The organism is Pseudocoprococcus catus (genome assembly GCF_019734885.1).
Taxonomy (GTDB): Bacteria; Bacillota; Clostridia; order Lachnospirales; family Lachnospiraceae; genus Coprococcus_A; species Coprococcus_A catus.
In genome coordinates this window covers 57,672-154,194 of the sequence record NZ_JAAXCM010000031.1, presented here as the reverse complement: position 1 = coordinate 154,194, position 96,523 = coordinate 57,672, and the positions used below count along the sequence as shown (strand labels likewise).

General features: G+C 42.3%; 88 protein-coding genes, 5 tRNA genes and 4 pseudogenes (1 of these 97 running past the window's edge). 13 read left to right on the top strand and 84 right to left on the bottom strand.

From position 1 onward, the window contains the following. The 6 genes from HED67_RS08735 to HED67_RS08710 form a co-directional block, all read right to left on the bottom strand. Window positions 1-810 (bottom strand): RNA-guided endonuclease TnpB family protein (locus tag HED67_RS08735; RefSeq protein ID WP_221718063.1); only part of this gene is annotated, 810 nt, incomplete at its 3' end. 116 nt (window positions 811-926) lie between these two features. Further along, window positions 927-1,328 (bottom strand): IS200/IS605 family transposase, encoded by a 402-nt coding sequence (gene tnpA, locus HED67_RS08730; RefSeq protein WP_221718062.1) that lies wholly within the window; start codon window positions 1,326-1,328, stop codon window positions 927-929. Window positions 1,329-1,975: 647 nt separating this feature from the next. Continuing rightward, window positions 1,976-2,049 (bottom strand) — tRNA-Met (locus HED67_RS08725). A 4-nt stretch (window positions 2,050-2,053) separates the two neighbouring features. Beyond that, a tRNA-Val gene (locus HED67_RS08720) sits at window positions 2,054-2,126 on the bottom strand. A 93-nt stretch (window positions 2,127-2,219) separates the two neighbouring features. After that, a tRNA-Met gene (locus HED67_RS08715) sits at window positions 2,220-2,293 on the bottom strand. 5 nt (window positions 2,294-2,298) lie between these two features. Then, window positions 2,299-2,371: transfer RNA gene (locus HED67_RS08710), tRNA-Val, on the bottom strand. A gap of 161 nt (window positions 2,372-2,532) precedes the next feature. Here HED67_RS08710 and HED67_RS08705 point away from each other — a divergent pair. Continuing rightward, window positions 2,533-2,606: transfer RNA gene (locus HED67_RS08705), tRNA-Pro, on the top strand. 308 nt (window positions 2,607-2,914) lie between these two features. On the opposite strand, the gene HED67_RS08700 is transcribed toward HED67_RS08705, so the two are convergent. The 5 genes from HED67_RS08700 to HED67_RS08680 form a co-directional block, all read right to left on the bottom strand. Continuing rightward, window positions 2,915-4,987, bottom strand: coding sequence for a heavy metal translocating P-type ATPase (locus tag HED67_RS08700; RefSeq protein WP_221718061.1), 2,073 nt, complete (start codon window positions 4,985-4,987; stop codon window positions 2,915-2,917). A gap of 5 nt (window positions 4,988-4,992) precedes the next feature. Then, the gene (locus HED67_RS08695) at window positions 4,993-5,328 is read right to left on the bottom strand and encodes a DUF6110 family protein (RefSeq protein WP_221718060.1); all 336 of its coding nucleotides are present in this window, start codon (window positions 5,326-5,328) and stop codon (window positions 4,993-4,995) included. 131 nt (window positions 5,329-5,459) lie between these two features. Continuing rightward, window positions 5,460-6,161, bottom strand: a complete 702-nt coding sequence (locus tag HED67_RS08690) for a response regulator transcription factor (protein ID WP_221718059.1) — start codon at window positions 6,159-6,161, stop codon at window positions 5,460-5,462. After that, entirely contained in the window at window positions 6,154-7,227 is a 1,074-nt protein-coding gene (locus HED67_RS08685; RefSeq protein ID WP_221718058.1) for a sensor histidine kinase, read from the bottom strand. The genes HED67_RS08690 and HED67_RS08685 overlap by 8 nt, the downstream gene beginning before the upstream one ends. A 54-nt stretch (window positions 7,228-7,281) precedes the next feature. Continuing rightward, a complete protein-coding gene (locus HED67_RS08680) occupies window positions 7,282-7,815 on the bottom strand; it encodes a phosphatase PAP2 family protein (RefSeq protein ID WP_215633054.1) in 534 nt (177 codons plus the stop codon). Between the two features lie 82 nt (window positions 7,816-7,897). On the opposite strand from HED67_RS08680, the gene HED67_RS08675 reads away from it, so the two are divergent. Then, complete coding sequence (locus HED67_RS08675) at window positions 7,898-9,043, top strand: SLC13 family permease (protein WP_221718057.1); 1,146 nt, start codon at window positions 7,898-7,900, stop codon at window positions 9,041-9,043. 145 nt (window positions 9,044-9,188) lie between these two features. Here the strand turns inward: HED67_RS08675 and HED67_RS08670 are convergent, their stop codons facing one another. The 7 genes and pseudogenes from HED67_RS08670 to HED67_RS08640 all read right to left on the bottom strand — a co-directional run bounded on the left by HED67_RS08670 (window position 9,189) and on the right by HED67_RS08640 (window position 13,507). Beyond that, window positions 9,189-9,737, bottom strand: a complete 549-nt coding sequence (locus HED67_RS08670) for a hypothetical protein (protein WP_117539071.1) — start codon at window positions 9,735-9,737, stop codon at window positions 9,189-9,191. Window positions 9,738-9,772: 35 nt separating this feature from the next. Continuing rightward, a pseudogene (locus HED67_RS08665) lies at window positions 9,773-9,922 on the bottom strand (TIGR01457 family HAD-type hydrolase); the annotation flags it as partial. Window positions 9,923-10,047: 125 nt separating this feature from the next. After that, window positions 10,048-10,848: pseudogene (locus tag HED67_RS08660) on the bottom strand (helix-turn-helix domain-containing protein). Between the two features lie 261 nt (window positions 10,849-11,109). Continuing rightward, window positions 11,110-12,443: pseudogene (locus HED67_RS08655) on the bottom strand (UDP-glucose--hexose-1-phosphate uridylyltransferase). Between the two features lie 114 nt (window positions 12,444-12,557). Further along, window positions 12,558-12,740, bottom strand: a pseudogene (locus HED67_RS08650) (NAD-dependent epimerase/dehydratase family protein); the annotation flags it as partial. 66 nt (window positions 12,741-12,806) lie between these two features. After that, complete coding sequence (locus HED67_RS08645) at window positions 12,807-13,136, bottom strand: flavodoxin domain-containing protein (RefSeq protein WP_015514502.1); 330 nt, start codon at window positions 13,134-13,136, stop codon at window positions 12,807-12,809. Continuing rightward, window positions 13,133-13,507 carry an MmcQ/YjbR family DNA-binding protein gene (locus tag HED67_RS08640; RefSeq protein ID WP_221718056.1) on the bottom strand — a complete coding sequence of 125 codons (375 nt, stop codon included), beginning with the start codon at window positions 13,505-13,507 and terminating at the stop codon, window positions 13,133-13,135. The genes HED67_RS08645 and HED67_RS08640 overlap by 4 nt, the downstream gene beginning before the upstream one ends. A 250-nt stretch (window positions 13,508-13,757) precedes the next feature. Between HED67_RS08640 and HED67_RS08635 the strand changes: the two genes are divergently transcribed. Together HED67_RS08635 and HED67_RS08630 are read left to right on the top strand one after the other, a co-directional pair. Then, on the top strand, window positions 13,758-14,081 hold the full coding sequence (locus HED67_RS08635) for a MobC family plasmid mobilization relaxosome protein (protein WP_221718055.1): 324 nt from the start codon (window positions 13,758-13,760) through the stop codon (window positions 14,079-14,081). After that, on the top strand, window positions 14,048-15,427 hold the full coding sequence (locus tag HED67_RS08630) for a relaxase/mobilization nuclease domain-containing protein (protein ID WP_117649063.1): 1,380 nt from the start codon (window positions 14,048-14,050) through the stop codon (window positions 15,425-15,427). The genes HED67_RS08635 and HED67_RS08630 overlap by 34 nt, the downstream gene beginning before the upstream one ends. 15 nt (window positions 15,428-15,442) lie before the next feature. Here HED67_RS08630 and HED67_RS17055 read toward each other — a convergent pair whose 3' ends face one another. The 23 genes from HED67_RS17055 to HED67_RS08515 form a co-directional block, all read right to left on the bottom strand. Beyond that, entirely contained in the window at window positions 15,443-15,961 is a 519-nt protein-coding gene (locus HED67_RS17055; protein ID WP_012744275.1) for a hypothetical protein, read from the bottom strand. A gap of 10 nt (window positions 15,962-15,971) precedes the next feature. Further along, entirely contained in the window at window positions 15,972-16,430 is a 459-nt protein-coding gene (locus tag HED67_RS08620) for a YaiI/YqxD family protein (RefSeq protein WP_015514506.1), read from the bottom strand. 23 nt (window positions 16,431-16,453) lie between these two features. After that, entirely contained in the window at window positions 16,454-17,038 is a 585-nt protein-coding gene (locus HED67_RS08615) for an SOS response-associated peptidase (protein WP_012744277.1), read from the bottom strand. A gap of 42 nt (window positions 17,039-17,080) precedes the next feature. Further along, window positions 17,081-17,683, bottom strand: a complete 603-nt coding sequence (locus tag HED67_RS08610; protein ID WP_015514507.1) for a hypothetical protein — start codon at window positions 17,681-17,683, stop codon at window positions 17,081-17,083. 441 nt (window positions 17,684-18,124) lie between these two features. After that, the gene (locus HED67_RS08605; RefSeq protein WP_015514508.1) at window positions 18,125-18,523 is read right to left on the bottom strand and encodes a winged helix-turn-helix domain-containing protein; all 399 of its coding nucleotides are present in this window, start codon (window positions 18,521-18,523) and stop codon (window positions 18,125-18,127) included. Between the two features lie 65 nt (window positions 18,524-18,588). Next, window positions 18,589-19,545, bottom strand: a complete 957-nt coding sequence (locus tag HED67_RS08600) for a D-alanyl-D-alanine carboxypeptidase family protein (protein ID WP_012744280.1) — start codon at window positions 19,543-19,545, stop codon at window positions 18,589-18,591. Between the two features lie 43 nt (window positions 19,546-19,588). After that, complete coding sequence (locus tag HED67_RS08595) at window positions 19,589-20,092, bottom strand: hypothetical protein (RefSeq protein WP_015514509.1); 504 nt, start codon at window positions 20,090-20,092, stop codon at window positions 19,589-19,591. Window positions 20,093-20,119: 27 nt separating this feature from the next. Next, window positions 20,120-21,304 (bottom strand): ABC transporter permease, encoded by a 1,185-nt coding sequence (locus HED67_RS08590; RefSeq protein WP_117456454.1) that lies wholly within the window; start codon window positions 21,302-21,304, stop codon window positions 20,120-20,122. Then, on the bottom strand, window positions 21,294-22,007 hold the full coding sequence (locus tag HED67_RS08585; protein ID WP_004853372.1) for an ABC transporter ATP-binding protein: 714 nt from the start codon (window positions 22,005-22,007) through the stop codon (window positions 21,294-21,296). The genes HED67_RS08590 and HED67_RS08585 overlap by 11 nt, the downstream gene beginning before the upstream one ends. 4 nt (window positions 22,008-22,011) lie before the next feature. Continuing rightward, window positions 22,012-22,869 carry a hypothetical protein gene (locus HED67_RS08580; protein WP_117449615.1) on the bottom strand — a complete coding sequence of 286 codons (858 nt, stop codon included), beginning with the start codon at window positions 22,867-22,869 and terminating at the stop codon, window positions 22,012-22,014. A 134-nt stretch (window positions 22,870-23,003) separates the two neighbouring features. Beyond that, the gene (locus HED67_RS08575) at window positions 23,004-24,089 is read right to left on the bottom strand and encodes a sensor histidine kinase (protein ID WP_008703821.1); all 1,086 of its coding nucleotides are present in this window, start codon (window positions 24,087-24,089) and stop codon (window positions 23,004-23,006) included. Next, window positions 24,076-24,777, bottom strand: a complete 702-nt coding sequence (gene vanR / locus HED67_RS08570) for a VanR-ABDEGLN family response regulator transcription factor (protein WP_004853366.1) — start codon at window positions 24,775-24,777, stop codon at window positions 24,076-24,078. The genes HED67_RS08575 and vanR overlap by 14 nt, the downstream gene beginning before the upstream one ends. Window positions 24,778-24,782: 5 nt before the next feature. Then, on the bottom strand, window positions 24,783-24,995 hold the full coding sequence (locus HED67_RS08565; protein ID WP_008703822.1) for a helix-turn-helix domain-containing protein: 213 nt from the start codon (window positions 24,993-24,995) through the stop codon (window positions 24,783-24,785). 158 nt (window positions 24,996-25,153) lie between these two features. Then, entirely contained in the window at window positions 25,154-26,344 is a 1,191-nt protein-coding gene (locus tag HED67_RS17720; RefSeq protein WP_008703824.1) for a CHAP domain-containing protein, read from the bottom strand. Then, window positions 26,322-26,528 carry a hypothetical protein gene (locus tag HED67_RS08555; RefSeq protein ID WP_221718054.1) on the bottom strand — a complete coding sequence of 69 codons (207 nt, stop codon included), beginning with the start codon at window positions 26,526-26,528 and terminating at the stop codon, window positions 26,322-26,324. Before HED67_RS08555 ends, HED67_RS17720 begins: the two co-directional genes overlap by 23 nt. 299 nt (window positions 26,529-26,827) lie before the next feature. Then, window positions 26,828-29,584 (bottom strand): YodL domain-containing protein, encoded by a 2,757-nt coding sequence (locus tag HED67_RS08550; protein WP_015514513.1) that lies wholly within the window; start codon window positions 29,582-29,584, stop codon window positions 26,828-26,830. 76 nt (window positions 29,585-29,660) lie between these two features. Further along, a complete protein-coding gene (locus HED67_RS08545) occupies window positions 29,661-30,677 on the bottom strand; it encodes a helicase (protein ID WP_246612160.1) in 1,017 nt (338 codons plus the stop codon). A gap of 883 nt (window positions 30,678-31,560) precedes the next feature. Continuing rightward, on the bottom strand, window positions 31,561-32,499 hold the full coding sequence (tsf, locus tag HED67_RS08540; RefSeq protein ID WP_221718053.1) for a translation elongation factor Ts: 939 nt from the start codon (window positions 32,497-32,499) through the stop codon (window positions 31,561-31,563). Between the two features lie 129 nt (window positions 32,500-32,628). Further along, complete coding sequence (gene rpsB / locus HED67_RS08535; protein ID WP_215633051.1) at window positions 32,629-33,354, bottom strand: 30S ribosomal protein S2; 726 nt, start codon at window positions 33,352-33,354, stop codon at window positions 32,629-32,631. Window positions 33,355-33,536: 182 nt separating this feature from the next. Then, entirely contained in the window at window positions 33,537-34,301 is a 765-nt protein-coding gene (gene codY / locus HED67_RS08530; protein ID WP_178441293.1) for a GTP-sensing pleiotropic transcriptional regulator CodY, read from the bottom strand. Between the two features lie 197 nt (window positions 34,302-34,498). Beyond that, window positions 34,499-36,574, bottom strand: coding sequence for a type I DNA topoisomerase (topA, locus tag HED67_RS08525; protein WP_215633050.1), 2,076 nt, complete (start codon window positions 36,572-36,574; stop codon window positions 34,499-34,501). A 17-nt stretch (window positions 36,575-36,591) separates the two neighbouring features. After that, a complete protein-coding gene (gene dprA / locus HED67_RS08520; protein ID WP_221718052.1) occupies window positions 36,592-37,671 on the bottom strand; it encodes a DNA-processing protein DprA in 1,080 nt (359 codons plus the stop codon). Further along, entirely contained in the window at window positions 37,658-39,256 is a 1,599-nt protein-coding gene (locus HED67_RS08515; RefSeq protein WP_221718051.1) for a YifB family Mg chelatase-like AAA ATPase, read from the bottom strand. The genes dprA and HED67_RS08515 overlap by 14 nt, the downstream gene beginning before the upstream one ends. Window positions 39,257-39,431: 175 nt before the next feature. Here HED67_RS08515 and dtd point away from each other — a divergent pair, with 175 nt between their 5' ends. Beyond that, window positions 39,432-39,881: a D-aminoacyl-tRNA deacylase gene (gene dtd, locus HED67_RS08510; RefSeq protein WP_178441296.1), complete on the top strand. Its 450-nt coding sequence runs from the start codon at window positions 39,432-39,434 to the stop codon at window positions 39,879-39,881. 96 nt (window positions 39,882-39,977) lie between these two features. Here the strand turns inward: dtd and HED67_RS08505 are convergent, their stop codons facing one another. The 3 genes from HED67_RS08505 to hisA form a co-directional block, all read right to left on the bottom strand. Further along, window positions 39,978-40,433 carry a GDSL-type esterase/lipase family protein gene (locus HED67_RS08505; protein ID WP_221718050.1) on the bottom strand — a complete coding sequence of 152 codons (456 nt, stop codon included), beginning with the start codon at window positions 40,431-40,433 and terminating at the stop codon, window positions 39,978-39,980. Window positions 40,434-40,437: 4 nt separating this feature from the next. Beyond that, window positions 40,438-41,217 carry an RNA polymerase sporulation sigma factor SigG gene (gene sigG, locus HED67_RS08500; RefSeq protein ID WP_178441299.1) on the bottom strand — a complete coding sequence of 260 codons (780 nt, stop codon included), beginning with the start codon at window positions 41,215-41,217 and terminating at the stop codon, window positions 40,438-40,440. A gap of 83 nt (window positions 41,218-41,300) precedes the next feature. Continuing rightward, window positions 41,301-42,071, bottom strand: coding sequence for a phosphoribosylformimino-5-aminoimidazole carboxamide ribotide isomerase (hisA, locus tag HED67_RS08495; RefSeq protein ID WP_221718049.1), 771 nt, complete (start codon window positions 42,069-42,071; stop codon window positions 41,301-41,303). 104 nt (window positions 42,072-42,175) lie between these two features. Here hisA and HED67_RS08490 point away from each other — a divergent pair, with 104 nt between their 5' ends. Both HED67_RS08490 and nrdR read left to right on the top strand, forming a co-directional pair. Further along, entirely contained in the window at window positions 42,176-42,436 is a 261-nt protein-coding gene (locus tag HED67_RS08490; protein WP_178441301.1) for a YlmC/YmxH family sporulation protein, read from the top strand. A 75-nt stretch (window positions 42,437-42,511) separates the two neighbouring features. Further along, complete coding sequence (gene nrdR, locus HED67_RS08485; protein ID WP_178441302.1) at window positions 42,512-42,967, top strand: transcriptional regulator NrdR; 456 nt, start codon at window positions 42,512-42,514, stop codon at window positions 42,965-42,967. A 52-nt stretch (window positions 42,968-43,019) separates the two neighbouring features. Here nrdR and HED67_RS08480 read toward each other — a convergent pair whose 3' ends face one another. The 15 genes from HED67_RS08480 to lgt all read right to left on the bottom strand — a co-directional run bounded on the left by HED67_RS08480 (window position 43,020) and on the right by lgt (window position 60,592). Beyond that, window positions 43,020-45,443: a transglutaminase domain-containing protein gene (locus tag HED67_RS08480; RefSeq protein ID WP_221718048.1), complete on the bottom strand. Its 2,424-nt coding sequence runs from the start codon at window positions 45,441-45,443 to the stop codon at window positions 43,020-43,022. Between the two features lie 22 nt (window positions 45,444-45,465). Then, on the bottom strand, window positions 45,466-46,566 hold the full coding sequence (locus HED67_RS08475) for a DUF58 domain-containing protein (protein WP_221718047.1): 1,101 nt from the start codon (window positions 46,564-46,566) through the stop codon (window positions 45,466-45,468). Next, window positions 46,563-47,519 carry an AAA family ATPase gene (locus HED67_RS08470; RefSeq protein ID WP_221718046.1) on the bottom strand — a complete coding sequence of 319 codons (957 nt, stop codon included), beginning with the start codon at window positions 47,517-47,519 and terminating at the stop codon, window positions 46,563-46,565. Before HED67_RS08470 ends, HED67_RS08475 begins: the two co-directional genes overlap by 4 nt. Window positions 47,520-47,644: 125 nt before the next feature. Further along, complete coding sequence (gene sigE, locus HED67_RS08465; RefSeq protein ID WP_178441739.1) at window positions 47,645-48,382, bottom strand: RNA polymerase sporulation sigma factor SigE; 738 nt, start codon at window positions 48,380-48,382, stop codon at window positions 47,645-47,647. A 42-nt stretch (window positions 48,383-48,424) separates the two neighbouring features. Then, entirely contained in the window at window positions 48,425-48,823 is a 399-nt protein-coding gene (locus HED67_RS08460; RefSeq protein ID WP_260702730.1) for a sigma-E processing peptidase SpoIIGA, read from the bottom strand. 379 nt (window positions 48,824-49,202) lie between these two features. After that, a complete protein-coding gene (gene ftsZ, locus HED67_RS08455; RefSeq protein ID WP_178441738.1) occupies window positions 49,203-50,348 on the bottom strand; it encodes a cell division protein FtsZ in 1,146 nt (381 codons plus the stop codon). An 83-nt stretch (window positions 50,349-50,431) separates the two neighbouring features. Next, window positions 50,432-51,202, bottom strand: a complete 771-nt coding sequence (locus HED67_RS08450) for a cell division protein FtsQ/DivIB (protein WP_178441737.1) — start codon at window positions 51,200-51,202, stop codon at window positions 50,432-50,434. A gap of 45 nt (window positions 51,203-51,247) precedes the next feature. Then, window positions 51,248-52,501 (bottom strand): UDP-N-acetylglucosamine 1-carboxyvinyltransferase, encoded by a 1,254-nt coding sequence (gene murA, locus HED67_RS08445; protein WP_178441736.1) that lies wholly within the window; start codon window positions 52,499-52,501, stop codon window positions 51,248-51,250. A 31-nt stretch (window positions 52,502-52,532) separates the two neighbouring features. After that, entirely contained in the window at window positions 52,533-53,624 is a 1,092-nt protein-coding gene (locus tag HED67_RS08440) for an FtsW/RodA/SpoVE family cell cycle protein (RefSeq protein ID WP_221718045.1), read from the bottom strand. Beyond that, window positions 53,617-55,356, bottom strand: coding sequence for a peptidoglycan D,D-transpeptidase FtsI family protein (locus HED67_RS08435; protein WP_221718044.1), 1,740 nt, complete (start codon window positions 55,354-55,356; stop codon window positions 53,617-53,619). Before HED67_RS08435 ends, HED67_RS08440 begins: the two co-directional genes overlap by 8 nt. Window positions 55,357-55,417: 61 nt before the next feature. Then, window positions 55,418-57,400: a peptidoglycan D,D-transpeptidase FtsI family protein gene (locus HED67_RS08430; RefSeq protein WP_221718043.1), complete on the bottom strand. Its 1,983-nt coding sequence runs from the start codon at window positions 57,398-57,400 to the stop codon at window positions 55,418-55,420. A 32-nt stretch (window positions 57,401-57,432) separates the two neighbouring features. Next, entirely contained in the window at window positions 57,433-57,933 is a 501-nt protein-coding gene (locus HED67_RS08425; RefSeq protein ID WP_178441732.1) for a septum formation initiator family protein, read from the bottom strand. A gap of 53 nt (window positions 57,934-57,986) precedes the next feature. Next, window positions 57,987-58,928 carry a 16S rRNA (cytosine(1402)-N(4))-methyltransferase RsmH gene (rsmH, locus tag HED67_RS08420; protein WP_178441731.1) on the bottom strand — a complete coding sequence of 314 codons (942 nt, stop codon included), beginning with the start codon at window positions 58,926-58,928 and terminating at the stop codon, window positions 57,987-57,989. Window positions 58,929-58,937: 9 nt separating this feature from the next. Continuing rightward, entirely contained in the window at window positions 58,938-59,381 is a 444-nt protein-coding gene (gene mraZ / locus HED67_RS08415; protein ID WP_178441730.1) for a division/cell wall cluster transcriptional repressor MraZ, read from the bottom strand. A gap of 344 nt (window positions 59,382-59,725) precedes the next feature. Beyond that, the gene (gene lgt, locus HED67_RS08410) at window positions 59,726-60,592 is read right to left on the bottom strand and encodes a prolipoprotein diacylglyceryl transferase (protein WP_221718042.1); all 867 of its coding nucleotides are present in this window, start codon (window positions 60,590-60,592) and stop codon (window positions 59,726-59,728) included. Window positions 60,593-60,727: 135 nt separating this feature from the next. Here lgt and ychF point away from each other — a divergent pair, with 135 nt between their 5' ends. Beyond that, on the top strand, window positions 60,728-61,828 hold the full coding sequence (gene ychF, locus HED67_RS08405; protein ID WP_178438910.1) for a redox-regulated ATPase YchF: 1,101 nt from the start codon (window positions 60,728-60,730) through the stop codon (window positions 61,826-61,828). A gap of 327 nt (window positions 61,829-62,155) precedes the next feature. On the opposite strand, the gene HED67_RS08400 is transcribed toward ychF, so the two are convergent. The 8 genes from HED67_RS08400 to argC all read right to left on the bottom strand — a co-directional run bounded on the left by HED67_RS08400 (window position 62,156) and on the right by argC (window position 70,371). Then, entirely contained in the window at window positions 62,156-62,782 is a 627-nt protein-coding gene (locus HED67_RS08400; protein WP_178438907.1) for an HAD family hydrolase, read from the bottom strand. After that, complete coding sequence (locus tag HED67_RS08395; protein ID WP_178438904.1) at window positions 62,769-63,215, bottom strand: Fur family transcriptional regulator; 447 nt, start codon at window positions 63,213-63,215, stop codon at window positions 62,769-62,771. The genes HED67_RS08400 and HED67_RS08395 overlap by 14 nt, the downstream gene beginning before the upstream one ends. 239 nt (window positions 63,216-63,454) lie before the next feature. Then, window positions 63,455-65,116: a Na/Pi cotransporter family protein gene (locus tag HED67_RS08390; RefSeq protein WP_215633031.1), complete on the bottom strand. Its 1,662-nt coding sequence runs from the start codon at window positions 65,114-65,116 to the stop codon at window positions 63,455-63,457. A 382-nt stretch (window positions 65,117-65,498) separates the two neighbouring features. Then, window positions 65,499-66,695: an aspartate aminotransferase family protein gene (locus HED67_RS08385; RefSeq protein WP_221718041.1), complete on the bottom strand. Its 1,197-nt coding sequence runs from the start codon at window positions 66,693-66,695 to the stop codon at window positions 65,499-65,501. After that, window positions 66,685-67,584, bottom strand: a complete 900-nt coding sequence (gene argB / locus HED67_RS08380) for an acetylglutamate kinase (RefSeq protein WP_117528653.1) — start codon at window positions 67,582-67,584, stop codon at window positions 66,685-66,687. Before argB ends, HED67_RS08385 begins: the two co-directional genes overlap by 11 nt. Before the next feature lie 28 nt (window positions 67,585-67,612). Next, the gene (gene argJ, locus HED67_RS08375) at window positions 67,613-68,836 is read right to left on the bottom strand and encodes a bifunctional glutamate N-acetyltransferase/amino-acid acetyltransferase ArgJ (protein WP_221718040.1); all 1,224 of its coding nucleotides are present in this window, start codon (window positions 68,834-68,836) and stop codon (window positions 67,613-67,615) included. Window positions 68,837-68,851: 15 nt separating this feature from the next. Then, entirely contained in the window at window positions 68,852-69,307 is a 456-nt protein-coding gene (locus HED67_RS08370; protein ID WP_246612159.1) for a GNAT family N-acetyltransferase, read from the bottom strand. 23 nt (window positions 69,308-69,330) lie between these two features. Continuing rightward, window positions 69,331-70,371: an N-acetyl-gamma-glutamyl-phosphate reductase gene (gene argC / locus HED67_RS08365; protein WP_221718039.1), complete on the bottom strand. Its 1,041-nt coding sequence runs from the start codon at window positions 70,369-70,371 to the stop codon at window positions 69,331-69,333. 286 nt (window positions 70,372-70,657) lie between these two features. On the opposite strand from argC, the gene HED67_RS08360 reads away from it, so the two are divergent. Continuing rightward, window positions 70,658-71,890, top strand: a complete 1,233-nt coding sequence (locus HED67_RS08360; protein WP_178438885.1) for an argininosuccinate synthase — start codon at window positions 70,658-70,660, stop codon at window positions 71,888-71,890. Window positions 71,891-72,052: 162 nt separating this feature from the next. On the opposite strand, the gene HED67_RS08355 is transcribed toward HED67_RS08360, so the two are convergent. The 9 genes from HED67_RS08355 to HED67_RS08315 form a co-directional block, all read right to left on the bottom strand. Continuing rightward, window positions 72,053-72,970 carry a hypothetical protein gene (locus tag HED67_RS08355; RefSeq protein ID WP_221718038.1) on the bottom strand — a complete coding sequence of 306 codons (918 nt, stop codon included), beginning with the start codon at window positions 72,968-72,970 and terminating at the stop codon, window positions 72,053-72,055. A 140-nt stretch (window positions 72,971-73,110) separates the two neighbouring features. After that, a complete protein-coding gene (locus HED67_RS08350) occupies window positions 73,111-75,177 on the bottom strand; it encodes an FtsX-like permease family protein (RefSeq protein WP_221718037.1) in 2,067 nt (688 codons plus the stop codon). Continuing rightward, window positions 75,174-75,938 carry an ABC transporter ATP-binding protein gene (locus HED67_RS08345; RefSeq protein ID WP_221718036.1) on the bottom strand — a complete coding sequence of 255 codons (765 nt, stop codon included), beginning with the start codon at window positions 75,936-75,938 and terminating at the stop codon, window positions 75,174-75,176. Before HED67_RS08345 ends, HED67_RS08350 begins: the two co-directional genes overlap by 4 nt. Window positions 75,939-76,073: 135 nt before the next feature. Further along, complete coding sequence (locus HED67_RS08340) at window positions 76,074-77,075, bottom strand: sensor histidine kinase (RefSeq protein WP_330656567.1); 1,002 nt, start codon at window positions 77,073-77,075, stop codon at window positions 76,074-76,076. Next, window positions 77,072-77,764: a response regulator transcription factor gene (locus tag HED67_RS08335; RefSeq protein WP_221718035.1), complete on the bottom strand. Its 693-nt coding sequence runs from the start codon at window positions 77,762-77,764 to the stop codon at window positions 77,072-77,074. The genes HED67_RS08340 and HED67_RS08335 overlap by 4 nt, the downstream gene beginning before the upstream one ends. A 10-nt stretch (window positions 77,765-77,774) precedes the next feature. Next, a complete protein-coding gene (locus tag HED67_RS08330; RefSeq protein ID WP_178438874.1) occupies window positions 77,775-78,341 on the bottom strand; it encodes a hypothetical protein in 567 nt (188 codons plus the stop codon). 110 nt (window positions 78,342-78,451) lie between these two features. Next, the gene (gene hflX / locus HED67_RS08325; protein ID WP_178438872.1) at window positions 78,452-79,711 is read right to left on the bottom strand and encodes a GTPase HflX; all 1,260 of its coding nucleotides are present in this window, start codon (window positions 79,709-79,711) and stop codon (window positions 78,452-78,454) included. Window positions 79,712-79,755: 44 nt separating this feature from the next. After that, window positions 79,756-81,195 (bottom strand): tetratricopeptide repeat protein, encoded by a 1,440-nt coding sequence (locus HED67_RS08320; RefSeq protein ID WP_178438870.1) that lies wholly within the window; start codon window positions 81,193-81,195, stop codon window positions 79,756-79,758. Between the two features lie 79 nt (window positions 81,196-81,274). Next, the gene (locus HED67_RS08315) at window positions 81,275-82,219 is read right to left on the bottom strand and encodes a magnesium transporter CorA family protein (RefSeq protein WP_178438866.1); all 945 of its coding nucleotides are present in this window, start codon (window positions 82,217-82,219) and stop codon (window positions 81,275-81,277) included. Window positions 82,220-82,458: 239 nt separating this feature from the next. Between HED67_RS08315 and HED67_RS08310 the strand changes: the two genes are divergently transcribed. After that, window positions 82,459-85,620 carry an ATP-binding protein gene (locus tag HED67_RS08310; RefSeq protein ID WP_221718034.1) on the top strand — a complete coding sequence of 1,054 codons (3,162 nt, stop codon included), beginning with the start codon at window positions 82,459-82,461 and terminating at the stop codon, window positions 85,618-85,620. Window positions 85,621-85,894: 274 nt separating this feature from the next. On the opposite strand, the gene HED67_RS08305 is transcribed toward HED67_RS08310, so the two are convergent. Both HED67_RS08305 and HED67_RS08300 read right to left on the bottom strand, forming a co-directional pair. Next, on the bottom strand, window positions 85,895-87,637 hold the full coding sequence (locus tag HED67_RS08305; RefSeq protein ID WP_221718033.1) for a S8 family peptidase: 1,743 nt from the start codon (window positions 87,635-87,637) through the stop codon (window positions 85,895-85,897). Window positions 87,638-87,674: 37 nt separating this feature from the next. Continuing rightward, window positions 87,675-88,460: a hypothetical protein gene (locus tag HED67_RS08300; protein ID WP_221718032.1), complete on the bottom strand. Its 786-nt coding sequence runs from the start codon at window positions 88,458-88,460 to the stop codon at window positions 87,675-87,677. Between the two features lie 417 nt (window positions 88,461-88,877). On the opposite strand from HED67_RS08300, the gene HED67_RS08295 reads away from it, so the two are divergent. Further along, window positions 88,878-89,117 (top strand): hypothetical protein, encoded by a 240-nt coding sequence (locus HED67_RS08295; protein ID WP_178438840.1) that lies wholly within the window; start codon window positions 88,878-88,880, stop codon window positions 89,115-89,117. A 268-nt stretch (window positions 89,118-89,385) separates the two neighbouring features. Here HED67_RS08295 and HED67_RS08290 read toward each other — a convergent pair whose 3' ends face one another. The 6 genes from HED67_RS08290 to HED67_RS08265 all read right to left on the bottom strand — a co-directional run bounded on the left by HED67_RS08290 (window position 89,386) and on the right by HED67_RS08265 (window position 94,503). Then, window positions 89,386-89,580, bottom strand: a complete 195-nt coding sequence (locus HED67_RS08290) for a hypothetical protein (protein ID WP_221718031.1) — start codon at window positions 89,578-89,580, stop codon at window positions 89,386-89,388. Between the two features lie 165 nt (window positions 89,581-89,745). Beyond that, window positions 89,746-90,000, bottom strand: coding sequence for an HPr family phosphocarrier protein (locus HED67_RS08285; protein ID WP_178438833.1), 255 nt, complete (start codon window positions 89,998-90,000; stop codon window positions 89,746-89,748). 218 nt (window positions 90,001-90,218) lie between these two features. Beyond that, window positions 90,219-90,596, bottom strand: coding sequence for an ArsR/SmtB family transcription factor (locus tag HED67_RS08280; RefSeq protein WP_178438829.1), 378 nt, complete (start codon window positions 90,594-90,596; stop codon window positions 90,219-90,221). Window positions 90,597-90,659: 63 nt separating this feature from the next. After that, window positions 90,660-92,240: a DEAD/DEAH box helicase gene (locus HED67_RS08275; RefSeq protein WP_178438827.1), complete on the bottom strand. Its 1,581-nt coding sequence runs from the start codon at window positions 92,238-92,240 to the stop codon at window positions 90,660-90,662. A gap of 242 nt (window positions 92,241-92,482) precedes the next feature. Continuing rightward, a complete protein-coding gene (locus HED67_RS08270; RefSeq protein WP_221718030.1) occupies window positions 92,483-93,826 on the bottom strand; it encodes a butyryl-CoA:acetate CoA-transferase in 1,344 nt (447 codons plus the stop codon). A gap of 263 nt (window positions 93,827-94,089) precedes the next feature. After that, complete coding sequence (locus tag HED67_RS08265; protein WP_178438819.1) at window positions 94,090-94,503, bottom strand: putative ABC transporter permease; 414 nt, start codon at window positions 94,501-94,503, stop codon at window positions 94,090-94,092. Window positions 94,504-94,755: 252 nt separating this feature from the next. Here HED67_RS08265 and HED67_RS08260 point away from each other — a divergent pair, with 252 nt between their 5' ends. Both HED67_RS08260 and rlmD read left to right on the top strand, forming a co-directional pair. Next, the gene (locus tag HED67_RS08260; RefSeq protein WP_221718029.1) at window positions 94,756-95,664 is read left to right on the top strand and encodes a radical SAM protein; all 909 of its coding nucleotides are present in this window, start codon (window positions 94,756-94,758) and stop codon (window positions 95,662-95,664) included. 5 nt (window positions 95,665-95,669) lie between these two features. Then, a protein-coding gene (gene rlmD / locus HED67_RS08255; protein ID WP_221718028.1) for a 23S rRNA (uracil(1939)-C(5))-methyltransferase RlmD crosses the window boundary here: on the top strand, window positions 95,670-96,523 show its 5' portion. Its footprint extends 514 nt past the window's final position; the window shows 854 of its 1,368 coding nt (coding positions 1-854); it begins with the start codon at window positions 95,670-95,672; its stop codon lies beyond the right edge, outside the window.

Sequence of the window (96,523 nt, the reverse complement as noted above, 5' to 3'; positions counted from 1 at the left end):
TAGTACAACTGCAACAACATCATATGCCTCTGCCATTTCATAACTCAGCTTATGTAAGAAATCTTTCCTCTGGTTTCGGATTTTTTCGTGACATAATGCAACACGTTTTTTCTGTCGGTAATAATTATTGCTTCCTTTCACGCAATGGGATAACTTTCTTTGTTCCCTTGCCAGCCGCTCCTCACTTTTTCTGAAGTATCCTTCATTTTCCTTCTGTATATCTTCAGAAAACACAGCCATTCCATGCATTGCATAATCAATTCCCAGTATCTTTGCGTCTTCATAATCAAATTCTTCTGCTTGGTTTTCACAGTCAGATTTTTCATATAATAGACTTGCATAATACTTTCCGGATGGTTCCATACTTATTGTTACAGATTTCAGGCAATATTTTTCCGGAATATCACGATGTTTTTTCATACGGATCCATTTTAACTTCGGTAGTTTTATCCGATGATCTTCTACCTGAATATTTCCATTGACCACATTTGTCGTATAGCTTTTTCGGCTCCTGTGTTTTGATTTGAATTTTGGAAAGCCAATCTTTGGATTCCTGAAAAAATTCTTATATGCCTTTTCCAGATGCATCTGCACATTTGCAAGTGCCAGGGAATCCACTTCTTTCAAAAATGGATATGTTTTTTTATACATCGCCGGTGTATTTCGCAGCATTTTTTTCGTTGCTTCATATTCCCGTATCTTATCATTCAACATCTGATTATATAAAAAACGACAGCAGCCAAATGTTTTGGCGAGCAGGACTTCCTGTTCTCTGTTTGGATATATACGAAAACGGTAAGCTATATTCATCTTTTTTTCTCTCCCTGCTTCTCGTTCAAGAATGCCTCGGCATTCTTGCTGCAAGGTGCGCGTCATGCAATTGCATGACATACTTCTACTGCGCACCTCTGCAATCCTGCCGGAGGCTATATCAGCTGGCGGATTGACTCCCAGCTGATATAACTACGGATAACATCAATCGGTGCACCACCCGCTGTCAACAGGCAGAAACTTTGACTCCAGAATGCTTCCTTCCAAAGTCTTTCCCTGATCTGTGGATATTCCTTTTTTAACAAACGACTGCTTGCACTTTTATACGCATTGATAAATTTACTGAGTTCTGATTTTGGCTGTGCCCGAAACATAACATGCACATGATCAACATCATGATTCCATTCTTCCAGTGTGATTCCATAATCAGGTGCAATACGTTCCCAGATCTCTTTTGCACGTTCCGAAATCGGATCATCTATTACTTTTCTTCGGTATTTTACAACCATGATCAGATGATAATACATCAAATATACTGAATGTGCATTATGATCCATTTTGTCCACATAATCAGTCCTTTCTATCCTTTCGACTGATTATAGTATACCACACTTCGCACCACAGAACAAGCGTTCTTTTTTCTTTTTTCTTTTTTCTGCAATTCATCTCCCACCTGTAGAGGAAGGAGAATTCTTGCTAACTTTTGTTAAAAGATAAACATATTCTTTGTGAATGATTGTAATAATTATATAAAATATCAATAAAATTAATTACAAGGCTTCTAATCTTCGATTTGAGACGTTTTTATATTACATTTGAATAAATTTAATATCAATAATTAAAATGTCTCAAATCATCTCTCAGGAAGAGATAGATAAATTAACGTCTTATATAATGATTACAAAATGTTATTTTAATGACCGGATAAATCTTTCCATGGAAATTCATTAAAGCTAATATAACATATAATTCAAGATGTATATTGATGTATAATTAAGTATGCCCTTGAAATTAGCATTTTCGTCCAAAAACTCGTAAAAAGTTGTTATTTGAGAGTTATAAGTTATAAAAAAGGGGGATTTTCTGCTAAAAAATAGCTCAAATTTTTTGACCACACTTTTGACCACAAATGAAACGGTCTGAAATGAAAAAATGCAAAACAAAAAAGCCCAGTAAAATCAACATTTACAAGGCTTTTCTCGAATAGCGAGAGGGGGATTCGAACCCTCGACACTGCGGGTATGAACCGCATGCTCTAGCCAACTGAGCTATCTCGCCGTAATGGAACCTATAGGGCTCGAACCTATGACCCTCTGCTTGTAAGGCAGATGCTCTCCCAGCTGAGCTAAGATTCCGTTGTGTTCGGTTATAATAACCTGACGAGAAACATTATACAACAAAACATCAATTATGTCAATCATTTTATTGTAAAACATTTCAAGTTCTAGTAGCGAGAGGGGGATTCGAACCCTCGACACTGCGGGTATGAACCGCATGCTCTAGCCAACTGAGCTATCTCGCCATCAATGGAACCTATAGGGCTCGAACCTATGACCCTCTGCTTGTAAGGCAGATGCTCTCCCAGCTGAGCTAAGATTCCATTCTTCGTCCGTGTCAGGCCGACCTGACAAAAACTATCATACATCAAATTGTATTAATTGTCAACAATTTTTTTAATTATTTTAAAAATTTTTAAAAAGAAATTTTTTTGCCTATAAAGCTTGACAAAACAGATGATATGATGCATAATAAGTAAGTCAACGGCGTGTGGCTCAGCTTGGTAGAGCGCTACGTTCGGGACGTAGAGGTCGCAGGTTCGAATCCTGTCACGCCGACTCCTTGGCAGGGGCAAGGCCGGAAGCTTTGATAGTTTCCGGTCTTTTCTTTTTATCCCTGTTTATCCTTGTGAATGATCGTCATGAACCGGTTATATAGATAATACCCTGTCCAACAAAAGAAATACACTATGAATTAATTCAATTCATCAGTTGCTTACTAATAGATGGTTTTATTTCTTTTAATACGCACAAAGCTGCAAAACTGTCACATATGTACGATTCATACTGCAAAACAGAAAAAGTACTTCTATTTTCTAAAATCCATGTATAGAAAAATAGAAGTACTTTTTGTAGTATTGTTTTATTTACAAGATATCCTGCATACTCTTCAAACCGATCATCAATGTTGAAGTGTTATGTAGTAATGCAGATGTTGCTGGCTGTAAAATACCTGCCACACCAAGTAAGATCAGACCTGTATTGAAGCTGACAATAAATCGGTAATTCTTATGAATACGCTTCATCAGACCATTACTGATCAACTTCAATGTAACAAGCTCATTCAAGCTATCTGCACCAACAGTGATATCCGCAATCTCACGGGCTATTTCCGCACCATCACTGATAGCGATACCGATATCAGCCGCTGATAATGCCGGTGAATCATTGATGCCGTCACCGATCATAATGACCTTTCGTCCGGCTTTCTTCTCTGCCTCAACAAAAGATGCTTTATCCTCAGGCAGCACTTCCGAATAATATTCATCAACGCCAACCCTTGATGCAATCGCTTTGGCTGTACGATCACTGTCTCCGGTCATCATAACAACTTTAGAAATACCTGCTTCTTTCAGCTCGCGGATAACATTGGCTGCTTCTTCACGAAGAGGGTCTTCAATACAGATTACTGCAGCCAGTTCATAGTCAATGGCCATAAACAGATGGGAGCATTCAGACGGCAGCTTCTCAAAAGCTTCCATCATACCGTCAGGTACGGCACATTTCTCATCTTCGAATACAAAGTGATAACTGCCGATGACAACCTTCTTATCATTGATCTTTGAAGAAATGCCATGGGCAACAATATATTCAACCTTCGAATGAAGCTCCTCATGTACCAAACGTCTCTCCACAGCTGCCTGTACAACTGCTTTGGCCATAGAATGAGGAAAATGTTCTTCCAGGCAGGCTGCAATACGAAGGAGTTCGTTTTCACTCATACCGTTAAAGGCAACCACCTGTTTCACAGTCGGCTGAGCCTTCGTAAGAGTACCTGTCTTATCAAAGACGATGGTATCTGCTTCTGCCATGGCTTCAAGATATCTTCCGCCTTTGACAGTGACATGGTAATTGCTGGCTTCACGGATCGCTGACAGAACTGAAATCGGCATAGCTAACTTCAGAGCACAAGAGAAATCAACCATCAATACAGAAATAGCTTTTGTCACATTTCTGGTCAAAAGATAAGTGATGCCTGTACCAAGCAATGTATATGGTACAAGTCTGTCCGCAAGATGTTCTGCCTTGCTTTCAAGTCCTGACTTCAGTTTCTCTGACTCTTCAATCATGGTAACGATCTTGTCAAACTTGCTGGAGCCGTTTGTCTCTTTGACATGAATGGTCAATTCACCTTCTTCGACAACTGTTCCCGCATAAACAGTACTTTCTTTGTACTTGCGCACAGGTTCAGATTCACCTGTCAGAGAAGCCTGATTAACCATTGCTTCACCCTCTGCAACAGCACCGTCAAACGGAATCATATTGCCCATATGTACACGAACCAGGTCGCCTGTACGAACCTCTGTTGTAGGTACCAGCATCTCCTGTCCATCATTGCACAGCCATACTCTGCTGATATTCAGTGACATGCTTCTGGCCAGATCATCGACGGATTTCTTATGGGTCCACTCTTCAAGAATTTCACCGATACCAAGCAGGAACATAACAGAACCGGCTGTACTGATATCGCCTCTGAACATAGAAACACCGATTGCCGTTGCATCAAGAACAGGAACTTCAATCCTACGCTGAAGCAGTGTATGAATACCCTGATAGATATATTTGATAGATTTCACACCTGTGATCACTGTTCTGACAGGCATCGGCAGAAACAGTTTGTTGCCATAGTGAACAACAACCTTTGTCACAAGTTTATCCCAATATTCGCGGTTGGTTGCTCTGCCGGAATTCTGTCTGTATACATCCGGAACATCAACCTTCTCATAATGAAAACTTCTCAAAAGAGCAATGACAGATGCTCTGTCACCTGTATAACAGATGGTCGCATCCTGTGTACGTTCCTGAACCTTGGAAGAAGTAATCATCTCCTGAGAATTCAAATAATACTGTAAAGTATCCGCTTCCTCAAAAGTCATTCTCTTCTGGCAGAAATGGACACGGATTCTTCCCTTTATCTCATGTTTTACAACAAATTTCATGCGAATTATTCCGCCTCGTTTTCCTCAGCTGCTGTTTCAGCTTCTTCTGCTTCAGCTGCTGTTTCTACATCTTCAACATCTGTATATTCTTCTGCATCCTTTGCAGCTCTGTCTTCATTGATCTGCTGTGCCTCTGCATAGATATCTTCAGCATTCTCCTGGATTGTTGTAGCAGTCTTTAATACACATTCTTTTGCACGCAAAACAGCTGCTGTACAGTTTGTGTAAAACTTCTTGGCATCTTTGCTTGAAAGCAGTTTAATACCTGCTGTTCCGAATAAAAGACCTGCTGCAAAAACTCCTGTCTCTTTCTTGCTAATCTTCTTAAAGCATTTTAACATGATATCATCCTCCTGATTTTGTTTGTAATCGATAAAATAACGATTTTTAAGTTTACATTATATTTTACATATTTCTGCTCCGCTTGTCCAGTATTTGAAAAACTTTTTCAAATGCAAAGAGTTACATATTGCTAATCGCTGTTCATTCGATATCCTACACCCAATTCATTTGTAATATATGTTGCCTCCCCGGGTTTTACACCGAATTTCTTGCGGATATTGGCCATGTTTACCTGAAGTTTCTTGACGCTTCCTTCATCAGGGTACCCCCAGACATCTTTGATAATCGCCGAATAGGTCATCATCTTGCCACAATGTTCAGAAAGCAGTGCCACAATATTGTATTCGGTCTGGGTGAGCTTGATCTCTTTTCCTTTTACAAAGACCTGTCTGGCATCATACAGGATCTCCAGATCCTGCACCATAAACTTGCCGCCCGGAAGTTTGCCGGATTCTGCACTGTGGGAATAGTTGCGAAGGGTTGAGCGGATTCTGGCCAAAAGCTCTGCTGCGCCAAAAGGCTTTGTAACATAATCATTGGCACCGGCATCCAGCGCCAGTACTTTGTCTTTTTCATTGGTTCTGGCAGAAAGTACAATAATCGGTGTCAGAGAATCCTTTCTGACATCTTCAAGAAATGTCATGCCGTCCATATCCGGAAGACCGAGATCCAACAGCACCAGATCCGGACAATGCGACACAAATAGTGTTTTGGCCAAGGCACATGTTCCGGCCTGAATCACCTGATAACCGGAGGATTCCAGCATCGTCATGATCAGTGTACTGATATTATGTTCATCTTCTACCAGAAGTATTTTATATTTATTATTCACTTTCCTTCATCTCCTCTATATTAAGCGAAAATCTGAAAACAGCACCCCCGACAGGATTGTTTTCAGCTGTGATGGCACCGTCATGGGCTTTAACAATTGTCTGGCAAACAGAAAGTCCGATACCGGAATTGTGTTTTTTACTGTCAGAAGATGCTGTTCTCCCTTCAAACAAATGATAACTTCCGTTAAAAATACCGTTCAGGCGTTCTTTTTCTATCCCACATCCGTTGTCACTGACCTCAAACACAACCTGCTTTCCCAGCACAAAGACTTTCAAAATCAGTTCCGTCATTCCATCTGCATGCAGGACTGCATTCTCCAGAAGATTAAAAATCACCTGCTCGATCAAAATGGCATCCATTGGGATGATAATAATATCCTCCGGCAAGTCCAAATAAACTTCCTGCTGCGGGTAACGCTTGTGAAACTTGACCATAACAGAATCAATCAGTTCATCAAGAACGGTAGGGGTCTTGATAATCTTGATCTTTCCTTCATCAATGCGTGTAATAGACAGAAGATTTTCCACCATGCGCATCAGCCAATCTGAATCTTCTTGGATCCCCTTCAGGATCTTTATCCGCTGTTCTTTTGTATAGTTTTCTCCGCTTTCCAGCAAGGTGGTGCTGGCCCCATAAATGGTTGTCAGGGGTGTCCGTATATCATGAGATACCGCCCGCAGGAGATTGGCACGCATACGTTCCTTTTCACTCTCTACTTTGATTGCTTCATGCGTTTTGACCTGTGTTGTCAGCATGCCTGTCAATACAGCAATCGCCATCATGACAACTGCTGAAATCATGTTGCTCTGAAATCTGAAATCCAGGGCATAAAAGGGATAAGTATACGCATAGTTGACAGCCAGTGTTCCCACAAGTGCCGATACGATGCCGTAAATATAGCCATCGGTTAAAATAGATGTCAGAAACACTGCAAAAATAAAAATAGCGGTAATATGTTCATGCACACCTGTTTTCTGCAGAATAATGCTGCTGCCAGATGCAACCAGAAAAACCACCGCCATTATCATGATATTTTTCCATATATGATGACGTTTCTTTTTCATGGCAAACTCCTTTTACCGCTATTTTATCATATTCATATTAAAGATACAGCAAAATCAAATAATCTGCTTCATTTTCCTTTTTTTCATTATATAACAAACTATTTTGGCTCCGACAAATCCTGAAAAAATTCCAATCAAAGCTCCGCCAAGAATATCTGTCGGATAATGCACATACAAATACATTCTTGAAAAGGCTATCAAAATTCCAAGTACTATCGCAGCCTTCCAAATTTTTTTATCTCCTGAAAAATATAGCGCTGCCACAGCAGTAAAAGAAGCTGCTGTATGCCCGGAAGGAAATGAATAGTCCGTCGGATGTGAAATCAAAAGCTGTATGGCCGTGTTCACATCACAGGGCCTTGTGCGAGCCACAAGATTTTTCAAGAGGCCATTACATACAATCACATCAATGCAAAGCCCGACTAACATGGCCAGTCCATATTTTCTCATTTTTGGTAGTATAAGTAATAGGATTGTTAAAAAAATCCATATAATTCCCGCATCCCCCAGCTTTGTGATGCCTATAAAAAAATGATCTCCAACTGTTGTGTGCAGGTTTTGTATCATATCAAGAATCTTAATTTCCATTACACATTTCTCCTTTATTTGTTTTTCTATTTATTTTATGATATACTTGCTTTGATTACTTTACTGAAAAGGATTGAAGCATATGCTGCAAAAAATATTAACTTTTTTTCAAAAGGAAACTGTCTTATCTATTTCTGCCATTCTGGCAATTTTATCTATGTTTATTGTACATCCAAGCGACAAGTATTTCTCCTATATTGATTTTCGGACGCTCAGTCTTCTGTTTTGTTTAATGTCAATTGTCGCAGGCCTGAGTGAAATTGGATTATTTGATTATCTTGCCGAAAAAATATTGTCCAGAGCCAACAGCATCAAATCTATCATCGTATTGCTTGTTTTGTTATGTTTTTTCTTTTCAATGATTATCACAAATGATGTCGCATTAATTACTTTTGTGCCCCTTGCAATCATTATTCTAAAAAAAATGTCAGAAAAGCAAAAGAATTACTGGATTTTAAGAACGGTTGTTATGCAGACAATTGCCGCAAATCTCGGCAGTATGCTGACTCCCATCGGAAATCCCCAAAATCTTTATTTATATGCCAGAGCCAATATGTCTGCATTAGCACTCATCCGACTCATGCTGCCCTATTCTATTGCAGCCTTGGTGCTGCTTCTTGTGTGGATACAGATTGCTGCGCATAGAGAACCTGGCTCAACCACCGAGAATCATATAAGTGAATTATTTAGCATACACAAAACAAAAGCTCCGAACCAAACATCCCTCATTGGATATCTAATTTTATTTTTAATTTGCCTTTTGGTTGTAGCACATATCATAGATTACAAAATTTCATTCATCCTGGTGATTGGCTATATCTTCTTCAAGAATTGGCATTTATTTAAAAAAGTAGATTACTCTCTTCTACTGACATTTACCGCTTTGTTCATTTTTATTGGAAATTTGAAATGTATTCCGCAGTTTAATCATTTTCTGATCAGCATCATAGATGGACATGAAACCTCAACAGCCATCCTTTCCAGCCAGATAATAAGCAACGTTCCCACTGCCATTCTTTTATCCGGATTTACAAAGAACTATTCTGCACTCATTATCGGAACAAATATTGGCGGACTTGGAACATTAATAGCCTCCATGGCCAGCTTAATCAGCTTTAAATATATTGCTAAGGAAAAGACGACACTACGTGGTAAATACTTTATGATGTTTACCATTGCAAATATTGTCTTTCTGATTCTGCTGCTGTTATGCATTAACCTTCTATAAATCTGCTGATATCCTTGTACCCAATTTGTTCTCAATATTGAGTATAAACAAAAGCCCTTGCGGATTCTATTCGTAAACGTTAGAACCTAAGTACCTTGAAAAATATCAGGCTGCTTCTGCAGCCATGCTATTTTTCATCCATTGATTATACACGCTTATAAATTATTGGTTCATCATATCCAAAAGTTCTCTTCCCATTAACTTCCATGCTTTCCGATACTTCCAGAAAATTGTTGGAAAACTTTTCCCAAAGTTTGAATGTCATTACCGGAGAGAACTGGCTTGTGCTGCCTCCCTCCCAGATTCCGTCCTTTTCATGATAAAGTGCCGGATTAAATTTTTCAGATTTTTCTAGTTTAGAGTAATCAACATTCTTCATAGAATCATATGAAAATGTATTTTTATCTTCTCCTTTTGGAATTTCATAAGAAGAAAGTAAAATTCCCTGTTCTATTTCCGTGATAAGGAAAAGATGTGGAGATGCATGACGTTTTCCATTAATTTCATAATAACTCTCTTCAACAACAAATTTTCCTTTGAAATCTTCAGGAAGGTTATTTATTTTGTCATTACAGATTGTATTTACATGTTCCGCATATGGATATGTTTTCCCTTCTGCCTGCATCTTATTAAATTGATCCTTATTATCAAAATGTCCTGTCATCATTCCTACAAAATTATCAAGTTTCATCATATACTTTACCTCCTGGTATTTGCCTAATCACACTATTCCTCCATTGTAATGCCAACATCATAAAGTGCATTTAAGAGACCTGCTTCTCCTATCACAAATGCTGAACAGCCTGCCGCCTGTTCCTTTAAAAAAGCGGCTGTTGCCAATGCGCTGGTGTAAAAATGTTCTTCTGGCACAAATACACCTTGCTCTTTTCATAATAAAATAAAGCGCTATTTTCTACAAATATTTTTATATTATATCATCCACACATAAAATCAAATACATAGTACTGTGAAATCAAAGTAAATACTTCTATCAACAGAACCTTTTATGACAATATCTCTTTCACACAAATACTCCGATAATCACTCGGTGATATTTTATATCTTTCTTTAAATACTCGGTTAAATGTTCTCTGACTTTCAAATCCACTATCCAGACAAATGTTTGTAATAGAATCACTCGTATTTTCCAAACGATGGCATGCATAGTTCAGCCTTGCATCGTTAAGATATTGATTAAAGTTTCTATGGAATGTTTTGGAAAAGAGTCTGGATAAAACATATTTGCTCACCCCCAGATCTTTTGCCATCTCTTCCAGAGAAAACTTCTTCTTAAAATTTGCTGATATATAGGAAACTGTCTAGTAAATAAGATCATTGCTCCCCACACTACTCTTTTCTACCAAATTTAATTTTCCTATGCAGCGTGCCAACACAATTTGAAGATATGCCTGTGCAACAGTAATATCCGACTGTTCTGTCTCTAAAATTGCATTTATCCCCCTATATACCTCCGGTTCAACCTTTTCCGCTTTGATGATTGGGTATTCAGGAGCCATGGATTGCATGATATCTGCAAATTTGACTATCGTAAATGGCGATGCAATCAGATAAGTCGCTTTATTTACACCGGGTGTCAGTACCTGATAGTGATGAATAACATCTGGGAATACAAAGCCTATATCTCCTTTTTCCATATGGTATAGTTCCTGTCCGATACCAAGTTCTAATGCTCCACTTGTTACACAAACGATCTCCAGTGCATTATGAAGATGTGGTTCAATATGTTTTGACTTCCTATTTATTGCTACAATCTCCTCTTTTGTGTCAACATATTTTAACTGCATGAAATACTCCCCTTTGCAACATTTGTCTATATCTTCTTTCGATTTGGCAAGCAATTCTTTTACACCTATCTTATAATCAACTTGTAAATAAGGAAAGGAGGAATTGCAAATGAGCAACCTAAAAAAATATCTGAATGACCTTTTAGTATTCTACACTGAATATTTTGAGCATCCTTACCATGTATAAATACTAAAAGGACTATTTTGTGAAAACTGTATATTTTCTTAAGGCCATTTCACAAAAATGAAGTGGTCCTTTTTTTATAAACTTTCAATAAATCTTTTGAATGCAGCTTTCCCTTCATCTGTTCTCTTGTAAACGCCTGCATCCTCCAGAACTTTCGCAAACACAATTCCAATTTCTTTCTGTATGATAGAATGAATATTACTATCTGTAATCTTATATTTTCCTTTTTGATATGGTGATACTCAGTATGCGGATGGAAAAGTCCGAGAGGACAATCAATAGTTGTGATATTATTACGCAAAACCAAATCCAGTTCATACAAATCTCCACGCATCCTTGCAATTGGCGTAATTGTATTGTGTGGGATGCCATCTGTATCACTGAAAATATTAACTTCTGGATCCGAATATCCACGCCACTTCGTAAGGATATGATTTGCAGCCGCTACAATACTATCCATTGCTCTCCCCTGTAAACGAATCACTGACATCGGCCACTTTACAATTCCTGCATGTATATCTGGATATCTCTCTAAGTCAAATTCCTGTTCATAAGGAGCTTTTGCCATAGCAAAGACATAACTGCCACCCTGAAAATGATCATGACTCAAAATAGACCCTCCTACGATTGGCAGATCTGCATTGGAACCTGCCATATAATGCGGAAACTGCTTAACAAAATCAAGGAGTTTGTTAAAAGTTATCTCATTAATCGCCATCGGAATATGATTCTTGTTAAATATAATGCAATGCTCATTATAATATACATATGGTGAATACTGTAAATAATACTGTTCTCCACACAGAGTAATTGGTATAATCCTGTGGTTTTGTCTTGCTGGATGTGAGAGGTGACCTGCATACCCTTCGTTTTCCCTGCAAAGCAGGCACGCCGGGTATCCAGATTTTTTTGCAGTTCCATCTTTTGCAATATCCCTTGGATCTTTTTCTGGTTTTGACAAGTTAATTGTGATATCCATCTTGCCAAATTCTGTATCAGTCTCCCACTTTTCATCCTTTATAATCCGATCTGTGCGGATATAGTTTGTTGCCTGGCTGAAATGATAATAAAATTCAGTTGCTGCCTTTGGGGATACCTGATATTTTTCTTCAAAAATTTTTCTTACCACGGACGGTGCAGGTGTTAAAATACCCATGATCTTTGTATCAAGAAGATCCCTTATTGTCACTGTATCATCTTCAAGAATTCCCTGTGGCAACGCAAACTATAACAAATCATCCAAAATGAGCTGTAATTTTCTCGGTTTTCCTAGTTTCTCCGGTTCTTGATAATCTTGCCTTTGAAACAATTCCAATAAGCCGTTTGTAACATACACTTTATCTGCATCATCTATCAGTCCATTTTCTAGTCCATAAGCCACCAGTTCAGAAATTAGCTGATCAATCATTTTTCCGTTTCCCCCTACTCATATTATACTTCATAACCATTCGGATGATTTCTATGTCATTCCCAAGCCGTTGTAATAATTGTCTCCAGGTCATCAAATTTAGGCTTCCACCCAAGAATCTCTAAATGCCTTGTCCCGGATATCTCCCTGATAAAATTTTGCATCTTGGTGAACAGCCTTACGAAAACCTGTTTCAAGATTATCAACAACTACAACATTTTCGCCTACCGCAATCAGCTCATATACAGTATGAGAACCAATATAACCTGCTCCGCCCAAGACTAAAATGCTACTCATAGATCATTTCTCCTTTTCTTTGTTTTTATGATTATAAAACTTTTATGCCACCATACTTACGAATTTTTAATACTTCACATGATTTCCAACCACACTGGCATGCCTTTTATCCAAAATCTGCTCTATGGTTTTATAATTCGCACTCCCACCATAAGTACAGATCAGAAATATCTTTTTGTCGACCGGTAGATTCTTCTCTGCAAATTCCAATATCGACTGATGAAACTTTGAAAAATAGATTCTTGATGCGAACCCAATCATATCATAACTGCTCAGATCTGCATCTGACTGTTTTACAGCATCAATCAAATCCACCTGACATTCTTCTGCAATCCTCTTTACTAATTTTTCTGTATTTCCATGATGCACAGATGCATATACGATTGCTTTTCTCATTTGTTTTCCTTTCTGCCTGCTCCGTCAATTAGGTCATAGCTCATATCCAAAAAGTCCAATGTCTTTGCTTCACTGACTGAACCATCCAGTAAAATCGTGATCCAGTGCTGTTTATTCATATGATATCCTGGTAAAAATCCATAAGTCTGAATAATCATGCTGGTCATTTCTGGATCGTACTTTACGTCCATGATGTCAACCAGATCATTTCCCTCTAATCCCAACTTAGATTTCTCAACTGTCATGAATACTGCATACCATTTTCCATTTTTATGACGAAGTACAACACTGTCTGGAGATTTACTCCATAAATATTCTGGAATTGTACCGTACTGTTTCTGCACGTATTCAAAGATTTCTTCCGTCTTCACAATCTTTTCAACTCCTGATTCTTCTGATATCCTGTACATAATCATACCACATTTTCGTATGCCATACTACCTGCCAAATTCTTTTGCATTTTTCCGGTTCTCCTGATTTTAACTAATAGAGGGGTAAAACAGCAAGGACAGGAAGTGAGGATACACTTTCGGGAAATCCCAATTTAGGGTACCCTGCCCTAAATTGAAACAGCACTGAAAGCAACGATTATACTGCCTCTCACAGAAAGGAGAAACTGCAATGGCTGAGAGAAAGCGAAACAAAGAAATCCATTTTTATGTTACCGAAGAAGAAAGGAAACTTATCCGCAGGAAGATGATAGAATCAAAGATCAAAAACATGGGAGCTTATCTGCGTAAAATGGCAATCGACGGCTACATCGTCAACACAGATACAACTCCTCTGAAGAAACAGTATGAGGAAATGCACAAGATTGGCATAAATATCAACCAGATTGCAAAAAAGGTAAATACCACCGGAGATCTATATCCGGAAGAAATGCAAGAATTGAAAGAGATGGTGAAAGAACTATGGCATATATTAAGATCTTCCCCATTAAAGTAACAGACAAGAAAGCTCTGGACTATATCACGAATCCAGACAAGACTGATGAAAAACTGCTGGTTTCCAGTTTTGGCTGTTCCCCGGAAACTGCTGATCTCGAATTTTCCATGACTAGAGAAATGGCAAAAAAGAATGGAATGGACAAAGGTGATAACCTGGCATTTCATCTGATCCAGTCATTTAAACCTGGAGAAGTTGATGCCGAAACTGCCCATCGCTTAGGACAGCAATTTGCAGCCGAAGTACTGAAAGGAAAATATGAATACGTGATCAGTACCCATGTTGATAAAAAGCACATTCATAACCATATCATCTTCAACGCTGCAAGCTTTGTTGATCATCACAAGTATGTTTCCAATAAGCGGAGCTACCATAAACTCTGCAGAATCAGTAATCGTATCTGCCTGGAAAATGGACTTGCCACCAGTATGCCAACCGGAGAAAAAGGAAAAAGCTATAAAGAGAACATGGAATATCATCGTGGCACCAGTTGGAAAGCCAAGCTACGTGTTGCAGTTGATAAAGCAATCTGGACTTCCATCAACTATGAGGAATTTCTACAAAAAATGCAGTTAGCTGGATATGAAGTCCGGCAGGGAAAGCATCTTTCTTTCCGTGCACCGGAACAAAAAAATTTCACTTATATGAAATCTCTGGGAAGTTATTATACGGAAGAAAACGTCCGCATCCGCTTAGCTAAAAATCGTAGCAAAGTGAAAACTCCAAAACATCTGTCCAGAGAAGCTCGCCTGTATATCAATATCTCCACGTATGTAACGACTGGCAATCGAGAAGGATTTGAACATTGGGCAAAACTCAATAATCTAAAAGAGGCAGCCCGCACCTTCAACTATCTTTCAGAAAATAACCTACTGAATTATGAGGATTTCAGGCAGCATGTTTCTGATGTTGATGCTTCTGTTAAAGCGGCTGATCAGAGAATAGCACACATCACCAGTGAGCTAAGCACGCAGAAAGTCATTCAGAAACACTGTGATTCTTACCGGCTCTGCCGTAAAGTGATAGAAGATTGCAAATCTGCAAAAAATCCAAAAGAATACCGTTCCAAGCATCTGGCAGAATACCAACTCCACGATTCACTAAAAAAAGAGCTTCAGGATCTCGGTGTTACCAAAATCCCTAGCTCTGAAAAAATCCAGAAGCGGATTGAAAATCTTGAATCTGAACAAGCTGCTACCATCCGGGAAAAACAGAAATTACAGAAAAAGCAGAAAACACTGGATATCATTCAGCAAAATTTCTCTGTGCTGCTCGATGCTCCTGAAATCAATTCAGACTTACTTCCGGCAAAACGGGAACCTGTTTCTGTCACAAGAGATAAATAAGATTGCACTGACAACTCAATTATTCTCTTCCAAATCTTCCCAAGGTTTCAGACCCATTTCCTCCCAGGTGACACCATACGGTGCACCTCCGGAGGTATAACCGGCAATAACGAAAAATCTGTCATCTTGCAAGATTTCTTCTTTAGCCAGATTATCTCTTGTTTCTTGTTTCCGTCTTGCTCGCCTCTGCTGCTTCTTTTGTTTCGCAACAGCTGCTTTTTCTTCCGGCGTTTTCTTATGTTTTTTTGCCATAAGTGTTTCTATTATAATTCCATTCTGAATGTCTCTCAGGATACGTTCTTCATAACTCTTTTCACGCTTTTCAACAATTTTATAAAATTCTTCATATTCCGTTTTAGGAGCAAGCGATTGAACTGCCGTAAACAAACTTTTGCATATATCATTCATTTCAGTAGCATCCGGCATTCGCTGATTCTCAAGATAAAACTTCAAGTGCATTTTGTATGTTTTATCTGCTATTGCACTCTTCTGTTTTTGTTTTAAGTCTTTATAGCTTCTGTCGTTCCTCTGCATCTACAATTCCTCATCTGCCTTCTTTCTCCCGTGCCATCAAAAGCATTTTTTCAAAAGACTGAGCGAATCTTTCATCATCTTCCTCCGTCCGCTTCTTCGGTCCCTTGACATGACATTTACGGGAACTTCTTCTGGCTTTTTTACTCAGGTGACGTTCCATTAGCATCTGATCAATATTATCATCCGTGTACCATTTACCTGATTGATGAATAGCATAAGCACCTTTTCCCAATGCCATTGCAGCCACACCATAGTCCTGTGATACGACAATATCTCCTTTATGGCAGATACTAATCAGTTTATAATCTACTGCATCTGCTCCTGCACCGACAACAACAACTTTACTATAAGTCGATGACAGAACATGGTTTGTATCACACAACAACATTACCGGAACACTATTATCTTTTGCAATCTTTTCAATGATCGCAACCACTGGGCAGGCATCTGCATCAACAAATATTTGCATCTTTCTATTTCTCCTCTGAACCATTATAAGAATAAGCTCTGCTGTTCGTATTCTGCCTCTCGTTTTAGCTGAACCGGTACCTGATGCAGAATTTGCTCCATTTTCCTGTCATCGAACCAATCTTTCAGCTGTCCTTTTTCCAATATCAGCGGCATACGATCATGTACTTTTATCATAGATTCATTGGCTGCTGTAGTCATAATCACAAATCGTCGTTCATTCTCAAACCAATCACAGAAGCCAGCCATATACAATACTGGTGCATCATATCTGGAAAATGTATTTTTCTCTTTTAACCGATTCCATTCATAGAACCCACTTGCCGGTATCAAAATGCGGTGATAGAGGATTCCATTTCGAAAAGAAGGTTTGTCCATAACAGATTCTGCTCTTGCATTTATAACCAGATTCTTTCCTTGTGACAATGGATATCCCCACTTGCAAACATCCAGTTTCAATCCATGTTCTGATTTTTCAATGATCGGTGCTACATTGGTTGGAAAGATATCTCCTGCAAAATGTTCCTGCCGGATCCGTTGGTCTATATCATGCACTACTTTTTCGATTTCATCTGCCATATCAGAATCAATATAATATCTACCACACATAATACTTCCTTCACTTATAGATTCTATTTCATCAAATATACATCATTTATTTCTAGGCACTTTAAACTCAGTTAATCTATAATTTTGAATCCACCCCATACATTCTTCACCATCTTCATTCTCCCAAATTATCTGTCGCCACTTTTTATATTTATCTATAATTCTAACAACTTTCCCTTCCTCAAGCTTTTCAATTACAATCGAATGGCAGTCATGCTTCAGTCGTACAATAGATTCTCTATTAACGATTCTATATTTAGTCGTATTTAGCTCCTTCGCATCATATCCCATTCCAACGATGTAATAATTATTGACTTGTTGTGTATAATTGTAATTATTTATCGTTGTTGCTGAAGAATTCGTAACTCCCAAAACAACTGATATAATCGTAATAATAAAGTTCAGCCATTCTCGTATTTCTTTAACATCTATCGTTCGTTTTTCTTCTATTGGCAAATTCTGCTTCTCTTTATTTATCGAAAGATTCGTTGCTCTTTCATATTCCGATGCAATAGTTTCTGACACCGTATCAATATCCCATTCTTCGGATTCTGAGAAAACTTGATCGGTAACTCTTCCCAATAAATTTATATGAGGCTTCTGGCATAATGGCGGAAGCCTAACACCATAAATTAACAACACCATATTGAAAAAACACTTGTGTCCTTTAATGTATTAACTGCGAAGAAAAACACAAAAGGAGTATTCACAAGTGGCTTCAGTTAATACATTATGCAAAAGTGTCCTTAATGTCAAGAACACAGTTATAAAAAATTGTAATCTTTACTCTGATAAGAATGGAGTTAAACATATTCGTATCCAAGCAAGACCTAATAAATGGCACGAGAACGACTGCCCATTCTGCCATAAATCATGCCCTGTTTATGATAAACATTCCAGTAGTATAATGCCGAGATATTACGAAGATAACTCGTAGAAAATGCAAAGTCCAGTCGCAAGTTTAGACACGATATTGCTCTTAACAGTCGTATAAAATCAACATTTGCAGGGATTTATCAAATTCCGACATACCGTCTTAGAAAATGAATAATCCCTCGCAATTCATTATGAACTACGAGGGACTGCTTACTGACTGTTAAAGCGGTAGCCGATCTCACGAACACTATCTATGGAAAAGTGAGAGTTTGTATCACAAAGTTTTTTACGAAGATTCCGAATGTGAAAGCCTACGGTATCCTTTTCATTGCCTGCTGATATTTCGCCCCACACCTTATCATAAATCTGCTCGTATGTAAGAACACGACCTTTATTGGCTGCGAGCAAGCAGAGTATATCGTACTCTTTGACGGTCAGTTCAATTTCCTGACCGTTATTGATAACTCTGCGCCGGCTCAAATTGATTTCTAAGCCGGAAAGGGATAATGTCGGCTCATATGAAATCTCTAATTTTTCAAAATCAGGGTGCTGTTTTACAAAAGCCAGCATATCGTCAAAGGCTGTTGAGTCTTGTGCTTTGAACTCCATTATTACGATTCGTCCGATATTATCACCCCCCTTGGTTAGTTTTTTTGTCTTGGACAACATAAGATTTATTGCGTGAGATAATACGATTCATCAATCGTTTTCAGAATAAAATTCACATCGTCATAACGAGAGGAATCGGACTGAGAGCCTAAACTGCATATCAAAAACTCTTTTCCGTGCTGCTGATAAAGCACAATCAAGTTATAGTCGTCAGACAGAGAGCCAGTCTTAATTCCGCATACATTTTCGTTGTAATATTCGGATGTCGGATCAAGGAAGGCGTTTGTATTCTGCCATATTTGTGTACTGCCATCAGGCAGTGTTGCCGTATAAGTGTTTTGAGATACAATTTCTCTAAACCACGAGTATTCCAACAACCGATATACTACTTCTTTCAAATCTAAAGTGGTGGTAAGTGCCTCCATATCAAAACCACTCGGATCATATAAAACTGTGTCTAAGTACCCCTGCTGTTGCAAATGCAGGTTTAAGTTCTCCATGAAAATCCTCACACGCTCTTGACAGCTTTCTGCTTGCGGCGAAAGTAATCCTCCACAATAATCAGCAACCACATAAGCTGCGTCATTCCCTGACGGTACTAACATTGCCGCAAATAGATTGTGTAAAAAGTATTCTTTTTCCTTGATTTGAGCAACAGACGAGCCAGGTTTCGTGAGTGAAATAGCACCATAGTCTGCAACAACGATACTATCAAGGTCTGCTAAAGTTGACGCATACTCAATAACAAACAGCTTGGCTAAACTTGCAGGAATTTGTGGCTCGTTCTCGTTTTTTGAAACAAATATTTCATCATCAGAACAATCCACCAAAATCAGCGATTTTGCATTATAAGAGTCAGGAAAATCTTCTTTGTAGAGAAAACCATTTATTTTATTCTTTACCTCTCTGAAATTTTCCGGCTGCATTGCCCACGGCACAAACATTATACCTATGCCGATACAAACTACAAGCAAAAACAAAAATACTCCAAATCGTTTTTTCTTACGGCGTTTTCTCTGCATATATGTGCTCACCTCCCAACACCAAAACTCCTATGTGCCATTTTTAATCGGCATAATTTGCCTGAATACACTCTGTAAATCCAGACGGATCTCCCAACTTAGCTTTATCAATATTATCACGAAGATATTTGCGTGTGGCGTCATCACAGCGATCTGTTCCCATATAAGGCATATCAAAGGCTTTTTCGAGTTCAGCTAAGGCTTTTGCCGCCCTTTCCGAATCCGTATTGTAAGTATCAAGCCATTCCTGCATCCAAGAATATTCCCAAAGGTTAGATGCTCTTGTATCGCCATATCCTATCTGAAAAGACGCTCCCGTATCTTCGCCTTCCAAAGCATCAGGCGGCGTAAAGCCCTCCGGCCAATTCAAACTCTCAATGGTCGTTAGGTATTCTTCTTCAATGGTAGCAAAGTCCGTGAAACCTCTTGTGTTTGTGTCGGAGTCCGAAGAAGTGGAGCAGCCTGCCAGCATAATCACCAGCAAAGAAATCATAACACACAATAACAGTCTGTACGGTCTTTCGGATTTTGAGATTGTTCGTTTCATTTTGTTTCCTCCTTGAATTGAGTTTTATTATCTAAGAGCCAATGCAGGCTCTAATTTTGCTGCTTTCAATGCTGGTAATAATCCGCCCAATAATGCTGTAAGCACAGACACAGCAACTGCAACAACAGCAACGCTGATTGGATAACTCGGTGTTCCCACCGGGGAATCCACAGGGAGCAACGCTCCAATACAATGCACCAAAATCAGCGAAATCAAAATAGCTGCAAAGCAAACGAATATTGATAAAATCAACTGTGAGCCTAAAACCAATGCCACAATATTTGTTCGTGAAGCACCTATCGCTCTGCGGATCAGCAACTCATGTGTGCGCTGTTCCAATGAAGATAGTCCGATATTGATCTGCCCTAATACGGAAACAAACAGCAACAAAAGCGAAGTAACCAAAAGCCCTAATTGCAGTATGGACAATACCGAATCATAGGTATCTCCAATATCACTCCGCCCAGCACTTTCCCAGTAACCGCCAATGGTATCAGTCAAAATGTCGCCAAGGGCAGAATGTATCTGTTCGATTGTCAGTCCTGTTGTGGGATGCCAATACACATTTGCATTTTGTACTTGCCACATTGCTGGTGCGAAATTGAGGATCGCCGCAGAATCCGCATAGATAGTCGGAAAATCCCTGCCATCGTTTACTACTCCGACAATATTGAATGGGGTTAACGAAAGTGTGCTTTTTACATTTCCTGCAGCATAGGGCGAATCATTAAAATAGTTTTTAGCTTCTTTGTTTATGACCACTTCAAGCGATCCGCCCTCACTCGAAGGCTCTAACCATCTACCGGATGTCATTGGAAGATTATAGACTTGACTATATGCCTCCGTGGTGCAAACTAAATCAAAAGCCATCAGGTTTTGGTAAACATCATTCGGCGGTATTGGCGTTAAATCTTTCATTGGTGCAAATCGAATATCTTCTCCCATAGAAAAAGTAACAGCGGCTACATCATCAATGGCTTCAAATCTCTGGAATAATTGTTCCATTTTATTTCTATCGTGAAAATCGGATTCCGTTATCACGAATGAGTAAGTAGGTGACCAGCCATATACCTGTGCGTTTACGGAAATCAAATACTCCCGTCCAAGCGTACCAACTAATACCGATCCAAGCATTGCGATAATGCCTACAAGCATTGAAACACTTGTCAGAATACTTCTAAGTGGAGACAGACGAAGGTCTTTAAGTATCATTTTTAGCACAAGTTATCCTCCCTCCATCCATTTCAAAAATCGTATCACAGGTATCTGCAATATCAGGATCGTGCGTAACCAACAGCAGCATAATTCCATTTTCTTTTACGACGCTGTGCAACAGTTCCATAATCTGCGTTCCCGTCTTTTTATCCAACGCTCCCGTAGGCTCATCACATAAAATGGCTTCCGGAGATACTGCAAGCGCCCTTGCGATTGCAACTCTTTGTTGTTCACCGCCGGACAAATTGATTGGGTAATCATTTTCCTTGCTTTCTAAGCCGACACTTTTTAGCAAGCCTGTAATTATCTCGTGACGCTGTTTGGCGGTAAACGACTTTTTGGCATAGAGTAGGGGTAATTCGATATTTTCCCATACCCGCAAGTGCTTAATCAGAGAGTAGTTCTGAAATACAAATCCGATATTATTGGCTCGCAGTATAGACAGATCACGGTCTTTCAAAGCAGAAATAGATATACCATCATAAAGGTACTCGCCCTCATATTCCCGATTTAACAAGCCAATAATGGATATAAGGCTTGTTTTGCCTGAGCCGGACTTTCCGACAATGGCATAACTGCGCCCTCGTTGCAATTCCATATTAGCGTTGGTTACTGTTGTCAGCATATCGCCATTATTCAATTTGACGCTTGCTTTCAAATCCTTTATTTTGATTAAAGTCTTTTCGGAAATTCCTTTCATTTTATCAAATCCCCCTCGGATCAAGGTTTGGCGGAGTAGCAGAAACTACATCGCCCTCCTCTAAGCCGGACAGTATTTCTATATTGGCTCCGTCTGTCACACCCAATGTCACTTTTGTTTCCACTCTTTCTCCATTCGGAGTAATTACAGTAACCAATCCCGTCCCTTGTCTACCCGCTATTACCGACAGCGGCAATATAAGGACATCATTTCTCGTTGTCGCCGTTATGACTACCGTTGCACTTTGCCCCGATTTCACATCGACTGTTTGACTGATCAAGCATTGCAGAATGCCCTCTTGCGGCACGATTCCCGTAAACGCATTTTCATCTGCGGCAGGCGACACCACGGCAATCATATCGGTTGGTCCTACACCATCATATACTTGAAATTTTGCTTTCAACTCTGCATACTCCGGTAAGGTACTCAAAAAATTATCTGCCTCTACATTGAGGGCAAATCCTGTATAATGCACTATCGCTACGGGATAATTACTCGGTACGCTTTCATTGGATGGGGCAATAGAGGTAATTGTACCATCCACCGGAGATTTCAATTCTTTGCCGTTCACAGTTCCAATAATTTGCCCGGCAGTGATTTTTTCTTCTAATTCTACCGCTGTATTAAATATGCCATTTTCGGGTGAGAAAATAATAAACGGTACTGCCGGAACAATAGTCGTTTGCGTTGAAACGGTTGGAGTAATTGTCCCTCGTACAACTGATACCGTTTTTTCTGCGGATGTTGCGCTATCTGTAAGATTGTTTTCGTCTGTCTGCCCAATTGCAGAGCAGGCAGATAGCGTAAATACAAGAAACAAAATAGAACATAGCAGCATTTGTTTTCTTAGCAACTTCATCATTCCTCCTTATGCTGTATCACAAAAAATACGAGCCTCTATCTTGATACTTTTATTGTACCAAAACAGAAGCCCGTATTTTCTTGATTGCTCGTAAGATATTCCTCTTTTTTTCTATGCAAATTCTTACAATTTTCCTACGCCAACGGCAAAGTAATTGAAAACTTGTTTTGATCCTCTTGGCTCTCTGCAACGATTGTACCATTGTGTAGTTCAACAATCTGCTTTGCAATCGCCAAACCTAATCCAGCTCCTCCACTGCTTGTACTTCTCGCTGCGTCAAGCCGATAAAACTGCTCGAAAATCCTGTTTAACTTTTCTTCCGGCAGAGTATCGCCGTGGTTACAAAAAATAATGCTGACCGTATCTTCCTGACATTGTGCGCTGATCGTGATATCCGTATTTTCAAAACTGTAGATAACCGCATTTCTCAAAAGGTTATCAAAAACACGCTGAATTTTGTCTGCGTCACATCGAAGCATTATATCATCATCAACACAAAGATTACATTGCAAATTCTTTGATTTGAGCATAGGCTTAAATTCATATACAAGTTGCTCCAGCAGGCGAGTTAAATTGATTTTCGTGTATTGTAATGTAATATCGTATATATTGAATCGTGTTATCTCGAAAAACTCGTTAATCAGATCCTCTAACCGTTCTGCCTTACCAAGAGTGATTGAAAGGTACTTTTCTCGAAGTTCCTTTGAGATTTGCGACTCATCACGCAGTAAAGTAAGATACCCGATTACAGAAGAAAGCGGTGTTTTCAAATCGTGTGCAAGATACATAATCAGGTCATTTTTTCGCTGCTCATTTTCTTTTGCAAGCCTTGCATTACTTTCAGCCTCTTGTTTTAACTGATTGATGTTAGCGGCGATTTCACTCAACTCCGGGGACATTTCAATGTAACTGACATTCTGATCGAACATTTTTCCTGTCGCAGCCTGTACCTCGTACACATAGGCGACTACTTTTTTCAAAAGTAGGTATGTCATGTATATAATACAGCCACCCCACACGATTACAGCCACTATATAAAGATATACTGTTCTGTAATACAAGTAATAATACAAAACATACTTGCGGAGAATTTCCTCTGCCATAATTCCTAAAAGAAAAGTACCGCCAAAAATAAGCACAGAGCAAATCGCACATTGAATTACATACCCTTTGAACAAGGTAGAGAGCAGATAGTTTTTTTCTTTTTTATTCAATTTCATACCCTACCCCCCAAACAGTTTTAATGAACTTCGGATTTTTTGAAGGTTCATTCAATTTTTCCCGAAGCCGCCCAATGTGCGCCATTACCGTATTGTTACTGTTGCGAAGATACTTTTCTTTCCACACGGCTTCAAATAATTCCTCCGAGGCGACAACTTTACCCTGATGTTCGCACAGATACCACAGAATAGAAAACTCCAACGGAGTCAAGGCTATTTCTTTGCCATACAAGTAGCACTTGTGGCTGACTCTGTTTATCAGTAGACCTCTGATGTCATACTCGTCTTTTTCTTCGGATTGGCTCAAATTAGGACTGTTATAGCTCTGATAACGCCTTAATTGCGTCTTTACTCTTGCCACAACCTCTAAAGGATTAAACGGTTTCGTTATATAATCATCCGCACCAATCGTAAGCCCCATAATCTTGTCGCTATCCTCAATTTTGGCGGTAAGCATAATAATAGGGAAGTAAAACTTTTCCCGAATTTTTTGGCAAAGTCGAAAACCATCAATATCCGGCAGCATAATATCAAGTATCGCTAAATCAATCTGCGACTGTTTGATACATTTCATCGCCTCTAACCCATTATAACATTTATATACTGAATAACCATCGTTACTCAAATACACTTCAAGCAGATCAACGATTTCTTTTTCGTCATCCACAATTAAAATCTTCTTGTTCATTGATCCTACACCTCATTTTCGGGTACGGCTTCCATTATGTCGCCAAAATCACACTCTAAGTATTCGCATATATTCAACAGCACGGGAAGGGTAACATTTTCATTTTTTCCGAGTTTCGCAAATGTACTTTTGCTTGCCCCGACCGCTTCTCGTAATTGACTCTTTTTCATTCCCTTGTCAATCAGAAGTTTCCAAAGTTTGTTGTACCGTACTTTCATTTCCGCACCTCCACCCAAATATAGTTTGTATTATAGCACTTTGAGAGTGAAATCGCAATTATTAAGTCTGTATTTTGAGACTTTTAGTTTTCAAACCGGCACAATATCTTTCTGATATGTAATCCAACCGCCTGCAAAATGCAGGCGGCTTGTGTATTTTAATAGGCAGGTGCGCCGTAGCCAAGAATCTCGTAATAACCGATAGAATACTCATTGACTCGGCAACTGTCGCCGGAGTTGCCCTCGACCGTATAAACCTTGCCGTTTTCGACCTTTTGAACAATACCCGTATGGTCGGATAATCCATCCTGACCACTTTCGTCTGCCCAATCGAAGAAAATAATCATTCCGGGGGCAGGCTCGGCGCTGCCATCCAGCCATTGTCCACGATCCTTAAACCATTGTACTCCGTTGACACAGCCTGCATATTTTGGGATAACTCCAGCGTCGATATAGCCGCACTCGTTGGCACACCAAGATACAAAGCAAGCACACCATTCTACACGGGAGTTAAAACCGTACCACGACCAATACGGCTGACCGCCCACATTGCCAACCAGAGAGAGTGCAACGGTCACGATCTGTCCGTCGCCGCCTGTAATGCCGTAAAGCACCTGTGACCAAAGGTAATTGTTTTCATCTGCAAGCAGTTCAGCGAGGTAGCCTTTCTGTTCTTCGTTAAAACCATATTGCGCCGCCATTTCCTCGGCAGTCTTGTGGCTGACGGTAATATACAGATAGGTTTGTGTGACCGTGCTTTCAGTTTCCACGATATTACCGTGTCCGTCATCGGTTTCGGTAATAACTGTTTCGGTCTTGCTCTCTGTTCGGGAAGATATTTGATTCATCTCCCAAAAGATGTCTTTTAAGAGTTGCTTTTTGCCATCGTCCATTGTGGCAACCTCTTGGGGGTTATCTTGATCCGTATTCGTTTTTACAGAGTAAACGGCAAGCACCTCTTTCCAAACGGCTCTGCTGCCACTCATTTCAAGAACATCATAGGATACCGAGTTCTTTTCCTCTTGCAGCTTGGTATCGTATTCGGTATTGATTTCCTGCACAACGGTCTGCATACTCATTCCAGTGCCGGAATCTTCGTCTGAGAAGAAAATGCCAAATACTGAGCCGAGGATCATACCAATCAGGCAAATCACGATAATAACCAAAACCGCCACCCAGCCGCCTGCGGCGATAGCGGCAATCAAGGCTTTCGTTCCGGCAATAATCGCTTTAATGGCAAGTGCGGTCGCTTTGGCAATCGCCTTTACCGTAACCACGGCGGCTTTTGCCGCAGCCCTTGCCGCTTGTGCTGCTCTCTGTGCAGTTTTAACCGTAATGATTGAATCCACCTAAAAATCCTGGATTGCTATGCCCCCGCTTATGCCCCTTGTCATCATAATGGTTTAAACCGCCAAAGAATCCTGGTCGACTCTCACCTACTTTATGCCCGTTATTGTCATAATGATTCATACCACCCAAAAAGGAAGGCGAACTATGTCCGATTTTCTTTCCATTTGCATCATAGTCGTTCATACCACCAAAGAATCCTGGTCTGCTCTCGCCTACTTTTTTCCGTTTGCATCATAATGGTTTATGGATCCAAAGAATCCTGGTCTGCTATATCCTTTTTTACTCATAATGTCATCCTCCTGACTCTATTAGCCTCTTGTTTGATCTCAGAATAACACACTTTTCTCATTTGGAAGTCGCATAACAGGCGACATTCTTTTATCGCATTTACATTCATTATACCATTTATAATTCTTCCGACAATACGCAATAAAGCCGGAAGCCACGTTATCATCCATGACCTCCGACTTGTTCTGCTTATTCTACACTGTCCTTACACCCAAATCAACTCCTCTCTCCGTTTTATCTTTTCCCTGCTTTTCTTGAATAATCCTCTTATTGATCTCAAGCCGTTCATGAATGGATAATTTCTTATCTTTTCCATCTACCGCCTGCTTCTGCTGTGCCGGTTTTCTATCTGTTTTTCCTACATCCTTAACAACTTCATTCGCTTCGGTACTTGTTACCCTCTCATCTGCTCTTCCTTCATATCTTTCTGCTATCTGCTGTTCTCGTCTCTCCTTCACACCTTTTTCCTCCAGATTGCAAAAACTCTGCAGATACGGAAGCACATGATTCTGCATGTCTGTCAGATCTTCCATATACTTTTGGAACTCTTCACTTCCTTTGCCTTTCTGGTAATTGATCCAATACTCATCTGTAAGCTTCATTTCATTATCATACTTCAACTGACTCACAATACCGCCATGTCCATTTCCAATATCCATTGACTTCTTAAAATGATGCAGCATCTGTTCACCTTTTTCCGCATAATATACAGTCACATATATCTTTGCAATTTTTGTAGGTTCCTCTGTCTTCGGATCACGTTTTGCATACCATTCTTTATCCATTTCTGCTGTTTTTGCATCCAGCTCAGACAGCTTCTGACATCTTGGATTCATGAGATCACTTTCTTCACAATAGTTTACATACACCATTGGTTCCATATCCTTTGGAAGTTCAGGTTCATAGGCTTTCAGTCTTTCAATCAATACTCCTGCACGAACAGACAGATCGCATTCTTCGTCTACAATATCCTTCAGATATGAAATATAGGAATGAATATTTCCACTTCTCAAATCCAGCATTACTTCCTGCACCGTATTTTCTCCCCTCTCCACATTATCTCGATACTCATACGGATCAAAAGCTTCTGCAATCTCATCCAGTGCCTCTGCCAGCTGTTCTGTGGTCATTTTCTCAGGATACATTGCTTCTCGAACATCCCTCATCGGTACATACTTGTAGTCCGGCAATGCTTCATGAATTTTCTCGATCCCTTCCCGTACCAGTGCAAGTTCTCCATAAAATCGAACATCATCCATCAGATCTCCGAATACGGTATTCCCTTTAACGATCGCAAATTCGGCTTCATCATAGTAACTGTCTTCCGGATCACGATAAATAATTCCCATTGAGCATCCCAGATACGCAGTTTTAGGATTCTCCCTATATTTTTCATAGACCGCAGCAATCTGATTAACATCGGTACTTTTTTCATAAGCTCCCATATCATGGAACTCATCACATTCTGTGGCGAAATATTCCAGATAAGGCTCTTTCTTCGGTGGCATATTATTAAGGACGTTATCAATCATGTTATAATTCGCCTCTTCCAGTTCCTCCACCTTTGCCAAAGGCTTATATTCGCCCTGGCTTTTCTGAATCTCTGCCATTACAACTTCATCCATTTCTTCTACTTTTTCCATCAACTGATCATAATCTCCACGGATGCGTTCTCCAGTCCAGCCTTCGTCTTCCAGAAGTTCCTCTGCCGCTTCTTCAATAGAAATTTGATCATTTTCATAGACGCCACCATCCATCAGACGAAAATCTTCATCGTAAAACGAATAATCATATCCTTCTTCTGTTCTCTGAATAGCAAAGTAACGTTCTCCTACCTCATATGCCAGTTCACTAAGAACCTGTTCTTCCAGATTCAGGAAAGAATCCAGCTGTTCAAAACTGATACTGTCTACAAAATGAGCGGTTACTTTTTCCCCGTCATTCAGAACTATGATATCACTGACAGACAGGGAATGCCCACGGAAATCTTCCGGTCTATCAATGTTGAACCTTTCAAAAATATCATCCAGTGACATATTTCCCGATAATTCCCCAACATAGACCAGCTTATAATCTTCTTTTTTTATCTGCATACCATGACTTTCAATAAAGCGCATATTCATAAATGCATAGTTTTCGCCCGGTGAATCGTCCTTGATCTGATAAATACCAAAGGTTCGCCTTGTTCCTAACAACAGGTTTGCCTCTTTCAAAGACTGAATCTGCGGATATTTCTGCATTTCCCATTCCAGGTTACGGAAACGCTCCAGTTCTGTCATAGACATCTGATAATGCTCCGGTCCTCGTTCAATTTCCATGCGTTCCGTGACATACATTGGTGATGAAAAATTAGTGATCAGATAGATATCTGCTCCGGCATCGTATAATTTCAGTGCTTCTTCCTGCTCAATGACACTCATAGGCTCCTGAAATGCTCCAAAATCTTCATCGGCATAATCCAGGTCATTCTCCTCTATCCGTTCCCACATCTGCGATTCCATGCCAAACAGACCTTCATGCGCCTGTATCATTTCTTTACTTGCATACTCTCCCTTGCTGCCATCGCTGCCCAGGCAATAAATCTTAGAACCCATTCTGTGATAATCCAAAGCTGCTTCTTTTCTAAGCGGCACCATGTCTTCTGCTGTATATCCATAATCACGTAATTCCAGCTTACCTATGGTTGGATCTGGTAGATCCTGAATATCCATTCTTGCATCATCCAGTAGATCCTCTACCCCTTCTTCATCTGCCTGGATCACTGCATCTGCTAGATTTCTTACCAGAGTCCTAACTTTCTCTTCCTCACCGATCAGATTCGCATATTCAAAAAGCTGTTCTTTTACATCTGTTGGAAATTCTATGCCTCTACGCTCTGCCTGACTGATCTGTCCCTGCGTGTATTCCTGCATTTTCTGTGTTTCTCTACCCGTTATCCTGTTTCTTGCCATATAAATTCCTCCTGTGTTCTAAAAAATGGCATAACCGACAGAACCTTCTTCTACCAAATTATGCCATCTTTCCTCTTTATTCCAGACCGAAGTCCCGTTTTCTGGTTTCCTTGCCAGTTTCACTTTCCCGCTGACTCTTTTCCTTATAAATCTGCAGTTTCTCATGGATAGAACCTCGTGCCGGTCTTTCTTCTTTCTCTTTTGATTCCGACTGCTCTGTTTCTGTATCTTCCCGTTCATCCATATTGAGAAGTGCATTTAATTCTGACAGCCGCTCCAGTTTTTGGCTCAGTTCCTCTTCTTTCGGAAATGGCTTCCCGACTTCCTCTTTGGCATTTGTCATCTGCTCCTGAACCGTTTCCAGCCGTTGTTCTGCTTCTGCCAGTTTCTCCGGATAGCTTTCCAAAAGGTTGTTGATACGAGTGATATTTTCTAGAGCATCGGCTCCCAACCGAACTTTAGCTACCGATTCATGCTTTACAGACAGGATAAACTCTTTGCTCCAGCTGTCGAATTGGATTCTCATGTTGAATCCCTGATAGCTTCCAATGTCCATAGCTGCATCTACAGACTTAATGTCTTTGCAGACCGCCAGAAGTGCCATACCTGCCTCTTTCTTTTCTGTGAACACTTTGCCACTGATTTCCATAGAAAACTGCTCTGGATCTGTGATTTTATGCTCAGAAAAATGAGCGATGTCTGCCTTGTAGCTGTCAATGATCTCCATCAGTTTTGCAATCTGTTGCGGAAAATTCCTTGCAATGTCATCTTCCAAACGATACTGATTATTCATGTGGTTGGCTTTTAAAAGTTTCAACTTTGCCACGTCCACATCCAATGCCATCTTCTCTTTTACTGCCGGATTTCCGGTTGCAAGTGCTTTGACCTCTGCATAGGACAGCGCCGCTTCGTCCACATCTTCACAACTTCTGACCGGTACTTTGCTCCTCATAATCTGGGAGATGAATTTCTGCTTGTTCTCGATTAACTGCCACATATAACTGTCGAATGTGGATTCTGTTACATACCGGAAGATATGAACCTTTTTATTATGGTTTCCCGGACGGATAATACGTCCTTCCCTCTGTTCCAAGTCAGACGGTTTCCACCCAATATCCAGATGATGTAGGGCAATCAGACGATCCTATAGTGATAGGTAATCCTTTGATGTTATCGCCAGATTTTCCCCCACTTCACACCGGACATGAGAGTTTCCCCTCATCCGGCGTTCCATCATCAGTAACTTCTACTTTTTAACATCGTAACTTACAGTTCCTTATCAAGTGCTTTTACGTCTATTTCCTCTAATCCTGCATTTTTTCTTATGGTATTTACTTTCCGTCTTTGATTACATTCCAGTTTATATTTGTTTAGAACACGATTGATTTCTTTTTGTCCTGACTTTTTATCAGCCTTTCCATCCCTGTATGCACAATAATCAGATTATTATATTTATCATCACCGCCACAAGATTTTGGTATTTTACGGATACACCGCATATTTTCCAAGGTACTGAACCAAATCTTTTCAAATAAAATAATAGCCAAGCTTGGATATACATCCATGCTTGACTATTATCTAACAGTTTGTGAAAACTAGAGAACCGCCGTGTACCGAACGGTACGCACGGTGGCGTAAGAGGTCGGCTAATCAACTAAATGGTTAGCCTCATACTCGATCTTTTTGTATATCGTCTCATTCTTTACTAAAAAAGAGACTCTAAATAATAGAGTCTCTTATATGTGTATATAAGTCATTCCATAATCGTTATTTTGCGTAAACTTAGCCGAAGGGAACTAGATTGTCATCTGACGCAAAACCCTACGCAAGATTGACGCAAAATACTGTGATAAATGGTGATAAATTATGATACTTTATAATACTTACGCAACACACATGTTTTAGTAATAAAATTGCTAGAAGCCTTGATTTTATTGAGTTTAGCAGAACATTTTTCTGTAAAGTTGCTGAATAGATTACATTCCAGCCTGTTTAGCAACCTCAGCTGCAAAATCGTCTTCACGTTTTTCCATACCTTCACCTGTCTCGAAACGTACGAAAGATTTAACAGCGATAGGTGCACCAACTTCTTTAGCTACAGATTCAACATATTTACCAACGGACTGTTTACCGTCTTCAGCTTTAACATAAACCTGATCAAGAAGGCAGATTTCCTTTAATTCTTTGTTGATACGACCTGTTACGATACCATCGATAACCTTAGCTGGTTTCTGAGATTCCTTAGGATCGTTCATGATCTGAGCAAGAAGGATTTCTTTCTCGTGTGCGATATGCTCTGCACTTACTTCGTTACGGTTTGTGAACTGAGGCTTAAGAGCTGCAACCTGCATACAAACATTCTTGCCGCATTCTTCAACTGTTTCAGCGGATGCTGTTGTATCCATGTTAACCAGAACACCGATCTTACCGCCTGCATGGATGTAGGAAGCGATTACACCGTTTTCATTTGTAACTTTCTCAAATCTTCTGATGCTCAATTTTTCACCGATCTTAGCAACCATCTGGGAAAGTTCCTGTTCTACTGTGAAAGAGGCATCATCGATCCATGGTTCTGCCATGAATGCTTCCATAGTTGTGTTATTGGAAGCCAGTACCTGTGCAGCTACACGTGCAACGTATGACTGGAATACTTCATTCTTAGCAACGAAGTCTGTTTCTGCATTAACTTCAACGATAGCAGCAGATTTCTTGTCATCAGATACAAGTGTTGCTACAATACCTTCAGCTGCGATTCTGGATGCTTTCTTAGCTGCTGCTGCAAGACCTTTTTCTCTAAGGAATTCTACAGCTTTGTCCATATCGCCGTCTACTTCGTTCAGTGCTTTCTTGCAGTCCATCATGCCTGCGCCTGTCATTTCTCTTAATTCTTTTACCATTGCTGCGGTAATTGCCATGATTCTATTCCTCCGTTATTCATATAATATATAAAAATAATATCATTTAGCTTAAAAAGCTGTCTCAAAGCTTATCCGGCCCCGAGACAGCCTGAACTATTTATTCAACGAACAAATCAGTCTCTATAATTATTCTGCATCAGCTTCAGCTGCTTCTGTTGTTTCAGCATCAGCACCCTGTTTTGCTTCGATAACAGCATCTGCCATCTTGGAAACGATCAGTTTAACTGCTCTGATAGCATCATCGTTACCTGGGATAACGTAATCCAGTTCTTCTGGGTCGCAGTTTGTATCTGCGATACCGATGAGTGGAATACCAAGGATGTGTGCTTCCTGTACACAGATTCTTTCCTTCTTAGGATCTACGATGAAGATTGCATCTGGGATTCTCTTCATATCCTTGATACCGCCAAGGTTCTTCTCAAGCTTCTCCCATTCTTTCTTCAGTTCGATAACTTCCTTCTTAGGAAGAACTTCGAATGTACCATCTTCAGACATCTTTTCGATTGCTTTGAGTCTTGCGATTCTGCTCTCGATTGTCTTGAAGTTTGTAAGCATACCACCTAACCATCTCTGGTTTACATAGTACATACCGCAACGTTCTGCTTCAGCTTTGATAGCATCCTGTGCCTGTTTCTTAGTACCAACAAAAAGGATTGAACCGCCATCTGCAACGATATCTTTGATTGCATTGTAAGCATCGTCAACCATACCTACAGATTTCTGAAGATCGATGATATAGATACCATTTCTCTCTGTGTAGATATAAGGAGCCATCTTAGGGTTCCATCTTCTTGTCTGATGTCCGAAATGAACACCGGCTTCCAGTAACTGTTTCATTGAAATAACGCTCATTTTAATACCTCCATGGTTTTTTCTTCCGCAGACGTCCTCTCCGGGTTCAACCCAATGGGCACCATTCCCGAAATCAATCCGCGTGTCTTTTTTTACCGAATAGCATTATAACATAAAGGCCTGCCATTGGCAAGCCTTTTCATAAAATTCCTTTGGAATTGTCTATTTTCGTAAAATATAAATTATAATTTCTTCAATTCATCAAAGACAACGTCATTCAAAACCTTAATGTACGTTCCTTTCATACCGGAGGAACGGGATTCGATAACACCTGCACTCTCAAACTTTCGAAGTGCATTGACAATAACAGAACGGGTAATACCTACTCTGTCCGCAATCTTGCTGGCTACAAGAATACCCTCATTGCCATCCAACTCTTCAAATATATGTGTAATGGCTTCCAGCTCAGAGAATGACAGTGTACTGATGGCTGATTTGACAATCTGAACCTTTCTCGTCTCCTCAGCATTCTCTTCATTCACAGAACGAAGCATTTCAAGGCCCACAACGGTTGTCCCATATTCGCTCAGTATAATATCATCAATCTCATAAGGTTTATCCTTACGATAAATAAATAATGTTCCCAAACGTTCGCCTGCAATATCAATCGGTGTAATGATTGCCTGATAGCTGCTGATATCTTCACTCTCAAACCCCAAGGTCAGCAAGTTCACATTCTCTTTTGTAGAAAGGACACTTAATAATCTCTCGTTCAGCATTTCATCGACATGCCCGCCCACCGCATCTACGATCAGCTCATGTAATTCTGCAAAATCCGGTCTATTCTTGATGCCCAGGACCTTGCCTTTGCGACTGATGACAAGAATGTTGGATTCCAGTATTTCACTGAGCACTTCACATATATCATTAAAGACAACCATATGTGAATTATTGTTATGCAGTAATTTATTTATTTTACGTGTTTTATCTAACAATTGTACGCTCATATCAAATCCTTCTTTCTTTTTAAGATTGCCCATTTTTACTTTCTCATTCTATCATGAAAATTCGCTTAAAACAAGAGGTTTGTATGAAAATTTCAAATTTTTTTATTAATTAAGAAAATTTTATCTACAATTGCGGTAAAATCAAAAAGAAATCTGCCCAAAAAGTCTTTTCTGACTTCTCCGACAGATTCCTTTATTTATTCGTCTTCTTTTGGATTTGCCATAACAAAACCACAGGTTTCATTCATGCATACCAGTTTGTTTCCCTTATGAAGAAGAACACTGCCGCATTCAGGGCATTTCTTATCTGACGGGCGCTGCCATGTCATAAAATCACATTCAGGGTTGCCCATACAGCCATAGTAACGGCGGCCTTTCTTCGTCTTCTTGATGACGATATCTTTGCCGCATTTCGGACAGCTTACACCAATCTTCTCAAAATAAGTCTTGGTGTTCCTGCATTCAGGGAATCCCGGGCATGCAAGGAATTTACCATGGGGACCGTATTTGATAACCATCATCCGGCCGCACTGATCACATTGAACATCTGATACTTCATCTTCGATCTTAACCTCTTCCAGCTCCTTCTCTGCTTTCTGGACAGCTTCGTCAAGATCCGGATAAAAATTGCGGATAACCGTCTTGTAATTGACAACGCCTTCTCCGACTTTATCAAGCAGGTATTCGAGGTTAGCTGTAAAATTCACATCAACGATGCTTGGGAAGGACTGTACCATCATTCGGTTGACAACTTCCCCAAGTTCAGTGACATACAAATTCTTATTCTCCTTTGCCACATATCGTCTGGCAATGATCGTTGTAATGGTCGGTGCATACGTACTTGGACGTCCAATACCGAGTTCCTCCAGTGTCTTGACCAGTGATGCCTCTGTATAATGTGCCGGCGGCTGAGTAAAATGCTGTTTTGCATCGAAATCTTTGAAACTCAGCTGGCTGTCGTTGTTGATCTTTCTGGCCAGCACGTTGTTCTCAGCTTTCTCATCATCCGGTTTATAAACTGACATAAATCCTTCAAAAGCAAGTCTTGAAGTAGAAACAGTAAACAGGTAACCGGCAGCTTCAATCTTAATATTGGTTGTCTCGTAAACAGCCTCTTTCATACGGCTGGCTACGAAACGGTTCCAGATCAACTGATACAAACGAAATTGGTCTCTGCTGAGAGATTCCTTTACTTTAATCGGAAGCTGATCAAGATAGGTTGGACGGATTGCTTCATGGGCATCCTGGATCTTCTTGCCTGATTCTGCCGTCTTAGGCGCAGCCGCTACATATTCCTGTCCGTAATTCTCTGCAATGAAATTTCTTGCATTGCTGTCGGCTTCTTCTGAAATACGGATAGAATCCGTTCTCAGATACGTGATCAGGCCAACTGTTCCAAGCCCCTCAATATCAACACCTTCATACAGCTGCTGTGCAAGCCGCATTGTCTTCTGAGTTGAAAAATTCAGCTGTTTTGAAGCTTCCTGCTGCAAAGTACTCGTTGTAAAAGGTACAGGAGCTTTTCTTGTACGTTCACCTGTCTTGATATCGACAATCTGATATTCTGCATCCTTCAATTCTTCCTTGATTGCCTTCAGTTCATCCTGTGAATGGATCTCTATCTTCTCTTTCTTCTTGCCATAAAACTTTGCTGTCAAAGGTTTCTTCTCTCCGTTGACATTCAAAATTGCATCCAATGACCAGTATTCCTTTGGGATAAATGCATCAATTTCCTGTTCTCTGTCACAGATCAGACGCAGTGCAACTGACTGGACACGGCCTGCACTTAAGCCTCTCTTGACCTTGCTCCACAGCAACGGGCTGATTCTGTAACCCACCATTCTGTCGAGCATTCTTCGTGCCTGCTGTGCATCCACCAGATCCATATCAATTTTACGCGGATGCTTGATGGCTGTCTTGACCGCATTCTTCGTAATCTCATTGAATGTAATTCGATTTGTATGCGCTTCATCCAGCTTTAGCGCAGTTGCAAGATGCCATGATATCGCTTCACCTTCACGGTCCGGGTCAGTCGCGAGAAAAATCTTATCAGCCTTCTTGGCTTCCTTACGCAGCATTGCCAGAATATCGCCTTTGCCCCTGATTGTAATATATTTTGGCTCATAATCATCTTCTACATCTATCCCCAGACGACTCTTCGGCAAGTCTCTCACATGTCCGTTAGAGGCAACAACATGATAATTCGAACCCAAAAACTTATTAATTGTCTTCGCCTTGGCCGGGGATTCAACAATAACTAAATATTTAGCCACAGCCCATTCCTCCACATTTATATATTCAACACATATTGATTTTTTCCTACACTGTGAATAATTCCCTTCAATTCCATGGAAATCAAATTGTGAATCACATTCTGTACTTCCATCCCTGTCAACAATGCAATCTCATCTGCACTTCTAGGAACTAAACATATGCTAGCATACACTACTTTTTCAGAATTATCAAGCGTAATATTATTTTTTTTGTATTCCCGGGCCAGAATTCCAAACTCGTCAAGAATGTCCGATGGCTGCATAACGAGTTTCGCACCTGCCTTGATCAACTGATTACATCCCTCACTCAGAGCATCATCAATTCTTCCCGGAACTGCAAAAATCTCCTTGCCAAGATTCAATCCGTGTTCTACCGTTATCAAAGTGCCGCTTTTTTGTTTGGCTTCTGTTACAACAATTCCCCTGGCTAATGCTGCAATGATCCGGTTTCTCCGCGGAAACTGATAGCCCTCCGGTCTTGTCCCCGGCGGCAGTTCAGAAATAATACCGCCATTTCTGCTGATTTCTGTATAAAGATCCATATTCTCCCGGGGATAACAGATATCCACGCCACACCCAAGAACGGCAAAAGTGCGTCCGCCCTCCTGCAGTGCTCCCCAATGCGCAGCACTGTCACTCCCCCTGGCCATTCCACTGACAACCGTCAGTCCTGCCGCTGCCATTCCTCTTGCCAGCATCCTGCTGACCTGTCGTCCATAACTGCTGCACTGTCTGGCCCCGATCAGTGCGATCATCCATTCATCAGCCTTTGGCAAACTGCCAAGAATATACAAAATAACCGGCGGATCATACAGATACTTTAATGTATCCGGATAAAATGAATTCTCAATAGATATGCATTGAATCCCCTTTGATTTTATTTGTTCATAATCATGCTGAATTCTATCCCTGTTTCTACTATATATAATGCTTTGAAGCTGTGCTTTATTCACAATATGGCATGCATCAACCCTCTTCTCTTCTGCTTCAAACAAGGCACAGACATTGCCTCCGAAGGCATTCACCAGTCTGAGAGCTGTCCGGCTTCCCACCCCCGGAATATTCCCAAGCCAAAACCAATATTCATCCTTTTCCATCATTGTTTCCCCAATATCTTCCATCCAGACATTTATAAAATACAGCTTCGCTGATATCCTCTGTGGAGATTGTCGAATGTCCCGACAAATCTGCAATCGTCCTGGCCACTTTCAAAATCTTATGATAAGAACGAGCGCTGAGATCATACTTCTCATAAATTCTCCGCATTAATTCACGTTCAGCCCTTCCTATGGTGCAATAAAATTCCACATCCCGATCATGCAGCTGTGAATTATATCGATAGTTCGTTCCTTCATAGCGTTCATCCTGTATCCTCCGTGCCTTTTCTACACGCTTCAAAATCTCACCGGAACTTTCTTCTTCGGAAGGTTCCTGCAAAGCGTCAATTCTGACAGGCAGGACTTCTATATTGAGATCAATTCGATCCATCAAAGGCTGACTGATTCTTCCAATATATCGGCGGATCTGAAGCGGTGTACAATGACACTTCTTAACATCCGGATAATATCCGCATCGGCATGGATTAATTGCTGCCACCAGCATAAATCCTGCCGGAAATTCACACATCGCCTGCAGGCGATTAATCATGATCTTCCCTGTCTCAATAGGCTGACGCATTACTTCCATGGCTGCTGAGCTGAATTCTGTCAGTTCATCCAAAAACAGCACTCCTCTGTGTGCCAGACTGATCTCTCCGGGTTTGGGCACTCTGCCCCCACCGGCCAAGGCCACATCCGAAGCCGTATGATGCGGACTTCTGAATGGCCGTGATGTGATCAGCCCCTCCGAAGCTTTCAGCAAACCTGCGGCACTGTAAATCTCTGACACCTCCAGACACTCATCCCATGTCATCCCCGGCAGAATGGTAGGCAGCCGTCTCGCAGCCATAGACTTGCCTGCTCCCGGAGGCCCGATCAACATTGTATGATGCATTCCGGCAGCTGCAATCTCCAATCCTCTCTTCATTGTCCTCTGCCCGGATATATCACTGAAATCAATCTTCGGCATTCGCTTTCCTGACTGATCAAGCAGTGCCTCTTTGTCTGTATAAGCTGCCTCAACATAGCAGCTTCCGTTCAGAAAGCCAATCAGTTCCTTCAGGGTATGTATTCCATAAACTTCAATGTCATCCACAGCAGCCCCTTCAAATGCGTTCACAGAGGGAACGATACATTTTGATATGCCCAGTTTTCTGGCCATCAGTACAACTGACAGTACACCATTCACTGATCGGACACTGCCATCCAGGCTCAATTCTCCGATCAACAATACATCATTCAACTTATCCTGTGCGATAAAACCATAGGCGCATAAAACTGCGGCAGCAATAGCCAGATCACACATCGTCCCTGACTTGCGGACATCCGCAGGCGACAGATTCACAATGACTCTGCGCGGTTCTAATTTAAAACCGGCATTCCGGACAGCTGTCCTCACTCGCTCCTTGGCTTCCTTCACTTCTGCTGAAAGATACCCTACCATATCAAAATAAGGCAAACCGCCGCTGACATCCGTCTCCACTGTAATCATCTCACTGCTCATTCCAATCAGTACCGCACTGGTTGTTTTACAAAACATCTCCGACCTTTCCTGCAGCAAATACACGAATCCCTTAAAATCCATTATATCCATCCTTGAAATTCCCCGCAAATATCATTCATCGACATCATCCACAATAGATTTTATAATCTGTCATCATATGGCAGGTGATTTATCTAATAAATTCTGCTATAATGTCATCAGACATTCGTTTTTCAGTTTTTACTGATGATCAAATGACAACTATGGAGGAATACACATGAAAGCAGTTATACAGCGCGTTTCCCGCGCCAGTGTTGATGTCAATGATGAAACCATCGGGAAGATCGGAAGAGGATTTCTTGTCCTGCTCGGTGTAGCCAATGAAGATACCGATGAGGATATGGATTATCTGGTGAAGAAGATTACTCAGATGAGGATATTTGAAGATGAAGCAGGCAAGATGAATCTTTCTCTGAAAGATGTCGGCGGTGAAATTCTGATCATTTCTCAGTTCACACTGTTTGCCAGCACGAAGAAAGGCAATCGCCCGAGCTTCACAGAAGCCGGCGCACCTGATTTTTCTAAAGAGATGTATCTGAAGTTTATTGCAGCCTGCCGTGACTGCGGTATCCATACAGAAGAAGGCGAGTTCGGTGCCCATATGATGGTTTCTCTGGTCAATGATGGACCTGTAACGATTACTATGGACAGCAAGCAAAAGCACTGATCACCATTCTCTATCTGTCGATTTCGTTCATGTCAGCCGCAGAACAGAGCCTGTAAGCCGCCGATTAAGACATCCTATACATGCACAAAGGCATCCTTAGCCGAGGATGCCTTCAATTTCTATTACTTTTTGATAAATTGCCTCTGCTAGCAATCGATGATTCTCAGGGTCCATATGTTCCTGATCGGCTGCACTTGGTTTTGCATATGCAGCCGCATTAAGAAATGGAATATTTTCTTTTTCCGCAATCTGACGATAAACTTTTGCCAGATGCTTTGAGACATCGACAGATTTCTCTGAGAATTCCGGATCGAATCCCAGTTTCCAGACATTCTCTCCCAGCCAGATGGGCGATATGAGCAGAATTCTACTGTCGGGGGCACCGCTACGGATTTGTCCGATGATTTTTTCTAATGTGTGATTACATTGAACTGTATGAACTAGATTTCCATCTCCATTAACGTTTGTATAAAATGCCTCTACTTCATTTGCAATTAATGTTACATTTGCTTTATCTTGGAGTCTGCCTGAAACCCATTTGATATACAGCATACATTCAGGCTCTCAGATATGTCCGCATATTTTGAAGTGCTGATTTTTCTATTCTTGAAATCTGGGCCTGTGAAATGGCCAGTTCATCCGCTACTTCCATCTGGGTCTTTCCTTCATAAAAGCGCATTTTGATAATTCTGTTCTCACGATGATTTAGTCTTTTCATTGCATCGTTCAATGCCAGATTCTCAACCCAGCTGTTTTCACCATTTTTCCTGTCGCTGACCTGATCCATAATACACAACGCATCCCCACCATCAGTATAAACCGGTTCATATAAAGACATCGGGCTCTGAATGGCATCCAGGGCAAAGACAATGTCTTCCTTCGGAATACCTGTTTCCTCAGCTATTTCCATTACCGTCGGTTCACGATTATTTCTTGTGATTAAAGCCTCTCTGGCGTATATCGCCTTATAAGCCGTATCTCTTAAAGAGCGGCTGACCCGTATAGCACTGTTGTCACGCAGAAAGCGACGAATTTCCCCAACGATCATAGGCACAGCATAAGTACTGAAACGTACACCCTGTGTTAAATCGAAGTTGTCGATTGCTTTTATAAGGCCGATACAGCCCACCTGAAAAAGATCATTGACGTTTTCATTGGTACCCGAGAAACGCTGTATAACACTGAGAACCAGCCTGAGATTACCATTGATAAAACGCTCTCTGGCCCGCAAATCATGGTTCTTGATTCTCTTCATCAGCATTTCCTTCTCGTCTTCTTTCAGGAGCGGCAGTTTTGCCGTATTGACACCGCAAATCTCCACTTTGTATCCAGCCATACAAATACCTCCGCATCATTAGATTGAGAATTCATCCCAAACATAATGATGCGCATGATGAGGTCATTTTATGCAATGCTGTATCAGGAAATATCTGCCGCCTTCTCAAAAGGAATGGTGCCGCCGAAAATATCCAGTGCACTGCCAATTGTCACATCCAGACGATGATTGCCAAGTCTTTTTAATATTTCAACATCATCAAGAGATCCGACACCGCCGGCATAAGTAATCGGAATGCCATCCCAGGCGCCGAGGATTGATGCGAGTTCTTTCTCTATTCCGGAGGCTTTGCCCTCCACATCCACTGCATGAATCAGAAACTCACTGCAGTAAGGCGCCAGAAGATTCAGTGTCTCTTCATTCACGATATGTTCAGTAAACTTTTGCCAACGATCAGTGACAATATAATAAAGCCCATCTTTTTTGCGGCAGCTCAGATCCAGAACCAGATGTTCTCTGCCAACAGATTCATGGATTGCTTTTAAATGTTCAAAATCAATCTTTCCTTCCTTAAACACATAAGAAGTCACTATAACATGTGAAGCACCGGCGCGAATAAACTTCATCGCGTTATCACTGTGAATGCCGCCGCCGATCATCAAACCGCCCGGAAAAGCTTCAAGTGCCCCCATGGCCTGGGCAAGGTCTGCATCATAATACTCAGAGCCTTCGGGATTTAAAAGGATAATATGACCGCCAATCAGTCCTTTCTCTCTGTATAACCTGGCATACCAGGCTGCATCCTGTTCCGAAACAAAATTGTCAATGGCCTGATTCATCTCATCCTTTAAACTGCCGCCTACAATCTGTTTCACCATTCCATTATGTATATCAATACACGGTCTGAATTTCATTGTCCCGCCTCCATTTACACTTTTGGCCTTATTATATCCAAAATAAAATAATTCTTCAAGCCGCATCATATATTTTAGAGATAGCATTATCGGAGAATTGCTTTATGCGTATCTGTGAACTCCGTGAAAAAGAAGTTATTAACATCCGGAACTGTCAGCGTTTGGGCCGTGTTCTGGACATTGAATTTGATCTTCATACAGGTGCCATCTGTCAGCTGATTCTTCCGGGGCCCTCCCGCTTCTGCGGCTTCTTCGGTCGGGATGCCGAATATCTGATCGGTTGGAAATGCATCCGCCAAATTGGTGCAGATATCATTCTTGTGGACGTTGATCTCGAAAAATGTATGCAAAAACCGACGAATTAAATTGACCTTCGTTACACAATTGTTTATAATAAACGTTAACAGGGATGATTCCCTTATGTACAGGAGGAAGAAGATATGAAATGCCCATTTTGCAGCGCAGAGGATACACGTGTGATTGATTCCCGTCCTACCGACGACAACGCTTCCATTCGCCGCCGACGTCAGTGCCCGGTCTGCGGGAAACGTTTTACAACCTATGAGAAAATCGAGACACTGCCTCTGATTGTCATCAAGAAAGACAACAACCGGGAACCTTACGACCGTTCTAAAATCGAAGCCGGCATTGTTCGTTCCTGTCATAAGCGTCCGATTTCAACAGCCCAGATCACTGCAGTCATTGACGATATTGAGAATACGCTTTTCAACAGAGAAGAACGTGAGATTCCGACGATGGTCATCGGGGAACTTGTCATGGACCACCTCAAGAATCTGGATCCTGTAGCCTACGTTCGTTTTGCATCGGTTTACCGTGAATTCAAAGATATCGATACTTTTATGGATGAGATCAAGAAAATACTTGCGTCTAATTAACCAAAACGGATGCCACCCACTGTCTGATAACAGTGAATGGCATCCGTTTTCGTTATTTTTTCTTCTCTAAATGACATTTGATTTCATGACAGATCCCTGTACATTGCTCATACTCTTCTTTTGTCAGCATATCTTCACTGAAAGCCGCCTGATGGAGTTTTTCCATCAGCCACATTAATTCTTTCTCATCCGGATGTTCAAGCTGCGACTGCAGCCATTTCACGTAGTCCCAGTCATCCAACGGCCGCTCCGGCCGGATACCCGACCGTTCCAGTTCTTCTGTTAGATGCTGCCATCTGGATAATAATGCTTTATTTCTATTTATACGACTGTAGGTTCTAAAAGACTGCTTCCGATATCCGGAATAATAGACAAACCCTCCAAACACCGCTATCACAGCCATAACTGCCGCCGGCCATAAAGGAATCCCTTTATTTTCGCCTACACCCCTCTGAGAACCCTTCAATGAGTTTGTACTGTTTCCTGTTTCTTTATCCTTCTGTGAAGACTCTGCATCATCTCCTTTTGTTTCATGCCCCGTCTCTGAACTCTCTGCTGATGTCTCTGATGCAGTTTCACTCCCTCCTGATTCTGTTTCCTGCGAAGTGTCCGTATATTCAGAATTCTCTTCTGAAGCAGGATCTGTCTCTGTAGTTGACGGATGATTTTGAGCGATGGCATCCTCTGCCGGTGTCATATCCACCGGGATCCATATCCCATGTACACGATCATAGATTTCTGTCCATGCATGTCCCCTGTAACCTGTTACATCGGCCGTATAACCTCCAAGGGATGTGTCTGCCTTAAAATCCTGCGGCCATACAACATATCCCGATGCGTATCTGGCAGGAATACCTGCCAGGCGAAGCATCATGACGCCTGCAGAAGCAAAATGAATACAGTAACCCTTTTTCTGCCTTCCAAAAAAATCCTCAATAACATTACTCCCATCCGACACAGGTTCCAGATTATTTTTCTCATAGGTGTAATTCTGCTGCAGAATATTTTGTATTTCTGTCACCCACTGGTACACCGTCATATCACCATTTTCTGACCGGAGCGCTTTGACAGCCTGCTCCAGTGAAGGCATGCCATCCGGCACACTTAAATAATTGGCATATACATAACTGTCATAATCCTGGAATAAATCAGCCTCATCCTGATTAAGAACAGTACTTTCCGGGGTATCATCTGCCAGTATTTTTTCCAAATCAGGCAGTGGATAGCCATTGAATTCATTCCCGGATGAGGCTCTCAGATAACTATCTCCTTCCATTGTCATGCCGCTTATGTTGATACCATATGGTGCCCAGGTACACTGATCATCTGCAGATATATTGGAGACAATGTAATTTTGTTCAGATGCATCATCTTCTATTGCGCCAAGACAGCGGAATAGCTGCTGGGCCCACAGTGCTTTCGCTTCATCATAGGTCCACTGCCCGGATGCCGGCCATTGCTGATAATCTTTGCGCAGTCCATCATCTGTGATCACAGCCCAGCACTCTGTATCTGTATTGTAAGAAGCACCTGAAAAATCCTTCATATAAACAGCTGACCGAGGCCTGACATCTGTCCAGACTTTCAATTCAACTTTGCCGGACTGCACAGGAGATTGATTACTTAAAAGCCCCGGCTGATCACCCATCAATTTACCGAGAGTCCTCTGGGCTGCTGAAAACATTTGCTGCGGATAATCTTTGACAACAGCATACTGATTATGCATAAAATCTGCTGCATAATTTCGAGCAAGCCAGTCACTAAACCCAAATACCAAAGTCAGCATAACAACGGCCAGGACTCCCCCTCGGAGTGCTTTTCTATTCATCATAGAATTCAGCACATAAACATCAACAGAATCAAAGGCAATGAGGCCGCCCAAGGTAATGATCACCGCAAACATCCAAATCACATCCGGAAAAGCATCCAGCATTAAAGACATAACCAATGCAAGCCCGGTCAATAAAATCGTGATTTTATTTGACCGCATTGCAGCTGTTGCATAGTTTATGATCAACATCAGAAATCCAAGAACCACTCCATAAAAAAGCATATTTTCAACTGTATTCACATTGTCGATAACCAGATGTACATCTATCTGGTAATAATGGGAAATCGCTTTTTCCAGCCCCTGAGCCCAGGCATTATATCCCGAAAGGACACTGCCCTGATTAAATCTCGCAATAACCGCCAATAGTACACAGCCTATGACAAAACCTTTATTTTCCTGATATGTTAAATTCAGAACTTCAATTAGAATACCAAATGCTACCGAAAGGACAGCCATCTTTACAGTGTCCGGTTTTAACCCTGCATTGCCGCAGATCCATTCGATCCATCCGATCGACCAGACACACAGCAGCAAACCATGGAATATACCGGTCAGTATCCGTTCTCTTACCTCAGGTTCACTGTTATAAACCGGCCACTTCTGATCGATATCCAATTCAAATTCTTTTTTTAATTTTTTACCCATCCTTTTGTACCTTAAAACCTATTTAAATACGAATTAAACATTCTGACATTGATTTCTTAATATTCGCTGCATTAAAATAGCCTGCCGTTTCTTCGTTTGTCAGTATCTCACCGGACAATTTTAATGTGATATCCGCAGCATAAAGTCCATAAGGAAAAGCTTCTTTGTACATTTCCTTCAGATCCACGAATCCTTCATAACAGGACACTGACATCAGATAGCTCATCAATGCATAAATATCATCTATTTTACTGATGCGCTGCTTTGAAAGCTTTTTTGCCTCTGCATCATACCACACAATAAAATGCCGGCAGTTTTGTTCCAACAGCGCATTGGAAATAGATAACGCGGCTTCGACCAAAGCTTCCGCATTGCTTTTTTCCCTCTGAGACGCTGCATAAAAATCCATAAAGATTCCTGCCGCAAGACAAATTGGCTCACCGGCCTCCCTGACATAAAGCTCACCGCTTCGTGCTGTCAATTTCCAATGGATTGTCTGAAGACGATCTCCGGGGCGATAAGGACGGATCTGATAAATCTGTGAATGGTCATTCCCCGCAGCCTCCGGCTCGTCCTCCTCAGTCTCGCCGGCAAAATGGCGGACACCTTCCGATACATCCACCATCGTTTCATAAATTTTAGGAAGAAAGGTTATCTCTTTTGTCAGAGTTATTTTTTTGTTCAGACTGAAGAAGCCGAAAATGTCTTTTGTCCGGATTCTGTCAATCACAATTTTGACTTTTCCGCATTGATAACCGCAAATATCATAAATGACATGGCTGTTAATTCTTCCATCATGATCAATCCTCAGATAACTGACCTTTTGTTGATTAGTAAGAACGGAAATGCAGCGCATACGCAGATTGATTTGTCCCACGGGAAGCATGATCCCCCGTTTGATATCTATCTGCAATTGAATCGGATTATTTTTTTCTGCCACGGGAACCGGTATTTTCATGGTGATATTTATTTTTCTTCGGGCGACAACCAACAATACCAGTGAAATAACCGGCAAAAAAATAGCCGCAGCCATCAGCATACTGACAGCCGCATTCTCATAGATCACCGACTCATAGACCATTAAAACCACAAAAGCAAGATATATACCCCAGCGTATCATCATTGCTTCTTTCTCCGCACAGTAGGCCGCTCTGTATCATTGATAATCTGGTCAAGGAGATCAGATGCCGTCACATGATTGATCCGTGCTCTGGCATTCAGCCGTATTCTATGGATAGCAACATCGTAAAATACATTGGCTACATCATCCGGATAGACAAACTTTCTTCCCTGGAGCCATGCACAGCTTTTGGCCATGGCTGCCAGGGCCACTGTACCTCTCGGACTGATTCCCAGCTCGATCATATCATGCTGACGTGTTTTATTAACCAGACGTACCATGTATTTATAAATTGCCTGATGAACATAGATTTGTTCAGCTTCACGTTTTGCATCCAAAAGGGCTGCCGCATTCATCACCGATGCAACTTCATTTAATGGATCTCCTTCGGATTTACCCTTCAAAATGGCAATCTCATCCTCGGGATTCGGATAGCCCATGGTCAGGCAGATCATAAAACGGTCAACCTGGGATTCCGGCAGCATCTGTGTGCCGGCACTTCCCACCGGATTCTGGGTTGCCAGAACAATAAAAGGTTCCGGCACAGGTTTTGTTACGCCATCCACAGTTACGCTTCCCTCCTCCATCACTTCAAGAAGCGCAGACTGGGTCTTCGGTGATGTACGATTAATCTCATCCGCCAGAAACAAATTGCACATAACAGCTCCGGGTTGATAGACAAACTTTCCGCTGCTTTTATCATACATGGAAAATCCTACGATATCTGCCGGAAGAATATCCGGTGTAAACTGGACACGATTTTGCTGCAGATCCATTGCCTTCGAAAATGCCAGTGCCATTGTTGTCTTTCCGACACCGGGAATATCATCCAACAAAATATGACCGCCGGCGATCATAGCCGCCATGACCTTAAATATGCAGGCATCTTTTCCGATCACGACTTTTTTTACTTCATCTATAACAGCATTTGCCTTTTGTAAATTCACAGACCCCATTCGAATTTCCTCCGTTTTTTGATTCCTTTTTTATCATTTTACATGATTTTCACAGACAGTACAATGTTTTCAACATTTTAGATGCATTTCAGATGCAAAATTTTCCCATCCCTTCAACCGTACATTCACGCCCCTTCCATTCTCACAATATCCTTTTTTAATCGTCCGATGATCTTCTTCTCCAGCCTGGAAATGTAAGATTGAGAAATACCAAGGAGATCTGCCACCTCTTTTTGAGTTTTTTCCTGTCCGTCCGAAGTTCGTATCCCAAAACGGAGCTGAATAATTGTCTTCTCCCGGGGTGACAGTCTTGACAGTGCTTTATACAGCAAATGATAATTCACTTCCTCCTCCATTTTACTGTAAATGACGTTTTCATCCGTGCCCAATATATCTGACAGCAGCAATTCATTGCCATCCCAGTCTACATTTAAAGGTTCATCAATCGATACTTCCATTTTCAATTTGCTGCTGCGCCTTAAATACATCAAAATTTCATTTTCAATACATCTGGATGCATAAGTCGCAAGCTTTATATTTTTTTCCGGATTATAGGAATTGATGGCCTTGATCAGACCGATGGTTCCTATGGAAATCAGATCCTCCATTCCGGCACCTGTATTATCAAACTTTCTGGCAATATAAACTACCAGACGAAGATTATGTTCGATCAGAATATTACGTCCCCGTTCTCTCTCCTTTTCCAACGCCAGCATCTCAATGGCCTTTTTTTCCTGTTCACCCTCCAGCGGAACCGGAAGGACATCCGTTCCGCTGATATAATGGATTTCTCCATTCGATTTATAAATCACACTTCTGAACCCACGCAGCATACGATACCCTGCATAATTGATTGTCCGCATCAACCCATTCCCTCCTGAATTTAATTTCCATATCTTATGCACTCAGATCATGTCCGGATGCAAAATGATCTCATAGCCATCCCTTTTACCAAAGGACTGTTCAGCCACAGCCAAAACCGGATGTGCATATACAAAAGAATATCGGTTCACAAACACAACCAATTCGTCCGCAACAAATCCTTTCATCAGCCCATTTTCCACGCCAATACTGCTGTAAGGAATCAGGCGAAATCGTCTTCCCCATTCCTGTTCCCCTTCAAGCAAACGCATAGCCAGTTCCTTCCCGATAATGCTGACCGGCTTTTTCCTGATGGGTTCATACAAACGATTCCCTGTATCATAAAGCCCTATTGTTTCTATTAATTTCATTCCTGTTTTGATTTGTACACGGTAAAGATTTTTCCGTTGATGACAGCAAAGATCCCTGTAGCATTGACGCAGTTTCTTTGCTAAGTGATGATTTATGAAATGCGTATAATGGAATTGCAGGAAGTAATCGTACCCGCATATTTTATCCCAGGTGGCAGTCTGGTAAAAAATAATGCTATCCTCCTGATTTTTGGTACGGGTCTATTATAGCCTATGTCCCATAAATATTTTGTCAAATCCAGAGAAGGTTCCTATAAATATTTCGACAAAAAAGAATGTGCCAAAGCACATTCTCGCGCCGGACGCGGTCGCTTGCGACAATCTACATCTTCGCGCAAGTGCGCATCGCAGGCGCATTAGTGCCTTTTTGTGTAATAGGGAATTCCTCAGAATTCCCTATTACACAAAAAGAGCACATCCAAAGGATGTGCCCTATCATATTGCTGTCAAATTATCTCTTCTGTAAGAAGCTTGGGATCTGAATATTACCTGTTGTGCCTGCCGGTTTCTTTGCAGCCTGATTCTGCTGAACAAATGCAGGTGGTACAGGACTTCCTGTCGGCGCCTTGTATGTATTGCTGCCAACACTTGTCTGGTAAAGCGGTTTCTTTGCATAACCAGACTTCTGAGGTGTCTCAACTTTCTTCTCTTCTTCAAGACCTGTTGCAATAACAGTGATTGTTGCTGAATCCGGTGTGGAATCATCATACATCGCACCAAAGATGATGTTGGCAGATTCACCGGCCAGTTCCTCAACATACATTGCTGCTTCATTGGCTTCGATCAGGCCGATATCACCGGAAATGTTGATGATGATATCTGTTGCACCTTCGATGGTTGTCTCAAGCAGCGGGCTTGTGATTGCCTGCTTAACCGCTTCAAGAGCCTTGTCATCGCCGTGGCCTTCACCGATACCGATATGAGCGATACCCTTGTCCTTCATGACAGTAGAGATATCTGCAAAGTCAAGGTTGATCAGACCCGGTACATTGATCAGGTCCGTGATACCCTGAACGCCCTGCTGTAATACTTCATCTGCCTTCTTCAGTGCTTCAGGCATAGATGTTCTTCTGTCAACAATCTCAAGAAGCTTGTCATTCGGAATGACGATCAGTGTATCAACATTCTGCTTCAGGTTCTCAATACCCTGAATCGCATTGTTCATACGCTGTCTTGCTTCAAATCTGAAAGGTTTTGTAACAACACCAACTGTCAAACATCCGAGATCCTTGGCAATACCTGCAACAACAGGTGCTGCACCAGTACCTGTACCGCCGCCCATACCGCAAGTAACGAATACCATATCCGCACCCTTAATGAGCTCTGTCAGTTCATCCATACTCTCTTCTGCTGCCTTGGCACCAACTTCAGGTTTCGCACCTGCACCAAGTCCCTTTGTCAGTTTCTCACCAATCTGTACTAACTGTGGTGCTTTACATAACTGTAAAGCCTGACGGTCTGTATTAACACCGATGAATTCAACACCGAGGATATTTTCATCTACCATTCGGTTGACAGCATTATTACCTGCGCCGCCAACTCCAATTACAAGAATTTTTGCTGCTGCTTCATTTTCATTTGGTTTTATCTCAAGCAAGGTTCTTCCTCCTTCATATTTCACCTTTTATCGTATCATACCATTATATAATATTATTTTTTTTTAAAAATATCAACCTTTATTTATGAATCTTTTGTAAAAATAATCGAATCTTTTGTGGAATCGTATTCTTCAAGATGTAAAGTCCCCGATAATCCATCCAGATTCGGAAGAAGATCCTTCAGTTCTGAAAGTTTTTCTTCCATATAAATATCTTTTCCCAAAAGAACGGTGACCTTTCCCATCACCAGATCGTAACCGCCATCTGAAGTGATGCCGATCGTATCAGCGGTAATCTCCTCTTCATTCAGTAAAGCGGCGATATTCAAAATGCTGTCCAGAACAGTATCATCATTAGCTGTCAGCACATCCCCGTTTTCAGCACTTTTGATCTGAATACCATCCATCATCGGGATATCCGGAATCTTATCATCCTGCGTCAAAATAATCCTGCCCTTTTCATTGACATAACTATACTGATCATTGTTCTTCACTGCTGCTACGAGCTGCTGCTCTCTCACGTGTACCACCACTTTCTGAGGATTCTCAATAGAGAGTCGGATGCCTGAAAGTAATGGTTCTGAGGAAATATCGATTTTACGGTTGATCAACCACAAAATCAATGTATTCCCATAACTCTTATCACATTGAATCAGTTCTTTCACCTTGTCATCCGTTACACGCTCATTGCCCGTGATCTGAATATCTTTGGTCTGAAAGCCGAAAACACCCACCAACACAAGCACAATCAGAATGATGAGAAAAGCAAGCACCGGATGTCTCTTCTTTTTCTTTCGTTTTCCGGGTTGCTTCCTTTGACGCTTATACACAGTTTCTGTACCTTTATCTGCCAATCAGATTCTCCTCCTGTCTTCCTATATCAATTTTTACATCCAAACTCACTGTCTGCGATCAATGCACGCACCGAGACTGCGCAGATCGCTGCACACATCAACATAGCCTCTGTCGATATACTCGCTCTCCTGTACTATCGTCGTTCCCTCTGCCGCCAGACCGGCAGCAACAAGGGCTGCTCCTCCTCGCAGATCTCTGGCCGCAACAGCTTCTCCATGCAGTTTTGCCGAACCGCTGATCAATGCCTTCGACCCACTCACTGAAATATCTGCACCCATCCTAATCAGCTCAGGGACAATTTTGAAACGATTTTCGAAGATATTCTCTGTAATAGAACTCTCCCCATGAGCTGTGCAAAGACACGCCATCATCTGTGACTGCATATCTGTAGGAAATCCCGGATAAGGCTGTGTCTGAATATTCTTCACGCCAAGAAGTACAGATGGTGCTATTATTTTAATACTTTCTTCGCAAATAATCAAGCCACATCCTGATTCTGCCAGCACATCCGCCACCGATTGTACATGCCGGACCCGCACCCCCTTTAAAACCGCCTGGCCGCCTGCTGCTGCAACAGCTGTCATATAGGTTCCCGCAACGATCCGATCGGCCATGATTGTGTATTGGACATCGTGCAGCTGCTCTACACCTGTTATCACTATTCTGTTTGTTCCGATACCATTTATTCTGGCACCAGCAGCAATAAGAAATCTGCACAGATCTTCTATTTCCGGTTCCATGGCTGCATTGATAATCTCAGTACTTCCCTCTGCCAGAACCGCCGCAAGAATTACATTTTCCGTAACCCCTACACTCGGATAGGATAAAACAATTTTCGCACCTTTAATTCCTTTTGTCCTGCAATAAATCCCCTCTTCCCTCATTGAGACCTGAACGTTCATTTTCTGCAATGCTTCTATATGCCAATTGACAGGTCTTGCTCCGATGGTACAACCGCCCGGATACGGCATCAGCACTTCTGTTTTTCTTCCCATCAGCGGTCCGAGAAGAAGCACAGAAGATCGCATCTTTCCCGCATCCGGTGCAGATATTTCTATCGGATCAATTTCTTTTGTATCCAAAATCAGCCTGTCTCCATCGGTCTCAATACGAACACCCATCTGTTCAAGCAGCCGGCACATATGTCTGACATCCGATATCTGAGGGCACCGTCTAAGACAGACAATGCCTTTGTTTAAAAGAGATGCGGCCATAATCGGTAGTGCGGCATTTTTTGCCCCCTGTATATCAACCTCTCCATTCAGGCAGTAACCGCCCCGGATACATATCGATGACATTTCTTTCCTCCAGACCCGGTACCATTATAGTTTATGATATGCCGCCTTTTCCCTGCCGTGCCACATTCTGTACAATTCCAATCTCACACATGAGAAAAACAAGAGATGTTCCGCCATAGCTGATAAAGGGCAGAGGGACACCTGTGTTTGGGATACTGTTGGTTACAACGGCAATGTTGATCATCATCTGCAGACCGATATGCGCCATTACACCCGTTACAAATAAAGCCCCCTGCAGATCCGGTGCTGCCATTGCAATGACGGCACACCGCCAGATCAGCAGAATAAACAGTAAAATACTAATGATGGCACCGAACAATCCCCATTCTTCACAGATAATAGCAAATATCATATCATTGTGAGCTTCCGGAACATAAGCCAGTTTCTGAATACTTTTCCCGTAGCCGCAGCCAAAAAGCCCGCCGGAACCAATAGCAAAAAGTGCCTGCCGTGTCTGATAGCCTTTAGGATGAGTCTCCACATTCAGCCAGGCTTCAATCCGGTCCAGGCGGTAAGCTGCTAATTTCAGGAAAACGCCCATCATGGCGATCCCCATTCCCGTCAAAGCAAAAAAGGGAGCCCATTTGCGGCTGGCCGTAAAAATAATAATAAAAGACACTCCGAGAATAATGACTCCTGTACTGAGATTCGTTGCCATGACCATGGCCGCTGCCGGCATCACACATAAAAACATCAGGATGATCCCCTTCCTCTTTTTCATCAGAGGCTCTGCTGCGCTGCACATTGCTGCCAAAAAGATGATCAATATAAATTTCGTAAATTCAGAGGGCTGGAACCCGACAGGGCCAATATAGATCCAGCGTTTCTGGCCATGACTTGCAGTTCCAATGAGGAAAACCGCCGCCAGCATCAACAGGGCAATACCATACAAAGGCCAGGCATATTTGAGAATCCGATGATAATCCGGTCTGCTGATCATGTACATCATGACCGTCCCGATGATAACGGTAAAAATCTGACGTTTGACATAATAAAATGCATTTCCATACTGAAGTCCGGCGGTATAAGAACTGGCACTATAGATCATGACAAGGCCGAATACGATCATCCCAAATACAAGAAGCAGCATTAACGGATCACCGGCATTCACTTTTTTATTCATTTCCATCTCCTGTTTCATTGATTATTTCCGGCTGTTCACCCAGATAATAAGGAAGTACATTTTCAAATATTTCCCTCATCACCGGTGCTGCCACTGTTCCGCCGTAATAGGCCCCCACAGGTTCATCAATCATCACAATTCCTACGATCTTCGGATCATCTGCCGGAGCAAACCCGATAAATGAAGCAATATATTTGCCTGAACCTCTTGGCAGTTTCTGACTGGTTGCTGTTTTGCCGCCGATGCGATAACCTTCTATATAGCATTTCTTTCCGGTTCCCTCAGCGACAACCTTTTCCAGAAGCATTTTCATTTTATCCGATACATCCCGGCCGATCGCATTTTGATGATATTCATATTTCAATTTTTTTATCTGTCCGGTCTCACTGACAAGCTTTACACCAAGATGCGGTGTTACAAGATTCCCGCCGTTAATAACAGTGCTGACAGCACGAAGCATCTGAATCGGTGTGATCTGGAAAGACTGCCCAAATGAGATGGTTGCCAATTCCACCTCACCCACATCCTCGATCTGATGCATAATCGACCCGGCCTCTCCCGGCAGATCAATGCCGCTTTTTTCCATAAGACCCAGCTTATGAAAATACTGATACATGATTTCGACACCTGTCCTCAGACCTGTTTCAATAAATACCGGATTACAGGAATTCATCAGTCCTTCCACAAAGGATTCCGATCCGTGTCCGGCTATTTTGTGGCATCGGATTCTCCGGTCTTCTACGATTTTGTAACCCGGACAATAAAACCGGTCATTTAAAGAGACACTGCCTGATTCCAGGGCTGCCGTCGATGTAATGATCTTGAATGTTGACCCCGGTTCATATGTGTCATTCAGGCATCCATTTCGCCACATTCTGTTTAAGGCATCCTGATGATTCTCTATCGGTCCATCACCAGGAAGTGTATAGGGTGAATTCAAATCAAACTCCGGCTCATTGGTCATTGCCAGAATTTCGCCATTACGCGGATCCATTAATAGAACAGATACACTTTTCGCTTCTTTTTGTTCTATTATTTTTTGCGCTGTCTGCTGTACATAGCATTGTATCGTATAATCCAGACTTGTATACAAATCATTCCCGGGAACTGGTTCAACTCTGTCTTCTGCCGCGTGGCCCACCTCCACGCCCCTTGCATCTGTAACTGTCAGAATGGCACCTTTAATTCCTTTAAGCCACTGGTCATACTTAACTTCCAGCCCGATAATTCCCTGATTATCTCCGCCTGTAAAGCCCAATACCTTGGATGCCAGCGTTCCATACGGATAATTCCGCGTATAGTCTTCGTCCACCATCACACCTTTTAACTGATAGCTTCGGATTTTATCTCCCAATTCTTTTGAAACATTTGCCTTAATTCTTTCAATTGAAGATACTTTTTCCACACGCTTTCTGACTGGAGTTTCATCCAGGGACAAAACATCCGACAAAACCGAAATCACCCTTTCGGGATCCGTGATCTGATTGTGGATCACCGATATCGTACAGACCGACTGATTATCTGCAAGGACAATGCCATTTCTGTCATAAATGACTCCTCTCGCAGCCTTAATACTCCGCTCCCTTTCATGCAAAGCACTGGCCTGCTCCTGATAGTACTCCGACCGGAATATCATCAGATATACCAGTCTTCCCGTCAGAAGCAGGCCAATCCCCACAATAAAAGCGGCCATGATGAGCATCTTTCGTCTGTGATAGATTTTAATCTGCATTCATTTGTCCGCTTTCATTTTTTATTATATTATGTTGTTTCAGTCATTTTAGAACTTCCGGCTATTCGCCGTCGTCAACTGCCTGTCCGTCATCACTGCCGTCATCGCCATTGTCTGCTTCATCCATGTTATCGCCTTCATCAGCACCCTCATTCGCATCAACTTCATCCTCATTATCTGCACTGTAGCCATCATAATTTTCATCTGTCTCTGTCTCAGGCACTTCTTCTGTCGGGAATATCTGCAGATATGGCAGAGCCTCTGAGAAAATCTTTCCTGCTATCGTTGATGCAAAGGAACTCTGCCCCTGATCTTCTGCGTTGGCCTCATCAACAACCACATAAACCACCAGCTGCGGATCATCAATCGGAGCCGCTCCAATAAAAGATACCAGACGTGCTTTTGTTCCTCGCGGTACCTTCTCAGCTGTACCTGTCTTACCGCCGATGCGATATCCGGCAACCTGTGCCGGCTGACCACTGCCGCTTTCAACCGTCTGATAAAGAGCATTCTTCATCCATTCGGATGTAGTATTGGAAACAGTTGTTCTCATCAGTGTCTTGTCGATCATCTGAATGGTATTGCCGCTGTCCGAAGCAATCTCGGAAACAACATGCGGTTTATAATAATAACCGCCATTGACAATGGAACTGAATGCAGATGCCACCTGAACCATTGTTGTATTATAGCCCTGTCCGAAAGAACTCGTCCACAACTCCACAGGCCCCATCGTATCTGCTGTATAAATTGTTGCCGCACAGCTCGCTTCACCGGGAAGATCAATGCCTGTCAGCTGACCGAAACCAAATAATTTCTGCATCTGGATAAAGCTTGCAGCACCAATCCTGTCACTGAGCTGCATCATAACATCATTACAGGAATGAACAATACTTCCCGTCAATGTCAGATTTTCATGAACAGAGTTACAGGATACAAAGGTTCCGTCTGTATAGGTCTGACCGCCGTCACAGACAAAATTCTCATCAGGATCCACCAGGGCCTGATCCAATGCATAGGACACTGTCATTGTCTTGACGATCGAACCCGGCTCATAAGTATCATTCACGCAGAAATTACGCCAGACCTGGTAGAGTGCATCGGACATATCCTGATCATTCATATTCGCAATCTGATCCTCCGTATAGCCGGCTATTGTCAGATCTCTCGGTTTATTCAGATCGAAAACCGGCGCGCTTGCCATACCAAGCACCTCGCCGTTGTTCGGATTCATCACCAGTGCCGCCACATTCTTGGCACCTGTCTCCTGCATAAATTCACTGATGTACTTTTCAGCAATTCGTTGGATATTGATATCAACGGTGGATACAATAGTCTTGCCGTTATGGGGTTCTTCTGTTACCTTCTGAAGATCCACATCATCATTGAGATAACCATATTTTCTTCCGTCTGTGCCTGAAAGCATCTTATCATAATAGCTTTCTATTCCCCACAGACCTATGTCATCCCCGGATGTAAAACCGATCAGATCACACGCAAGTGTGGAAAAAGGATACATTCTCTGATAACTTTCTTCGAACCAGATACCGGATGAAACCGCACTGATGATTTTCTGATCGTTCTCGTCCTCCGAAGATAGAAAATCATCATATGGCTTTTTCTCATCATAGGTCATCTTTCTCCTCAGAACAACATAACGGCTGTTTGGCTGTTCCTCCAAAGTTTTCTTCACCGTAGCCTGATCAATTGAAAAGTATTCCTCCAGTACCTCAGCAACATACTCAGAGGCTTTCTCATCAGTACTTTGTGTAATAACATACGGATCAAGGACGAGATTGTAGATCTTCTCACTTGTTGCAAGAACAGTACCATTCCTGTCTGTAATATCGCCTCGCTTGTAAGGAATCGTCTGCCCGTCATAATTGAGCAGTGTCAGTACATTCTTCTCGTAAGTATCGCCATCTGCGATATTAATCTGCACAAGTCTTATAATCAGACACACAAAGCAAACAAGAACAAATAGAAACACAATCAATAATCTTCTTCTATTTGTCTTGGAAAATTTCCGTATTTTTTTCTTCGCCATCTAACACTCACCTAAATTTAAAGTCATCTATCTTACTGTTTGTCCGGTATAGATTCATACTGCCGTACATAATCATCGTTACTACTATTATAATAAATAATCTGGCTCTCATCTGCATACACCATGCCCAGTTCTCCCGTAGCAATCTGATAAATCTGATCCAGATCAATGCTTGTATTCAGACTTCCCTTTAATGAAGTATTCTGTTCCTGTAAAGTCTGAAGCTGTGTCTGCAGTGCAGTTACGTTCTGTTTGGCATCACTCAATGCCGAATTGGAGTGTAGATACATAAAACAGGTGCCCAGAGTAATTCCTACAGACACAACAAGAAAAAGGGTATACTTTAAATCAAAAGCAGATACTCTTTTCTTGTGTCTGACAGGAGCCTGTTTCGGCTGTTCCTGTATATTCTTCTTTGTTCTTTTAGGAATTTGAGGCTGTTCATTCAGCCTTCGTGCTGTATTTCCATCTATATAATAGCGTTCGGTCTCTCTTCGATGCATTGCAGATTGATTGCTGCGCTTCTCTGCCATCCAACGCCACCCTTTCTTTATTAATAAGGCAGCCTGCATCAGCTGCCTGTTATCTATTCTTTGATACGTTCAAATACCCTGAGCTTCGCACTCTTGGAACGGCTGTTCACCGTTAATTCTTCCTCACTCGGAAGAATTGGTTTCCTTGAAATCACTTTGCCCTTTGATTTCTTCCCGCATACACATACAGGGAAAGAAGGCGGGCATGTACATGGCTTCTCACTGGTATTGAATATATTTTTAACAATTCTATCCTCAAGTGAATGAAATGTGATTACACATATTCTTCCATGATCATTCAGCAGATCAATCATCTGACCTAAAGTATTCTTCAAAACATCCAGTTCATGATTCAGCTCAATTCGAATCGCCTGATACGTCTTCTTTGAAGGATGTCCGCCCTTTGCCCTGACCTTCGCCGGAATCGCCGCTCTGATAATATCATTCAGCTCACCGGTTGTCTCAATAGGCTTCTTCTCTCTGGCGGCCACAATATGCTTGGCAATATTGCGTGCAAATTTATCTTCACCATAATCTCTGATCATGTGGAACAATTCTGTCTCCGTGTAATCATTGACTATATCTCTGGCTGTCTTCGTCTGTCTCTGATCCATACGCATATCAAGAACAGTATCTTCTCTGTAAGTAAATCCTCTCTCAACAGTATCAAGCTGATAAGAAGATACACCCAGATCCAACACGATTCCATCTACACCATGGATACCCAGATCTTCAAGTACCTGCGGCATGGCACTGTAATTACTTCTGACAACTGTCACTTTGTCACCGAAAGGTGCCAGCCGTTCACCGGCTGCCTGAATCGCTGCGGCATCCTGATCAATGCCGATCAGCCTTCCGCCATCGCCTAACCTTTGCAGAACAGCGTTGGCATGTCCGCCCCCGCCTAAAGTACCATCCACATAAATACCATTCTCTTTTATATCTAATTGTTCAATCGTTTCATTCAGTAAAACAGAATAATGCTGAAACGTCATAATATCCTCCTATATCTTCACACCGAGACTTGCCATATGGGCTGCAACTGCTTCCATATCTTCGTCATCCAGGTCACTCTCCACATCCCATTTCTCTGCGCTCCAGAGTTCAATACGGGTATCCATGCCCGTCAGTACAACATCCTTCTGGAGATCTGCGTATTTGCGAAGTGAAGCCGGTACAAGAATACGTCCCTGCTTATCAAATTCACATTCTGTTGCTCCTGACATAAAGAAACGCTTGAACTGTCTGCTGCCTTTATCAATGGTAGATAACTCTCTTAAATTTGCAGTAAATTCCCGCCATTCTTCCATCGGGTGAATCCACAGACAGCCGTCAAGGCCTTTGGACAAAATAAAAGTCTCCCCCAGATCTTCTCTATACTTCTGGGGAATGATCACTCTGCCCTTTGTATCTATTGTATGATAGTACTCACCAATAAAGCCATCCATTCCATGTCCACCTTTGTTTTACAGGAATCCTCGTGTCTGCCACAACATCAAGGTGTTTAATCCCACTTTAAACCACTATTTACCACAAATCACCACTTATGTTATTTATTTTAGACTATTCACATCAATATATCAATAGGTAAAATAGAAATTTACTTTTAAATTTTTGTGAACTTTTGGCATTGCAAAAAATTATATAAAAGAATGTACTTTGGCACATTCTCGCGCCGAGCGCGGTCGCTTGCGACAATCTACATCTTCGCGCGAGTGCGCATAAAAAAAGCACTGCAGGATCATGGGATCACTCCCCACCTGACAGTACTTTTTGATTGTGTTGTATTCAATTAGCTCTTGTGTATGCTCTTCTTTAACCGGCTTCGTTTGTAAATCATCACAATCAGGGCGAATACAGCCAGGCAGGCTGAAAACACCTGTGATACCGGCAGCCCGATATATGGCAAAAGCAGCTGATCGGTCCTGAAACTCTCAATGATAAATCGTCCAATACCGTAGCCAAACAGATACATCATAAAAAGCTCTCCGTCAAACTTCTTATGCTTTCTGTAAAGAAGAATAATAATCAGGACCCCCAGATTCCAAAGGGACTCATACAAAAACGTCGGCTGTACCTGAATATACTGTGTCCCGTCAATGGTCACTGCCTTGTTCATCAGATCCTGTGTTGTATAGGCTGCCTCATCTACGCGAATCTGCATCGCCAGCAATCCGTCTGAATAACCGCCAAAGGCCTCTCTGTTAAAAAAGTTGCCCCACCGTCCGATAATCTGACCGATCAAAAGTGCCGGCGCAACGGTATCTGCCATCAAAAGCAGACTAGCCTTCCTTATCTTCGAAAAAATAACCATACAGATGAATCCGCCAATAATGCCTCCATAAATAGCGAGACCACCCTGTCTCAGATTCAGGATTTCCAACGGATGCTGACTGTAATAGGACCATTCAAAGGCCACATAATAAACCCTGCAGCCCACGATAGCTGAAACAATCGCACATAATGCGAAATCATAATACATTTCCGGGTTCTGCCCCGTCCGTTTTGCTTCATGCACCGCCATAGCTATACCGCACAGCATACCGATGCCGATGATAATACCGTAATAAGCAATATTAAAACCAAATATAGAAATACTTTTATCCAGATGTTCGATAACGATCCCCAAATGCGGGAACCGGATACTTGCTCCTGTCATCTTATGCCCTCCTTTTATCGTTCATTTCATTGTAAACTGCTTTATTATAAAAATCAAGTCATAAAATATCTGTTCTTTTTATGTGAACTGTGCTAAAATAATACGGAAAACTGCATTGAAAGTGAGGAAATAGATATGAAATTAGGTATTGTGGGTCTGCCAAATGTCGGTAAGAGTACTTTATTCAACTCTCTGACAAAGGCCGGAGCATTATCTGCAAACTATCCGTTTGCAACCATCGACCCAAACGTAGGTATTGTTGCTGTTCCCGATGAACGAATTGTGAAACTGGGTGAACTGTATCACACAAAGAAGGTAACACCAGCCACCATCGAATTTGTTGATATTGCAGGTCTTGTAAAGGGTGCCAGCAAGGGTGAAGGCCTGGGCAACCAGTTCCTTGCCAATATCCGTGAAGTAGATGCCATCGTACATGTTGTCCGTTGTTTTGAAGATGACAATATCATTCATGTAGACGGATCTGTCGATCCTGCCAGAGATATCGAAACCATCAATCTGGAGCTGATTTTCTCTGATATCGAAATTCTGGACAGAAGAATTTCCAAAATCTCCAAACAGGCCAAGATGGACAAGGCATATGCTAAGGAATTGGAACTGGCACAGGCTGTTAAGGCACATCTTGAAGATGGCAAAATGGCAAGAACATTTGAAATTCCGGATGATGAAGATGACCAGATCTGGTTTAAGAATTATAATCTTCTGACTGCTAAGCCAACCATCTACGCTGCCAATGTTGCAGAAGATGATCTTGCAGATGACGGTGCATCCAACCCTCATGTTGCCAAAGTCAGAGAGATGGCCAAAGAAGAAGGCGCAGAAGTATTTGTTATCTGCGCACAGATCGAGCAGGAACTTGCTGATCTCGACGATGATGAGAAGAAAGAATACCTGGAGGATCTGGGTGTTTCCTCCAGCGGTCTTGACAAACTGGTTGCAGCAAGCTATAGTCTTCTCGGCCTGATCAGTTTCCTTACAGCCGGCGAAGATGAATGTCGTGCATGGACTATCAAGAAAGGTACCAAAGCACCTCAGGCAGCCGGCAAGATCCATACAGACTTTGAACGTGGTTTCATCAAAGCAGAAGTTGTCAACTATCAGGATCTTCTTGACAACGGAAGTCTTGCTGCCGCCAAGGAGAAAGGTATCGTTGGTATGGAAGGCAAGGAATACATTGTCAAAGACGGCGACGTGATTCTGTTCCGCTTTAACGTTTAAATCATAAATAAGACTGCCGCATGATGGAATAATGCAGTGCAGCTTCTCAAACAATATATGGATTCAAAAAGAGTTATTCAATACAGGCACACTCTCGTTGCCAACGTCTGGCAGTGGTACATAAGGCAGTACAATACACTGCCAAAGTACCAGCCGACGTTGAAGCACCTGTGTTCGAATAACTCTTTTTGAATCCATTCAGATATAGTTCTGCCGCACATGCTTTATCAAAGTAAATGCGGCAGTCTCTCTTTTGTTTATCGCGTCAAATTTTTATTACACAAAACTTAAAGCTCCACTCAATATCTGCTAAAAATCTCCTTCTGCTTATTCCACGATATCAAGCAGTTCTTCAAAGGTGTGTATTTCCGCATCGAAGGCTTTGACCTGGCCGAAGCCATAAGCGGCATAGATGAACGGGATGCCCGCCTGAGTGGCTGCGTCTGCATCTCCCTGGGTGTCACCTACATATACCGGAGCTTTCAGGCCGTTGCGCTCCATGACAAGTCGGATGTTCTCACCCTTGGATTTGCCGGTGACGCCGATGCATTCACAGTCTTTGAAGTATTTCTCTGTATGATTGCCGGAATAAAAGCTCTGAATATAGCCGTCCTGACAATTACTCACGATGAATAAGGGATATTTCTCCGAAAGATTCCGAAGGGTTTCTTCCAATTTCGGATAAAGCAGGCCGCCATGTTCTGCCAGATACAGATTCTCCTTTTCACCGCATTCGGCCATCAGCTGTTGTCTGAGTGATTCCGGCTGATCCGGAAACATATTGCGGGCAATCTGCTCAAGCGGAAGTCCAAAGTTGGATGCCAGTTCTTCTGCTGTCACTTTCTTGTGAATCTCCGGATAATTCTCCAGTACAAGTGCCCATGTGGCAACGATTCCTTCTGATGAGTCCCAAAGGGTTCCATCCAGATCAAAAATTAAACTATCTATCTTCATGTTCTCCTCCATTCTGCATTTTTCTGCGGCATTCACCGCAGTAACCATAAAAAACTGTTTTACTCTCATCCACGGCAAAGTCTTCTCTTGACATCATCTCTTCTGCCAGCTGCCGCATTCCATCACTCTCAAAATGAATCAGCTTTCCGCATTCGCTGCACATTAGGTGATAATGATGTCTGCATTCGGGATGTCCGCCACTGAATTGATAGCATGCCGGAGATTTTTCACTTAATGTGTATTTGCGGATCTTGCCCTCTGTCTCCAAAGACTTCAGGACTCTGTATACGGTTGTCTTGCCAACCCGTTCCTCACCCTCATTCAGATCATGAATAATGTCTTCCGCCCGCACATGGGTATCCTGCCTGTCTTTGAGATATTCAAGAATCATTGATTTCTGCCTTGTATTTCTATTCTGTTTATCATCAGACATTCTCTGCATCCTCCAGATATTTATTCTTATCGCATATCATTGATCTCTTCCTATTATAATAGCTTTTCGTTTATCTGTACAGTAGAAAAGAATGGGCCAAATCACATTCTCGCGCCGAGTGCGGTCGCTTGCGGCAATCTACATCTACAAAAATGCCTGAGAGAAGATGTATCCATCCTTTTCTCTCAGGCATTTGTTGTCTTATATTCAATTTCTGTTGATTTGGTTTTAACCGTGCATTATACAAGTTCAACCTTCGGTGGTTTATCTCCTTCCGGATCCTCCTCAAGAATAGAGAAAGCAATGTTTGTCGCATGATCCGCAACTCTTTCAAGGTTGGATGCCAGATCCGAGAACATCATACCCACCTGTGCCGTGCACTCTCCCGCTGTCAGACATTTCACATGAAGATTCTGAAGTTCACGTTCCTTCTCATCAATGGCATTCTCCAGATCAAGAATATCCTGAAGATGGCTGTCATCTTCAAGATTGAACATATCCATCGAAAGATGGAGAATCTTCACCGTCATCTCCTGCATCTTGCGGATTTCATCGCCTGCCATACCGTTGATATCCTCTTTCATATCGATCAGCTTCTCAACATCCTCTGCAATATTCTCCGCATGGTCACCTACACGCTCAATATCACTGACAACATGGAACAAAGCACCCAGCTTCTTGCGGTCACCCACCGGAAGACTGATCTGATTGGCCTTAACAAGATAATCTGTAATCTCTTTGTTCATATAGTCAATACGTTTCTCAACTTCAAAGACTTCCTTGGCTGCTTTGTCATCCTTTGTCAAAAGGGCATCCAGTGCATTCTCTAAATTACTGATAGCAATTTCACCCATATGATTGATCTCACTGCAGACCTGAGGAATGGCTGTTGCAGATGAAAGTCGGTCGCCGTCTCCGATGTACTTCATTTCATATTCGTCCTGTGCATCATTATCGTCGCCCGGAACGATGAGGTAAGTCAGCTTAACGATCCAACTCATAAACGGCATCAGGATAATAACCTGGAATACTTTAAAGATTGTATGTGTATTGGCTACACATCGTCCAAGATTACCGCCGGAAATATGCATGATCAAAGCTTCAATCCAGTCTGAGCCGATCAGCAGGATAATCGCCATAATAATGGATCCGATAATGTTGAACAGCAAATGAATCAATGCTGCACGCTTTGCATTTTTCTTACCGCTGAGGCTGGCAAGCATCGCTGACATACAGGCACCGATGTTACATCCAAGAATAATGAAGAAACAAATCTTCAGTGGAAGCAGCCCCTGCTGTGCAAGTAAAAGGACAATACTGACGGTCACAGACGAACTCTGTACAATAGCCGTAATAATAAGTCCCAGAAGCAATGCAAAGAAGCGATTGTCCAAAGACATGAAAAGATTCTGAATAGCCGGCAGCTCCTTTAATGCTCCCATGGAAGATGACATGGTGCTGATACCCAGGAAAAGAATACCAAAACCGATGACAACCTCTCCGGCCTTCTTCACTGTCGGGTTCTTGAAGATCATCAGCATCAGAACACCGACCATAATAAATACCGGTGCGTACTGGGACAGGTTAAAGGATACAAGCTGTGATGTAACAGTTGTACCGATATTGGCACCATAAATGACACCAATAGCCTGATACAGTGTCATCAAGCCTGCATTAACAAAGCTGACAACCATGACTGTTGCGGCACTGGAGGACTGAATAATCGCTGTAAACACAATACCTACGATGATTCCCACATACCTGTTCTTTGTAAACAATTCGAGAATCCCACGGAGCTTGGCACCAGCCGCCTTCTCCAAACTGTCACTCATCAACGTCATACCATAGAGGAAAAGACCCAGACCTCCTATAAGGCCCAAAACCATACCTGAAATATTCATCTTTTTTTCTCCTTGATTTTACTTATGTAAAACTTATGTAAAAACATACCAATATCCACTTTAATATATATTGTGCCGCTTGACAAGTCTTTTTTTTAGAAATTTGCTTTATGTTATCTGAGTTTAGCTTTATTATGTCAACTTTCAGAGTAGAAAAATAATTGAAGCCTTTATATTTTTCCCTTAATTTTCCCATTCCCGATTATTCAGATTATGTCAACCTCTCTATTTTGAATTTTTTAAAGGGTATTTTTCATCAAAACCACAAAATGCAAAAAAAAGAACCGGATCTCTTTTGAAATCCGATTCTTCTTGATCTGTATAGACACTTATACACTAAAAATTTCTTAATAATATAAATGCATCTGAGAGTCTATTTAGATTACTGGACTTCTGAAAGGACTTTGTCCAGTTTCTCATACATTTCATCCACATTCTCTTTTGTGATCACAAGCGGCGGTACAAAACGGATGATATTGGTACCTGCGGAGATGATCAGAAGACCGCTGGCAATGGATTTTGCAACAATATCCCCAACAGGGATTGTAAATTCAAGACCTCTCATCAATCCAAGACCTCTTGTTTCTTTGATGAAGTCATAACGCTCAACTAATGATGCCAGTTTTTCTCCCAGGTAATCTCCTACTTCGTTGACATTGTCAAGGATGTGACGGCTTTCAAACATATCAAATACCGCATTCGCTGCTGCTGTAGCTAAAGGATTGCCGCCATATGTAGAGCCATGATCACCGGCTACTAATGCCTTCTCAACCTTTTCTCCGGCAACAAAGGCGCCAATTGGCACACCGCATCCCAGCGCTTTGGCAACGGTCAGGATATCCGGTTTTACATCGTAGTAATCATAAGCGAACATCTTGCCTGTACGGCCCATACCGCACTGAATCTCATCAAGAATCAACAGAATGTCCTTTTCATCACAGAGCTTTCGCACACCCTGGATAAACTCACGTGTAGCCGGATAGATACCGCCTTCCCCCTGTACAGTCTCCATAATAATAGCACATGTCTTATCCGTGATCTTAGAAGCAACATCATCTAAATTGTTATACTCAGCAAACACCACCTTGTCAATCAGTGGTTTGAAGGCTTCCTGATAATGCGGATTGCCTGTAACAGAAAGGGCACCGATACTTCTGCCGTGGAACGAATGGTTCATGGCAATGATCTCATGATCTGTGGAACCGTTATCTCTTGTCCATGCATACTTACGGGCAAGCTTGATGGCACCTTCAATGGCTTCTGTACCACTGTTGGTAAAGAACACCTTTTTAAGGCCGCAGGCATTCACCAGCTTGTGTGCTGCTTCTGCCATAGGCTGTGTATAGTACAAATTGGACACATGGATCATTTTGTCGATCTGAGCCTTCAGGGCATCATTGTATTCTTTGACATTGTAACCAAAGGCACATACAGCAATCCCGGCTGCGAAGTCAAGATACTTTTTGCCTTCCACATCGTAAAGATAAACGCCGTCACCGTGATCAAGCACAACAGGAAAACGATTATATGTATGAATGATCGCCTCTTCTGCATAATCCATAATTTCTTTATTGTTCATGATAATACCTGCTTTCTTCACTGCCCAAAATTGCAGTACCAATACCTTTGTTTGTAAAGATTTCCAGAAGGAGGCAATGCGGTATACGTCCATCCAGAATATGTACGCGTGAAACGCCGTTTTCAATTGCCTCAATACAGTTGTTGAGCTTTGGCAGCATACCGCCTCCGATAAACCCTTCTTCAATCAGTGCATGAGCTTCTTCACATGTCAGCTCTGAAATCAGTGTATCCGGATCCTCCGGATCCTTGTAAACGCCTTCAATATCGGTGAGGAAAGCCAGTTTCTCTGCATTCACAGCCTTTGCGATCTCACATGCAGCATCATCCGCATTGATATTGTAAGTATTGTAATCTTCATCCATACCGATCGGGCATACGATTGGAAGGAAATCCTTCTCCAGTAAATCGTAGAGAATCTTCGGTGTAACTTCTGTAATCTCACCTACAAAACCGATATCCTCTCCATTGGAGTATTTCTTCTTTACCTTCAGAAGGCCGCCGTCCTTGCCGCTGATACCAACTGCTTTGACACCCAGTTCCTGAACCATCTGGACAAGGCTCTTATTCACCTTATTCAGAACCATTTCTGCAATTTCCATAGTTGGCGCATCTGTCACACGAAGGCCATTGACAAAACGTGCTTCCATGCCTACTTTGTTCACCCAACGGCTGATTTCTTTGCCGCCGCCGTGAACGATGATCGGCTTGAATCCGACAAGTTTTAATAAAACAGCATCGGCGATGACATTCTTCTTCAATTCGTCATTCATCATCGCACTGCCGCCGTATTTGATCACGATAATCTTGCGGTTGAATCGCTGAATATAAGGCAGGGCCTCAATCAGTACTTCAGCCTTTGAAAGATACTGGTTCATATCTTTTTCCATTTCTATTTCTCCTTCTTATAACTGCCGCTTATGAACGGTAATCTGCATTAATTTTGATATAATCATAAGTCAGATCGCAGCCCCAGGCTGTGGCTTCCTTATTACCCATTTTGATATCGGCAATGGCTGTTACCTCAGGTTCGGAAAGAATCTTTGTTGCTTCTTCTTCGCTGTAATCTGCAGCCACGCCGTCCTTCATGATCTGAATCCTGCCGGCTGCACTTTCAAAGAACAAATCCACTTTTTCAGGATCAAACTGTGCGCCTGAATAACCCATGGCACAAAGAATACGGCCCCAGTTGGCATCATGCCCGCAGATAGCTGTCTTAACAAGACTGGATGTCACAACAGACTTGCTCAATGTTACTGCCTGTTCCTTTGTTTCGGCACCGATGATCTTCACTTCAAAAAGTGCAGATGCACCCTCGCCGTCTCCTGCAATCTTTCTGCAGAGACATGCATTCACTGCATGAAGTGCTTCACAGAAAGCTTTGTAATCTTCATTCTTTGTATCGATCACAGGATTGCCTGCCTGACCATTCGCCAGAAGCAGCACCGTATCATTGGTGGATGTATCCCCGTCAACAGAGACCATATTGTAAGTATCCTTGATATCTTCACTGAGTGCTTCCTGAAGCAGTGCTTTGGAAATGTTGGCATCTGTTGTGATAAAACCAAGCATGGTACACATATTCGGATGAATCATTCCTGAGCCTTTGCACATGCCGCCCATGGTCACTTTCTTACCGCCGATCTCAAATGTCACAGCGACTTCCTTCGGAACAGTATCTGTGGTCATAATGGCTTTTGCTGCCAGATGACCGGCTTCGATACTTCCGTCAAGGGCAGGTACCAGCATATCAATACCTGCTTCAATTCTGTCCATTTTCAGCTGCATACCGATAACTCCTGTGGATGCCACCAATACAGCATCTTTCTGAACACCAAGTACTTCCGCAGCCTTCGCTGCTGTAGCTTCGCAGTAAGCCATTCCCTGCACACCTGTACAGGCATTGGCAATACCGCTGTTGCAGATGACTGCCTGTGCATGTTCGGATTCATATACAACCTGCCTGTCCCATTTTACCGGTGCAGCCTTTACAATGTTGGTTGTAAAAGTGCCTGCAGCCACACATGGTACATCGCTGTAGATCATGGCCATATCCGTACGTCCCTGATATTTAATGCCTGCAGCTGCACTGGAAGCCTTAAATCCCTTTGCTGCTGTCACGCCGCCTTCAATATATTCCATTTCCTGCCACCTCTTTTATTCATTAAACACAGTCATATTGGCCTCGTTCAGGTTCAGATCATAATAATTCCGATCATCCTGACACTGCCAGCCGACCTTTTTCCAGAAGGCATTGCCTCCTTCATTTCTTGTAAATGCGATCAGATAAACCTTATTGATCTGCTCTGCCTTCAATGCTTCAATCGCTTTGGCTACAAGCTTACGGCCAATGCCGTGCTGTCTGTATGAAGCATCCACGCAGACATGATACAGACAGCCCTGACGGCCATCATGTCCGCAGAGAATGGAACCAACAACCTTGCCATCCATCTCCGCCACCACACTGGTGTTGGGATTTCTGCGAAGAAATCGCTCAATGCCCTCTCTGGAATCATCAATGCTTCGGATACCAAAGCCCTTGATACCGGCCCAGAGCGCCGCCACATCATCATAGTCATCAATCGTCATTGTTCTTATTATAATATCATTCATTCTAATATTCTACCTTCGTTTTCTTATGGGAACATAGGCACAAGATTCAAACCTGTGCTCTCATCCAGACCAAAGGCAAGGTTCATGTTCTGAACTGCCTGTCCGGCTGCACCTTTGACAAGGTTATCGATGGCTCCCATCATAATGACACGATGTGTTCTCGGATCCACTTTGAAGTTGACATCCACATAATTGCTTCCTTCTACCCAGCGTGTCTCAGGGCATACACCCGGTTTCAATACACGGACAAACTTCTCATTGGCATAATATTTGTCATAAGCCGCTCTGATCTGCTCTTCTGTCACGCCTTCTTTCAGAGAAGCATACGCTGTAGCCAGAATACCTCTGTTCATCGGTACAAGATGCGGTGTAAAGTTGATGGTGATCGGATAACCGGCTGCATAACCGAGCTGTTCTTCAATCTCAGGTGTATGTCTGTGTGTTGCAACGCCATAAGCCTTCATATTCTCATTCACTTCACAGAAAAGGTTAGCCGTCTTGGCACCGCGGCCTGCACCGGATGTACCGGACTTGGCATCAACGATAATGGTATTCGGGTCAATGAGGCCTTCCTTTACTAATGGATAGCATGTCAGAATAGAACATGTTGTATAACATCCCGGATTGGCGATCAGTCTTGCCCTCTTGATGTCTTCACGATTGATCTCACAGAGTCCGTATACAGCTTCTTTAATATAGGAAGGACTCTTGTGTTTAATGCCGTACCATTTCTCATAAACTTCTACGTCTTTAATACGGAAGTCTGCGCTGAGATCAATAATCTTTACCTTATTTAAAACATCCTCATTCACAAGAGAGGCACATAAACCCTGTGGTGTTGCTGTAAAGATAACATCTGCCGCATCTGCCAGTGCATCCATGTTGTCATCCATACACTTGGCATCTACAATCTGAAACATATTCTGAAAAACATCTGCATACTGCTGATCAATATAACTTCTTGAGCCATACCAGACAATCTCAACATCCGGATGCTGCATCAGAAGACGAACCAGTTCCTGACCGGCATAACCGGTGGAACCAATAATTCCTGCTTTAATCATTTTTCATAACTCCTTTATCTTAAACCGCTAAAAGGCAGTTTATTCATTTTTCGTTCAACACCTATCTATATTAATACATATCTTCAATTAAGTAAAGTACAAAAATCAAAAAATTCTTCATAATTATGCATGCAAAATTAATAAAAATACATTTTTTGTAAAAAAACTATTGCATTATTCATACTTCTGGTGTATATTAATTGAGTGCTCGCAAGAAATATTCACTTTTGCGTATGCATTATCACAAATGAATGAACATGTTTTTTAATATAGGAGGATTTTACAAATGAAAGAGAAAGTTGTTTTAGCATATTCAGGCGGTCTTGACACCACAGCCATTATCCCATGGTTAAAGGAAACATTTGATTATGAAGTTATCTGCTGCTGTATCAATGTTGGTCAGGGGGAAGAATTAGACGGTCTTGAAGAAAGAGCCAAAATGAGCGGCGCTTCCAAATTATACATCGAAGATATCGTTGATGAATTCTGTGAAGACTATATCGTTCCTTGTGTTCAGGCCAACGCAATTTATGAGAACAAATATTTACTTGGTACTTCCATGGCTCGTCCTGGTATCGCCAAGAAGCTTGTTGAAATTGCAAGAAAAGAAAATGCTGTTGCGATCTGTCATGGTGCAACAGGTAAGGGTAATGACCAGATCCGTTTCGAACTTGGTATCAAAGCACTGGCTCCTGACATCAAGATTATCGCTCCATGGCGTATGACAGATGTATGGAAAATGCAGTCCCGTCAGGATGAAATCGATTTCTGTAAAGCACACGGCATCGACCTTCCATTCTCCGCAGACAGCAGCTACAGCCGTGACCGTAACTTATGGCACATCAGCCATGAAGGCCTTGAACTGGAAGATCCATCTCTTGAGCCAAACTACAATCATGTACTTGTGCTTACTACTCCACCGGAAAAAGCACCTGACAAACCGGAATATGTCACAATGACATTTGAAAAAGGTGTTCCTACTTCTGTCAACGGCAAAGAAATGAAAGTGGCTGACATCATCCGTACACTGAATGAACTTGGCGGCAAACATGGTATCGGTATCGTTGATATCGTTGAAAACCGTGTTGTAGGTATGAAATCCCGTGGTGTTTATGAAACACCGGGTGGTACAATTCTTATGGAAGCACATCAGCAGCTGGAAGAACTGGTTCTTGACCGTGCAACTGCAGAAGTTAAGAAAGAAATGGGCAACAAACTGGCTCAGGTATGCTACGAAGGCAAATGGTTCACACCATTACGTGAAGCAATTCAGGCATTTGTTGAATCCACTCAGGAATATGTGACAGGTGAAGTTAAATTCAAACTTTACAAAGGCAATATCATCAAAGCCGGTACAACTTCCCCATATTCACTGTACAGCGAATCTCTTGCATCCTTCACAACAGGTGACCTCTATGACCACCACGATGCGGATGGATTCATCACACTGTTCGGTCTGCCATTAAAAGTACGTGCAATGAAAATGGCTGAAGTAGCCAACAAAAACGCTGATAAATAGATAAAAAGCCTCAGTGATATCTGATGGCAGAAGAAAATAAAACATCCCTGAAACGGGCTCATCGCCAAACGCTTCAGGGATGTTTTATTTTTTATTTTCTTCTGCCTGTTCCTGGATATCATGGAAGCATTTTTAGCTTCCTTATTACTTGTTATTTTGCTTTTAAAATAGATCCAGCATATTGTCCAGATAAATGGCTTCTCTGACGTTTAACTGATATTCCGGCTTTGTCATGTAGTATAACAGAAATTCCAGAACCAGTGCACTGCCAAGCCCCCGCCCTTCGATCTTAAAATTGGAAAAGCCCATAGGTATATAGATATTTTGGATATCATCAATCCCTATAAATCCCGGATTCATCATTGCCTTTGAAAACCGATAGCCCTGCTCAGAGTCAGGCGCCTTACAGCGATGTTCCGGTGCATTTACACCAAGATTCCTGCGGCTGACCGCTTCATAGCAGTTTTTCCTGTCCTTACAGCCAAACCAGCAGCATTCATTGCACAAAAACTCCACTTTATCTTTCTGTATCTGTGTCAATGTATCCAGCTGATCCATCTGTTTATTTAAACGAAAATCTGGCACAACATAGCGAAAATCATCGCGCTCCACCTTATGCCGGAATGCCTCAAAATCCGTCAGCACTTTTGTTGTAGAAGAAATGAAATATAATTTCGGATAATTCTCTTTCAGGTGATCCAGCAGCAGATCCGAATGAATGATCACGCCATTTTGTACACGGCTGCTCTCTGAAAACAATGCACATAAAGTATTACATCTTTTATCTGAAAGATGCTCTTTTCCCAGCAGGGAATTACTGAAAGTAAGCCTTGCCGAGATGTCATATTTCTGCATAAGGGCTAAAGCATCCCTCGGATCGCAGGTTTCATCTTCCACACGGCCGCCGCCCCAGATGCAATCCGATGGTGCTCCGTAGATAGAGCCAATCGCACACCAGTCATAAAAGTATTCTCTGTGCTCATGGAATAAGGACAGAAAAATACGATACAATTCATAAAATTCAAACAGCCCGGGGAGGTGAAAGTAAGCTGTGTTTCTTTTTTTCTTATCTTTACTCATATTCTCTTAATACTGTTACGCTTTCGCAATAGACATAATGACCATAGCTTCATAGATATTTACTCTCTTTATGATAACATGAAATAAACCATCTGCCAAGTAACAAGCGTGTGCCCAAAACAGGACACACTCCATCAAATTTACTTGTTATTGGCACTTACAATCTGATAATAAACTCCGGATGTCATTTTGTAAACGATAATATAGAACACTGCAAACATCAGATAGCATCCCAGTGCCACCATTGCCAGAAACTGTGTCCGATTCAGCCCAAACAACAACAGCAATTTAGAAATCATCGGGAAAGCAAAAAGCAAATGCAAACCTGCCAGCAGAAGCGGTGCAAAGAAAACAATCAATATCTGTGAATTAATACTCTGCCGGATATCTTTCTTCGTCATGCCGACTTTCTGCATAACAACGAATCCTGACTGATCCTCATACCCCTCCGTCACCTGCTTGTAATACATAATCAGTATAGCCGCAAAGACAAAGACAATTCCGAGCAGAATGCCAAGTACCAGCAATCCGCCAAATGTACCGTAAAAACTCTCTTTATTAAAGGCATAGCTTTCACAACGGACATAATTAATACCTTCCTGCTGTGATGTATCAAGGGCAGCAAATTTATTATTTAACACACCCTCTGCAGCCATCTGTGCATCATCACTACCGTCTAAATTGCAGCCGTAATAGCATTTAAAATAGACGTTTTCCATATTTTCTGTCATATACTGAGCCATATTATACTGAGCCAGTTTTTCTGCCACCTCATCAAAATTCGGCACAAAAATATAGTAAACTTTCGTTGATACTGAACCATCCATATGAATCGCCTTAAAATTTGAAATCACCTTTTTTACATTAAAATGAATGTCATTGTGAATGGATAATGTGTCTGTATTATTTTCATAAGAACCGCCATACACAGCAACAAGCGCTTCACCCGTATCAAGTGTCTCTTTTTCTCCGGTCACACGATTATATACACCGAGCGGCGCCACATAAACTTCATCGACATCGAAAGCTGTTGATTCATTCGTTTCCATATCCATCAACTCATCTTTCATTCTGAAATTCTGACCTTCAAGCTTCCCATAAAAAAAAGCGGATGTATATTCCAGAACATCGGAAGCTGTCAGATGGCTTTCGTGAAGCGTCTCTTCCATCAGCTGACGCCAATTAGCCTCACTTTCTTCATTCAGATATTTTGGCGCACTGACATGAACCTCATAGGACAGGTCTCTCGGATAACGCTCACGCATAATGCTCTCTACTCCGGCATAAAGACAGATGGTTGATGAAAGCATCACCAGCACCATAGTGCTCAGTACACAGATGGAAGCCAGACCGGCGCCATTTCGCTTCATACGATAACTCATTGAGGCAATAGATATAAAGTGTTGTTTCCTATAATAAAAACCTTTATTCTTCTGCAAAATCCGGCAAAGAGTTACTGACCCGGCAATAAAAAGCATATACGTTGCTACGATAACAAGAATAACCGCAGCAAAAAACCATGTCAAAGCCTCAATCGGATCTTCAATCGTTACCGCCAGACCATAAGCAATGGCAAGCGCCACAATACCAACCAACGCCAGTAACCAATTGCCCTTCGGCGCTTTTTCACCGGTATGTTCGTTTCTCAACAATTCCATCGGACTGGCCATGGTCATTTTTCTTAAAGCACTCAACAGAATCAGGATAAAAATAACAAGAAAAATCAGAATAGTTTCTCTGATGGCTGAACCTTCAATTCTCAGCTTGAAATCCGTCTGACCATTCAGAATATTCACCATCCACAATTCTGCAAGCTTTGAAAAAACAATTCCGAATATAAGACCCGCTACAAGAGAAATACCTGCAATAATGGCCGTTTCCCAGAAATGAATATGTGCCAGATTACGTTTATCCATACCAAGGACATTGTACAAACCATATTCTCTGCTTCGCCGTTTATTTAAAAAGGAATTTGTATAAAAAAGGAAAATCAATGTAAATAGACCGATGATCCATTTCCCCAAATTCAGCATGCCCTGCATTGTTTCTCCGCCCCGGATCCGGACCAGAACACTGCTGACACTCAGTGCGTCAATAATATAAAACATCATGACCATGGCAATACATGTAAAAAAATAGGGAATATAGAGTTTTCTGTTATGGCTGATGCCCGACCAGGCCATTTTCGGATAAAAAGATTTTCTCATGCCCGATCACCGCCTGTCGTGAGAAGAGTCAGCGTATCGGAAATCTTTTGATACAATTCCTGACGTGTATGATGTCCTTTATAAATCTGATGAAAAACCTCACCGTCTTTGATAAATAAAACTCTGCCCGCGTGGCTGGCCGCTTTGACAGAATGTGTTACCATGACGATGGTCTGTTTATCCTGATTGATTACTGAGAAAAGATCCAGCAATTCATCCGAGGACTTGGAATCCAATGCCCCCGTTGGCTCATCCGCAAGGATCAGCTTCGGATGTGTGATCAGTGCTCTGGCTACCGCCGCACGCTGCTTCTGACCGCCGGACACCTCATAAGGATATTTCTTTAAAAGCTGCGTGATGCCCAATTGTTTTGCAATAGGCTCCAGACGCTTATGCATCTCTCTGTAATTCTTGCCCGCAAGGACCAGCGGCAGATAAATATTATCCTCCAGAGAAAATGTGTCCAGCAGATTAAAATCCTGAAAAACAAATCCCAGATTATCACGGCGAAATTCTGCCATAGCAGATTCTCTGATTTCTGCAAGATTCCTGCCGTCTAACAATACGGTACCACCTGTTGGTTTGTCCAGTGCCGCAAGAATGTTCAACAATGTTGTCTTACCGGAACCGGACTCACCCATGATAGCCACATATTCTCCCTCTTCCACACTAAAGGACACATTTTTCAGTGCCTGTACCTGATTGCCGCCAAAACGGGTGGTATAGGTCTTTTTCAGTCCTTTTACTTCCAAAATACTCATATTTAAAATCCTCCTGTCTGATTGAATGACTTGTTCATTTCTTTTGACAGGATTATTGTATCAAACTCTTTTCATCCGCTCCATCGAATGACCTTACAGACTTCTTACACTTTTGTAAGAAGTGCTGTTCCTTTTCTACTCAAACATACGCTCCGCTGTATTCAGATTCAATTTGATCACAGTCCCTTTATCCGGTTCCGATTCAGCCGAAATACCATGGCCCAGGTTATGGCAGATCCTGGCACAAAGATACAGCCCCAGTCCGCTGGCTTTTTTATCCGCTCGGCCATTATACCCGGTGTACCCCTTCTCAAATATTCTCGGCAGATCCTCCGGTGCAATCCCTATACCCGTATCACGGATACACAGTGTCTTCGGCGATTCCAGATAAATGGACACGCAGCCCTGCTGTGTATACTTCACTGCATTTGAAAGGATCTGTTCAATAACAAAAAGCAGCCATTTCTCGTCCGTCATGACCTGTGCATTCAGCGGCTGATAATCCAAATGAATCTTTTTGCCGATAAACTGCCCCGCAAATTTGCGCAATGCCTGCCGCAGGATATCGTCCAGCTCATAAACAGCAATAACATAATCCCTGGTATCTGTGTCCAATCTGAGATAACACAATACCATATCCACGTACTGCTCCACCCTGGCAAGCTCCACAGAAAGCTTTCTTGATAAAGATGAATCTGTATTCTGCAAAGTCAGCCGCATAGCTGCTATCGGTGTTTTAATCTGATGTGCCCAGACAGTATAATAATCCATCATATCCTGATATTGAAAAGACATCTCATCCTTCATCCTGCGCTGTCCATCCTGAAGGTGAACAATGATCTGCTGATAATCCGTCTCCAGCGCACTTACTGCTTCCGGGAAATCCGTCACCACATCAAAAGGCATCGCCGACAATTGCTGCAGTCTTTCATGTCTTACTGCAAACTTTCTGTAATCCCATACAAGAAAAAGCATCCCTGTAAAAAAGCACAGCAACACCGGATAAAAAATCGCAGCTAGGGGCAGATGATACAAGGCAAAGGTCACAAAAAATATAACCGCAAAAAGTCCCTCTTTCAGGAACAGACCTTTCTTTTGTCCCAACCACTTCACAAAACTGATTTTTTCTTCCATCATTCCTGCCCTTTCTCCTCCGAAAAAATCACATAACCCACACCGAATTTTGTTGTAATAAAATCTTTCAGCCCGGCTCCCTCCAGCTTCTTCCTAAGACGGTTCACATTCACTGTCAGCGTGTTGTCATCAATAAAACTGTCCGTTTCCCAAAGCCGTTCCATCAAACGTTCCCGGCTGACAATCTTACCGGCGTTCTCCATAAGGATTTTTAAAATACCATATTCATTGCGGGATAAAGCAATTTGTTCACCCCTGTAAGTCAGTGAATGATCATCTACATTAAGAACCGCCTCCCGGCATTGCAGAACATGCCCTGTCTTTGCAAAATCATAGGTTCTTCGAAGCATCGCCTGCATTTTGGCAATCAGCACCGTCTGGTCAAAGGGTTTAGCAATAAAATCATCACCGCCCATATTCATGGCCATAACTATATTCATGTTGTCCGAAGCAGAGGATATAAAAATTACCGGTACACGTGAGACTTTTCGAATCTCACCGCACCAGTAATAACCGTTGAAAAAAGGCAGACCGATATCCATCAATACAAGATGCGGATCAAATTCCGCAAATTCTGCCATGACATTTCTGAAATTTGTCACACTGTGTGTTTCAAAATTCCACATTTTCGCCTGCTCGCTGACCGCTTCAGCAATGCCGGCATCATCTTCCACAATCAATATTCTGTACATTCAATGCCTCCTAATGCCTGCGCTGCAAGGTATTTAAAACACCATTTAATCGAACCAGATAAAGGACTTCGCACACAAGTGCCATAACCGCACATACATAATAAGCAAACAAGATTTCCACTGAAGCAGATCTAAAGCAAAGTACCAGGATCAAAACACAGATCAGCACCTGAAACAGGCTCATATAGCGCCACCATCTCTTGAATTTCTCCAACTTCAAATCACCGGACACATCGTTCTCAATCTCATATAAAGACTGCAGAAACAGATAAAGCACATAAAAAAGTACCACATAATAAATCAGAGATAAAGCCGTCTCAAGCCAGGCAATATCCGCACCGATCCCTGTCAACGCCATCACATAAAGAATTGCCGAATAAGCGGTCAATACAAGCAGCGTTGTCCTTGCTGTCGCCAGTCGCTGGCATGTCTTCGGATAAGCAGCCATGATATCCTTAAAACCAAGATAAAGTAAAAAACAACCAATGAAGTCCGGCAGGATTCCGAATCTCATACTACCATTTGTAACTGTAAAATCAAGCAGCGCCAGAATTGCGCCAATAAAAATCTTTATCATACCTCTCTCTTCTCCTTTTAATCCTTTTACATGTCGGCACACCCTGACTGACGCGTAATCAGTCATTACAGCAGACGCACCTGTTCTGTTCATAAAGCAAGGGCTGAGCCTTAAAAGCTCAGCCGTGCATAAATATCCTTTGGAATATAGGCTTTCACATAAATGCCGTCTTCCTGATAACGTTCCTCCAGAAGCTGACCATACTTTCGGATCACCGCGATCTCACCCGCATGGGCATAATCAAAGACCCTCTCGATCAGCAGCTTATTCGCTCTCAGAATCGTCTGCACTGTCGAAAGCAGCGCATCCAGTCCTGTTCCCTGCTTCACCGAAGCTGTCACTGTATAGTCAGCCCTGAAATCCTTTAGACTGACAAGACTTTCCTGATCCTGGATCAGATCCGTTTTGTTAAACACTGTGATAATCTTCTTGTCCTTAATATCCAATGCCGCCAGGGTCTCATACACAACGTGCATATGCATCTCTGCCTGAGGATTGGAGGCATCTACCATATGGATCAGAATATCGGCGTACTTCGCCTCCTCCAGTGTACTTCTGAATGCATCTACCAGATGATGCGGCAGCTTATGAATAAAACCGACGGTATCTGTCAGCAACAGTTCCTGCCCGTCATCCAGTGTCAGATTCCTTGTTGTCGGATCAAGGGTGGCAAAAAGCTTGTCCTCCTCAAGAACACCGGCACCTGTCAGTCTGTTCAGAAGTGTGGACTTACCGGCATTGGTATAACCAACGATGGCAGCCACCGGGATCTGATTTCTCTGACGCTGCTGTCTGGCCACTTCACGGTGCCGCTTCACATCTTCCAACTCACGCTTCAGCTGTGAAATACGTTCTCTGATCAATCGTCGGTCCACTTCCAGTTTCTTCTCACCGGGGCCTCTTGTACCGATACCGCCGCCAAGACGTGAAAGTGAATTTCTCATGCCCACCAGACGGGTGGCTCTGTAACGCAGCTGTGCCAGCTCTACCTGAATCTTACCCTCACGGGTTGTGGCCCGTTGGGCAAAAATATCCAGGATCAGCAATGTACGATCCATCACCTTGATATCCAGCACATCCTCCATATTGGCCATCTGCGCCGGTGATAACTCATCATCACAGATGATACCTGTTGCATGGGTCTCTGAGATGAGAAATGCCAATTCTTCCAGCTTACCCTTGCCGAGATAAGTTCCCGGATGGATCATCTCTCTATTCTGGATCAGTCTTCCCACAGTCACTGCCCCGGCTGTCTTCGCCAGTTCTTCCAGCTCATCCAGTGACTCATCCGTCACCGATGTCTCTCCCAGAGCAACACCCACAAGAATGACTTCTTCTGTTACCTGTTTATTCTCATAAAAATCTGCCATAAATTCTCCTATTTCTCAAACTATATGATAAGGTTCGCAGGCTGCTACTGCGTCACGCGGCTCTGGAGGAACAGGTACTCTTTCTGACCATTGGCATCGTCCGGATACTTACTGGCGTAAGCCTTCGCCGTATTATAAGCATCTTCCCATTTCTCCAGATGTTCATAAGTAATGATCAAGTTAAAAGATAAAGCTTCATCTGATTCCCGATCATTATAGGTAAGACCGCTCTCACAGGCCTTAGCTGCATTCTCATAATCACCCTTTGCCAACAGACATACGGCATATTCATTATATGCCTTAGCTGCCAGTGACGCATCCAGACTCTTGACATCCGCCTCATCAAAAAAGCGCGTATACTCTTCAAGTGCTGTATCATAATCCTTCTGGTTCATGGCAATCTCGCCAAGCCCCAGCAATGCCGCCTTATACCCCTTGTCATAGGATTTGTTCAGCATGTCAGAGGCATTGGTATCATCCTGAAGATCCATATAGATCATACCGCGGTTAAAATAGTCTTCTCCGCTGCTGCCGGATAAACCAAGTGCATCATTCAGCACCTGCTTTGCCTCATCATCTTTGCCCTGTGCCTCAAGGGCACTATATAACGTTCTGTAAATGGAATAACTCTTTCTGCTCTGATCAATCGCTGCATACAGATCCTTCTCTGCCGATGCATAATCCTGTATCTGCATGTAGGCCATACCACGAAGCATTCTCGTTCCCGCATCATCCTTCAGATCAATGATCTGGCCATAGGACTGTACCGCAGCCTGATAATCCCCGGACTTCTGCTCTGCTTCAGCTTTGTAGTATAAAGTATCAATTCTGATATCATTGCTCTGACTGCTGACTGCCAGTGCCTCATTGAACCACTTCACTGCATCCTCATAATTTCCCTGGTAAAGACAGGCAATTCCCCGTCCGCGGTTCAGATTGACCTTTTGATCATCACTCTCTGCTGCACTCTCGGCCTGATTAAAATAACCCAGGGCTTCATCATAAGATTTCTGTTCGATATACGCCATACCCAGATGGACAAAATAATCCGCATTATTGCCGTCATAGGATATTGCCTCTTTGAATTCATTGACGGCTGTCTCATAATCCCCATTCTCATAGGCATTCAGGCCTTTATTGTCATGTCTTGACCCACTGTTGTAGTTCTTAACCATAAAAACAGTGACAACCAGTGCCACTACAATTAAACAGGAAGCAATGATCCTCAATGCTCTCTGTCGCTTCCTGCGCTGTATGATCTTCCGGCGGCGTTCCTGATGCTGCCGTCTTCTGCGTACCTCAGCAATCTGTGCCCGCTTCTCCTTCTCTTCTTCACTAAGCTCCCGGGATGATCGCTTCCTGTTCGAAGAAGCCGCATATTCCGGGTGGACTTTACTTGTTATATTTTTAATACGGTTTTTCTCAGAACCTCGGTCACTTTGCAGATTTTTTTTCTTTCTTATGTTCTTGTCATCTAATGCCAAGCTTTCACACCTCCTCGGTCATTGTCATCCGGTTTCACGGATGACTTCTGCAAACAAAATATCAATACAGAATAAAATACTACAGCATGCGTTTTCTCCAGAGGATCCATAAAATAAACAGACACAGCAGAAATGTCAGACCGCATATAATGCCAAATCCCATTTTCATAGAACCAAAAGGCATACCAACCGTATCTACATTCATTCCGTACAAACCTGATATAATCGTCGGCACAGCCATAACAAGTGTAATGGAAGTCAGATACTTCATCGTATTGTTCAGACGGTTGTTGATAACATTGGACATCAGCTCGCTGGTACCATCGATGATCTCTCTGTAGATCGTCGCCATCTCTATAGCCTGCCGGTTCTCGACCTGTACATCCTCAAGAAGATCCTCATCCTCCGGAAACTGCGGAATGTGTTTGTAGCGGCGCAGTCTGTCAATAACCATGCCTGCAGCTCGCAGAGAGGTTTCAAAATAGACCAGTGTAGACTCCAGATCGTGAAGCTCCACCAGATCCGCCTCGTCTTCCTTCTCCTCGCCGATTCGTGCCTCGATAGCCAGACGGCGATTATCAACAGAACGAAGCACATTCTGATAAGTCGTCATTGAATTCAAAAGAATCTGATAGACAAAACGTGTTCTCTTCTTCGTTGAAAAATAACGGACATGGCTCTTGATAAAGGTATTCAGTATCGGTGTATCCTCACTGCATATAGTTATAATCGCACCATCCGCAAGGATCAGACCAAGAGGAATAGTTGTATAGACCTTCTTCTCATGTTGGATCTCACTTGCCGGTATATCTACCAGCACCAGTGTATAGTCATCCTCCAGAACAATACGGGATTTCTCCTCCTCATCTAATGCGGCCCGCATATCTTCAATATCAATATTGTACTTCTTCGCGACAGGCTCCATCTCCCACATGGTTGCAGCTGTTACTTTGACCCAACAGCCCTCTTCAAAGTCTTGTAAAGCGTTCAGCTTTCCGCCTTCTGTCTCATATATATTTACCATGTGTCTCACCTGCCTTATGTATTTTATTCTTATATTCTTCATCAGGACTCTCCTGAAAATCCTGCCGGGAAATTCTTTCCCATATTTTATACCATACCCATCTTAACATACCCGCACCCACTTCTCAAGCATTTTTCCTATTCCGGGAAATAAAACCCACCGAAATGATTTCAAAAAAAGGTAAACTATGTTAAAATGGAACTAATGCTGAAAAATATGGATTGAAATGGAGTTTATAAATGATAAAACATTCCAACAAAAAAGCCTCATATATATTTCGTCTTTTAATGTCCGTTTTTACGTTAATACTGATTATCCTTTTCTTTTTTATTATGTCTATTGTCAGCCGCATCCAGGGAACAGCAAGGATTGTCAATTACTCCGGACTTGTACGGGGGTGCACACAGCGCATCATCAAGTTTGAAGATGATGGACAGCCTCAGGATGAACTGATTGGAGAAGTTACCTCTTATATCGACGGTCTGAGAAACGGAAGTGATTCCCTGGATCTTATCCGTCTCAATGATGAAGCTTTTCAGAATAAAATGCAGGAACTGGAAACTTACTTTGAGGATTTGAAGCAGGAGATCCAACTGGTCCGTGAAAAAGGTTATGAGAATACAGACATCATCAGCAAGAGTGAGTATTTCTTTTCAATATGTGATACAGCCACCGGTCTGGCAGAAGCTTATTCCCAGCGTCTGGCCTCCTCTCTTAACCAATTGGAGCGTATCGTACTGGTGGATATCGTTTTGCTTATTCTGCTGATCGCTGCTGAATTTGTTCGAGCACTGCAGTATGCTGCACAGAACAGGGTCCTCCAGAGCAAAGTTTATCTGGATGAATCCACCGGTCTGCCGAACAAGAATAAATGCGAAGAGATTTTGAATGCACCGGATGCTGTGGATACTGCTTCTTCCGTTGCTGTCTGCGTTTTTGATCTGAATAATCTGCGCAACATCAACAATAATCTCGGTCATGATAAGGGTGATGAATATATCCGCACCTTTGCCATCCAGCTTCGAAAAGCGATTCCGGCGCAGCACTTTGTCGGAAGGGACGGCGGTGATGAGTTCATTGCCATTTTTCATAATATGACCCACAGCGACATACAAAAGTGTCTTCAGGATATCCGTCAGTACATTGATGATTATTCCACACTGCATCCGGAGATGCCGCTGAGCTATGCTGCGGGATATGCATTATCCACAGATTATGACACCTGTACCATGCGTGACCTGTTTATCCATGCCGACAAGAATATGTATATTGACAAGAACCAAGCCAGGATTGAAGAAGCTGCGGCAGTCAAAAAGCTGCACTATCGTCTTCTGAACCAGATCAATACCCAGGGATATCTCTTTTCTGACTGTATTTACTGTGATGCCCGGTTGGATCAGTATACCATTCTTCGTGCCAGCTCTAATTTCTTTCTTGCAGATAACGGCAGTTATTCAGGTGCTGTTGAACAGATCGTTCAAAATCTCACAGATGACGGCACCCACCGTTCTCTGTGGCAGACACTGCAGCTTTCCAATATCGCTGCTCAGCTTTCCGGCTCTGACTGTCATCTCTCAGTACCGTATCAATACCACAAAGACGGCACTGTACACCGGGGTCGGCTGACAATTTTGTTTGCAGACGCCGATGCAGCCGGACAGCTCCACCACTTTATTCTCGGCTTTGAAAGCTTTCACAAGAAAGCAGACAGCCTTGACAACGAGAAGCGCCAGCTGACACAATATTACGAACAGATGAAGCAGTCCATTATTGAAAACAGCAATTATGTTGATGCCCTGATGGAAACGGCAGAAGCCGTCTACAATGTTGACCTCACCCATGATCAGCTGGAGAAGATTTTCTATCATGCCGCTGCAGATGATTTCAGCTTCGGAATTCATCCGCCCTGCTCTTACAATGAATACTGCATGGCCCGGAGCCAGTATATTTCTGAAGAAACAATGGAGAATTACCGGATTGTTGATTCCTCCGAAAAACTGCTGGAACGTTTTCGTACCGGTTCCAAACAGATCACCGTCGAATACCGGGAAAAGTCAGCCGACGGCAACTGGGTATGGCTTCAGAAAATGGTTCTGATGTCTCAGGATACACTTTATGACGAGAAAACCAATCGTGAAATCCCCGTAGTCCATGGTATGATCTTGTTCAGGAATACATCTGTTTTTCACGAAAAAGAACAACAGGAAAAAGAGCGCCTGCAAGTTGCTTTCGAGGAAGCGGATTCAGCCAATAAGGCCAAAACGGAATTTATGAACCGTATGAGCCATGATATCCGCACACCGATCAACGGCATTATGGGTATGCTTGAAATCATCCGCAAAAACCGTTCTGACGAAAAGAAGGTTGATGATTGTCTGAATAAAATTCATCTCTCATCCAGTCATCTTCTGGCTCTGATTAATGATGTTCTGGATATGAGCAAACTGGAATCGGGACATGAAGATCTGGAACAGATACCATTTGATCTGCAGGAACTGATGTCAGAAGTCTCTTCCCTTGTGGATGCCCAGATGATCGAACGCGGGATCACCTATCATATTCACAAGAAGAATATACAGCATATCCGACTGGTGGGAAGCCCACTTCGAATCCGCCAGATTATGCTTAACCTGTTCAGCAACGCCATCAAATACAACAAGCCGGGCGGAAGCATTGATACTTATGCCAGCGAAATTTCTTTCGATGATACAACTGCAGTCTATGAATTTATGATCCGGGATACCGGCATTGGTATATCTGAGTCCTTCATAAAAGAAAAATTGTTCCAGCCTTTTACTCAGGAAGAAACGGATGCCCGCACACAATACAAAGGCACCGGTCTTGGTATGTCCATCGTCAAAGCACTGATCGACAAAATGGGCGGAACGATTCAGGTAGAAAGTACCCTTAACGTCGGTACGACCTTCACCTTCCGACTTCCGCTCCGGATTGATTCATCTTCCAAATATCCATCTTCTGAAGCAGAAAGCACTCTGCCGGAGATTCAGAAAGGTCGGGAATTGTCAGGACTTCACCTGCTGATCGTAGAAGACAATGCCATCAATATGGAGATTGCTGAATTTTATCTTGAAGATCACGGTGCCGTTGTCTCCAAAGCATGGAATGGGCAGGAAGCCATCCACCAGTTCAAAGCTTCCGATCCCGGCAGCTTTGATGCTATATTGATGGATATCATGATGCCTGTCATGGATGGCCTTGAAGCAACCCGAAGAATCCGCGCACTTTCAAGAAGTGATGCACAGTCAGTTGTTATTCTGGCCATGACCGCACAATGCACATCAGACAGTATCAGCCAGAGTCAAAAAGCCGGTATGAACGGTCATCTGATCAAACCCCTTGACTCAGAAAAAATGATTGAAATGATTTTACAGTCCCTATAAACAAATAAGCTGTCGGGCAAATACTGAACCCGACAGCTTATACGATTATGTAGCAGAAAAGAGGCAATTGCTAAAAATAGAATTGATTCCGATCAGAAATAATCGACAATATTCAAGACTCCAAACAGCCCATTTCCGAAGACCACGATATTTTATATCTTTTAGTTCACGATTCTCTAAAGAACAGAATGAAAAAACAGAGAAAATGATCCCCCTTGAATTGTTGGAAAAATGTAGTATTCTCAATAACATGCCACTTGCATATATTTAGCTTTCACATATGAGAGAGACTTTTGGCTGTACATAAGGCCCCATATCCCACTCGAACATCCGGATAAACACTGATACCACGCAGTGATCTTGCCCCTGCCAGTAAATAGGCCTTTAATTTATCCCCATACAAATACGGATCATTTTTCCTCACAATACCATACTCCATCAACAATGCCGCCGATCCTGTTACAAAAGGAGCCGCAAATGAAGTCCCTGATACCACCGTATAACCGCCCCCGGCCGCTGTTGTGGTGATATTCACCCCCGGTGCTGCAAGCTCAGGCTTCACTCGCCCAAAAGCTCCGATATAACCTCTCCCTGAAAAATCCGCATAATCATCCAGCCACGCATTGTAAGCACCTACGGTTACGGCTTTTTCCGCAGTTCCGGGCACTGTAATGGTCAGATCAGGATCCGGGCGCAAAAACCCGGTATTTCTATTTAAAATACCTGAGGTCGGCAGCCACATCTGTATATTCCCTCTGGTAATTTTTCCCGGCAGGAGCCGAATGGTCCAGATTCCCTCTGTGATATATTGCTCCCGGGGAACAAGGTCAATATAGATTTCCTGATCTGAAGAATAGGGTGTCGGTTCTCCGTAATACAAAAGTATCTCTGTATCACCAAGACGGAAACGTTGTGTACCGAGTATTTTCTTTATTGCCCCGCTGCTCTCCCCTGACGGGCTGATAATCTCAATAGCGGCTTCATCTCCATAATATTTCCAAATCTGAATATTCAATGTCGGTTCGTATTCGCTGACGCTGATATCGACATTCAAATTCTGGCCGGATATCATCACCGATGAAAAATGCCCTGCAGAAGCTGCATCGTTCCCGGCCGCAATGACAATACTGCATTTCCACATCTGAGATACCGCATTGATATAAGACTCCAGAAGAGATTCACCATCATGGGCACCATAGCTGTTGCCAAAGCTGATATTCACAGCTACAGGCTTTCCCACCCGAACTGCCTCACGAATAACGAAATCCAGCCCAAGCATCAATTCTGTTGTTCTTGGAAACCCCCTTGGATTTGCTGTTCCCATTTTCACCACAAGCAGCTCACTTCCCGGCGCTGTGCCTCTGTTGATTTTGCCGGAACTGTTACCATTTCCTGCCATAATGCCCGCCACCGCGGTTCCATGCCCATTTCTGTCTTCACTTGGTACAATCTTTTTTCTCTCTTCCGTCGTTTCTGCTGAAAGTGCCCGGTTAATATCTTCCATTGTATACAATACACCTCTGTCATATCCTTCCGGCGGCATACCCTGAACGCTCTGATCCCATAGTGCATGGATCCTCGTTGTCCCGTCAGGATTTCTGAAATCCCTATGTGTATAATCAATCCCGGAATCAATGAGGGCTGTCAGAACGCCCTCTCCTGTCAACTGCAGCGGCGGTGCCTGCACAGAGTTGATACAGGAAACGCTTCTTCCCAAAGAAACAGCAAAAACCAGCTGTTTGGATTTTTCAATGTAGGTAATTGTTTCCTCATTTGAAAAATCCTCCAACTGGTTTTGCCTGATTGTTGCAATGGCGTATTGACCAAGTAAAGGTACGATCCGTATCCCGGGATAACGACTTTCAAGTGCCAGAATATCCCCGGTATATTTCACAATAATCTCCCATGTATCAGTCTGTGGATCAAAGCCCACACCGAGATTCTCCGACTTTTCCTTTTCTGAATTTGTAGAACCTGCTGCCAGATTCAGTAAGTTCTCGATTTTCTGGTCTGACATAGCAATGCTCCTCCATATCATTATCATTTAATAATAACTATATGTCTTTGATCAACCTGCAAGAACGAATGATTCTTTCACGGAGCCACTGCTTTCCTTCATCCGTGGACAGCACTTCCCTTCCACAGAAGAAAATTCCATCTTTATCTGCATCCTCATCCGGCTGTCCGATAATCCACAGTGCTTCCGGCTCACATTTCAATGCATCATAACGGTGGGTCACATCCTTCACTCTCTTACTGTGAAAATAGAGTTTTCGTGCAGGCACCTTCATCTCACCGAAAACCATCAATACAACCTGATCGGAAAGGACATGTAATTTCTGATGATTGGCTCTGACAAAACGGATCGCACGTCCCATATCATCAGCCTCACTGCCTTCCCGCAGATTCAGAATAAAGGCCTGACACCCCATTTCTGAAATGCCTGCTGCTATCTTCACCCCCTCCTCCATCATTTTCTGCCGGCCATTCTCCCATTCCGGACAGATGATAACGGCTGGTCTGTCTTCATTATCAGACACAAACGGAACTAAAACCGTATGTTCTGCCGCCTCTGCCTCGCCATCCGGCAATCCCCGCCAGATTGGGATCGTTGTTTTATCTCCGGCTTCCCGCCTTTCCAGAATAAAATTTGCCGCATCCACCAGGTCCTGTCCCGGAAACTTCGTCATCTTCATCATATTTTTTAATTTCATTTTTGAAAAGGGCCATTTTACCTGACTGCATAATTCAAGATCAAAAAAAATGGGCAATTTCTTATTGACCCTGTCATTCTCTGTTATTTCTGTTACTGTACTCTCCAATGTAAATCTTTCGTTCATAAATCATCCTGCTCTTACTATCTTATCATTTCTTATCATTCGCTGTATAATTTCAGCTGCACGTTTCTCAGCCCCAATTGCTGGCTGTATTATTTTTATTCACGCTGTTTTTTATTGTAGCATTATCTTTTTTGCAAATCAACTCTTCTGATGTATAACATTATCCTTTTGTGGATATACTGTTATTGTTCTGATCGATATTGATCAGAATTATCCCCCAGATACAAAAGATAATTTACTTATCCTCCCCTTTTTTACCTCCGGTTTCTCAATCGAGCTGCCGGAGGTTTTCCTTTTTTTCCCCAGATCTTTCTTGACTTACAAAAGATGGCTGTTATACAATACCTAAAGAAACACACATGTTAGTTTCGAATGACTCAAAACGGAACACCGATTGCTTCCGGAAAGGAAATACCTATGAAAATAAAAAAAATATTTGCGCTGATCGCCGTTATTCTGCTTGTGGCACTATACGGTTCAACTGTGGTTTTTGCTCTGTCCGACAGTCCGAATGCCACCTATTTGTTCAAAGCTTCTATCTTCTGTACAGTTATTATTCCAGTCATCTTATACAGTTATGTTTTGGTGTACAGGATTTTTGGCCACAAAAAACAAGATTCGCCATCCAATTCGGAGGAAGCATCTTCAAAAAAATAACATTTGTTAATAAAATTTATATTTCTTTTATGATACAGACATAATTTGAACACATTTTTCGATTATAATAAAGTCATAGTAATCAAGCAGATGATTACTATGCAGTTTGATTTTTTCATAACATTCGCCGGATGGTTCCCCAATAGCCATCCGGCCTCCCTCTGTTTATAAGCCTTTTGCAGGGCTTTTTTATTTTTATACCAATAATCCGGCCAGACGTATTCCCTCTCGTTGCATAAGAAATGATATTCCATGCAATTGACACTTGCTATCTGTTTGGATGACGTTTTCTATAGACAATCTTCCCGTCTTCGATTTTCATCAATACCTTGGATTGGTCTTGATCAAGTTCCGAATAAGATTCTACTCTTTCATCATACACTGTCAGATTCGCCGGTTCACCCTCTTTCATCATCACAGGATTACCGAACATGATCTGATAATTGCCTTCCGCTGCAGTCAAATATACGCCCGCTGATCACAATATCCGCAAATACTTCTTCATTTTCTGCATATGACTCTTTCATAAAAATCCCATCCTTTCTGTCTGTTTTACAAATTTTCCCTGATAAAACAAAAAGAGCAGTCCTGCGACTGCCCTTCCAGTTTCATCCATTCGTCTTCTCTTTTATAAGTGTTCAATAAACTGAACCATGCCTTCCAAAGCCTCCTGCTCGTCCATGCCGTCACAGACAACGGTAATCTCTGTATCCTGTCTGATACAAAGACTTAAGATACCAAGAAGACTCTTCGCACTGATCTCCTTATCACCATGTGCCAGAGAAACTCTGCAGCGATACTTTAATGCTTCTTCCGCCAGCTCTCCTGCCGGACGAAGATGAAGACCATGTGGTGTATGAATTGTCACCTGTGCGCTAACCATAAAGATCAAACCCCCGTTACTTTCCCTATGTCATACCTTAGGTCTGCGCAGAAATCCTTATCCGGAATATGCCTGCACAGAAGTCCCTCATTCTGCGCCAAGTCTTTCATATCCTCGACTTGAATGTATGTATAGTATAACATCTTTTTGGGCAAAAAGCACGTTCTTTTTGGAAAAATCAATGAAATTTTTATGCAACTTCCATTATTTACCAACAATTAATCTTCCATGATATGTTCAAAAGCAACCTGAAACAACTTCTGAATATGTTCATCTGCCAATGAATAATAGCGAACCTTGCCGTCTCTTCGCGTCTTTACCAGACGCACCTGCTTGAGCATACGCAGCTGATGGGATACAGCTGACTGGTTCATTTCAAGCAGTACGGCAAGATCACTGACACACATCTCCGACTGTGCCAGTGCACAGATGATCTTTGATCTTGTAAGATCACCAAAGGCTTTAAATAACTCGGCCACATCGATCAGATCATCCATATCCGGCATGTGTGCCGCCACATATTCAACCACATCCGGATGTACCTGTGTCTGTCCTGACTCATTGATACCCTGTTCGTATTCATCATTTGTCTTCATATTCAATTCACCACTTTCACTTTAAAGAATCGTTGCTGTCAGGCACCTGTCAAATTCGATATATTACTTTCTATTGGCCGGCTCAATATTAATATTGCGGCCTTTGATACGTGCATGGGACATCGCATTCAGTACATCCCTGGCATATTCCTTCGGAACCTCAACAAATGTGTACTTGTCATACATATCGATGGTACCGATCAGACTGCCTGCAATACCTGTCTCACCGGCAATCGCCCCAAGAATATCACCCGGTCTTGCCTTCTGATTCTTGCCAATATTAATAAAAAGACGCACCATACCGTCCTCAGCACCTGTATCGCCAAAATCATCAACTTCAACACTCTTATCGTCATCGCCAAGTGCCATTCGCAAAAATGCTGCTGCAAGATCCAGTGTTGTATAATCTTCTTTCTCAAGCTTGTCTTCGATCATACTGATATAAGGCTTCAGATTTTCTTCATCGATCATACCTGTTACCTTTTCAAAAATCTTATCTGCCTTGACATTGGCCACATCATTCAATGAAGGCACCTGCTTTGCAATGATCTTTGTACGGCAGTAACGCTGAATATCCTTCAACTTGTAGAACTCACGGCCTGTAATAAATGTAAATGCCTTACCATTCTTGCCTGCACGGCCTGTTCTGCCGATTCGATGCACATAATATTCGTCATCCTGAGGAAGATCATAATTAAATACCGCATCCACATCGTCTACATCAATACCTCTGGCAGCCACATCCGTTGCAACAAGAATCTCTGTACGGCCATTGCGAAAACCATTCATCACACGGTCACGCTGCTGCTGCTTCATATCTCCGTGGAGACCTTCTGCGAAGTAACCTCTGCCCTTTAATCCTTCCACCAGCTCATCCACCTGTCTCTTTGTATTACAAAATACAACAGAGAGTGCTGGATTATAAATATCCAAAAGTCTTGAAAGCACTTCTTCTTTGTTCTTCGGACGCACTTCATAATAGTACTGCTCAATATTGGCAACTGTCAATTCCTTCTTCACAACCTTCACAATCTTGGCATCCTTCTGATAAGTTCTGGCAATTTCCATGATCGGCTGAGGCATTGTTGCTGAAAAAAGTAATGTCTGACGTTCTTCCGGTGTCTGGGAAAGAATTGTCTCAATATCTTCACGGAAGCCCATATTCAGCATTTCATCCGCTTCGTCCAGTACAAGGATCTTCAGATCATCCAACTTAATCGTATGGCGTCTCATATGGTCCATCACACGTCCCGGTGTACCGATCAGTACCTGAACACCGGTTTTCAGGGAACGGATCTGTTTCACAATATCCTGACCACCGTAAATCGGCAGTACTTTAATGCCATGCATAAACTTCGCCAGCTTACGGATCTCATCTGCTGACTGGATTGCCAGTTCTCTCGTCGGGCAGAGAACGATTGCCTGAACATGCCTGTTCTTCGGATCCACTTTCTGCAGCATCGGGATACCGAAAGAAGCCGTCTTACCTGTACCGGTCTGTGCCTGTCCGATAATATCCTGACCTGTCATCACTTCCGGAATAGCCTTAGCCTGAATAGGTGTTGCCTCTTCAAATCCCATCTCTGTTACAGCTCTTAAAATACGGTCATCTATTCCTAATTCTTCAAATCTCACTGGTTCCATCTTCAAACCTCCTGTATATGCACAAAAAAATAGCTTCAGAACCTCCAATCGATAGCACTACATGCTGTCATCGTTCTCAAGCATCTCTTTTGCAAAATATCTATAAAACAATGCGTTACATAAAACTTATATAAATGATAGCAGACCAGCGAATATTTGTCAATCCTATTACATAAAAAGCTGCAGACCCTCTTAGTATAAGTCTGCAGCCATAAGGAAGGTATGTCATCGAGATGACTTAATTAGCCAATTCTATTGCTCCGTCTCCAGATATGCATCTTTTCAGCTTCTGCAATGAGTTCATCTCTGAACTGCGGATGGGCAATGCCAATCAGCGCTTCCGCTCTCTGCCATGCGGACATGCCTTTCAGATTGACTTTACCATACTCTGTAACAACGTAATGTGTATTGGCACGTGTATCTGTTACAATTGATCCATTATGTAATGTCGGACGAATTCTTGACTGAAGAACGCCATTCTTATCCTTGAATGTTGAAGACAGACAGATAAAACTCTTGCCGCCCCTTGACTGATAAGCGCCTAATACGAAATCCAGCTGACCGCCGGCACCGCTGATCTGCTTTGTGCCTGAACTTTCTGAGCTGACCTGTCCATAGAGATCGATGTCAACTGCATTGTTAATGGAAATGAAATTATCCAATGCGGCAACTGACTGTATACAGTTCGTATAATCCACCGGTGCTGACATACATTCAGGATTATTGTCAATGTAGTCATATAACTTCTTCGTACCTGCCGCAAAAGCGTATACCTGACGTCCTCTGTCAATATTCTTGCGTGATCCATTGATCTTACCCGCGTTGGCAATATCCACAAAGGCATCCACATACATCTCTGTATGAACACCCAGGTCACGAAGATCGGATTCAGCGATCATAGAACCAACCGCATTCGGCATGCCGCCGATACCTAATTGAAGACATGCACCATTCGGAATCTCCTCCACGATGAGCTTAGCCACTGCTTCATCTACTTCTGTCGCCTTGCTGGCACCCATCTCAGCAATCGGTGGATTATCTCCTTCTACTATATGTGTAACCTGTGAAATATGAATACCCTCATTGAAGCCTCCCAGACATCTCGGCATATTGTGATTAACTTCCACAATAATAACCTGTGCACGTTTGCACATGCTGGCCATATGAGAGGCACTCGGTCCAAAATTAAAGAACCCATGTTCATCCATCGGCGCTACCTGAAACATCGCCACATGAATCGGCTGCACGTTCTCCGCATAATAACGCGGCAGCTCAGAATATCTGATCGGAGAATAATAGGCAAATCCTTCATTCACTGCCTTACGTTCAATTCCCGACATATGCCAGGAATTCCAGCTAAAATGCGCCGCAGGATTCTCTATATCAAAAATAGCAGGACGCCACAATGCAATACCGCCTCGAACCTTCACATCTTCAAGTTCAGGCATTCTTGCCGCCAATGCCTGGTCCAATGCTACCGGATGTCCCGTACACCAGCCGTAATCTATCCAATCTCCGCTGGTAACAACTTTGACCGCTTCCCTGGCTGTACATAATTTTGACGCATAAAGCTTCTTATAATCCATATCGTATCCTCCTTCTACAAATTTTCCCTATAACTTATTGAACCAATTAAGATATTTTTTTAACAATTTTTAGTATAGCATGATTTTATAAAAAGGTCAACTATCTTGCAACGCCAAAAGCGAAACATACAGTGTGCGTGCGAATTATACGCATTCGAAATATTTTTTCTTATTTTCGTCCTTCCGCTAATGATAATTTTTATAACGGTAGAGTGCTTTTTTCGCCAAAATATTGATATTAAAATAACAATATTATCTACAATCTACAACCTATATTTTGGTTTTTCTCCCTTGTACAGCCAGTATCTCAAATAATCATCCGCTACAATCGCTGCCGCGCTCAATACGAACCAGACAGCTGCATATGGAAGACAGATCTGTCCATAGAGATTAAAGGGCACCCGGCTATAATCCCATATATCCAGTTTCAGCCACAGATTCAGAATCACCCCTGCACAGAATTCAAGAAAAGTGATCATCAGCATCGACAAAAACATTTGCTGCAGCAGCGTATATCTGCCCCGCTGCTTCTCGTTGAGGAGTCCGCACAAAATAAAACAGATGCCGCCCAGAACAAACATGCTCCAATGTGAAAATCCCCTTGTAAAAATTTCAATTCCATAATAAATGCTGCCGCCGAATACAAATAGAAACAGGAACTTACATAAAGCTATCATTTTTCTATCCTTTCCGCTGTCTTTCCAGACAGCTGCCAACTCTTTTATAGTAGTATAGACTTCCAAATAGCTTTTTAGTCCTTTTATCCGATGAATATATCTTATACATGAAAAGCCTTTTTTCAGACACGCTCTAGTATTTTCTGACAGAGTGTGCTACAATTTCATAGGTATTTAAATGGAAGTATTCTTATTTTATAAATCATACAACTGTGCATATTTGTGCAGCACTTAAACAATGGAGCGTGATCTATGTCACTATTAGATTTATATACATCCTGTCAGCTTTGTCCCAGAAACTGCAAAGCTGACAGACAACATGGACAAACCGGATTCTGTCATGTGCCGGCCGATCTGAAGGTCGCCCGGGCCGCACTTCATATGTGGGAAGAACCCTGCATTTCAGGCGAAGCAGGTTCAGGTGCTGTCTTTTTCTCCGGCTGCAGCGTGGGCTGTGTTTTCTGCCAGAATCATGCCATTGCTGCCGGCCAGAGCGGCAAGAGGATTTCTATAGAGAGACTAGCCGATATATTTCTGGAACTGCAGACAAAAGGTGCCAACAATATCAACCTTGTCACACCGGAGCACTATGCACCCTCCATTGCACTGGCCCTTGATATGGCCAAGGCAAAGGGACTGCATCTGCCAATCATCTGCAACTGCAGCGGCTATTCTTCTCTGACTGCTCTGCGTATTCTTTCTGATCATGTCAACGTCTGGCTGCCGGATTTTAAGTATTACAGTCCTGAATTATCCAGAAAATATTCCCATGCGCCGGACTATTTTACAGTGGCCTGTCAGGCACTTCAATTCATGTATGAACAGGCCGGTGATCCCGTCTTTGATGACAGTGGTATCATTCAAAAGGGCATCATCGTCCGGCATCTGACCCTGCCCGGCTGTATGGAAGATTCCAGAAGCGTCATTCACTATCTTCACGAAACCTACGGAGACAAGATTTATATCAGTATCATGAACCAATTCACTCCTGTTTCTGAACTGCTTTCAGATTACCCGGAACTCAATCATACAATTTCCACTTCCGATTATGATGCTTTGGTTGACTACGCCATTGACATCGGTATCGAAAACGGTTTTATTCAGGAAGGTGAAACTGCCAAAGAAAGTTTCATTCCGCCATTTGACAACGAAGGAGTTTAATATTTATGTACAACAAGAAAAAAACAACTGATAAGCCGGTTGGAAAATCATCCGGTTTAAACCATTCATCTTCAACCAGGACTTTTTCAAAAAAAAGCGATTCTAAAAAGACTATCTCCCAGCAAGGCAAAACACACAAGCCAGCTGCTGTTAAAATAGAATCCGATGCCAAAGCATCATATAGAAAAATATCCACAGCAGTTTCTCAAAACCCAGATGTTTGTCCTGTTCACCGAAAGTGCGGCGGCTGCCAGTATCAGGGTATGGCTTACAAAAAACAGTTATCTCTGAAACAACGTCAGGCCAACATGCTTCTGGGCAAGTTCGGACCAGTGCTTCCGATCATCGGCATGAAAGATCCGCTTCATTACCGCAACAAAGTACATGCCGTCTTTGCATTTGAAAAAGGCAAAGCCATCGCCGGTACTTATCAGGAAGGCACCCACAAAGTCGTCCCTGTGGAAAGCTGTCTGATTGATGATGAAAAATCCGATGCGATTATCCAGACAATCCGCGGACTTCTGAGATCCTTCAAGATTAAAACTTACAACGAGGATTCAGGCTACGGACTCCTCAGACACGTATTAATTCGCCGTGGTTTTACAAGCGGTGAGATCATGGTTGTGCTGGTTGCATCCTCTCCTGTTTTCCCTTCTAAGAATAATTTTGTCAAAGCTCTCAGAAAAGAACATCCGGAGATTACAACTGTGATTCTCAATGTCAATGACCAGAATACCAGCATGGTTCTGGGCGAACGCAATATTACTCTTTACGGCAAAGGCTACATTGTTGATACATTATGCGGCCATACATTTGCCATTTCACCATCTGCCTTCTATCAGGTAAATCCGGTTCAAAC

Coding starts and splice junctions, on each gene's coding strand:
- tnpA (WP_221718062.1), bottom strand. CDS start 1,328: ATGGATCATAATGCACATTCAGTATATTTGATGTATTATCATCTGATC.
- HED67_RS08700 (WP_221718061.1), bottom strand. CDS start 4,987: ATGAAATTTGTTGTAAAACATGAGATAAAGGGAAGAATCCGTGTCCAT.
- HED67_RS08695 (WP_221718060.1), bottom strand. CDS start 5,328: ATGTTAAAATGCTTTAAGAAGATTAGCAAGAAAGAGACAGGAGTTTTT.
- HED67_RS08685 (WP_221718058.1), bottom strand. CDS start 7,227: ATGAAAAAGAAACGTCATCATATATGGAAAAATATCATGATAATGGCG.
- HED67_RS08680 (WP_215633054.1), bottom strand. CDS start 7,815: ATGGAAATTAAGATTCTTGATATGATACAAAACCTGCACACAACAGTT.
- HED67_RS08675 (WP_221718057.1), top strand. CDS start 7,898: ATGCTGCAAAAAATATTAACTTTTTTTCAAAAGGAAACTGTCTTATCT.
- HED67_RS08670 (WP_117539071.1), bottom strand. CDS start 9,737: ATGATGAAACTTGATAATTTTGTAGGAATGATGACAGGACATTTTGAT.
- HED67_RS08645 (WP_015514502.1), bottom strand. CDS start 13,136: ATGAGAAAAGCAATCGTATATGCATCTGTGCATCATGGAAATACAGAA.
- HED67_RS08635 (WP_221718055.1), top strand. CDS start 13,758: ATGGCTGAGAGAAAGCGAAACAAAGAAATCCATTTTTATGTTACCGAA.
- HED67_RS08630 (WP_117649063.1), top strand. CDS start 14,048: ATGGCATATATTAAGATCTTCCCCATTAAAGTAACAGACAAGAAAGCT.
- HED67_RS17055 (WP_012744275.1), bottom strand. CDS start 15,961: ATGCAGAGGAACGACAGAAGCTATAAAGACTTAAAACAAAAACAGAAG.
- HED67_RS08620 (WP_015514506.1), bottom strand. CDS start 16,430: ATGCAAATATTTGTTGATGCAGATGCCTGCCCAGTGGTTGCGATCATT.
- HED67_RS08615 (WP_012744277.1), bottom strand. CDS start 17,038: ATGTGTGGTAGATATTATATTGATTCTGATATGGCAGATGAAATCGAA.
- HED67_RS08610 (WP_015514507.1), bottom strand. CDS start 17,683: ATGGTGTTGTTAATTTATGGTGTTAGGCTTCCGCCATTATGCCAGAAG.
- HED67_RS08605 (WP_015514508.1), bottom strand. CDS start 18,523: ATGGAGTTCAAAGCACAAGACTCAACAGCCTTTGACGATATGCTGGCT.
- HED67_RS08600 (WP_012744280.1), bottom strand. CDS start 19,545: ATGCAGAGAAAACGCCGTAAGAAAAAACGATTTGGAGTATTTTTGTTT.
- HED67_RS08595 (WP_015514509.1), bottom strand. CDS start 20,092: ATGAAACGAACAATCTCAAAATCCGAAAGACCGTACAGACTGTTATTG.
- HED67_RS08590 (WP_117456454.1), bottom strand. CDS start 21,304: ATGATACTTAAAGACCTTCGTCTGTCTCCACTTAGAAGTATTCTGACA.
- HED67_RS08585 (WP_004853372.1), bottom strand. CDS start 22,007: ATGAAAGGAATTTCCGAAAAGACTTTAATCAAAATAAAGGATTTGAAA.
- HED67_RS08580 (WP_117449615.1), bottom strand. CDS start 22,869: ATGATGAAGTTGCTAAGAAAACAAATGCTGCTATGTTCTATTTTGTTT.
- HED67_RS08575 (WP_008703821.1), bottom strand. CDS start 24,089: ATGAAATTGAATAAAAAAGAAAAAAACTATCTGCTCTCTACCTTGTTC.
- vanR (WP_004853366.1), bottom strand. CDS start 24,777: ATGAACAAGAAGATTTTAATTGTGGATGACGAAAAAGAAATCGTTGAT.
- HED67_RS08565 (WP_008703822.1), bottom strand. CDS start 24,995: ATGAAAGTACGGTACAACAAACTTTGGAAACTTCTGATTGACAAGGGA.
- HED67_RS08555 (WP_221718054.1), bottom strand. CDS start 26,528: ATGAACGACTATGATGCAAATGGAAAGAAAATCGGACATAGTTCGCCT.
- HED67_RS08550 (WP_015514513.1), bottom strand. CDS start 29,584: ATGGCAAGAAACAGGATAACGGGTAGAGAAACACAGAAAATGCAGGAA.
- tsf (WP_221718053.1), bottom strand. CDS start 32,499: ATGGCAATTACCGCAGCAATGGTAAAAGAATTAAGAGAAATGACAGGC.
- rpsB (WP_215633051.1), bottom strand. CDS start 33,354: ATGAGCGTTATTTCAATGAAACAGTTACTGGAAGCCGGTGTTCATTTC.
- codY (WP_178441293.1), bottom strand. CDS start 34,301: ATGAGCGTACAATTGTTAGATAAAACACGTAAAATAAATAAATTACTG.
- dprA (WP_221718052.1), bottom strand. CDS start 37,671: ATGGAAAAGGATGAATATTGGTTTTGGCTTGGGAATATTCCGGGGGTG.
- HED67_RS08515 (WP_221718051.1), bottom strand. CDS start 39,256: ATGGATTTTAAGGGATTCGTGTATTTGCTGCAGGAAAGGTCGGAGATG.
- dtd (WP_178441296.1), top strand. CDS start 39,432: ATGAAAGCAGTTATACAGCGCGTTTCCCGCGCCAGTGTTGATGTCAAT.
- HED67_RS08505 (WP_221718050.1), bottom strand. CDS start 40,433: ATGCTGTATATCAAATGGGTTTCAGGCAGACTCCAAGATAAAGCAAAT.
- sigG (WP_178441299.1), bottom strand. CDS start 41,217: ATGGCTGGATACAAAGTGGAGATTTGCGGTGTCAATACGGCAAAACTG.
- hisA (WP_221718049.1), bottom strand. CDS start 42,071: ATGAAATTCAGACCGTGTATTGATATACATAATGGAATGGTGAAACAG.
- HED67_RS08490 (WP_178441301.1), top strand. CDS start 42,176: ATGCGTATCTGTGAACTCCGTGAAAAAGAAGTTATTAACATCCGGAAC.
- nrdR (WP_178441302.1), top strand. CDS start 42,512: ATGAAATGCCCATTTTGCAGCGCAGAGGATACACGTGTGATTGATTCC.
- HED67_RS08480 (WP_221718048.1), bottom strand. CDS start 45,443: ATGGGTAAAAAATTAAAAAAAGAATTTGAATTGGATATCGATCAGAAG.
- HED67_RS08475 (WP_221718047.1), bottom strand. CDS start 46,566: ATGATGATACGCTGGGGTATATATCTTGCTTTTGTGGTTTTAATGGTC.
- HED67_RS08470 (WP_221718046.1), bottom strand. CDS start 47,519: ATGGGGTCTGTGAATTTACAAAAGGCAAATGCTGTTATAGATGAAGTA.
- sigE (WP_178441739.1), bottom strand. CDS start 48,382: ATGCGGACAATCAATTATGCAGGGTATCGTATGCTGCGTGGGTTCAGA.
- murA (WP_178441736.1), bottom strand. CDS start 52,501: ATGTCATCGATATGTATCCGGGGCGGTTACTGCCTGAATGGAGAGGTT.
- HED67_RS08440 (WP_221718045.1), bottom strand. CDS start 53,624: ATGAATAAAAAAGTGAATGCCGGTGATCCGTTAATGCTGCTTCTTGTA.
- HED67_RS08435 (WP_221718044.1), bottom strand. CDS start 55,356: ATGCAGATTAAAATCTATCACAGACGAAAGATGCTCATCATGGCCGCT.
- HED67_RS08430 (WP_221718043.1), bottom strand. CDS start 57,400: ATGGCGAAGAAAAAAATACGGAAATTTTCCAAGACAAATAGAAGAAGA.
- HED67_RS08425 (WP_178441732.1), bottom strand. CDS start 57,933: ATGGCAGAGAAGCGCAGCAATCAATCTGCAATGCATCGAAGAGAGACC.
- rsmH (WP_178441731.1), bottom strand. CDS start 58,928: ATGACGTTTCAGCATTATTCTGTTTTACTGAATGAAACGATTGAACAA.
- mraZ (WP_178441730.1), bottom strand. CDS start 59,381: ATGGATGGCTTTATTGGTGAGTACTATCATACAATAGATACAAAGGGC.
- lgt (WP_221718042.1), bottom strand. CDS start 60,592: ATGACAGGAGCAAGTATCCGGTTCCCGCATTTGGGGATCGTTATCGAA.
- ychF (WP_178438910.1), top strand. CDS start 60,728: ATGAAATTAGGTATTGTGGGTCTGCCAAATGTCGGTAAGAGTACTTTA.
- HED67_RS08400 (WP_178438907.1), bottom strand. CDS start 62,782: ATGAAGATAGATAGTTTAATTTTTGATCTGGATGGAACCCTTTGGGAC.
- HED67_RS08395 (WP_178438904.1), bottom strand. CDS start 63,215: ATGTCTGATGATAAACAGAATAGAAATACAAGGCAGAAATCAATGATT.
- HED67_RS08390 (WP_215633031.1), bottom strand. CDS start 65,116: ATGAATATTTCAGGTATGGTTTTGGGCCTTATAGGAGGTCTGGGTCTT.
- HED67_RS08385 (WP_221718041.1), bottom strand. CDS start 66,695: ATGAACAATAAAGAAATTATGGATTATGCAGAAGAGGCGATCATTCAT.
- argB (WP_117528653.1), bottom strand. CDS start 67,584: ATGGAAAAAGATATGAACCAGTATCTTTCAAAGGCTGAAGTACTGATT.
- argJ (WP_221718040.1), bottom strand. CDS start 68,836: ATGGAATATATTGAAGGCGGCGTGACAGCAGCAAAGGGATTTAAGGCT.
- HED67_RS08370 (WP_246612159.1), bottom strand. CDS start 69,307: ATGAATGATATTATAATAAGAACAATGACGATTGATGACTATGATGAT.
- argC (WP_221718039.1), bottom strand. CDS start 70,371: ATGATTAAAGCAGGAATTATTGGTTCCACCGGTTATGCCGGTCAGGAA.
- HED67_RS08360 (WP_178438885.1), top strand. CDS start 70,658: ATGAAAGAGAAAGTTGTTTTAGCATATTCAGGCGGTCTTGACACCACA.
- HED67_RS08355 (WP_221718038.1), bottom strand. CDS start 72,970: ATGAGTAAAGATAAGAAAAAAAGAAACACAGCTTACTTTCACCTCCCC.
- HED67_RS08350 (WP_221718037.1), bottom strand. CDS start 75,177: ATGAGAAAATCTTTTTATCCGAAAATGGCCTGGTCGGGCATCAGCCAT.
- HED67_RS08345 (WP_221718036.1), bottom strand. CDS start 75,938: ATGAGTATTTTGGAAGTAAAAGGACTGAAAAAGACCTATACCACCCGT.
- HED67_RS08340 (WP_330656567.1), bottom strand. CDS start 77,075: ATGATGGAAGAAAAAATCAGTTTTGTGAAGTGGTTGGGACAAAAGAAA.
- HED67_RS08335 (WP_221718035.1), bottom strand. CDS start 77,764: ATGTACAGAATATTGATTGTGGAAGATGATGCCGGCATTGCTGAAGCG.
- HED67_RS08330 (WP_178438874.1), bottom strand. CDS start 78,341: ATGATAAAGATTTTTATTGGCGCAATTCTGGCGCTGCTTGATTTTACA.
- hflX (WP_178438872.1), bottom strand. CDS start 79,711: ATGGCAGATTTTTATGAGAATAAACAGGTAACAGAAGAAGTCATTCTT.
- HED67_RS08315 (WP_178438866.1), bottom strand. CDS start 82,219: ATGGTAAATATATATGAGACAGAAGGCGGAAAGCTGAACGCTTTACAA.
- HED67_RS08310 (WP_221718034.1), top strand. CDS start 82,459: ATGATAAAACATTCCAACAAAAAAGCCTCATATATATTTCGTCTTTTA.
- HED67_RS08305 (WP_221718033.1), bottom strand. CDS start 87,637: ATGTCAGACCAGAAAATCGAGAACTTACTGAATCTGGCAGCAGGTTCT.
- HED67_RS08300 (WP_221718032.1), bottom strand. CDS start 88,460: ATGAACGAAAGATTTACATTGGAGAGTACAGTAACAGAAATAACAGAG.
- HED67_RS08295 (WP_178438840.1), top strand. CDS start 88,878: ATGAAAATAAAAAAAATATTTGCGCTGATCGCCGTTATTCTGCTTGTG.
- HED67_RS08285 (WP_178438833.1), bottom strand. CDS start 90,000: ATGGTTAGCGCACAGGTGACAATTCATACACCACATGGTCTTCATCTT.
- HED67_RS08280 (WP_178438829.1), bottom strand. CDS start 90,596: ATGAAGACAAATGATGAATACGAACAGGGTATCAATGAGTCAGGACAG.
- HED67_RS08275 (WP_178438827.1), bottom strand. CDS start 92,240: ATGGAACCAGTGAGATTTGAAGAATTAGGAATAGATGACCGTATTTTA.
- HED67_RS08270 (WP_221718030.1), bottom strand. CDS start 93,826: ATGGATTATAAGAAGCTTTATGCGTCAAAATTATGTACAGCCAGGGAA.
- HED67_RS08265 (WP_178438819.1), bottom strand. CDS start 94,503: ATGATAGCTTTATGTAAGTTCCTGTTTCTATTTGTATTCGGCGGCAGC.
- HED67_RS08260 (WP_221718029.1), top strand. CDS start 94,756: ATGTCACTATTAGATTTATATACATCCTGTCAGCTTTGTCCCAGAAAC.